Origin of the sequence: Capnocytophaga sputigena (genome assembly GCF_900446695.1) — a bacterium.
Classification (GTDB): domain Bacteria; phylum Bacteroidota; class Bacteroidia; order Flavobacteriales; family Flavobacteriaceae; genus Capnocytophaga; species Capnocytophaga sputigena.
The window spans coordinates 230,686-346,028 of record NZ_UAVP01000007.1 but is presented as its reverse complement, the minus strand read 5'-3'; the positions used below and the strand labels follow the sequence as shown (position 1 = coordinate 346,028).

The 115,343-nt window shown below is 39.1% G+C and carries 93 protein-coding genes, 2 tRNA genes and 1 pseudogene (2 of these 96 only partly in view); 44 read left to right on the top strand and 52 right to left on the bottom strand.

The window, feature by feature from the left end:
* The 3 genes from dnaB to DR017_RS05455 all read right to left on the bottom strand — a co-directional run.
* Positions 1 to 1,444, bottom strand: partial view of a replicative DNA helicase gene (gene dnaB / locus DR017_RS05465; protein ID WP_002677577.1) — the 5' portion only. 131 nt of this gene lie to the left of the window's left edge; 1,444 of the gene's 1,575 nt are visible here — the first part of the coding sequence; the start codon lies at positions 1,442 to 1,444; the stop codon falls past the left edge of the window.
* Between the two features lie 482 nt (positions 1,445 to 1,926).
* Positions 1,927 to 2,000: transfer RNA gene (locus tag DR017_RS05460), tRNA-Arg, on the bottom strand.
* An 88-nt stretch (positions 2,001 to 2,088) separates the two neighbouring features.
* The gene (locus tag DR017_RS05455) at positions 2,089 to 3,141 is read right to left on the bottom strand and encodes a branched-chain amino acid aminotransferase (protein ID WP_002677415.1); all 1,053 of its coding nucleotides are present in this window, start codon (positions 3,139 to 3,141) and stop codon (positions 2,089 to 2,091) included.
* 149 nt (positions 3,142 to 3,290) lie between these two features.
* Between DR017_RS05455 and DR017_RS05450 the strand changes: the two genes are divergently transcribed.
* Entirely contained in the window at positions 3,291 to 4,448 is a 1,158-nt protein-coding gene (locus DR017_RS05450; protein WP_002677458.1) for a hypothetical protein, read from the top strand.
* A gap of 31 nt (positions 4,449 to 4,479) precedes the next feature.
* Complete coding sequence (gene mnmC2, locus DR017_RS05445; RefSeq protein ID WP_002677217.1) at positions 4,480 to 5,139, top strand: tRNA (5-methylaminomethyl-2-thiouridine)(34)-methyltransferase MnmC2; 660 nt, start codon at positions 4,480 to 4,482, stop codon at positions 5,137 to 5,139.
* Here the strand turns inward: mnmC2 and DR017_RS05440 are convergent.
* Positions 5,102 to 6,127 (bottom strand): o-succinylbenzoate synthase, encoded by a 1,026-nt coding sequence (locus DR017_RS05440; protein ID WP_002677344.1) that lies wholly within the window; start codon positions 6,125 to 6,127, stop codon positions 5,102 to 5,104. The genes mnmC2 and DR017_RS05440 overlap by 38 nt on opposite strands.
* 4 nt (positions 6,128 to 6,131) lie before the next feature.
* Positions 6,132 to 6,548: a tRNA (adenosine(37)-N6)-threonylcarbamoyltransferase complex ATPase subunit type 1 TsaE gene (gene tsaE / locus DR017_RS05435; RefSeq protein WP_002677613.1), complete on the bottom strand. Its 417-nt coding sequence runs from the start codon at positions 6,546 to 6,548 to the stop codon at positions 6,132 to 6,134.
* Between the two features lie 137 nt (positions 6,549 to 6,685).
* Between tsaE and DR017_RS05430 the strand changes: the two genes are divergently transcribed.
* The 12 genes from DR017_RS05430 to DR017_RS05375 all read left to right on the top strand — a co-directional run bounded on the left by DR017_RS05430 (position 6,686) and on the right by DR017_RS05375 (position 21,189).
* The gene (locus DR017_RS05430) at positions 6,686 to 7,912 is read left to right on the top strand and encodes a hypothetical protein (RefSeq protein WP_002677511.1); all 1,227 of its coding nucleotides are present in this window, start codon (positions 6,686 to 6,688) and stop codon (positions 7,910 to 7,912) included.
* Positions 7,909 to 9,291, top strand: a complete 1,383-nt coding sequence (locus DR017_RS05425; RefSeq protein WP_002677228.1) for a hypothetical protein — start codon at positions 7,909 to 7,911, stop codon at positions 9,289 to 9,291. Before DR017_RS05430 ends, DR017_RS05425 begins: the two co-directional genes overlap by 4 nt.
* A gap of 59 nt (positions 9,292 to 9,350) precedes the next feature.
* Complete coding sequence (locus tag DR017_RS05420; protein ID WP_002677611.1) at positions 9,351 to 10,409, top strand: uracil-DNA glycosylase family protein; 1,059 nt, start codon at positions 9,351 to 9,353, stop codon at positions 10,407 to 10,409.
* A gap of 142 nt (positions 10,410 to 10,551) precedes the next feature.
* On the top strand, positions 10,552 to 11,823 hold the full coding sequence (locus DR017_RS05415) for a hypothetical protein (protein ID WP_002677232.1): 1,272 nt from the start codon (positions 10,552 to 10,554) through the stop codon (positions 11,821 to 11,823).
* Positions 11,820 to 13,166, top strand: coding sequence for a hypothetical protein (locus DR017_RS05410; RefSeq protein ID WP_002677610.1), 1,347 nt, complete (start codon positions 11,820 to 11,822; stop codon positions 13,164 to 13,166). Before DR017_RS05415 ends, DR017_RS05410 begins: the two co-directional genes overlap by 4 nt.
* 54 nt (positions 13,167 to 13,220) lie before the next feature.
* The gene (locus tag DR017_RS05405) at positions 13,221 to 14,033 is read left to right on the top strand and encodes a metallophosphoesterase (RefSeq protein ID WP_002677517.1); all 813 of its coding nucleotides are present in this window, start codon (positions 13,221 to 13,223) and stop codon (positions 14,031 to 14,033) included.
* A 79-nt stretch (positions 14,034 to 14,112) separates the two neighbouring features.
* The gene (locus tag DR017_RS05400; protein WP_040360638.1) at positions 14,113 to 15,129 is read left to right on the top strand and encodes a PD-(D/E)XK nuclease family protein; all 1,017 of its coding nucleotides are present in this window, start codon (positions 14,113 to 14,115) and stop codon (positions 15,127 to 15,129) included.
* A 123-nt stretch (positions 15,130 to 15,252) separates the two neighbouring features.
* On the top strand, positions 15,253 to 15,558 hold the full coding sequence (locus DR017_RS05395; protein ID WP_002677296.1) for a cyclic-phosphate processing receiver domain-containing protein: 306 nt from the start codon (positions 15,253 to 15,255) through the stop codon (positions 15,556 to 15,558).
* Positions 15,559 to 15,581: 23 nt separating this feature from the next.
* Positions 15,582 to 16,490, top strand: coding sequence for a helix-turn-helix transcriptional regulator (locus DR017_RS05390; protein ID WP_002677620.1), 909 nt, complete (start codon positions 15,582 to 15,584; stop codon positions 16,488 to 16,490).
* A 70-nt stretch (positions 16,491 to 16,560) separates the two neighbouring features.
* Positions 16,561 to 17,634, top strand: a complete 1,074-nt coding sequence (gene aroB, locus DR017_RS05385) for a 3-dehydroquinate synthase (protein ID WP_002677275.1) — start codon at positions 16,561 to 16,563, stop codon at positions 17,632 to 17,634.
* 20 nt (positions 17,635 to 17,654) lie between these two features.
* On the top strand, positions 17,655 to 20,246 hold the full coding sequence (locus DR017_RS05380; protein WP_002677142.1) for a thrombospondin type 3 repeat-containing protein: 2,592 nt from the start codon (positions 17,655 to 17,657) through the stop codon (positions 20,244 to 20,246).
* A 13-nt stretch (positions 20,247 to 20,259) separates the two neighbouring features.
* A complete protein-coding gene (locus DR017_RS05375; RefSeq protein ID WP_002677271.1) occupies positions 20,260 to 21,189 on the top strand; it encodes a PorP/SprF family type IX secretion system membrane protein in 930 nt (309 codons plus the stop codon).
* Positions 21,190 to 21,207: 18 nt separating this feature from the next.
* Here DR017_RS05375 and DR017_RS05370 read toward each other — a convergent pair whose 3' ends face one another.
* The 10 genes from DR017_RS05370 to dgt form a co-directional block, all read right to left on the bottom strand.
* Entirely contained in the window at positions 21,208 to 22,080 is an 873-nt protein-coding gene (locus DR017_RS05370; protein ID WP_002677417.1) for a DUF4249 family protein, read from the bottom strand.
* A gap of 22 nt (positions 22,081 to 22,102) precedes the next feature.
* Positions 22,103 to 24,469 carry a TonB-dependent receptor gene (locus DR017_RS05365; protein WP_040360642.1) on the bottom strand — a complete coding sequence of 789 codons (2,367 nt, stop codon included), beginning with the start codon at positions 24,467 to 24,469 and terminating at the stop codon, positions 22,103 to 22,105.
* A 178-nt stretch (positions 24,470 to 24,647) separates the two neighbouring features.
* On the bottom strand, positions 24,648 to 25,520 hold the full coding sequence (locus DR017_RS05360) for an OmpA/MotB family protein (protein ID WP_002677356.1): 873 nt from the start codon (positions 25,518 to 25,520) through the stop codon (positions 24,648 to 24,650).
* 58 nt (positions 25,521 to 25,578) lie between these two features.
* A complete protein-coding gene (locus tag DR017_RS05355; protein WP_002677226.1) occupies positions 25,579 to 27,261 on the bottom strand; it encodes an OstA-like protein in 1,683 nt (560 codons plus the stop codon).
* Between the two features lie 67 nt (positions 27,262 to 27,328).
* Positions 27,329 to 28,771 carry a beta-N-acetylhexosaminidase gene (locus DR017_RS05350; protein ID WP_002677631.1) on the bottom strand — a complete coding sequence of 481 codons (1,443 nt, stop codon included), beginning with the start codon at positions 28,769 to 28,771 and terminating at the stop codon, positions 27,329 to 27,331.
* A 37-nt stretch (positions 28,772 to 28,808) separates the two neighbouring features.
* Positions 28,809 to 30,446: an alpha-1,3-galactosidase-related protein gene (locus tag DR017_RS05345; RefSeq protein WP_002677305.1), complete on the bottom strand. Its 1,638-nt coding sequence runs from the start codon at positions 30,444 to 30,446 to the stop codon at positions 28,809 to 28,811.
* A 15-nt stretch (positions 30,447 to 30,461) separates the two neighbouring features.
* A complete protein-coding gene (locus DR017_RS05340) occupies positions 30,462 to 31,226 on the bottom strand; it encodes an acyl-[acyl-carrier-protein] thioesterase (RefSeq protein ID WP_002677257.1) in 765 nt (254 codons plus the stop codon).
* A 19-nt stretch (positions 31,227 to 31,245) separates the two neighbouring features.
* A complete protein-coding gene (locus tag DR017_RS05335) occupies positions 31,246 to 32,034 on the bottom strand; it encodes an HAD family hydrolase (protein WP_002677576.1) in 789 nt (262 codons plus the stop codon).
* A 152-nt stretch (positions 32,035 to 32,186) separates the two neighbouring features.
* Positions 32,187 to 32,260 (bottom strand) — tRNA-Asp (locus tag DR017_RS05330).
* A 145-nt stretch (positions 32,261 to 32,405) separates the two neighbouring features.
* Positions 32,406 to 33,749 (bottom strand): dGTP triphosphohydrolase, encoded by a 1,344-nt coding sequence (gene dgt / locus DR017_RS05325; protein ID WP_002677551.1) that lies wholly within the window; start codon positions 33,747 to 33,749, stop codon positions 32,406 to 32,408.
* A 135-nt stretch (positions 33,750 to 33,884) separates the two neighbouring features.
* On the opposite strand from dgt, the gene DR017_RS05320 reads away from it, so the two are divergent.
* From DR017_RS05320 to DR017_RS05300, 5 genes are all read left to right on the top strand, one after another.
* Complete coding sequence (locus tag DR017_RS05320; RefSeq protein ID WP_002677494.1) at positions 33,885 to 36,032, top strand: S46 family peptidase; 2,148 nt, start codon at positions 33,885 to 33,887, stop codon at positions 36,030 to 36,032.
* A gap of 30 nt (positions 36,033 to 36,062) precedes the next feature.
* Positions 36,063 to 37,016: a hypothetical protein gene (locus DR017_RS05315; RefSeq protein ID WP_002677572.1), complete on the top strand. Its 954-nt coding sequence runs from the start codon at positions 36,063 to 36,065 to the stop codon at positions 37,014 to 37,016.
* A gap of 29 nt (positions 37,017 to 37,045) precedes the next feature.
* The gene (locus DR017_RS05310) at positions 37,046 to 37,819 is read left to right on the top strand and encodes a YdgH/BhsA/McbA family protein (protein WP_002677426.1); all 774 of its coding nucleotides are present in this window, start codon (positions 37,046 to 37,048) and stop codon (positions 37,817 to 37,819) included.
* Positions 37,820 to 37,889: 70 nt separating this feature from the next.
* Positions 37,890 to 38,552: a deoxyribose-phosphate aldolase gene (gene deoC / locus DR017_RS05305; RefSeq protein WP_002677531.1), complete on the top strand. Its 663-nt coding sequence runs from the start codon at positions 37,890 to 37,892 to the stop codon at positions 38,550 to 38,552.
* Positions 38,552 to 39,316 (top strand): exodeoxyribonuclease III, encoded by a 765-nt coding sequence (locus DR017_RS05300; RefSeq protein WP_002677162.1) that lies wholly within the window; start codon positions 38,552 to 38,554, stop codon positions 39,314 to 39,316. Before deoC ends, DR017_RS05300 begins: the two co-directional genes overlap by 1 nt.
* 70 nt (positions 39,317 to 39,386) lie before the next feature.
* Here DR017_RS05300 and DR017_RS05295 read toward each other — a convergent pair whose 3' ends face one another.
* From DR017_RS05295 to DR017_RS05280, 4 genes are all read right to left on the bottom strand, one after another.
* Positions 39,387 to 40,394: a 3-oxoacyl-ACP synthase III family protein gene (locus DR017_RS05295; protein WP_002677341.1), complete on the bottom strand. Its 1,008-nt coding sequence runs from the start codon at positions 40,392 to 40,394 to the stop codon at positions 39,387 to 39,389.
* A gap of 19 nt (positions 40,395 to 40,413) precedes the next feature.
* Positions 40,414 to 41,376: a type I phosphomannose isomerase catalytic subunit gene (locus DR017_RS05290; RefSeq protein ID WP_002677546.1), complete on the bottom strand. Its 963-nt coding sequence runs from the start codon at positions 41,374 to 41,376 to the stop codon at positions 40,414 to 40,416.
* A gap of 109 nt (positions 41,377 to 41,485) precedes the next feature.
* On the bottom strand, positions 41,486 to 41,923 hold the full coding sequence (locus DR017_RS05285) for a hypothetical protein (protein WP_002677614.1): 438 nt from the start codon (positions 41,921 to 41,923) through the stop codon (positions 41,486 to 41,488).
* Between the two features lie 8 nt (positions 41,924 to 41,931).
* Positions 41,932 to 42,651 carry a nitroreductase family protein gene (locus tag DR017_RS05280; protein WP_002677268.1) on the bottom strand — a complete coding sequence of 240 codons (720 nt, stop codon included), beginning with the start codon at positions 42,649 to 42,651 and terminating at the stop codon, positions 41,932 to 41,934.
* 156 nt (positions 42,652 to 42,807) lie between these two features.
* Here DR017_RS05280 and rsmH point away from each other — a divergent pair, with 156 nt between their 5' ends.
* From rsmH to DR017_RS05240, 8 genes are all read left to right on the top strand, one after another.
* Positions 42,808 to 43,722, top strand: coding sequence for a 16S rRNA (cytosine(1402)-N(4))-methyltransferase RsmH (gene rsmH / locus DR017_RS05275; protein ID WP_002677157.1), 915 nt, complete (start codon positions 42,808 to 42,810; stop codon positions 43,720 to 43,722).
* 21 nt (positions 43,723 to 43,743) lie between these two features.
* Positions 43,744 to 44,070 (top strand): FtsL-like putative cell division protein, encoded by a 327-nt coding sequence (locus DR017_RS05270; protein WP_002677480.1) that lies wholly within the window; start codon positions 43,744 to 43,746, stop codon positions 44,068 to 44,070.
* A gap of 23 nt (positions 44,071 to 44,093) precedes the next feature.
* Complete coding sequence (locus DR017_RS05265) at positions 44,094 to 46,112, top strand: PASTA domain-containing penicillin-binding protein (RefSeq protein WP_002677246.1); 2,019 nt, start codon at positions 44,094 to 44,096, stop codon at positions 46,110 to 46,112.
* Positions 46,113 to 46,116: 4 nt separating this feature from the next.
* The gene (locus DR017_RS05260; protein ID WP_002677395.1) at positions 46,117 to 47,577 is read left to right on the top strand and encodes a UDP-N-acetylmuramoyl-L-alanyl-D-glutamate--2,6-diaminopimelate ligase; all 1,461 of its coding nucleotides are present in this window, start codon (positions 46,117 to 46,119) and stop codon (positions 47,575 to 47,577) included.
* Between the two features lie 141 nt (positions 47,578 to 47,718).
* Positions 47,719 to 49,458 carry a hypothetical protein gene (locus DR017_RS05255; protein ID WP_002677598.1) on the top strand — a complete coding sequence of 580 codons (1,740 nt, stop codon included), beginning with the start codon at positions 47,719 to 47,721 and terminating at the stop codon, positions 49,456 to 49,458.
* Positions 49,459 to 49,653: 195 nt separating this feature from the next.
* Entirely contained in the window at positions 49,654 to 50,544 is an 891-nt protein-coding gene (locus DR017_RS05250) for an HNH endonuclease (protein ID WP_002677534.1), read from the top strand.
* Between the two features lie 404 nt (positions 50,545 to 50,948).
* A complete protein-coding gene (locus DR017_RS05245; protein WP_002677314.1) occupies positions 50,949 to 52,028 on the top strand; it encodes a PM1201 family protein in 1,080 nt (359 codons plus the stop codon).
* 173 nt (positions 52,029 to 52,201) lie between these two features.
* Complete coding sequence (locus DR017_RS05240; RefSeq protein ID WP_002677425.1) at positions 52,202 to 52,543, top strand: hypothetical protein; 342 nt, start codon at positions 52,202 to 52,204, stop codon at positions 52,541 to 52,543.
* 269 nt (positions 52,544 to 52,812) lie between these two features.
* On the opposite strand, the gene DR017_RS05235 is transcribed toward DR017_RS05240, so the two are convergent.
* Positions 52,813 to 53,706: a helix-turn-helix transcriptional regulator gene (locus tag DR017_RS05235; protein WP_002677612.1), complete on the bottom strand. Its 894-nt coding sequence runs from the start codon at positions 53,704 to 53,706 to the stop codon at positions 52,813 to 52,815.
* 355 nt (positions 53,707 to 54,061) lie between these two features.
* On the opposite strand from DR017_RS05235, the gene DR017_RS05230 reads away from it, so the two are divergent.
* The 7 genes and pseudogenes from DR017_RS05230 to DR017_RS05205 all read left to right on the top strand — a co-directional run bounded on the left by DR017_RS05230 (position 54,062) and on the right by DR017_RS05205 (position 65,133).
* Positions 54,062 to 57,187 carry a SusC/RagA family TonB-linked outer membrane protein gene (locus DR017_RS05230; protein ID WP_002677244.1) on the top strand — a complete coding sequence of 1,042 codons (3,126 nt, stop codon included), beginning with the start codon at positions 54,062 to 54,064 and terminating at the stop codon, positions 57,185 to 57,187.
* Between the two features lie 13 nt (positions 57,188 to 57,200).
* Complete coding sequence (locus DR017_RS05225; RefSeq protein WP_002677253.1) at positions 57,201 to 58,667, top strand: RagB/SusD family nutrient uptake outer membrane protein; 1,467 nt, start codon at positions 57,201 to 57,203, stop codon at positions 58,665 to 58,667.
* 130 nt (positions 58,668 to 58,797) lie between these two features.
* Positions 58,798 to 61,554, top strand: coding sequence for an excinuclease ABC subunit UvrA (gene uvrA / locus DR017_RS05220; protein ID WP_002677394.1), 2,757 nt, complete (start codon positions 58,798 to 58,800; stop codon positions 61,552 to 61,554).
* A 92-nt stretch (positions 61,555 to 61,646) separates the two neighbouring features.
* Entirely contained in the window at positions 61,647 to 63,275 is a 1,629-nt protein-coding gene (locus DR017_RS05215; RefSeq protein WP_002677161.1) for an acyl-CoA carboxylase subunit beta, read from the top strand.
* A 10-nt stretch (positions 63,276 to 63,285) separates the two neighbouring features.
* Entirely contained in the window at positions 63,286 to 63,939 is a 654-nt protein-coding gene (locus tag DR017_RS05210) for a master DNA invertase Mpi family serine-type recombinase (protein WP_002677350.1), read from the top strand.
* 33 nt (positions 63,940 to 63,972) lie between these two features.
* A pseudogene (locus tag DR017_RS14545) lies at positions 63,973 to 64,245 on the top strand (Eco57I restriction-modification methylase domain-containing protein); the annotation flags it as partial.
* A 96-nt stretch (positions 64,246 to 64,341) separates the two neighbouring features.
* The gene (locus tag DR017_RS05205) at positions 64,342 to 65,133 is read left to right on the top strand and encodes a TaqI-like C-terminal specificity domain-containing protein (RefSeq protein WP_427846812.1); all 792 of its coding nucleotides are present in this window, start codon (positions 64,342 to 64,344) and stop codon (positions 65,131 to 65,133) included.
* Positions 65,134 to 65,147: 14 nt separating this feature from the next.
* On the opposite strand, the gene DR017_RS14045 is transcribed toward DR017_RS05205, so the two are convergent.
* The 14 genes from DR017_RS14045 to DR017_RS05125 all read right to left on the bottom strand — a co-directional run bounded on the left by DR017_RS14045 (position 65,148) and on the right by DR017_RS05125 (position 81,205).
* Positions 65,148 to 68,300 (bottom strand): Eco57I restriction-modification methylase domain-containing protein, encoded by a 3,153-nt coding sequence (locus DR017_RS14045; protein WP_002677618.1) that lies wholly within the window; start codon positions 68,298 to 68,300, stop codon positions 65,148 to 65,150.
* Positions 68,301 to 68,310: 10 nt separating this feature from the next.
* Entirely contained in the window at positions 68,311 to 71,766 is a 3,456-nt protein-coding gene (locus DR017_RS05190) for a helicase-related protein (RefSeq protein WP_002677175.1), read from the bottom strand.
* 267 nt (positions 71,767 to 72,033) lie between these two features.
* Positions 72,034 to 72,534, bottom strand: coding sequence for a hypothetical protein (locus DR017_RS05185; protein WP_002677568.1), 501 nt, complete (start codon positions 72,532 to 72,534; stop codon positions 72,034 to 72,036).
* Positions 72,531 to 73,064 (bottom strand): hypothetical protein, encoded by a 534-nt coding sequence (locus DR017_RS05180; RefSeq protein WP_002677500.1) that lies wholly within the window; start codon positions 73,062 to 73,064, stop codon positions 72,531 to 72,533. The genes DR017_RS05185 and DR017_RS05180 overlap by 4 nt, the downstream gene beginning before the upstream one ends.
* 20 nt (positions 73,065 to 73,084) lie before the next feature.
* Positions 73,085 to 73,894, bottom strand: a complete 810-nt coding sequence (locus tag DR017_RS05175) for a hypothetical protein (protein WP_002677372.1) — start codon at positions 73,892 to 73,894, stop codon at positions 73,085 to 73,087.
* A gap of 12 nt (positions 73,895 to 73,906) precedes the next feature.
* Positions 73,907 to 74,374, bottom strand: coding sequence for a hypothetical protein (locus DR017_RS05170; protein WP_002677455.1), 468 nt, complete (start codon positions 74,372 to 74,374; stop codon positions 73,907 to 73,909).
* A gap of 14 nt (positions 74,375 to 74,388) precedes the next feature.
* Positions 74,389 to 75,294, bottom strand: a complete 906-nt coding sequence (locus DR017_RS05165) for a hypothetical protein (RefSeq protein ID WP_002677364.1) — start codon at positions 75,292 to 75,294, stop codon at positions 74,389 to 74,391.
* Between the two features lie 217 nt (positions 75,295 to 75,511).
* Positions 75,512 to 75,709, bottom strand: coding sequence for a hypothetical protein (locus DR017_RS05155; protein WP_002677225.1), 198 nt, complete (start codon positions 75,707 to 75,709; stop codon positions 75,512 to 75,514).
* Positions 75,710 to 75,713: 4 nt separating this feature from the next.
* Positions 75,714 to 77,063, bottom strand: coding sequence for an SMI1/KNR4 family protein (locus DR017_RS05150; protein WP_002677467.1), 1,350 nt, complete (start codon positions 77,061 to 77,063; stop codon positions 75,714 to 75,716).
* A gap of 10 nt (positions 77,064 to 77,073) precedes the next feature.
* A complete protein-coding gene (locus DR017_RS05145) occupies positions 77,074 to 77,691 on the bottom strand; it encodes a hypothetical protein (RefSeq protein ID WP_002677322.1) in 618 nt (205 codons plus the stop codon).
* A 195-nt stretch (positions 77,692 to 77,886) separates the two neighbouring features.
* The gene (locus tag DR017_RS05140; protein ID WP_002677336.1) at positions 77,887 to 78,564 is read right to left on the bottom strand and encodes a hypothetical protein; all 678 of its coding nucleotides are present in this window, start codon (positions 78,562 to 78,564) and stop codon (positions 77,887 to 77,889) included.
* A gap of 108 nt (positions 78,565 to 78,672) precedes the next feature.
* Positions 78,673 to 79,377: a DUF4272 domain-containing protein gene (locus DR017_RS05135; protein ID WP_002677192.1), complete on the bottom strand. Its 705-nt coding sequence runs from the start codon at positions 79,375 to 79,377 to the stop codon at positions 78,673 to 78,675.
* A gap of 30 nt (positions 79,378 to 79,407) precedes the next feature.
* Positions 79,408 to 80,019 carry an SMI1/KNR4 family protein gene (locus DR017_RS05130; RefSeq protein WP_002677602.1) on the bottom strand — a complete coding sequence of 204 codons (612 nt, stop codon included), beginning with the start codon at positions 80,017 to 80,019 and terminating at the stop codon, positions 79,408 to 79,410.
* A gap of 133 nt (positions 80,020 to 80,152) precedes the next feature.
* Positions 80,153 to 81,205 carry an ankyrin repeat domain-containing protein gene (locus DR017_RS05125; protein WP_002677234.1) on the bottom strand — a complete coding sequence of 351 codons (1,053 nt, stop codon included), beginning with the start codon at positions 81,203 to 81,205 and terminating at the stop codon, positions 80,153 to 80,155.
* Positions 81,206 to 81,317: 112 nt separating this feature from the next.
* Between DR017_RS05125 and DR017_RS05120 the strand changes: the two genes are divergently transcribed.
* The 5 genes from DR017_RS05120 to DR017_RS05100 are packed head-to-tail and all read left to right on the top strand — an operon-like array spanning position 81,318 to position 84,877.
* Positions 81,318 to 81,800, top strand: coding sequence for a DUF6452 family protein (locus DR017_RS05120; RefSeq protein WP_050772780.1), 483 nt, complete (start codon positions 81,318 to 81,320; stop codon positions 81,798 to 81,800).
* Positions 81,766 to 82,596, top strand: a complete 831-nt coding sequence (locus DR017_RS05115; RefSeq protein WP_040360649.1) for a DUF6048 family protein — start codon at positions 81,766 to 81,768, stop codon at positions 82,594 to 82,596. Before DR017_RS05120 ends, DR017_RS05115 begins: the two co-directional genes overlap by 35 nt.
* Positions 82,597 to 82,616: 20 nt before the next feature.
* Entirely contained in the window at positions 82,617 to 83,237 is a 621-nt protein-coding gene (locus tag DR017_RS05110) for a hypothetical protein (RefSeq protein ID WP_002677280.1), read from the top strand.
* Positions 83,238 to 83,254: 17 nt separating this feature from the next.
* Positions 83,255 to 84,136 (top strand): GTPase Era, encoded by an 882-nt coding sequence (gene era / locus DR017_RS05105; RefSeq protein WP_002677405.1) that lies wholly within the window; start codon positions 83,255 to 83,257, stop codon positions 84,134 to 84,136.
* Positions 84,137 to 84,175: 39 nt separating this feature from the next.
* Positions 84,176 to 84,877 carry a cell division protein FtsQ/DivIB gene (locus tag DR017_RS05100; protein ID WP_002677340.1) on the top strand — a complete coding sequence of 234 codons (702 nt, stop codon included), beginning with the start codon at positions 84,176 to 84,178 and terminating at the stop codon, positions 84,875 to 84,877.
* A 100-nt stretch (positions 84,878 to 84,977) separates the two neighbouring features.
* On the opposite strand, the gene rfbB is transcribed toward DR017_RS05100, so the two are convergent.
* From rfbB to DR017_RS05000, 18 genes are all read right to left on the bottom strand, one after another.
* Entirely contained in the window at positions 84,978 to 85,970 is a 993-nt protein-coding gene (gene rfbB, locus DR017_RS05095) for a dTDP-glucose 4,6-dehydratase (RefSeq protein ID WP_002677492.1), read from the bottom strand.
* On the bottom strand, positions 85,967 to 88,231 hold the full coding sequence (locus tag DR017_RS05090; RefSeq protein WP_002677155.1) for a GH92 family glycosyl hydrolase: 2,265 nt from the start codon (positions 88,229 to 88,231) through the stop codon (positions 85,967 to 85,969). Before DR017_RS05090 ends, rfbB begins: the two co-directional genes overlap by 4 nt.
* 148 nt (positions 88,232 to 88,379) lie before the next feature.
* Entirely contained in the window at positions 88,380 to 88,784 is a 405-nt protein-coding gene (locus tag DR017_RS05085; RefSeq protein WP_040360652.1) for a hypothetical protein, read from the bottom strand.
* Positions 88,785 to 89,079: 295 nt separating this feature from the next.
* Positions 89,080 to 89,430 (bottom strand): Imm40 family immunity protein, encoded by a 351-nt coding sequence (gene imm40 / locus DR017_RS05075; protein ID WP_002677586.1) that lies wholly within the window; start codon positions 89,428 to 89,430, stop codon positions 89,080 to 89,082.
* Positions 89,431 to 89,479: 49 nt separating this feature from the next.
* Positions 89,480 to 90,166 (bottom strand): hypothetical protein, encoded by a 687-nt coding sequence (locus DR017_RS05070; protein ID WP_040360655.1) that lies wholly within the window; start codon positions 90,164 to 90,166, stop codon positions 89,480 to 89,482.
* Positions 90,167 to 90,297: 131 nt separating this feature from the next.
* On the bottom strand, positions 90,298 to 90,756 hold the full coding sequence (locus DR017_RS05065) for a hypothetical protein (protein ID WP_002677221.1): 459 nt from the start codon (positions 90,754 to 90,756) through the stop codon (positions 90,298 to 90,300).
* 136 nt (positions 90,757 to 90,892) lie between these two features.
* Positions 90,893 to 91,120: an Imm40 family immunity protein gene (imm40, locus tag DR017_RS14300; protein WP_232501541.1), complete on the bottom strand. Its 228-nt coding sequence runs from the start codon at positions 91,118 to 91,120 to the stop codon at positions 90,893 to 90,895.
* Positions 91,121 to 91,132: 12 nt separating this feature from the next.
* Entirely contained in the window at positions 91,133 to 91,618 is a 486-nt protein-coding gene (locus tag DR017_RS14295; protein WP_002677334.1) for an RHS repeat domain-containing protein, read from the bottom strand.
* 84 nt (positions 91,619 to 91,702) lie between these two features.
* Positions 91,703 to 92,698, bottom strand: coding sequence for a hypothetical protein (locus tag DR017_RS05045; RefSeq protein ID WP_002677392.1), 996 nt, complete (start codon positions 92,696 to 92,698; stop codon positions 91,703 to 91,705).
* Positions 92,699 to 92,703: 5 nt separating this feature from the next.
* Positions 92,704 to 94,032 (bottom strand): RHS repeat domain-containing protein, encoded by a 1,329-nt coding sequence (locus DR017_RS14290; RefSeq protein WP_232501542.1) that lies wholly within the window; start codon positions 94,030 to 94,032, stop codon positions 92,704 to 92,706.
* A gap of 119 nt (positions 94,033 to 94,151) precedes the next feature.
* A complete protein-coding gene (locus DR017_RS05035) occupies positions 94,152 to 96,863 on the bottom strand; it encodes a hybrid sensor histidine kinase/response regulator transcription factor (RefSeq protein WP_002677428.1) in 2,712 nt (903 codons plus the stop codon).
* A gap of 1 nt (position 96,864) precedes the next feature.
* Positions 96,865 to 97,743: a carbohydrate kinase family protein gene (locus DR017_RS05030; RefSeq protein ID WP_002677320.1), complete on the bottom strand. Its 879-nt coding sequence runs from the start codon at positions 97,741 to 97,743 to the stop codon at positions 96,865 to 96,867.
* 207 nt (positions 97,744 to 97,950) lie between these two features.
* Positions 97,951 to 99,111, bottom strand: a complete 1,161-nt coding sequence (locus tag DR017_RS05025; RefSeq protein ID WP_002677573.1) for an MFS transporter — start codon at positions 99,109 to 99,111, stop codon at positions 97,951 to 97,953.
* A gap of 3 nt (positions 99,112 to 99,114) precedes the next feature.
* Complete coding sequence (locus DR017_RS05020; protein ID WP_002677146.1) at positions 99,115 to 101,331, bottom strand: glycoside hydrolase family 32 protein; 2,217 nt, start codon at positions 101,329 to 101,331, stop codon at positions 99,115 to 99,117.
* A gap of 375 nt (positions 101,332 to 101,706) precedes the next feature.
* The gene (locus DR017_RS05015) at positions 101,707 to 103,164 is read right to left on the bottom strand and encodes a glycoside hydrolase domain-containing protein (RefSeq protein WP_172458396.1); all 1,458 of its coding nucleotides are present in this window, start codon (positions 103,162 to 103,164) and stop codon (positions 101,707 to 101,709) included.
* 12 nt (positions 103,165 to 103,176) lie between these two features.
* Positions 103,177 to 104,538: a DUF4960 domain-containing protein gene (locus DR017_RS05010; protein WP_493528307.1), complete on the bottom strand. Its 1,362-nt coding sequence runs from the start codon at positions 104,536 to 104,538 to the stop codon at positions 103,177 to 103,179.
* 1 nt (position 104,539) lies between these two features.
* Positions 104,540 to 106,213 carry a RagB/SusD family nutrient uptake outer membrane protein gene (locus DR017_RS05005; protein WP_002677465.1) on the bottom strand — a complete coding sequence of 558 codons (1,674 nt, stop codon included), beginning with the start codon at positions 106,211 to 106,213 and terminating at the stop codon, positions 104,540 to 104,542.
* 21 nt (positions 106,214 to 106,234) lie between these two features.
* Positions 106,235 to 109,378 carry a SusC/RagA family TonB-linked outer membrane protein gene (locus tag DR017_RS05000; RefSeq protein ID WP_002677330.1) on the bottom strand — a complete coding sequence of 1,048 codons (3,144 nt, stop codon included), beginning with the start codon at positions 109,376 to 109,378 and terminating at the stop codon, positions 106,235 to 106,237.
* A gap of 307 nt (positions 109,379 to 109,685) precedes the next feature.
* Here DR017_RS05000 and DR017_RS04995 point away from each other — a divergent pair, with 307 nt between their 5' ends.
* The 5 genes from DR017_RS04995 to DR017_RS04975 form a co-directional block, all read left to right on the top strand.
* The gene (locus tag DR017_RS04995) at positions 109,686 to 110,759 is read left to right on the top strand and encodes a PCMD domain-containing protein (protein ID WP_002677167.1); all 1,074 of its coding nucleotides are present in this window, start codon (positions 109,686 to 109,688) and stop codon (positions 110,757 to 110,759) included.
* Positions 110,752 to 111,534: a porin family protein gene (locus DR017_RS04990; RefSeq protein ID WP_040360698.1), complete on the top strand. Its 783-nt coding sequence runs from the start codon at positions 110,752 to 110,754 to the stop codon at positions 111,532 to 111,534. The genes DR017_RS04995 and DR017_RS04990 overlap by 8 nt, the downstream gene beginning before the upstream one ends.
* A 35-nt stretch (positions 111,535 to 111,569) precedes the next feature.
* A complete protein-coding gene (locus tag DR017_RS04985; protein ID WP_002673227.1) occupies positions 111,570 to 112,133 on the top strand; it encodes a helix-turn-helix domain-containing protein in 564 nt (187 codons plus the stop codon).
* Positions 112,134 to 112,231: 98 nt separating this feature from the next.
* Positions 112,232 to 114,730, top strand: coding sequence for a heavy metal translocating P-type ATPase (locus DR017_RS04980; RefSeq protein ID WP_002677447.1), 2,499 nt, complete (start codon positions 112,232 to 112,234; stop codon positions 114,728 to 114,730).
* A gap of 49 nt (positions 114,731 to 114,779) precedes the next feature.
* Positions 114,780 to 115,343, top strand: the 5' portion of a protein-coding gene (locus DR017_RS04975) for a bifunctional 3-deoxy-7-phosphoheptulonate synthase/chorismate mutase type II (protein ID WP_002677381.1). It continues 516 nt past the right edge of the window; 564 of the gene's 1,080 nt are visible here — the first part of the coding sequence; the start codon lies at positions 114,780 to 114,782; its stop codon lies off the right edge, out of view.

Below are 115,343 nucleotides of genomic sequence, written 5' to 3'. Positions count from 1 at the left end.
ATAAGAAACCTCCACTGCTATATTCATCTAAATTTGCAAATCTACCTAAATGTCCTTCAAACTTCAAACGTATATTGTCTAAGCCCCCATTACGGTGTTTTGCTACGATAAATTCGGCTTGTCCGGCCGTAGGCGTTTGAGCTTCGTCGTCCCACTCCATTATTTTGTAATACTCAGGACGATAAATAAACGATACAATATCAGCATCTTGCTCAATCGCTCCTGATTCACGCAAATCGGATAGTTGAGGACGTTTGTGACCAGGGCGTGCCTCTACGTTACGCGACAATTGAGAAAGTGCAATTACCGGTATATTGAGCTCTTTGGCAAGTGCCTTAAGGTTACGCGAAATGGTAGAAATTTCCTGCTCACGATTACCAGCTCCTTTGCTACCTCCGGCAGTCATCAGCTGCAAATAATCAATTACAATTAGCTGAATGCCATACTGTGAGGAAAGTCGGCGTGCTTTAGCTCGAAGGTCGAAAATAGAAATAGAAGGCGTATCATCTATAAAAAGTGGTGCTTTTTCGAGGTCTTTCACGCGGTTGTTGAGCACATCCCATTCGTAAGCTTCCAGTTTACCAGTACGAAGTTTTTCGGAGGAAAGTCCTGTTTCTGAGGAGATTAAACGAGTAATAAGCTGTACTGACGACATTTCCAAAGAGAAGAAAGCCACCGGTATTTTTTGCCCTACAGCAATATTGCGTGCCATAGAGAGCGTGAGGGCTGTTTTCCCCATACCAGGGCGCGCTGCCACAATAATAAGGTCACTCGCTTGCCACCCCGAAGTGAGTTCATCTAATTTTGTAAAGCCTGATGGCACTCCACTAAATCCATCTGTTTTATTAGACAATTCTTCGATTTTCTTTACCGCTTTATACACCAAATCACCTGCTGTTTCAGTAGAGCGTTTTAGGTTGTTTTGGGTAACCTCATAGAGTTTTTGTTCCGCTTGGTCGAGCAGCACAAAAGTATCGGTAGTTTCATCGTAAGCATCTTCTATAATTTCAGACGAAAGTTCTATCAATCGGCGTTTGATAAACGTCTGCAAAATCAATTGGGAGTGGAACTCCACATTGGCAGACGACGATACGCGCTGAGTGAGGTTGATAAGATAGAGTTCTCCTCCTGCAGCTTCTAAGTTGCCATCTTTGCGCAATTGTTCAGAAACCGTGATAAGGTCGATAGGTAACGACTGGTTGAAAAGTTCAAAGATAGCTTGATAAATTAATTGATGTTGTTTTTTGTAGAACACATCAGGGCTAAGCATATCGATAGCATTGTCAACACCGCGTTTATCAATGAGCATAGCGCCGAGTACTACTTCTTCGGCATTGAGGTTTTGCGGTGGGAGTTTACCGCGTTCAATACTCGTCTGTTGCTGAGTAAAACGCTGGTATTGAGGTGTAATTTCAGGAACTATTATATTTTCAGATTCATTCATAGCGCAAAAGTACAAAAAAGAATGATACTTGCTCTAATTATTTACTCACATAGATTGTTAATAAGGTGTTGATAACAATTTGCTAATTTGACGATTTGTGGATTTGTTAGTATATTAGAAATATAGAAGGTATTGAGGATGAAAATAAAAATTGTGATACTTTCAATTTATAGTTAAACAAAAATAGATCACAAATAAATGAGTTTATTTTTAAGGGGGCGTTTGCAAAACGCCCCTACATAACATACTTTAAGAGTAATTGATTATCAGTTTTATAGACTTTGTCAAAATCCTTAGACTTTGACAAAATGTAATGATGCAAAAGAGATAACATTCTGTCAATCAGGGATTATTATTTTTCAACTATTGATTCATATTAATAACTATGAAATATGTAGATATTAAGGTTGCAGAAAGTTCTAATGGAAAAAATATTATTCAAAGTACAATAAAAAAGCTCTAACTTTTGTTAGAGCTTTTAGTGACCTCGACAGGATTCAAACCTGTAACCTTCTGAGCCGTAATCAGATGCGCTATTCAGTTGCGCCACGAGGCCATTGTTGTTTTTGTTTTACGGGTGCAAAGGTACAACCTTTTTTGAAACCTGCAAATTTTTTAACAACTTTTTTTCAATTATTTTTTTCTTACTTCACTTGTACTCTCCATCCAAATGGGTCTTCAGCCTTGTTATACTGAATGTTAAGTATAGCTTGTTTGATTTTATCGGTATATAATTCAGCAGGACGATTTACACTGTAATCCTTGCCTTTATAGCCAAATCCAGAGATAGGGCTAATCACCGCAGCCGTTCCACAACCGAATGCTTCTTTCAATTCACCTTTTTCAGCCGCTTCGATAAGTTCAGTTACTTTCACTGGACGAATTTCGGTTTTGATACCTAATTTTTCGGCTACTGCAATGATACTTTTACGAGTTACCCCATCAAGAATACGCTCACTGGTAGGGCAAGTAACAAGGGTATCACCAAAACGAAACCATAGGTTCATTGTACCTGCTTCTTCTAAGAATTGGTGCGTAGCATCGTCTGTCCACATCACTTGTTGATAACCTTCATTAGCAGCTTCTTGGGTAGGGAAAAACTGACCTGCGTAGTTACCTGCAGCTTTAGCAAAACCAAAACCACCATTAGCCGCACGGCTGTAATAGTCGGCTATTTTTACTTTCACATCGCCTTTGTAATAAGCCTGTACTGGGGCGGTAATAATCATAAAGAGGTAGTTTTTAGCAGGGGCAGCTTGCACACCAGCAGTAGTAGCAATCATAAACGGACGCAAATAGAGCGCATTGCCAAATCCAGGTTTTATCCACTCACTATCGATATCTACAAGAGTGCGGAGAGCTTGATCAAACCATTCTTCAGGGAACTCAGGCATTGCCAATCGTGAGCAGGATTTATTGATACGTTTGTAATTTTCTTGTGGACGGAAGAGAAAAACGTGTCCGTTGTCATCTTTATAAGCTTTCATTCCCTCGAAAACAGCCTGCCCGTAGTGGAATACGCTTGCTGAAGGTTCAAGGGTAATAGGAGCATAAGGTTTGATGGTTGGGTTTTGCCACTGTCCATCTGTGTATTCACAGATAAACATATGGTCAGCAAAAGTTTTACCAAAACTCAGTTTTGAAAAGTCTATTTCGTTGATACGACTTTCTTTTACTTTTTCAATCTTTAAATTCATATTGTTTTAGTTTTTAATTCTTAAATTTTTGTCAAAGGTACGAAATATTTTTTAACTTTGTCGTTTAAAAGACAAAAATCTTTATTGTGTGTTCTTCAATACACTAACTATGAAACAATTATATTTAACAAATAACACTTTTTAAACAAATGAAAACAATTTATAGTATACTTATTATCTCTTTTTTCATAGGATATACCTCAGCACAGGAACGCGATTCTATTGTAGGAGGATGGGAGTACCCTCAAAATTTTTATGAACTATACCGCCTTAACGCCAAGGGTGAAAAACTAACTACACATAGCAACGTTTTTACTATTCTTAAAAAACCGCAATCTTCATATATGGGAACTTATCAAAAAGGACAACCTTATGAAGGTTTTTTCATTCAAAAAGGTAAAATGCCTTTAAACTTTCGAGTAGATGAGTACGAAAAGGGTAAAAAAATAAAAGAATACTGCTTTGCTCCTCTTGGAAAAGAAAATAATAACTATCCCATCAAGTTAGATGAGATAGCAAAAGTAGAAAACGGGCAGGCTGTAACCGATGGCACTGTATTTAAAGAAAGAAAAATTGACAAAGTTACTTATCTAACAATCACTAATTACAAAAATGGCAGTCCGCATAAGTGTTTGTTTGTAATGTATCACGATATAATCAACGCTTGGTTGTTTAGTTTAGAAAAGGATTTTATTACAGTAGCTTATGAGGATAAGGAAGATTTGATGAACCTAAAAATCTATAAAAAAGACGATGAATTAGTAGGTGATTTACTGTCAGGAGGACGTACTTTTCATACAAGAAAACATAGTATCACTGTAGAAAAAGGAACGCCTAACGCAAGTATATACTACTATTTAGACGACAAGCAACAACTTAAAGAATACTTTTTTTTAATAAAAAGATATGACAATGAAGAAACAATAGCTTCTGATATTTTCATTACCTCCTTGTACACTCTTTTACCTATAACATATAAACACTCTATTACTGAAGCTTTTAGTGATTTAGTAAAAGGACTCAACAATGCTTTTGAAACAGAAGCTATCTCTTCTAAAGAACGTCTTAATTTTTTATCTTATCTACTCAATAAAAGTGAAGAAGAATTTACAAAGCTTTTAAAAAATGAACAAGTTATAGGGTTCTTAATCAATGAAGATGGAAAGCTTTACGGCACAAAAATCACTCCCTTACCTGATAAAACCTATCAAATCGACTGCTATAATGGCAATAATAAAAAGAAAAGTACTATAAAAATTAAAAAATTAGATGCTGAGATTATGCAAAATATATACCTAAAGATGTAATATATTACAATTTTCACTTGTTAGCTAAACAATGACTCACGAACTTATAAAAACCTCCGATGGCTCTACCAGCCTCTATATTCCGCAGTTAGATGAGACCTATCACTCAGTACACGGCGCACTTCAAGAAACTCAGCACGTGTTTATCAAAAACGGACTGCAACTATTTGAACAACAGAGCATCTCTATCTTAGAAATTGGCTTTGGCACAGGGCTCAATGCTTTGGTTACTTACAAGGAACACAAAGTCTTGCAGCTGAACATTCACTACGAAACGGTAGAAGCCTATCCTATTCCGTGGGAGGAAGCCTCACAAATGAATTTTTCGGAAGTGCTCTCCCCTACCCTATCCCCTATTTTTGAACAGATGCACTGCTGCCCGTGGGATGAAACTGTTGCTCTCTCTCCTACCTTCAGCTTCAAAAAACGACTACAACGCTTTGAAACTATTAATGATGTCGACACTTTCGACCTTATTTATTTCGATGCTTTTGGGGCGCAAGTACAACCAGAACTGTGGCAAGAAGCTATTTTCCAACAAATGTACACTGCCCTCAAACAAGGAGGCTATTTGGTAACCTACGCTGCCAAAGGTAGTGTGCGCCGTGCGATGCAGGCTTGTGGTTTTACAGTGGAACGATTACCTGGACCGCCTATGAAAAGGGAAATGTTACGCGCTCACAAGGATTAAAGCCCAAATGTCCGTTTTCCACATAAAGCGGAAAGGATAAGTTATTAGTATACAATGCTCCAGTACCTAAACCTTGAGGCATTGGACTGCGAAGTGTGTACGTCCACTGTGCAATAGCATTGAGCCCTATATTGCTCTCCAAAGCTGAGGTTACCCACCAACCTATACCCAATGTTTCGGCAAGCGTTATCCACTCTTCAGAACCTTGATAACCTCCTATGAGCGAAGGTTTTAAAATGATATACTGCGGTTGTATCTCTCTTAAAAGTCGTTGTTTTTCTTCAGAAGTAAATACCCCTATCAATTCCTCATCAAGGGCGATCGGCAGGGGTGTTTGTTCACATAGTTCAGCCATAGCTTCCCACTGTCCTGCGCGTATAGGCTGTTCAATAGAGTGCAATTGCAAGGCAGCTAATCGCTCCAAATAGACTAGAGCTTCAGTTGCTTGAAATGCACCATTAGCATCCACCCTTATCTCTATATCACTTGCTGAAAACTCATTGCGCAAGGCTTTTAAAATACGATATTCCTCTTCAAAATCAATGGCGCCTATCTTCATTTTGATGCAACGAAATCCCTGAGCGAGTTTTTCTTTTATCTGCGCTTTCATAAAGTCGGGAGAGCCCATCCAGATAAGTCCGTTGATAGGAATTGCGTCTTTTCCCGTTGTAAAATCGGAAGGAAAAAGTTCGTACCACTGTGATGCCGCTACCGATCTAAAGGCTTGTTCCACACCGAATTGTATAGAAGGAAAGGCAACGAGTTCTTTGAGTAATGCCTCTTCACCCAAATGCAGGTGTTGTTCTACCCATTGCAGTTTTGCTTCATAATCAGGTACATCATCAGCACTCAATCCACGAAAGAGGTTGCATTCCCCTATGCCTTTTTTGCCCTCTTGATCTATTGCCAAAAAGAAGGTTTCTTTGGAGGTAAGCACCCCTCTTGATGTCCCCGACGGACGTTTAAAATTGAGAATATGTTTAATCATAATATCAATTTGCTAATTCGCTAATTCTTAATTTTCTATGATTTTTATCTATCTGTATCAATTCGACTATGGTGTAAGTCTCTGGCAAGTATTTTTCAACTCTTTCTGCCCATTCAATAAAACACCAATCACCAGAGTAGAGGTATTCTTCAAAACCTATATCAAAAGCCTCTTCCTCATTTTTGATACGATAGAAATCGAAGTGGTAAATCTTATCATTAGCGCCTTCATAAGGGTTCACCAAACTAAAAGTAGGACTGCTCACATTATCGGTACTGCCTAAAGCTCGTACCAAAGCCTTGATAAGGGTTGTTTTACCAAAGCCCATTCCTCCCTTGAAAATCACTACTTTGGAATGCAAATAAGGAAGGATTTTTTCGGCAATGGTATCTATTTCGGATAAAGTATAAGTAAATTCCATAAGGTTTGTTTCTTTTATTGGGCAAAGGTAGTAATAATTGAGAAATTAGCAAATTAGCAATTTTTCTAATTAGCTGGTCGTAGTTTGACCAGTTAGGGGTGTATTTTTGCCGGCAGAAAAACAATAAAAATGCTTTTATGATGATTTTAGACAACTTTAGTGACAAACTAAAAATAGCTTATGCTGATATACTGGAAGCTATGGTCTGCCAAGATACTCGTGAAGAAAAAGACTTCGATGAACAAAATCGACTTACCGAACGCCGCTTGTACAACAATAACAAGCTCCTCTTTAGAGAAATATATGATTATCAGCGCAATTATGTACATAAAAAACTATATCCTTATAACGAGGAAATAGTACACCTTATCTACCCTATTTATACAGAAGAAAGACAAAGAGCCTTTTATCTGCCTATCAAAGAACGTATACTGAATTTAGGATTTCAGCCTGAAGAAATCACCAAAATAACTGTACACCTAAAAAACTACAACAAAAAAGGACAAAAACTGCAAGAAACTTACAATTGGTGTAAGGGATTTTTTGCAGAAAAAGGCAGTATGGGAATAGATAATATCCGCTATGATGAAAGACATAATCTCTATTCTAGTGAGGGTTTTAATGCTTATTGGAACGAAAAACGAAATATACTGCGAACAGTTGATTTGAATGGTCAGACCCTTATTGAATTAAGTTCTTGGGATGAGAACACTTTTAGTACAGTAGAGGTTTATCATTACGATGCTAATAAGAAACTTAGACAGAAAATTATTACTAACCGAGAGGGTGTTTGCAATATTCTGAATTATACTCCTGAACCGCGAAAAAACAAAACAAAGGTAATAAAAATAGACCCTAAAAACCCTACTAAAAGTAAAAAAGAAGGGTATACACATACTTTAAAAAAAGGTACTCTCACCCAAATAGCTGAACATTATAATGATAACTTTGAAACTGTTAAACAGCTTACTACTTTTAACGAGTATAACAAAGTAGTACATAGAATAAATACTGCCTATACCGATAGACACAAAAAAAGTAGCGAGAAAATCAGTAGGTATATTTACAACGAACAAGGCGTGCTTACAAAGGAAATACACCTCAGCACCGATGGTTTTACTGAACTTGAAATTTTGCTTTACAACCCACAAGGGCAAAAAATAGAACGTATCTATAGGCGTAAAAACTCAAACAGAGAAGTTTATACTTTAGAAAAGACTGTTTATACTTACGATACAGAGGGAAAACTTTTATTAGAAAGCACTCCTACACACCTTACTCATCATTTTTACACCTTAACAGATGATTATGATGAACATTTGGAAATTACGGTAAAAACAAACTTACAAAATATTCAATTATGACCTTAGCTTATTTTTCAGAGAAACATAAAATAGCCTTTGCTGATGCTTTTGAGGCAATGACCTGCAATATACCCAGCAGTATAGACTACAAAGAGCCCGCTTTAGAAGAAAAAGATTTTGACGAAAATGGACGCCTATTAGAAAGACGCTTTGTACATTATGGAAAATCCAGATTAGTAGAACACTATGACTACAACAAAGGGATAGTACATAAGTCATTTTATGAATTTGGTCGTGAGATTCTCCATTTCAGTCTGCCCTTATACAGTGAGCAGGAATTGAGAGCTAAACATATTCCTATTAAAGAACGGGTACAAAACTTAGGATTTGTGCCTGAGCAGGTAGCAGAAATTAGCCTTGAGATAAAAAGTACTGACAAAATTGGAGGTATACAACAGGAAACTTGGCATGGTTGTGAAGGGTACTTTGAAAAAGCTCACAGAACAAGTATAGATAATATCGCTTGTGATGAGAGAGATAATATATGTACTATAGAAGAATATGTATCTTCTTGGGGAGAACAACGCATAGAGTATCGTAGTTTTGATGCTCAAAACAACCGAATTTTTCAAGCACATTCTTGGGAAGAAGATACTTTAAGCTCTATAGAAGTATCACTATATGATGAGCAAAACCGAGTAACGCAACGCATAGACACCAATCGCTATGGAGATTTTAAGGGGATAACATATTACTCTTATAAAGAAAATGAAGTGATTCGCACAAAAATGTATCTTCATAATCCTAAAAAGATTGTTGAAGAAAGTCGCAAACTCACAGAAAAAATAGGGGACAAAACTCACGAAACTATTTGTACAGAAGATGACCATAGAGGTAAAGAAGAAGTTACTACCTTTAACTCCACTGGTAAAATCATAAAAAAAATAAAGACTAATTATTTAGTAAAATACGAAAAATGGATAGGAGAGAAAGAAGTGCGAAGTGATGAAATAACAAATAAAACAGTTCAAGAATACACTTATAACGAAGCAGGAGTGCTTGTAAAAGAAGTGAGGCGATATGTTGATAAAGATAATGAAGATATTTCCTGGTCTGATGGCTCTTATAGTACAGAAATCATTCTATATAATGAGCAAGGACAAAAAGTAGAGCGCAATGAAAAACGGGAATATAAAAATAGTTTGGAGATTATAGGTAAACGCCCTAATCTCAAATTTGAAACAAAAGATAATATATTCTTAGAACGCACTCTTTACTACTACGACTCTGAGGGTAACCTCACCCGTGAAGAACTGAAAAAATGGCGTGCTGATGAGGGGGGTGAAACCAATGTTGAACTTCTTACTACTCACCATTTTTATTTTAAAGAAGATGAATGTGAAGAACATTTAAAAGTTATTGTAAAAGAAAATATTTAAACCTAATTTAAATCAAATTTAATCCTTATATTTGCAACGTAAAACAAAAACAAACCAATATGAGTAAATTTACACCCGAATTAGAACAATGGGCAGCTGAAGTGATAGAGAAAATCACCCCCTTTGCCGAACAAATTGATTTAGCTTACTATCCTCTACAAACAGAAGCTAAAATGAACCCCAAACTCTTGATTATTGGGTTAAACCCAAGAGCAGTAGATGAAAAAGAAGCTCGTCTTGAGAGTCAAAAAAACAACTCAATATGGGAGTTCAAAGATGGTAAGATGAGTACAGAACGCTTGTTAAAAGGCAATCCTTGCTATTCTGAAAAAGACACTTGGACTGTCATTGAAGGAATAGAAAATATTGACTTTGTTAAAAGGTCAATAGAAAGTGGTAATTATTGTTTTATGAACTATATTTTCTTTTCTACAAAGGATGAAAATGCCCTAAAAAGTTTAAAAGAATTCAAAAGCATAGAAGAAACTTGCGTTGCCCTTACTGAAAAATTTATAGAAATCATTAATCCTAAGCAAATTATTGTGTTAGGTGTAACCGCAAGTGATAAGTTAGTTACCAATAAGAAGACTATTCTGCAAGGTAACAATGCTAAATTAGTAGTTGAAGGGAACATTTCAGGAAGAAAAGCCTTTGCTATATTCCACCCTTCAAGACTCAAAAGCTATTTGGATAAAAATATTATCAACAAACGTTTGGGTGAACTTTTAGAAGGAAAAGAAGTTACTCCTATCAATCTTGACAATAAGATAAACATACAAAATGTTTTATCTGCACTCAAGGAACAAGGCTTTGAGTTTACCAAACTACCAAAGGGGGAATATTACAAATTTATAACAAAAGGACTTAACAATGATGAGTTGGATTTTCGTATTGACTTACAAGACAAAATTCCTTATATTGCTTTTCGTTCTTCAAACCAAAAAGATTTTTTAAACCTAAATGCTAAGGATTTCTATTTAGAACATTTCCCTAAGGCAGAGACTACACCACATTGGATAGGGCGAAAGAATCTTTACGTTTATTCAGAGAATAATGTAGAACAAGAAGTGATTTCTGACCTCCTCTCTCTTCTAAACGCTATTAAAGCACAGCAATAACTTATCACTTACCAACTTTACAAGGCACGATTCTAAAAGTCGTGCTTTTTTTATTTAAATTGATATTTTTTATTTTACAGGACGTAGTTTGACCAATTCTCACTGTATCTTTGCCACAAGAAAAGAATAATACTCAAAAAAAATGACATTAGATAACTTTACTCCTATCCAAAAACTTATTTTTGTAGATGCTTTTAAGGCAATCATTTGTGATAATTACTACCAAGAAGAAAAAGACTTTGATAGTGAAGGTCGCCTCAGCGAACGGCGTTTTGTATATCCTGATGGCAGCCTAAAAGTACGCGAAGCTTACGACTATAAGCGATCACGCGTTACCAAGTTTTTCTTTGAAAATAATGAAGAACTTCTCCGCCTTACTGTCCCTCTCTATACCGATGATGAGCAGCGCACTATGTTTACCCCTCTCAAAGAAAGGATACAGCAATTAGGTTTTTCATTAGAGAATATTGAAAGACTGTCACTTTCTCAACAGTGTAACGACCCTAAAAACCTCACTGAACAAAAAGTTTTGATAAATAAATCTTCAATTTATAGAGAATCCTTTAATATTGAAAACACCACTTATGACAAGGAAGGAAGGAGTTTTTGGAAAGAAAACTACGAATCCTATTACCTTGAAAAAAGCAAAGGGCGTTATGTATTTGAACATACTGGAAAAAAAATAATGGAAAAAATATTTTATGATATATGTGACCCTTCAGTAAAGTTTTTTAGTTATGATGAGAAAGACAGGTTAGTACAAGAAGGAGATTTGTGCTACGAATACTACCACAAGAACAAAGCTAATTGTATCAGAATGTATCCTGAAAAACCGAGAAAATACAGCGAAATAGGTTACTTACATACTCAAAAGAAAGGCACTTTTACTGAAACCACTAAATGTATTACTGAATTTGGGAAAACTGAAAAAATAGTTTCTACTTTTAACCAAAACCATCAGTTAGTTAGAAAAGTAGATACTACCTATTGCAATTACGGAAAAAACAAAAAGAGATACAGACCTCGCAAGAAAGATATTATCAACGAAACTATAGAACAGAACACCTATAACGTTGCAGGCTTATTAGTAAAACGAGAATATATACTTTTTTATGATGATGAATCTCAAATAGATAGTTATAGTGTTGAAACTTTTAACTATAATGAGCAAGGACAAATAGTAGAGCGCAATGAAAAAACTGAGTATAAAAATGGTTTTGGACCTAAATACAAAATATTTTTAGAGCAAACTCTTTACTACTACGACTCTGAGGGGAATCTCACTCGTGAGGAACTGAAAAAATGGCGTGCTGATGAGGGTATTGAAACCGATGTTGAACACTTTACTACCTATCATTTTTACGTTAAAGATGATGAATACGAAGAGCATTTAAAAATTACTGTAAAAGAATGATAACCTTAGACAACTTTACCGATATCCAAAAACTCATCTTTGCTGATGCCTTTGAGACAATGACCTGCGGCAACCTCACTCTTGACCGTCAATATGCTACTGAAGAAGAAAAAAAATTCGACAGTGAAGGACGCCTTAGTGAACGCCGCTTTGTATATCCTAACAGCAAAGGTCTAAAATTACGTGAAGTATACGACTACGAGCACTCGTATATAAACTGTTCTTTCTATGAACTTGGCGAGGAAATTCTCAATTTTATTCTGCCTTTCTACACTGATGAAGAAAAGCGTAGTATGTTTACCCCCATTAAAGAAAAGATATTGCAATTAGGCTTTCCCCCTGAGCAGATTGAGAAAATTGTATTCCACCAAAAGTGTGATGACAAAAAAAGTCTTACCTCACAAGAAGTTTGGACGCATTGTGAAGGGTTCTTTACCAAAGGAAATAGAACTGATTTAGAAAGCTTTACTTATGATAAAAAGGGGAAAAAGCTTTTCATAGAAGAGTACGATTGCGCTTGGGGCGAAAAAAGATTTAGGCGCTATACTTTCGACCACAATGGCAATACAATTATGGAGAGAGAGTCTTGGGTTACTGATAGGTTACTAACTATAGAAGAAATTTCTATTTATGATGATAAGAATAGACTATTGGAGAAAAACGGAGTACACTATCAATACAACCGAGAGAATGTTAGTTTATTAACATTCCCAGACCCTCGAACTTTTATTCCAAAAGGCTATATTCGTACTATAAGAAAGGATAATTATACAGAAACAACTGAGTACAAATCAGATGAACGTAGGATCGAAGAGACGATCTCTACTTTCGACCATAAAAAAAGGTTAGTAAAAAAAGTAAAACGTACCTATTATAAAAAATGGGAAAAAATTAGAAAAGGAAAGTATGCCCTCAAAAAAGAAGTACATCGTGAATGGTCTGAAGAATACACTTATAACGAAGCAGGAGTACTTGTAAAAGAAGTGAGGCGGCATTTTTTTAATGAAGAATTTATCTCTGATGGCTCTTATAGTACAGAAATCATTCTCTATAATGATCAAGGACAAAAAGTAGAGCGTAATGAAAAATGGGAATATAAAAATAGTTTGGAGACTATAGGAGAACGCCCTAACCTAAAAATTGTATACAAAGATAAAATATTTTTAGAGCATACTCTTTACTACTATGACTCTGAGGGTAACCTCACTCGTGAGGAACTGAAAAAATGGCGTGCTGATGAGGGTATTGAAACCGATATTGAATACCTTACTACCCATCATTTTTATGTTAAAGATGATGAATACGAAGAACATTTAAAAGTTACTGTAAAAGAAATTGTTTAAACACCGTTTGAATAATTTTTATTTCTTAACTTTGTCCTTTATTTAACTAAGAAAATGAAAATACAATACTGTTCGGACTTACACCTCGAATTTGAAGATAACCTAAACTTTTTAGACAACTACCCTATAAAACGAGTGGGTGATATTCTTATTATTGCAGGCGACCTTGTCCCTTTTGTAAATCTCTCTAAAGCCCTCTATAAAAGTGAGATAGCCGACCTTTGTAAGGGTTTTGAGAAAGTATTTTGGTTACCCGGTAACCACGAGTATTACCTCTATACACACCACTACGACAGCAGTCGTTGTGAACAACCGTTGAAGGAGGTGCCTAATCTCTACTTGGTAGACAACTACAGTGAACATATAGGTAACACCCAGCTGATATTCAGCACGATGTGGAGCCATATCAGCAAAAAGAACGAGAAAGCTATAAAGTACGGAATGAATGATTTCCGTTATATTACTGTGCTAAACCCAACTAAAGGAGGTGAAATAGATTCTTTGGAAATAGCTGATTTTAACTATTTTAACAAAGAAGCGGTGCGTTTCTTGAAGAAAGAAGTGAAAAAAGCGGCTAAAGCCAAGCAAGCTGGCGAGATAGAGCGTATATTGGTTGCCACCCATTACGTACCCACCAAAGAGCATTACCCTGAAATATACTTGGACAGTCCGCTAAATGAAGCTTTTGCGCAAGACCTGACCGATTTTATTGTCTCAAACCCTATAGATTATTGGATTTATGGGCATCACCATTTTAACCAGCCCAACTTTAAGGTAGGTAACACCCAGCTACTCACCAACCAATTAGGCTACGTAATGCGAGATGAACACGAAGGATTTGATTGGGAACGATGGGTAGAGGTGTAAAAAAAATATAAAAAAGTTAATGTTGTATTAAAAAAAATTGTATATTTGTAGCGTTAATATAATCATATAAAGTATTCTTATGAAACCAAATATTTTTGACATTGCCACTAAAGAACTTAGTCAGGATGCTTTTATCACTTGGCTATTGGCTTTTGCTGATAATGACAATCAGCAATATGATAAGGAATTGAACCTATGTGCAAAAGAATTTGTTTCTATGCTCATAAAAAAACAAATTCCAAATTTTAATGAGCCCATACTTACAGTTGAAGCAGGGCGTCAGTGGGAAAACATTGATGTATGGGCGGAAGTAAATGGTAAATATCTTATTATAATAGAAGATAAAACCATTAGTTCAGAACATTCTAATCAATTAGAACGTTATAAGGAAATAGCAGAAAAATGGTGTTCAGAAAACAAATATGAAACACCTATTTGTATTTACCTTAAAACAGGTAACGAAAGTTTGAACATTTTTAATGCAATAAAAGAAAAAGGGTTTGCCATCTTTGATAGAACAGACTTCATAACTTTACTTAACAACCATAAAGAGATTAAAAACAATATTTTTATTGATTTTTATGAACGTATGATCAACTTAGAAAAGTTAAGTACTGACTTTGAAAACAAGCCTTTAGATGAATGGAATGGCAATGATTGGCAAGGTTTTTTCAAGCTTATCGAAACTAAAATCAATATACTAAAATGGCATTATGTAAACAATCCAAATGGAGGTTTTTGGAATGCTATTCTTAATTGGGAGTATTGGGGTGATTATCCTGTATATATACAACTTGAAGAAGGAAAATTGTGTTTTAAATTATCTACAGATCCTGACGATATTGATTTGCCTGATAATTTCGATAGAGCAAACACCCGTAATGAGCTTTACAATTTAATTATTGAAAAAGCAAGCATTTTAGGATTAGACGAAATTAGAAAACCTGATAGATTTGGTAATGGCAAATATATGACGGTTGCTGTTGTTGATAAAGAAAACTGGTTAGCCAATGAAAAAGGTTTTGTAAATACTCAAAAAGTAGTTGAAAACCTAACTAAATATCTAAAATTCTTACGAGAAGAAATTCTAAAATAACAACTATTAAGCCCCTCCCCACTCCTAAAAAAGTGGGGATATTTTTTCAAAAAACACCATCATCGGTCATAGTTTGTCCATTTAATATTGTATCTTTGCAGTGTAATTATTTAAAGTAATACAATGAATCTTTACTTAGACGACCTCCGCCCTACTCCTGAGGGCTTTGAGCGTGTGTATAGCTACGAGGAATTTGTAGCTTATCTTCAGCGTTATGGTTTGCCTGATTTTATCTCGTTTGACCACGATTTAGGGGAAGAGTTTTCGGGTTATGACTGTGCTAAATATTTGGTGGATTACTGCTTAGACCGTCAGTTGCCTTTGCCTGATTTTGCAGTGCATAGCCAAAACCCTGTGGGCAAAGAAAATATTGAGCGGTTGCTAAATAATTTCAAAGAACAACAAAAAACAATTTTAAAGGCAATTTAACTACTTAACACTTTTCACTTATTATGGCAAAACCTATCCAAATAGCACGTTTGGTGCATATCATTAGATTGCTTACTACTCATAAAAATGGACTATCAGCTCAGAGTATTGCTGATTATTTGGCTGATGAAGGCGATGAATATGCTTTCAGTAACCGCACTATTCGCAGGGATTTCGACGATATATACATCGCTTTTGGTATTGATATCACCCTTAATGCAAAGGAAAAAGTATGGGCTATCAACCCCGATAGCATTGCCAATAAACAAAGCATATTAGACCATCTGTTGTTAGTAGATGCGCACCGCAAGGCAAAAAATACGGGTACTCTCCTCTTAGAAGTACAACCTGAAAAGGGCTTGGAAATGCTCGACCCTATCCTTACTGCTATTTCTCAAAATGTATTGATTACCTTTACTCATACTTCCTTTGGCTGGGAAACTACTAAAGCATATCAGGTACTGCCTTATGCAGTGAAAGAATATCAAGGTCGTTGGTATCTCATTGCGACTGATAACAAACAGCCTATCAAACTCAAAGCTTTTGCTCTCGACCGTATCAGCAACTTAGAGGTAATCGACATCCAAGTGAAACGCAAAAAAATAGATATGGAGTCGTTTTTTGATCATTTCTATGGGGTTGCTATTGCTGAAGGCGAGCCCTTGCAAAAGGTAGTACTTTCCTTTGATTATGAACAAGGTAAGTATATCAAATCACTAAAACTACATCCTTCCCAAGTAACTCTAATAGATAATGAGGACGAACTACGCGTGCAACTCACTCTTGCTTTTCCTAATGGTAAAGCTCCCTACGATTTGGTGATGAAACTCTGTTCGTTTAGCTGTTCGGTAAAGGTTATCGCACCTCAATCTTTAGCTGATGAGGTTGCTCACTACCACAAAGCCGCTTACGAACAGTATCAGTCCTCGTAAAAAAATAGTCATTCATAACTCGTTATTCGTAATTATTTTTTACCTTTGCCCATTAGAAATAAAAAAACTTATGGGAAGCACTACAATTGAAGCACAGAACTACTGCATATATTTCAACGAAGAAGGGACGCGTTTTATCAATGATTTGATAGCTGAGCGTCGCCCCTCTAAACTCTTCCTTTTAGTAGATAGCCATACTAACGAACACTGTTTGCCAGTATTCCTCCCCGATTTGGCTACCGATATTCCGTTAGAAATTATAGAAATAGAAGCGGGTGAACCTAATAAAAACATCGATACTTGTACCCAAGTGTGGTATGCCCTTTCTGAATTGGGGGCTGACCGCAAATCATTGCTCATCAATATAGGTGGGGGCGTTGTTACCGATTTGGGGGGCTTTGTCGCCTCTACTTTTATGCGCGGTATCGATTTTATAAACGTGCCTACGAGTCTGCTGGCAATGGTTGATGCCTCGGTAGGTGGTAAAACTGGGGTAGATTTGGGTGCTTTAAAAAACCTTATAGGGGTAATCAACAATCCGTTAGGGGTTGTGGTCGATACTCGCTTTTTGGCAACCCTACCTGCTGAAGAACTCCGCAGCGGAATGGCAGAAATGTTCAAACACGGTCTCATCAGTTCACCTGAATATTGGCAACAAATGTGTCAGCTAAATGAACTTCCTGCAGAGTATTTGGGAGTGCTCATTCGTGAATCGGTAGTGATAAAAAATGAGGTTGTACGCCAAGACCCTACCGAAAAAGGTTTGCGCAAAACGCTGAACTATGGTCATACTTTGGGGCACGCTATAGAATCGTATTGTTTGCAAAACCCTGAAAGAGAACGCTTGTTACACGGAGAAGCTGTTGCTATTGGAATGGTGCTCGCTACTTATCTTTCAGTAAGAGAATTGGGATTCCCGCAAGCTGAATGCGACCATATCAAAGCTGTTTTAGCTGAATACTTCCGCAAGCAATCTTTTTCTAATGAAGAAATTACCGATATTTGTCAGCTGATGCGTTTTGATAAGAAAAACGTGGGCGGCAATGTTTATTTTGTACTTTTAGAAGCCATTGGCAAACCAAAAATTGACTGTATTGTTCCTTTTGAAGAGATTTATAAGGCTTTTGAATATTACCTCAGTTAATAACCATAACCAATAACTATATGAAGCAATTTTTAATCTTCTTATTATTTTGTTCTCTATGGGTAGGACGAGTGTCAGCGCAAAGTTATTGGCGCAAAACCAATTTCACTACCCAGCGTAGCACTCATTCCACTGACCCTTCTTTTCAGTATTTCACTTTAGATAAGGCGGCTTTTGCGCGTGCGTTACAAGCAAGTGAAACAAGCCGAAGTGCTGCTATCATTGCCATTCCTAATGCCGAGGGAAAACTCATCAACTATTATATTACCCCTACTCAAGTGCTCTCGGAAGCAGTAGCACGCAAATTTCCTTCTATTAAAACCTTTGTGGGCAAAGGGGTAGAGGATGCTACTCAACATATCCGCTTTACGTGGAGTGATTATGGATTGGATGCTATTATGCAACAAAATTTGTATTATAGTTTTGTAGAAGCTGAAGATCAAGAAGGAGTTCATTATAGAGTTTATAAATATGAAAATACCGAAAAACCTTTGGTAGACTGCAAGACTTTGGATGTACCAGCACTTGTAGCAGAAAGTCAATCGCTACAACGCGCCACTTTTTCAAGTGCTAATGTGCATCGCACTTTTAGAATTGCAATTGCTTGTACTCACGAGTATACCGATTACTTTTTGGGTAAAACTTCTGCTTTTGCAGAAATAGTAAATACTTTAAACAAAGTGAATGAGGTATATGGGCAACAACTTTCCATAGACTTTCAGTTGGTCTCAGACGACAGTATCGTTTTTGACAATGAAAACACCGACCCATTTAAGGGTATTAAATATAGAGATTGGGAATATAAATCTGAAATATTACAGCAAGTACTTGATAATAAGATAGGTAGCTCTAACTATGATATAGGGCATTTATTTCATAATGGCAATGATGGTGGTAACGCAGGCTGTATAGGTTGTGTGTGTGAAAATGGTGAAAAAGGACAAGCTTTTTCCTCTTATCCATTTGCAAGAATGGGACGATTTCGCAGTGCTTTTGCTACAAATGTAGTCGCTCACGAAATAGGACATCAAATGGGAGCACGACATACTTTTTCATACCGCAGAGAGTTTGCTTCTGGCTCACAAATGGAACCAGGAAGTGGCACTACCATAATGAGTTATGCTGGAGTTACACGTGATTACGACGTACAACAATTCTCTGACCCTTACTTGCACCACCGTACAGTGTACGATATTACCGAGAACCTGCAAAGCAAATCGTGCGCTACTGAAAATCCTACGGGTAACACACCTCCTGAAATACCCGACCTAAAAAGCTATACCATTCCGTACGGCACTGCCTATCTGTTAGAAGGTTCTGCCACCGATGCTGATGGTGATGCCTTGTTATACACTTGGGAACAAGCCGATAATTATACTACTTCTAACAGCTACTATTTTTCACCTACGATGCGTTTTGGAGCTACAGCCCGCTCTATGAACCCCTCTACACAATCGTATCGCTATATACCTCGCTTAGAGCGGATTGTAGCAGGCACACTCACCCAGCAGAACCCCAGAAAAGGCGATGCTTGGGAAACGGTACTCAACATTGGGCGCACCCTCCATTGGACGTTTATGGTAATCGACCGTCCTTTAGCAAGTAACCAAACGGGAAATACTGTTTATAAAACCATTGAGGTAGTAGTAAGTGCCGATGCAGGTCCTTTTAAAGTAACTTCTCATAACCAAAATAGCACTTGGGTAGTAGGACAGAAGGTGAAAATCGAATGGGATGTTGCCAATACTAATAAAGCTCCCGTATCGGTAAATAAAGTGAAAATCCTCTTTTCTACTGATAACGGAGCTACTTTTCCACATACTTTGGCTACTAGCTTAGCTAATAATGGCAAAGCTGAAGTAACAATACCGGCAAGTCTAAAAACTACTCAAGGGCATTTTATGATCAAAGCTGAAGAGAACATCTTTTTAGCCGTAAATGCGGGGACTATCACTATAAAAGAAGATGAAGATACCGATGGCGATGGCATAATGTCCAGTGTTGATAACTGTCCGTTTGTAGCCAATCCCGACCAAAAAGACACTGATGGCGACGGTATAGGTGATGCTTGTGATGATGATATCGATGGCGATGGCATTCTCAACGCTTTCGACAATTGCCCTACCGCATCTAACACTACCCAACAAGATAGCGACAACGATGGTATAGGCGATGTTTGTGATAATGATATTGATGGTGATGGCATTCCTAACGCTCAAGACAACTGTCCGCTAATTTACAACCCTGACCAAGCTGACCTCGACAGTGATGGGATAGGTGACAGCTGCGATGATGATATCGATGGAGATGGTATTCCAAATAAAGAAGACCCTCAAGTGGATTACGTACTCATTTCCAATGCCTTTACCCCTAATGGTGATGGCATCAACGATACTTATACGATTGCTCACGCCGAAAAATATCCGCGTAACACCCTTTATGTGTATAACAATTTAGGTCAGTTAGTATATGAAGCAAGAGGCTACAAGAACCAGTGGGACGGCAAAATGTCTAATGGAACATTGGTAGCTCGAGGCTCGTATATAGCGATATTTAGCATCGATGGCTCTGACGAAAAACAAACTAAATACTGGATTTACATCAATTATTAAAAGAAGATAAACTATGAAAAAGATATTTTTAAGTGCCCTATTACTCGCTGGGGTAGCTCAAGCACAAACTATCGACCCCTCTTATATATTCTACTATCAGCACCAAAACTTGGTAAACCCAGCAGCTGTAGGCTTAGAGAGAGGGCACACCATCTCGGTGGATATACGCAACCAATGGCGCGGAATGACCGAAGCGCCTCAAACGCAAACTTTCTTCACCACTCACCGCCTTTCCGATCGCGTAGGGGTGGGACTTTCGCTTGCTAATAACAAAGTTTTTATACAGAAACAAGCCGGTATCTATGCCGATTTTTCCTACTCAATCCCTATTACTTACAACTCTAATTTGATAGGAGGTATAAAGTTTGGGGGAGATTTTTTTAATGTAGATGGCAGTGATTTGCGCACCTACAACAATTTGTATAATATGTATTACCCTAATGGAAATCGTAAGCACCCCACTTACTACAACGACCCTTATTTGCAAAGTATTTCAGGGAAGTTTCAAACCAACTTTGGTGCGGGACTCTACTACGACCATCCTGATTTCTATATAGGTATGGCGATTCCTAATATGTTAGCTTCTGATAAAGTGCGTATGGATGATGAAGTAATGACTTCTATTGCCGATAATATGTTCTTCTATTCTATGGTGGGCTACTATTGGCGTGCAACTACCGATTTCACTATAAAACCACGTTTCCAAACGCGATTTGGCAAAGGTGAAAAACCTTCTATCGACCTTACTGTGGCAGGCAATTTTGCTAATCGCGCCGAATTAGGTGTCACTTATCGCACTGATAAAGCTGTAAATGCTTATGTATTCTTTGAAATCCCTGATTACTATGTAGCAATAGGTTATGGGTTTGAAAGTTACTTCCAAACCCATCTCAACTTGCAATCGCGTAACTCTCACGAGTTCTTAGTACAATTCAAATGGTAGTGTGAGCCACACAGGCGATTATTTTACTGTATATTGAAGTGTAGTGTATTGGGCAACACGAAAAGCACCAAGAGGGTTTTCACGTTTGTTAGTTGTATTCACGATGTTGCCTATGGGGCGCGTAGGAATAGAAAATGGGCTTTGTCCTTCTGATAGTCTAACTAGCATTTGCACAAACTCCTTATATTGAGGATGAATACGGTAGAGAATAATATTCACTACATCATCTTTTTTGAGTTTATTATCATTATCAACCCCTGTCATTACAAAGAAGAATTTATTATTAGCTATGTAATTATCGTCTAAGGTGCCATAAACAGTTTTAGAAATATTACTCTGTGACAACTTTAGTAGATAAGCATTAGCAACCCCATCATTGATACCATCAAAATAGAAACGCACCTCTTTGCGATCTTTTAAAAAGCCTCCGTTTTCTTTCTGTACAATTCTATCAGAAGGTACTACGGGGGCTTCGAGCATTTTATCTTTGGCGGTATAAGTTTGTCCGTCGAGCTCTACAATCAATTCATAATCTTTTCCTAACTCAGGGGTAATACCCGCAGGGAACACATAACGGCTGCCACCTTTTAATTCATTTAGATTATCAGATGTGATAGTAGTGGTACCATCCCAAAGGGTAAGACTATAAGTTTGGGTACCTGAAACTATCTTCACCACTGCATTATTTACCGCAGGTGAATGTGTTTCGCCAAAATAGGCTTCAGTATAGCTGATATCGACTATTGGGTAGGCTTTGGCTTCTCCTTTTTTCCAGTCGAGAGCTGCATCAATCACTAATTTCTTAGGAGCAGTATCCAAATTCAAATCGATAACTTCTTCGCAAGAAGTCAAAGCAAAGGCACTGAGGAGTATGATATAAAGGTTTTTCATTTTATTCTACTATTTTATAGGATTAGAAACTAAAGTTATAAGTTACACTAGGTATGATACCAAAGATAGAGAGTTTCACCGCTTCATTTTTATGAGTATCTTCGTTTTCACGGAAGGAAACACTTACGGCATTTTTGCGGTTATACACATTGTACACGCCAAATACCCATTCACTTTTCCAGCGCTTGTTAGCACGCTGAGGGGTATAGGTAGCCGAGAGGTCTAAACGGTGATAGGTAGGCAAGCGGTATTCGTTGCGCTTGCTATAATCGGGGACAGTTTGTCCTAAGTAAGAATAGCGCCCTACAGGGTAGTTTGCAGGCAATCCCGATTGCAAGTTGAATATAGCGCCAAACGTCCATTTAGGCGAAAGTTCGTAAGTAGCTGTAATCGAGAGGTCGTGAGGCTTATCATAAGGAGCATTATACCAATCGCCGTAGTTGATACCTATTTCTTCAGGGGTACGACCTTTGGTTTGCATTTCCGATTTTGAGAGTGTATAGGCAATCCAACCGGTAAGTCTACCTGTATTTTTACGCAAGAGCACTTCCAAGCCATAAGCTCTGTTTTCTCCTGAGAGCAACACACGTTCAATAGCTTCATTAGCTATTAAGTTTGCCCCATTGATATAATCCAAACGATTTTGCACCTTTTTGTAGTAAGTTTCTACCTCTATGCTGTATTTATCGTCAAAAACATTAGAAGCATAACCTAATGCCACTTGGTCGGCGATTTGAGGTTTGATAAACTCATCGCTAGGCGTCCATACATTCAAAGGTGAAGGAGAGGCTGTGTTAGAAATGAGATGTACATATTGAGCAGTGCGGGCATAACTCGCTTTTACTGATTTGGTATCGCTAAAAGCATAACTCATTGTAAAACGCGGTTCAAAATTAGAGTACAAATCGATAATACGGTTACTGCCGTAGTATTTAGTAGCTATAGCAGTACCTTGGTAATACACTTGTCGGTTAGCATTATAACCCACGGGATTGTCATTAGGATAAACATTCACGGTGCGTTTGCCCAAACTGTAGAAATTACTAAAGCGCAAGCCGTAAGACACCGTAAGAGCTTCAGCTAATTTTTGTTCTACATCGGCATAGAAGCCCATTTCGGCAGCATAACGATGTTCGAGTATGCGTTCTTTGATAGTAGAAGCTGAAGTTTTAGGCACAATTTTCCCTGGTTTGAATATGTAGTACAAGCCCTGTACTCCGTAAGTAAGTTTGAATTTTTCGGAAATATAGTTTTTGAAGTCGTATTTGAGGTTAAAATTCTCAATTCCCGACGTCCATTTCATATCAATAAAACTAAAATCAAACTTATAGTCGTAGTTGCTGTAGATAGCCGAGAGATTAGAGAAGAGTTTATCGGTAAACAAGTGATTCCAACGCAAATTCACTAAGGCATTGCCATAAGTATTGGTGAGGTTCTCGCTGAGAATAAACCTATCTCTACCAAAATAGCCAGAAAGATAGAGCGCATTGTTTTCGTTGAGTTGGTAAGAAAGTTTGGTGTTGAGATCGTAGAAATAAGCTGAATTTTTATTGTCACTCAGTTTAAGGAAGAGGTGAGCGTAAGAGGCGCGACCTCCTACTAAAAATGAAGCTTTGTCTTTCACGATAGGACCTTCGGCAAGCAAGCGTGAGGAAAGTACCCCTATACCGCCCGTTGCAGCGAATTTATTTTTATTACCTTCTTTTTGATAAATATCCAAAACTGAAGCGATACGTCCGCCATAGCGCGCAGGGATGCCGCCTTTGTAGAGCTTCATATCGCGCACAGCATCGGCATTGAAGACACTGAGGAATCCAAAAAGGTGAGATGCATTAAAAATTGTAGCTTCGTCGAGGAGTACCAAGTTCTGGTCGGCAGCGCCACCACGCACGTTAAATCCAGAGGACGCTTCACCCGCATTGCTCACCCCAGGCATTTGCATTAAGGTTTTGATAATATCCACCTCACCCACCAATACAGGAAGTTTCTTGACGGTAGTAATAGGAATTGTAGCAACGCTCATTTCGGGTTTGCGTACAGCCGCTTTAGGAGCAGAATGAGCATTGAGTTCCACACCTTTAAGCTCTATAGCCTCAGGTTTTAATTTGTAGTCCTTACGGATATTTTTGTTGAGCTCTATAGTTTCTTGGTAGGAGCCAAAACCTATATAGTCAATCACAATAGTATATTTACCTTCGGGTAAAGTAATAGAATAGAAGCCATACTCATTCGTAGAAGTACCCGTATGGAGTTCTTTGACAATGAAGTTTACCCCTAATAATTTTTCACCATTAGAAGCATCGGAAATAGAACCGCTAAGGGTGTACTTGTGTTGTGCAAATACAGCAGTTGTAGCTACTAAAAAAAGTAGTAGAAAGCACTTTTTCATAAAATAATTATTATTTTTTTCAGGGGCAAAAGTACAAATAAAAACTTTTAACACAAAATAAGTTTCTGATTCTCTATACCAAAAGAAGCTTTTCCTATACAAAAAAATCAGCAATTAGTTAAAACTAACTGCTGACTCTTATTTCATTTTGTTAATTTAATTATCTGTGCGGCTCGCATTATTTTCCTTTTCCTCCTATGGCAGGGTCTTTCATTCCCTCTTCAATCATAGTATAGAATTGGTCGAGTTTAGGCAATACTACAATACGAGTACGGCGGTTTAGAGCACGTCCATTGGCATCGCCATTGCTTGCTAATGGTACATAGTAGCTACGACCCGCTGCAGTCATACGTTCAGGAGCAACGCCAAAATCTTTTTGCAATACACGTACAATCTCGGTAGCGCGCATTACGCTCAAATCCCAGTTGTCACGGATACAACCTGTTTTGATATTCACGTTATCGGTGTGACCTTCTACCATAAACTCAAAGTCAGGTTTGTTTTTCACTACTTTAGCTACTTTTTCGAGTACGCTCTTAGCGTTTTTAGAGATGGTGTAGCTACCACTGCTAAAGAGCATTTTATCGGAGATATTGATGAATACCACTCCTTTTTCTACTTTCACATCTACATCTTGATCGTCCAAGTTACCCAATACACCTTTGAGACTTTGCACCAAAGCCAGATTTACAGAGTCACGACGGGTAACTGCATCGCGCAAGTTTTTGATAGTTAAATCTTTTTCGCGCAAACTTTCCAATGATTTTTCGAGGTTTTCAGCACCTTTTTGGGTAAGTGTAGTGAGGTTGCCCATATTGTTGATGAGCTGCTGATTGTTCTCTTTGAGCAAATCGTTTTGGTTTTTAAGACTTTCTAATTTGTATGACAAGTTATTCTTTTCATCTAAACACATATTGAGTTTTACGGTAGCAGTGTTTAGCAAATCTTCAGTTTGTTTGTTTCTCGCTTCTAACTCAGCATACTTCTTTTTAGATACACACGATGTGGTAACTAATGCCAACATCGATAGTGCGATAATAAATTTTTTCATACTAGTTTATGTTTTATAATTAATGAATATGTTACAATAAAAGTGCCAAGATTATCTCTTATTTGTTTTTTTGCTTGGCTTTGGATTTCTCTTTAGCGTTTTTGAGTTCTTTTTTCAGAGATGGATTGGCTAATATCATTTCGTCTTCATCTATCTCCTCAGGGGACTTCATTCCCTTTATTTCTTTAGGTTTTATCTTCTTCTCAGCATCACTATATATCTGTTCTTTACTGCGAATACGCTCGTCGCCTCGCCAGATAAATTCCTTAAACTTGCGATCGTTCACGTGCAATTTTTCTTCTGGGTATAAATTCCCCGAAGGTTGTGTAATAAACACAGTTTGTTGTAGTTGCTGTTTTTTATCTAAATAGAGCTTGATATGGCTGCAAGTGAGTTTGTTGATACCTACCAACTCTTTAGCATCGTTGTACACGTAGTAAATAGACTCAGTATTCTGCAAAAAGTCTATCTGTCGCAATGCATTATCTTTAAACTTGCCATACAAGAGCTTACCTTTCACTTGGTTATAACCATCGCCCAAAGTATCTTTTTCTACCACCAAAGCATTGTTGAACACTTTGAGGGAGTCTAACTGTTGAGTTTTTGTATTGGCTATCAGGTGGATATTGTCGCCCGTCATTTGGCTTTCCCCTGTCCACGCTACAGGTTTGCCTACCAATTGTGTGAGCCCGTTAGCTTCGTTAGAGTGGATGGAATCGCATTTGGCTTGCATATCGCTTTTGAAGATACGAGCATCGGGGTAAGCGCGAATCACGCGGTGTTGAGGTTTGCCTGTAACCAAAATACGCTTGCCGTGCATATACATCGAATCCTTCTCTACTAAGGTAATTACAACCGCTTTTTTGGTGATAAACATCGAATCTTTTGCCTTGTGAATCTCGCCGTAATGACCACGCACAAAGGTCTTGTTTATAGTATCCGAAATGAAAATATTGTTAGAACCCGATGAAAACTGTCGGCGTTTATCAAAATACAAGCTGTCTCCCACTAAAGTTTTGAGGTTGTACTCTATTTTAGCGTGCTTCATAAAATAGCCTTGCTCTCGCTTTGTATCATAAAAACCACGCTCACAATACACCTTATAATCAGCGCCTGCAATGGTAGTTTTACCATAAAAATAGGCATTACCAGAATTGTGATAATAGTCTAACACCTGAGAATTGACTGTAAAATCACGATTGACAATCTTTACTGAATTGGTAAACTGATTTTTTTTAGTAGTTACATAATATTTCCCCGTTTGGCTAGTAAGTTCATTCTCGGGGTCGGTTATTTTACCAAAATTATTGTAGTAAGCCTCTTGTTTGTTGCGATCGAAAAAGAGTTCTTCGGTCTCAAGAGTCATATTGCCATTGCGCAACACCACCCCCTCACGAGCTACTGCTGTTTTAGTATTTCCTTTATACGATATATATTGACTGTTCATCTGCAAAGTATCGCCTTGTTGCAACACTACATTGCCGTGAGCGATTACCTCATTTTTCTCCTCATAAAGCACTGCCAAATCACACCATACATCTAATCCTTGATGGCGAAACTGCACTCGCTGCCCATCCGATTTAAAAATAGTCGCTCCAGGGTATTTTACATTATCAATAGTAAATTCACCCCCATAGACAATTTCTATACGTTTAGTTTTAGGCTCATTGTTCTGTGCTACAATATTTTGTGCACCACAAACAAAAATTAAAAGTAATATGTAAAAAAATGTTTTTTTCATCCAGAAATTTTTCATTCAGAATGCAAAGATAGTAAATAATTGATAATTAGCAATTGATAATTGACATTTAATTGGCTAACTCCACAGGAGGTCTATAATTCACTCCTTGATGTAATAAGTAACTGAGTTGTCCTTCTAACCTATCAGTAAACGATTTCCAAGAACGCTGTTGCATTTGTGTCCAGCCTACTTCGGAGAGGGCAAGTGCACGCGGATAGGTCATATAAAAAGCCCTAAAAAGGTCTTTTACACTTTCGCCCCATAAGGTAGCTTCTACTCCTAAAATATACTGTTTTTCTTCTTGTGAAGTAAGAGAAAAAGCAGGGTTAAATTTATATACTTGTTGTAGCGTGAGGGTAGGCATCCAGTCTACATTAGGCAAATCATCTTTGGCTTGAGGATAATCAAAATAAGCATACTCTCCCGGTGAGCATATTACTTTGAAGTTATCTTTTTTAGCGCGTTCTAATACCTGTGGGGTAGTGTGCATTCGCCACAAATACATTACACTATTTTGAGGATAAGTTGGCACTTCGAGTTCCATCCAAATGAGAGGCTGCTTGCCATTTTTCGCTAAGGACTCATTTACCCTTTTGAAAAACTCACTCATCAGTTGCTGGTTGTTCGTAATTTGTAGTTCTTTTTTAAGCTGTTGCACTTTCGGATTTTCAAGCCATTTATCCAAAGGAGCTTCATCGCCACCTATATGAAAATATTTACAAGGAAATACCTCTGATAACTCACTGATAATATCATCTATAAAAGTAAAAACTTCTTTTTTGGATACACATAACAAATTCTTAGAAACCCCTGCTGTAGTACGCACCCCTATAATCGTATCATTACAACTGAGAAATGGGTAAGCTGCCACTGCCGCATCATTATGACCAGGCACATCAAACTCGGGGATAAGTTGCACATTGCGCTCTAAAGCATAGCGCACTAAGTCTTTCATTTCTTCTTGGGTATAAAAGCCTTCATTATTGCGCTTGCTTCCCTCAAAATCTGTTCGTTTAGCACCTACTTCTGTTAGCTTGGGGTATTTTTTTATCTCTATGCGCCAGCCTTGATCGTCGTTGAGATGCAAATGTAAGTAGTTGAATTTGTATTGCGACATTACATCGATATACTTTTTCAAATCCTCTATTTTCCAATAGTGGCGTGCGGGGTCTACCATTAGGGCGCGATAAGCAAAACGAGGGGCATCGGTAATGGTGAGACAAGGCAAGGAGTCCTTGCGTTCTTTTTTTACCTGAAATATCAATTGCTTAAGTGTTTGTGTAGCATAGTATTTCCCAGCTTCAGCGCTGTACTTAATGATAATTTTCCGAGGCTGGATAACTAACTGATAGCCTTCGGGATTGGCAATAGCAGGTTCTTTTACATAAGTAATAGGAGTATTTACCTTGCAACTGCCTTTATAGTAATGTACTTCATTAGGCTGTGGCACTACATTTATTTGTGCTGAAAGAGGAAAAACCAAAAGCAGTAATACATAATATAGTTTCATAATAATAGATTTGTCAATTTGTCGATTTACTAATTTATTATTTAATTTTCACATTTTTAGTGCGTTCTAACTTAAAGCGTTCTTTATTCCAATGAAAGGGTTTGAAGTCCTGATTTTTGATAATCTTATTATTGCGATAGATAAGATTTTCTACTGATTTAGCATAGAGAATAGGTTCATCGAAAGTTTCAAAAACATTGTCCTCAATGCGTATATTAGAGTGAAAATATTTTTGTTGTGCCTCTAAATTAGGGATTTCGGGGTAGATAGAGATAATAGCATTCGTAAACTGATAATTGGCAGTAAGTGCATTGACAAAATGGTTGTTTTTGATGCTTACATTGCGGCAAGCACCCGTTTCGTACCAGCCGTTGCAATCGCCACAGAGCAAGATAGCTGCCCCGTGGGTATGATCGAATAGATTATTACTGCACATCACTTTTTTAGGGGTACTAAAAAGTGCCCCACGTGCCCGATTGTTGCGCACAATATTATTTTTGAAAAGTACCTTAGGTGTCCAAGTGAGATTTTCTACTCCACAAGCAGTATCGGGGTTTACCTCAGCAGGTAAAGGCTTATCAAAAGTAATTTCAAAAATTTTCGCCCCTACTTCAGTAGGTTTATCAACAGCTTTTATCTGGTGAATTTTATAAGTTTTATCACCTATAGTTTCCATTGTTTTAGCAGCGACAAATTGCACTTGGTCACCCTTATTTCCCCAAAGAAATCCCCACGATTGAGGGTGCATATATTGCGCTTTGATAGTATAATCATTCTCACGAGTAATGACTTTCAAGTAAGTGCCGTGCACATTGATAGCATCATCAGCCATACCTTCATACAAACCATTTACCGAGCGTATTTTTCCTTTACAAGCTGAAAAATGGGTAGCATCGGCTTGAGTAGTGAAAAAACGTTCGCTCCCCTCCTCTATCGCTACTCGAAACTTATCAAGAGTCATATTTTCAGTGAGTTGAGCCAACAGCCCCATCCCTTGTACGTTGTGTACTGTGATATTTTCAAGAGTTATATTTTTGCTTTCGGTTACGAAAATAGCAGGTGTAGGTCGGGAATAAGTACGTAACACAAAGCGCTCACCTACTTGTAGATAGGGCAATTTGCCCATTCCCTCTATATAAAATTCGTTAGGAGCAAGTTCAACAATTTTTGTAGGTGAGAAAGGGACATCGATACAGCGGTAAGCCAAGTGTTTATTTGGAGCAAAAACCATTCCTCCAAAAGGCATTTCCTGATAATCTTCACCTGTGAAGTAGAGTTTTTCATTCTCAATTTTGTAGTTTCCTTGAGGGTAGAGTTGCGCCTTTATACTGTTGTGGAGGCTATCTACCTCGGTAATTTGTAACTGTCGGAGGTAAGGGGTTGCAAAATCTATTGAGAAGTTACGAAGAGTGAGATTGCTACAATTTTTCACTACAAAAGGCAAAATCGTACCGTGAAACACTAAATTCTGTCCCTTTCCATCAATGACTACATTGTGCAGATTTTCGTAGTAGAAAGCTACTTTTTTAGGGTTAGTTTGGTCGTGATTGGAGATGTACAACTCTTTGTCAATTGTTTGATTGATAGTATAATGAGTTGTTGTAGGAAGATAATGTACGCTTTGGCAAGAGCTGAAAAGCAAGGCAGTGAGGGTGATGATAATAGCTGGTTTCATATTTGGTGTTTTTTGTTAAATTCTTTCGGCTATCCAATGAGAAATGAAGGCGGGTTTTGCTCCTCCTATTTTCTGAGCATAGTGATAGAGTTCTACTAAATTATGAGCATCGTCTAAATACCTGCCTTTGCTTTTAAAGCCTTGCATTTTGTCGCCCATAAAAGTTTCGGAAAGGAAGTTGATATCGTACTCTTTGATTGTAAACTCACGGTGGTTGCGTTCAGTCATCATATCCAATGCCCATTGAGTGTATTTCACATTGTTCACGTGAGCATTCATATCAAGGTCGCTCACACGCACTTTAAATTGGTTCACTTGTTGCATATCATCGGGTAAAGCAATGCGTTCGGTGCGGAAATTAAGACCTCCATCGGTACGTGGGTAAAAAATTTCTTGTTGTTCAGTGAGTTCTATAGGGCGGCGGGTTGCTATGTCCATTGTAATCCAAGTGCTAGCACATTCGCCTATTTTTTGGTCGTTGTAATAGAGTTCAAACTCGCGGAAAGCATAGACCCCTTGTACTGGTAACGACCAAGTTTTCACAGTGATACGCTCATTCCACTGAGGCCAGTAGTTCATTTTAAGTTTTTGCTGAATCAGTGCCCAGAAGAAGCCTTTTTGCACTAATTGTTTGTAACCAAATCCTAAATAAGCAGCGTGTTCAGCAGCGATATCTTGGAGCATTCCAAGTACTCCATAAAGTCCCAACTGATTATTTAAATTCACTTGAGTGCTACGCACTTTATAGGTTTCGGTGAAAATAGTCTTATCGTGTTCCATTGTAATATGTTTTATAGGTTTATGATTGCAATAATTTTTCGAGGGTACGCACCACTCCTGCGTGATTGTTGTCGTATTCAGTTACATAGTTAGCAAGTGCTTTGAGTTCCTCTTGAGCATTAAGCATTGCATAACTATAGGTTGCCTGCTGAATAAGTTCTACATCGTTTAAATGGTCGCCAAATACTACAGTTTCTTCAGGAGTGATTTTCAATTGTGATTGCAGATGAGCAATAGCATCTCCTTTATTCACATCTTTAGCAGTGATATCAAGCCATATTTCCCCTGATACCACTACGTTAAACTCATTGCTATACTGTTTGAGATACTGATATGAATTGAGACGAGAAATACCTCTATCACACACTGTTATCTTAAAAATATCATCGTCTATAGCTGCAAAATCGGTTACACGAGTGTGGGCGGGATAATGGCGAGCAATCTCATCAAAAATCCACTCGTCATCAGTTTTTACATAAGCGCTTTTCTTTCCACAAAGGGCTACCCCTATTTGCTGAATCTCATTACAAGTGCGCAAAATAGGAAAAAAAGAAGTAAAAGCGATAGGTCGCTCAAAAAGTGTCTTACCTTGATACACAAGTGATGCCCCATTATCAGGAGCATAGGCTATTCGCTCTTTGATAGGTGCAAAAAGCTCGTGCAAACTCTGTAGTTGTCTACCACTTGCTGCACAAAAAAGAATACCTTTCTGTTCAATAGTTTTGAACACTTCCCAAAAGCTATCGGGGATTTCCTTTTGGTTATTCACCAAAGTACCATCTATATCGGAAACAATAAGCTTGATCATATTATAATGCTGTTTGTCGATTTTCTAATTATTTTAATGTATTGATGTTAAAATAAGAAAAGCTCTCCTTGGAGAAAGGAAAGCTTTCATTGGTTTACTATAAACCCGTGTAAAAATATTTACACAAAACAACACAACTAAATCTTATGAAGCGGTCTGGACGGGACTCGAACCCGCGACCCCATGCGTGACAGGCATGTATTCTAACCAACTGAACTACCAGACCATTTATCAGTAAATTGTGCAATTCATTTCTTCATTGCGGTTGCAAAAGTACAACTATTTTCAATACCTGCAAATTTTTTGAAGACTTTTTTTCATTTTTTTTTAAACTTTTTTCAAACACCACTGATAATGAATGTTTTGCATTATCACATATTTGAGGTGCGACTGGCAGTTTTTAGGTGTAATTCCAGTGCATTGCTATCGGTAAGGCTCGCTACATAGCAGGTAATGCCCATCACTTTATCGTATATCGACCCCTCTTTACGGTACTTTTCAGGTAGTTTTTTTAGCAAAAGTTTGTCAAATGATGTTTCCCTTCCATTCTCACTGTTGATAATTGCCGTAAAAAAGATGTCTAATAGATGTTGTAAAATCACATAACCCGAAACTTCTTTCTCTACTACTTCGTCCGATTGGTAGATGCGTTCCACACTGCAATCGATTACATCGGTGATTTGATGACGGTATTTACTATTATATAATAAGGACTGATGAAAATCACCTGCGAGAATCGCCTCTTCATTTTGTAAGAAAATGTCGGTAGCATCTTGTACCAATGCCCCAATCACTACAGCACGCAAATAGGCAATACGCTCTTCTTTGGTTTGCAGTTTAGTGTATTTTTGAGTATTGATACGATTATCGATAATAGCCCCTAAATATTCTAATGCTAATTCTTCGCTGATGAGCCCCAAGTTGATACCATCTTCAAAATCAATAATAGTATAGCAAATATCATCGGCAGCCTCTACCAAGAAAGCCAACGGATGGCGCGCATAACGCAATTCCCCTGCCTCACTATTCGATTTGAGTCCTAAAGTTTCTGCTACTTCTTTAAAGAAAGCCTTATCGCCTTGGAAGAATCCATATTTTTTATCGGCTATTCTATTGGTTGGGCGTATAGGCAATGATTCTTTAGGATATTTAGTAAAAGCCCCCAAAGTAGCATAGGTAAGGCGCAAACCTCCTTCTACTCCTAAGCGCGTTTCGTTGAGAATTCTAAAACCATTGGCATTCCCCTCGAAGTTACACAAATCGGCATACTCGGCATCACTGAGCAGGTGCTTGATAGCTGTTCCTTTTTTAAACTGAAAAAACTCACCTATCGCTTTTTCACCACTATGCCCAAAAGGTGGATTACCAATATCGTGTGCTACAGCTGCTGCTGCAATAATAGCCCCAAAATCATTGGTTTGATACCCCAATTCGCGCAAATGAGGGTATTTGTTGAGCAGATGTTTACCTACCGAACGCCCCAAACTGCGCCCTACCACCGACACTTCTATACTATGAGTGAGGCGGGTATGCACAAAACCTGTTTTAGAAAGCGGAATTACCTGTGTTTTATCTTGCAGACTGCGAAAAGCACTTGAAAAGACCACACGATCGTAGTCCATATCAAAACTGAGACGTGTTTCGTCCTCTTTGAGGCGAGGTCGTGGAGTAATATCGCCGTATTTATTTAATGAAAGTAAATTTTCCCAATTCATATTTTTTCAATTAACAATTGACTATTAAAAATTAACCTACGTAGTATTCAATCCGCAAAAATACAAATAATTTGTAAATTAATGATTTATTAGAAAAATATTCCTTACATTTGCGCACTAATTTAAATCAATACTATGAAAAAAATCAACTTTATTCTACTACTTCTTACCTTTTACTTCTTACCTTTTACTTTAACAGCTCAACAAGGTGGTATGTGGATACCCTCTCTTCTCGAAGGTATGAATGCTAAGGAAATGAAATCCTTAGGTATGAAAATGTCAGTAAGCGATATTTATAGCATCAACAAATCAAGCTTGAAAGATGCTGTACCTCATTTCAATGGCGGTTGTACTGCCGAAATAATTTCTAATCAAGGACTCTTGCTTACAAACCACCACTGTGGTTACGGACAAATACAGGCACATTCGTCTGTGCAAAACGACTATCTTACTGATGGTTTTTGGGCTAAAAATCTATCGGAAGAATTACCTAACAAGAATTTGGTAGTTACCTTTATCGTTCGCATTGAAGATGTAACCAAAAAAGTACTCGCCGACACACAAAACCTCAGTGATGAAACCCTACGTAAAGCCCAAATACAAAGAAATATTGCCTCTTTAGTAAAAAACTCACCTAAAGAAAGCTGGCAAGAAAACCGCATTCGTGCCTTTTATGAAGGCAACCAATATATCCTTTTTATAGTTGAGACCTTTAAAGATGTACGCTTAGTAGGCGCTCCCCCTTCCTCTATTGGTAAATTTGGTTCTGACACTGATAACTGGGTGTGGCCTCGCCATACGGGTGACTTCTCTCTCTTCCGTGTCTATGCCGATAAAAACAATCGCCCTGCCGAGTACTCCAAAGACAATGTCCCCTATCGCCCTAAACACTTCTTCCCCATCTCACTCAAAGGCGTGAAAGCCGGTGATTTCACAATGGTCTTTGGCTATCCAGGTCGTACTGAAGAGTACCTTCCTGCCGTAGCCGTAGAGCAAATTGTGAATGTACTCAACCCTGCTAAAATAGGTATTCGCGATGTGATTCTCAAAACCCAAGACGGATTTATGCGCGCCAATAACGAAATAAAAATCAAATATGCCTCTAAATATGCCAGTGTTGCTAACTATTGGAAAAAATGGATAGGCGAAACTCAAGGTTTGAAAAAATCGAATGCTGTGGCTATCAAACGCGCTCAAGAACAGAAATTTATAAAAGAAGTTGAAAAACGCGGTAAAACTGCTGAATACGGACATATTTTACCTCAATTTGCTGAAAAATATGCTAAAATACAAGATTATGCTTTAGCAGCCGACCTCTATTGGGAACTCGCTCAACGCAATATCGACCTAATTGCCAATGGTTACAAAATACTCCAACTTCGCAATGCGCTACGCGAAAAAGGCTCTCAATCGTTCGTTGATCGCAAGAAAAACCTTTTAAACAACTTTGAAACTGTATTTAAAAACTACGACCTCAATGTAGATAAAGCTGTGTTTGAACAAGCGATTAACTACTACGCTAAAACAATGCCTAAAGCCTTGCTATCTCCTAATCTTCAGCAATTTGACGCGCACACTTTGGCTGATAAACTCTACAAAGAATCGTTTTTAGCCTCTAAAGCCGAAATGGATAAAGTGCTTAACCTCCCCGATGATGCTTTTGAAAAACGCCTCAAAAACGATGTGGGAGTGCAGTTTGTAGAGCAAATCATCTCTCATTTCTACGAAACTGTAATGCCTACTTATCAAAACTTAGATGATGAAATTACAGCTCTACAACGTACCTATATGAAAGCCATTTTAGAGTTTTCTAAACCTCAAGACCGTATCTTCCCCGATGCTAATAGCACCTTGCGCGTTACTTATGGCAAGGTAGCGGGCTATTCACCTTTAGACGCTGTAACTTATGATTATATGACTTATTTAGATGGGGTAATGGAAAAATATGTACCGAACGATTACGAGTTTGATGTACCTGCTAAATTGCGTGAACTCTACGAGAAAAAGGACTATGGCATCTATGGCGTTAATGGTAAAATGCCAGTGTGCTTTATAGCGACCAATCACACCACAGGAGGAAACTCAGGAAGTCCTGCTATTGATGCGCAAGGCAACCTCATCGGGCTTAATTTCGACCGCGTATGGGAAGGCACAATGAGTGATATTCACTACGATCCTAAAATATGTCGCAACATAATGGTAGATATGCGCTATGTGCTTTTCATCATTGATAAATACGCTGGAGCAGGCTATCTGTTAAACGAAATGAAACTGGTAAAATAATGACGAGTTACGAGTTATGAATGACGAGAAATGAAACTCCTTACACTTTACATATCATTATTTTATCTCATAGGCTGTAACCTCTTTCAAGGGCAACAACCAGCAGAGGGAAGTGCTATAGTAGAGGAAAAGCAGGTAGAAACGTTTGTGCCAGTGGAGAAGGAGTTGTATGTCATTGATAAGGAAGAACGGGAAGATTATTATCTTTTCGGAGAGAAAATAAAAATAAGTGCAGAAGGAACTGAGTTTTACAAAACTAACAGAGGAGATTATATAAAAAAGAAAGATGTAGGCGATTGGAATACCCTGAAAACTAAAATCACTGGGGATGATCTTATAAAAAACGTAGATATTAACGGAAATTCTAACGATAGTATCTCTAAATACCTGAGTATAGATCAAATTTCTTATAAAGAATATCAAGAAGCTCTTAGAAATAAGATAGATTTTCTCATAGAAGACACCCTTGCAATTGTAAAAAAGAATAGCAAACTTACCTTCCCTTGTGAGCATAAAACAGTTTATCTAAAAGACCAGTCTGATAACGTTGAAGATCCTTTTTCTACAACCTATGCTTATGTAGGGAATGTTCCTATTCTCAATCAATATTTAGTTTTTGAAGATTCTGAAGATTTTTATGCTTATATTTTTATAGATAAAACCACTGGTAAGCAAACTGATTTTGAGCGTTTTCCCTTTCTCTCTCCCGATAAGAAGTATATCATTACAATAGGGAGAGCTTATGAGGATTTAGTGGGAACGATTTCTTTGTATCGCATAAAAAGCATTAAACCATTTGTGATTGAAACTTTAGTAAATGAATACACAAAATGGTGGGCAGCCTATGATTTTGATAAAGAACCCATCTTTTTTAGTAAAAATGGTTTCTTATACGCCCCGATGAATGTTATCCCAAACTTTTTTGACGAGCATAATAATCCTAACAAACAGCGAATGTATATCAAGATAGGAATTAGAAATTAGAAATTAGTAAACAGCATTATAACTAATCTATGAAATACTTTATCTCTCTTATTTTAACACTATTGTTTGCTGGCTGTAACCTTTTTCAAGGGCAACAGCAGGCAGAGCAAGATGTAGCTCTTACTGAAGAACCTCAAATACAAACAGAAACTTCTGCTAAAGAGGTTAAACTTACAGAAAAAGAGCTTTTAGAAACAATGGGAGATACTTCTGACACTAAGGATTTTGGGAAATATTTTACTATAGCAAAGATTTCAAAGCAGGAATATCTACAAGCATTGAAACATCGCTATTATTTCTTCACTAACAACAATTTAAGAATTGAAAAACAAGATGGTGTGATTGAACTTCCTTGTAAAAATAAAATCGTTAGAATGGAAGACACTGAGCAATCTGAAAATGATGGAGATGCTGAAATATATGATTATTTAGGTGAAATACCTGATTTAAATCAATATGTAGTGAGATACACGGTTTATAGAGCTCAAGAAATTCTTTTTATTGATAAACAAACAGGTAATCAGACTAAAATGGAGGGCGAACCGCTCTTATCACCTGATAAAAACTATGTAATAGGAACACATAGCAATGCTTTGGGAACATTTTTAATGTTTTATAAAGTAAAACAAGCAAAATCATTCACTTTAAAAGAACTTATTACTGTTACCCCTCAATATTGGACAATTGATTACAATGAAAAAGAACCAATATTCTTTAGCAAAAACAACTATCTGTATATATCTATAACATTTAAAGAAAATTACAATCAACGAGAATATATTAAAATAGGTATTAGGGATTAGGTTTCAGGTGTTAGACATCAGGTATCAAACATCACACTTTCTTATCTCTTACCTCTTAACTAAAAAAACTATGGAATTAAACAAACTAATTGACCACACGCTTCTAAAAGCTACAGCTACCATTAGCGAGATTGAAACTCTTTGTAAAGAGGCTGTGGACTACGATTTTTATTCGGTATGTGTGAATAGCGGCTATGTAGCAACTGCTAAAAAATTCTTAGCTGGCACTGATATCAAGGTGTGTAGCGTAGTAGGCTTCCCCTTAGGAGCAATGTCGGCTAAAGCTAAATATTTTGAAACAGGTGAAGCCCTTGCCGATGGTGCTGATGAGATTGATATGGTGCTGAATGTAGGTTGGCTTAAATCAGGGAAAACCAATCAAGTATTGGATGAAATTATCGCTCTTAAACGCTGTGTGGGTGAAAACCGCGTGCTGAAAGTTATCCTCGAAACTTGTTACCTTACTGATGAAGAGAAACGCTTGGCTTGCCGTTTAGCCCTTGATGCTAAAGCCGATTTTGTGAAAACTTCTACAGGCTTCGGTACGGGGGGTGCAACACTCGACGATGTAAAACTGATGAAAGAATGTGTGCAACACAAGGCTAAAGTGAAAGCCTCTGGAGGTATACGCGACTATGAAACAGCTATGCAATACGTAAACCTTGGCGTAGAACGCATAGGTACTTCTAACGGAATTGCTATCTTAAAAGGAGAGAAAGGAACCGGCTACTAATGAAGATTATCAGTTACAATGTAAATGGCATACGGGCTGCCCTCACCAAAGGCTTTGCCGATTGGCTGAAAAGTGCTAATCCCGATGTATTATGTCTGCAAGAGATAAAAGCCCTTGAAGACCAAATACCTACAGAAATATTTACCGAATTAGGGTATACTTACCAATATTATCACAGTGCCGAAAAGAAAGGTTATAGTGGTGTGGCTATTCTTTCCAAAATAGCACCCAAACACGTGGAAGTGGGCACAGGAATTGATTATATGGACAAGGAAGGACGGGTGCTTCGTGCTGATTTTGAGACACTCTCAGTAATGAGTCTCTATTTGCCCTCAGGCACCAACATTGATCGTTTGGATTTCAAACTCACTTTTATGGCTGACTTCCAAAAGTACATTGATAAGCTCAAACAAACAGTGCCTAACCTCGTTATCTGTGGTGATTACAACATCTGTCACGAGGCAATCGATATACACGACCCCGTGCGCAATGCTACAGTATCAGGCTTCTTGCCCGTAGAGCGCGAGTGGTTAGACAAGTTTATGAAGAGTGGTTTTATTGACAGTTTTCGTTACTTTCACAAAGAGCCACATCAGTACTCGTGGTGGAGCTATCGCGCTAATGCTCGCAACAACAACAAAGGTTGGCGGATTGACTATCATTTAGTATCTACCCCTTTAGAAAACCGAATGGAGCGTGCGCTTATACTCCCTGAGGCAAAACACAGCGACCACTGTCCTATTGTATTAGAAATTAGAAGTTAGGAGATAGAAAAAAGCTGTTGAACAAATTGTAATGTTCAACAGCTTTTTTTTATTGTCTGCCACGCTGTGGCTACCAACGAATGATGGCACTTGCCCAAGTGAAACCACTACCAAAGGCAGCAAGTACTACGAGGTCGCCGTCCTTGATTTTGCCTTGTTGAACTGCTTCAGTAAGAGCAATAGGCACAGAAGCGGCGGTAGTGTTACCGTATTTCATTATATTGTTAAACACCTGCTCATCAGTGAGTTTGAATTGGTGTTGTACAAATTGTGAGATACGCAAATTAGCTTGGTGAGGAATCAGCATATTGATATCTTCGCGAGAAAGTCCGTTAGTTTTTAGTCCTTCTTCAATCACTTCGGCAAAGCGCACTACAGCATTTTTAAATACAAACTGACCGTTCATATTAGGATAATAACTCACATCATCGGGGTCGTTTTCAGCTAATAATTCGGTTACCCATTTGGTACCTACCCCTGGAGTTATCATTGCTAATTGCTCGGCGTGCTCGCCTTGGCTGTGCAAGTGAGTAGAGAGAATGCCGCGTTCGGGGTCATCGGAGCGAGAAACGATAGCAGCACCTGCGCCATCACCAAAAAGCACTGCCATATTGCGACCGCGTGTGCTCATATCTAAGGCAGGTGATTGGGTTTCAGCACCTATCACAAGGATATTTTTGTACATACCCGTTTTAATATACTGATCGGCTACTGAAAGGGCATAGATAAAGCCCGAACATTGGTTGCGAATATCGAGAGCCCCTACAGTAGGCAAACCTAATTCTTTTTGTACTAACACCCCGCAACCAGGGAAATAAAAGTCGGGACTGAGGGTTGCAAACACAATAAAGTCTATTTCTTCTTTATTGATTTTAGCGGCTTCAATAGCTTTTAAACTCGCTTTCACTCCCATTGAGGTAGTAGTATCAGAACCTCTTAATGCGTGACGACGTTGCTGAATACCGGTGCGTTCTTGAATCCATTCATCGCTAGTATCCATTAGTTTCGACAAGTCGTCGTTAGTAACTACATTGTCAGGGACATAAAATCCTAATCCCTTAATTCTTGATGTATACATATTTTTAGTTTTTAGTTGTCTAAATAAACACTTCTAATAAATCCATCCCTTTAGTTTTCACCTCTAACTTGTGGCAAGAAGCAGGGAAAAGCACTGTTTCACCTTGTTTGATAGGCAATTCGGTAGTGCCATCACCGATGGTACCTTCACCTTTTACGCACATATAGATATGGAAAGAATCATCTTGAGCAAGCGACTTCTCAAAACCTGCTGTAAGAGGCAATAAATTAGTAATAAAATAAGGGCAATTCACCACTTTGTTCACCTCATTAGCATTTTGAGTGTACTGCACTTTAAAGTCGTCTTTCTTCTCATAGTCGATGGCATCGAGAGCGAGTTCAGTGTGGAGTTCACGCAAGTTGCCATTTTTATCGCGACGGTTGAAGTCGTACACGCGGTAGGTGATGTCGCTAGTTTGTTGTATTTCGGCAATGATAATTCCCTTACCTATGGCGTGCACTTTGCCTGTATTGATGAAGAAAGTATCGCCGTCTTTCACTTTTTCATAGTTGAGAATATCAGTAAGCGTACCATTGTCTAAATGCTGTTGATACTCTTCTTTGGTAACCGTTTTGTTGAATCCTACAATCAATTCAGCACCTGCATCAGCGTGAAGCACATACCACATTTCGGTTTTACCAAAAGAATTGTGGCGTTCTTTTGCCAATTTATCGTTAGGATGTACTTGTATAGAGAGGTCTTCACGTGCATCTATAAATTTAATAAGGATAGGGAAATCGCGACCAAAACGCTGGTGTACGTGTTTGCCTAATAGTTCATTAGGGTACAAATCAATAAGTTCTTGGAGACTTTTACCTTCAAGAGCGCCGTTGGCTACTATGGAGATATCGCCTGGTACTCCTGATACTTCCCAGCTTTCGCCTGTAATATCACTTTCAATAGGTTTGTTGAATAATGTTTTTAGCTTAGTGCCTCCCCAAAGACGTTCTTTGAGGATGGGTTTAAATTTTATTGGATACATTTTTATTAAGGTTGTTAATTAAACAGGGCAAAGATAATAAATAATTACGAATGACGAATAATGAATGACGTTTTTTTCAATTAAATAGTCCTTTCTTATACTGTTGATTTCAATAATGCAGCATAAAAATATAGGCAGGAATTGCTATAACAGCCGATAAACCCACAGCTAAAGTAGGTAGCATTATAAGTCCGTATATCAAAAATGTGATAACATCTATGGTGAGAAAATAGTTTTTGGAATTGAAAGAAGTTTTCTTTTTTAGAACAATAGGGAGGAGTATATAAAGTAGGAATGGAGCAATAACTAAGAGTTTGTTGAGGGTATTCAGCACCCAATCACCATGTCTATACGATTCAAAGAGCAGCATCATAGGTACAGCAAAAGTTCCTACAAGGGCTTGTAATCCTTCTAATGAAAAGGAATGTAACTCAGGCATTCCTAATTTTGTTATATGATTGAATACATTGTAAAGACAAACTAATATTATATAGCAAATTACCACAATATAGCCATTACGCTTTATATTTTTAGTGAGTAAATTCATATTTTCTGTTATTTATGCCTATACACTTCTTCGAAAGGCAATCTAAACCTTTCACCCCATATACCGCGTTCTTCGCGAAGGCCACAAGCTACAACCATAGTCACCTCAGCCCCATAAGGCAAGTGCAAAAGTTTCTTAATACGACGGCTATCATACCCACCTAAGGGACAAGTATCATACCCTTCCTCTGCCATTGCTAACATAAAAGTTTGCGCTACAAGCCCGCAGCTTTTATGTACATCCACGCGCATATCACTTTCAGAGAGTTCTCGCACCATAGGGCGAAACCAACTGATGACCACCCCAAACAGTTTGCGAAAAGCACCTAGTAAGCCGAAAAAACGACTGTATACAAAGGGGATTAGTTTGCCGTAATACCTCTCTCTATCTTTAATGCGTTTGGCTTGACGTTCAGGCGGACTGTTGCGCTGTATATTACCGCGCTCAAATTCCAAAATCATCTCAGCGTGCTGACGGTGTTTGTCTTGTCGAGTCACGAAAACGACCATCTGTTGTGCCGTGGTTGCTGAAAGCTGCCCCAAACAGACTTGTGCTAATTTTTCTAACAAAGTTTTATCAGTAATATGATAAAACTCATACAGTTGCATGTTGAAACCACTAGGTGCTAGTGTAGCGAGCCTAAGGCATTCACGCACCTTTTCCTCACTAATGGGCGTAGGAGCGAAATAACGTACCGCCCTGCGGAAATTTAAAATATCTTTTAACATAGGATTAGTGTTTAGCAGTCAGCTAAAATTACCGACATTTCTTGTCAATTTTTAGTTTATGGCAGCAAATTTACAAAAAGAAACTGAAAAAAACAAACTATTGCTAATTTGCTAATTATTTGTACCTTTGCCCTTTGATTTAGAACATTCTGTAATATGAACGATAATTCCTCTTATCACATTCCCGTTTTGTTGCAACAAAGTGTTGAGGGTTTGGCAATTAAGCCCAATGGCACTTATGTAGATGTCACCTTTGGCGGCGGCGGTCATTCGCGTGAAATCCTCAAACATTTAGGCAATGAGGGGCGACTTTTTGCTTTCGACCAAGATACTGATGCAGCTGCCAATGCAATAGCCGACGACCGTTTTACACTCATTCAGCAGAATTTCAAATATTTGCGACAATACTTGCGTTTCTATGGTGTTACGCAAGTAGACGGGGTTTTAGGTGATTTTGGGGTTTCTTCTCATCAATTTGATGTAGCCGAACGCGGTTTTTCTACTCGTTTTGAAGGTACTTTGGATATGCGTATGAACCAAAATGCAACGGTTTCGGCTAAAGAAATTGTAAATGAATATGATGAAGAAGATTTAAGCCGATTGTTTTTCAACTATGGCGAACTAAAAAATGCCAAAGCTATCGCTCGAGCGATTATCAATTATAGAGCACAAAAGCCTATTCAATTAGGCAGTGAGTTACAAGAAGCTGTAAAGAGTTTTCTACCCAAGTTCAAAGAAAACAAAGTGTTAGCGCAAATCTATCAGGCGATACGCATAGAGGTAAATGGCGAAATGGAGGCTTTAGAATCGTTTTTATTACAACTGCCCGATGTGGTAAAACTTGGGGGACGCATCAGTCTCATCAGTTATCACTCGCTTGAAGACCGTGCCGTGAAACGCTTTATACGCGACGGACAATTAGAAGGTACTCCCGAAAAAGATTGGTTTGGCAATGTGTCAGTTCCGTTTAAAAAAGTAGGCGGACTTATCACTCCTACCGATAGTGAAATTGCAATGAATAACCGAGCGCGCAGTGCTAAACTTCGCATTGCTGAACGCATAAACGCTTAATTCTTAACTTTTAGATAAAAAATGGGAAGAGCTACCGACGAAATTAAAAATATACTACGCGGAAAGTTTTTTGTAGGCAAAGACGCTTTTAAAAGCTGGATGTTTGTAGGCTTTCTGTTTGTGCTGATTATCATAGTGATTACCAGCTCACAGCGGGTAGATGCTAAAGTACACCAAATAGCCAAACTGAATGAAGAGGTGAATGAACTCAAAAGTCAGTTTGTGGATGTGCGTTCGCGTTTGCAGAAAGTGCGATTAGAATCATCACTATTAGAGCAATTAGATTCTAAAGGACTGAAACAGCCAGAGAAACCACCACAAAAAATTAAAGTAATCGTAGAAGAATAACATAACAAAAAGGAGATAAAGCATTGGAAAAAAGCGACAAAAAAATAACAGCTCGCACTTATTTCGTAGCATTGGTAATCCTGCTAATGATTGTAGTGATTGCCATAAAACTTATCAAAATACAAATAGAGGGAGAGGAATATCGCGCCAAAGTAGACGAAACTACCTTGCGCGAGGCTGATATTATTCCCAGTCAGGGCAATTTATACTCCGATGATGGGAGTTTATTGGCTACCTCGGTAACTCGTTACGATATTCGTTGGGATGGGATAGCCCCTTCTAAAGCCAATTTCAACAAATATGTAAAGCCGTTGAGCGATTCACTTTCAAAAATGTTTGGTCGTCCAAGTAACTACTATTTGAATCTACTAAAAAAAGAGCGCAATTTAAAGAATAGATACCTGCTGATAGCTAGCAATTTAGGTTATAGTGAATACGCGCGTATCAAAAAATTTCCACTATTTGACAAAGGTCCTTACAAAGGGGGAATTATTATAGAGAAAAACATCAAACGCGAATATCCGTTAGGTGGAATTGCCCACCGCAGTATTGGTTATGCCCGTACCGATGAAACTGGTTACACTACCCGCGTAGGGCTTGAAGGTGCTTATGCCAATTACCTTTTGGGCACCAAAGGACGACGTTTAGAACAGAAAATTGCCAAAGGACAGTGGAAACTCGCCAGTGGGTTTGATATTATAGAACCTAAAGATGGTTATGATGTAGTCTCTACTATCAACATCAACATACAAGATATTGCACACCACGCTCTGCTCACCCAGCTTAAAAAATACAAAGCGCAACACGGTTGCGTGATTGTAATGGAAGTGAGTACAGGTGAGATAAAAGCTATTTCTAACCTCGAATTGAACAAGAAAAGTGACACTTACACTGAGCGTTATAACTTTGCTATAGGCGAAGCTCACGAACCTGGATCTGTATTCAAATTGATGACAGTTGTCGCTGCTATGGAAACCCGCAATATCGACACCACTTATGTAGTGGATATAAAAGACGGGAAACAACAGTACTACGATAAGACTTTTCAGGATTCACAACATCACTTCACAGGGCGTATTAGCTTAAACAAAGCCTTTTCGGTATCCTCAAACGTGGGGATGACCGAGTTAGTACACTCACTATTTGCGAAAAACCCTTCGGATTTTACCACTCAATTGCTAAGTATGAACCTCAACCAGCAGTTAGGTTTGCCCATATTAGGAGAAGGAGAGCCTTTTATTCCTACACCTCGCGACAAACTGTGGAGTGGGGTAACCCTCGAATCTATGTCAATAGGTTATGCTGTGAAAATCACCCCCTTACAGAGCTTAGCTTTCTACAATGCTATTGCCAATGGCGGAGTAATGGTAAAACCCCGAATGATCAAGGAAGTAAAAGAATGGAATAAGACGATAGAAAAGTTTAATGTTGAGATTATCAACGGAAAAGTGTGTTCTAAACAAACAGCTGATAAAGCTAAAGGAATGCTTGCCGATGTGGTGAGGCGCTCATACGGATCGGGACATCGCCTCTATTCTCCCGATTTTTCGATGGCAGGCAAAACAGGAACTGCTCGTAAGAACTACGCCAATGCCGATGCAAGCAAACTGAGTTATATATCCTCATTTGCAGGTTTTTTCCCAGTAGATAACCCCAAATACTCTTGTATAGTAGTCATTCACGAACCCGACCGCAGTGTAGGGATTTACGGTGCCGATGTATCGGGACCTGTTTTCAAAAGTATAGCCCATAAAATCTATACTAACTCACTGTTGATGGACACCGTAGAAGATGTAGAAAATGTATCGGAAAAGACTACTAAAAACTATGAAGATTACTACGCTAAGGCTGCAAAATACAAAACTGTAATGCCCGATCTTACGGGTATGAATGTAATGGACGCTATTGCCCTACTCGAAAATATGGGCTTACGAGTAAAATTTTCGGGCGAAGGCAAGGTAAGTAGCCAGTCAGTTGCTAAAGGCACCAAAGTAGCGAACAATACCATAGTAGTTTTACAATGTGGAGAATTAACTAATTAACATTATGAATTTAAAAACATTACTTAAAAACATCTCTATAAAAGCTTCTCTTTATGAAGAAGACAAACCTATTACTTCCGTTTGCTTTGATTCTCGCAAGGTAGAAAAAGGAAGTATGTTTGTTGCTATCTCTGGCACTCAATCTAACGGACACGAATATATAGACCAAGCCACTCGCAGTGGGGCAACCGCTATCGTCTGTGAGCAATTACCCCAATTGCTTTTCCCCGACGTGAGCTATATCATTGTACCTAATACCCATAGTGCCTTAGCTCTTATCGCGGCTAACTTCTATGGCAATCCTTCCGAAAAACTTACCTTAGTAGGTGTTACAGGCACTAACGGAAAGACTACTATTGCAACGCTTCTCTACCAATTGTTTAGAAAAGCAGGACAAAAAGCAGGCTTGCTCTCTACCGTAGCAGTATACATAGACAACCAACGTTTTGAAGCAACTCACACCACCCCCGACCCTCTTCAACTAAATCATTATCTACACTTAATGGTAGAACAAGGGGTGAAATACTGCTTTATGGAGGTCAGTTCACACGGTATCGACCAGCATCGCACCGAAGGACTACAGTTTGCAGGTGGTATTTTCACTAACCTCACCCGCGATCACCTCGACTATCACAAAACCTTCGCTGCCTATCGCGATGTAAAAAAACGCTTTTTCGATGCATTGCCTGCTACCGCTTTTGCCTTAGTAAACAACGATGATAAGAACGGGGCTTTTATGCTACAAAACACCAAAGCCCAAAAGAAAACTTACGCTCTCAAAACCTATTCAGATTATAAAGCTTATATCATCGAAAGCAGATTTGACGGCTTGTTGTTGCGCATCAATCAGCACGAGGTATGGACAAAACTCATAGGGGAGTTCAATGCCTATAACCTTTTGGCGGTATATGCAGCAGCTACACTTTTAGGTATTGACGAACTTGAGGCGCTTACACTCATCAGTGCTATAGAGCCCGTAGCTGGGCGTTTCCAGTACGCCGTATCGGTTACGGGAGTAATTACCATCGTAGATTACGCTCATACCCCCGATGCCCTTGAAAACGTTCTAAAAACCATCAACGATATACGCACTCACAACGAGACACTCACTACTGTAGTGGGCTGTGGCGGCAATCGCGACAAAGGCAAACGCCCTATAATGGCTGATATCGCTACAACCCTCAGCGATAATGTCATCCTCACTTCCGACAACCCTCGCAACGAAGAACCTGAGACGATTCTTGCCGAAATGGAACAAGGGGTACAGCCACAACACTTCCACAAAGTACAAACCATCACCGACCGTCGTCAAGCAATACAATCCGTTTGTAAGAATGCCAAAAAAGGTGATATCATCCTCATCGCCGGTAAGGGACACGAAACTTACCAAGAAATTAAAGGCGTAAAACACCATTTTGACGACTTTGAAACCGTCCGAGAGTTTTTAGAATTGTACAAGAAGTAGGAGTTAGGAGTTAGGAATTAGAAAATAGAAGTTAGACTTTGCTAAGAGTTTTAGGACTCTTAGCAAAGTTTTTTTATACTGTATCACGAAATGATACACTTCCCCCTTTACCTTTGCCGCATCAAAAAAAACTTCTAACAAATGGAAAAAAATACACTATCATTGCAGTTGCCTATAGCGCTGCTCAGTAAGTCTAAAGTAACGATGCGTGCACTTTTAGAGCGCGAAGTAGCACAACAAGAGTGTTATATTAAAGAAACTCTCAAAGCTATTGAGATACCTTTTAAAGGCTCTTTACACCCAAAAATAGACAGAAGAAAAACTGTCTTTTCAATAAAGATGAAGCCTTATTTCAGTGAAGATGATTTTGAAAAAGTACAAAAAGCCTTCCCGAAAGGTTATGTATTACCTCATTACAATTTTGTAGGCGAAGAGGTAACTTCACGTTTCGTACAGATAGCTATCCCTAATAAAACTACTCATTTTGTATATCTGAGTGAAATTTTGGACTCCAAGCAATTCAAACATTCTACAATGCTTTTACCTATTGCTTTAGGAATGAATGAAGAAGACCTTCATTTGATTGATTTAACGACTGAAGCACATTTGGCTATTCAAGCGGATGACCCTACCTATCAACGCAAATTACAACAGCTTGTATTGCTATCCTTGCTTTACAAACACAGTCCAGAAACGCTCAAAATAGTGTGGATAGGAGGAGCTGACGATTGCCCGCCTGCGATGTTGCAAGTTATAACACCTTATGCGTTTAGCACCGCTACTGATACTGAAGAAATTTTGCAATCCTTAGTAGATGAAAACCAAAAACGCACAGAAAATGCTCTTTCTTCACCATATATAGTAGTCTTTATCAATGAGGCTGATACGCTTTTTGAGAAACATTTTCTACTTTTAAATGCTTTGAAAGATAGCCAAGCACAGGGTATTTATATTGTGGGTATTTCGGAAGTATTTGAGAGGAAAAGCATTACTGTAAAACAGCTACTTGATTATCGTTTGCTCTTTAACAATTTGCTATGGGTTCACGAAGATGGAGCAATAGGCTATGAGCGCACTTCTCTTCTGTTACCCTTCTTTGAAGAAGAGGTTTTTGACAAGATCATACAATTTAGAGAAGGAAAAATAAAAGTACCACCAGAAGAATTGCTTTCAGAGAGAGCTGAAACCTTACAAAAACAAATAGCACAGATATTAGAAAATAGGAGTAATATTCTTTTAGAACGAAAGACTTTAAAAGACCTTAAAAAGTCTTTGCATACCCCCTTGGTAATGAGAAGCCTGCTGTGTAGTACAGATGGTGCAATAGTTCTTCCACTAAATGTAATTAGAGGGTATTTTTCTCGATTATTACAAACGAAACTATTTAATGAAATGCTTGGCAGAGTTATGGATAATATTACCTATTTTGCAGGAGAAACACCTAAGAAGTTAGGTAGTATAACTCATTTTGAAATACTTAAAGAAAGCAAACAGATACTTATTGATGGTGAACCCTTACACACTCACTCTATAGGAGATAGTTTAGCGCCTTTTATTGTAGAAGATGACTATGATATACTCAACCCAATAGCCGTCACTCCTGAGAAAGTGGTATGCCCATTGTTAGACACTTTACCTAATGCTACTTATCCACAGTTGAGCCTTATTGTAAAGAAGTTACGAGAAGTTGAGCCAATACCTTCTAATTTAGAAGAGAAAGCACTGTTAGTACACAAGCTTTTTAACAATTCAATTTTCACTTGGCAGCTTTCACCTATAGCATTGCTTTCGGAAATAGAAATCCTATTGTCGCAAGTTAATTTTGAGCTGATTAACAAGAAGTTTCTTAGATGCCGTCAAAAGTCAGCAGTAGGTAGTTAGAAAGCGTTCTCAAGCTCTTAATAATAAAATTAAGAAAACTTTGCAATACACTCTTTTTTAGAAATAGAAAAGTTGTTGAATAAACAACAAAAAAATCACCCTAACGTCCCAAATTTTAACATTTTATATTTGGTAACAAGGAAAATAGTTAGTACCTTTGGGGCGCATTAACAACATTAAAAAACAAAATTAAAAATGGCAAAAAGAAAAAATTATCCTATTTCAAATGCTCAAAACTCTATTGTTAGATCTATTCTTAACAATATTAGTGAAAAAATGGGAACTTTAGACGGTAGCACAATGGAAAATATACTAAAATATTTCAACTATAAGTGTGCCTACACAGGAAAGAAACTAAAAAAGGAAGAAGTCGTTTTTGACCACCTTATTCCTTGTAATAGAAAGTATGGAGGATTATACTTAGCAGGTAACTTAGTTCCTACTTCAAAAGAGATCAATGCTAAGAAAAGTGGTAAAGATTTCATTGAGTTCATCAACGATGAGAGGAATAACGATCTTTTCCCTAAAGAAAAGAAACAAGAGGTAATTGATAGACTTAAAGAATATCAAAAGGATTTTGAATATCCAAAAGATATTGTCACAAAAGATTTTACCAACAGACTTGCTGAGATTTACAGTGAAGTAGAGGGAATTATAAACACTTATGTATTAGAGTTTCTATATACAGAACCCCCTAAAGCTGAAAAAGAGTTGGATTTAAATAAAAATGTATTAGAATCATTTGAAAAAAATCTCATTGTTAATGAAAAATTGAAGGTGAAAAGGAGAGTTCCTAAATGGTTAAAAGACACACATCAACAAAATTCAATTATTTTATTAGCTTTTTTAAAACTTTATGAAAAATCTAATGAGGTTTCAGTAGAGCAATTAGAAGAAGAAGTTGCTAAGAACAAAGGTTTTCATAAAAATTTTCAAGGTAATTTTAAACCTATGACTGAAATTTATGACAATAATCACGGAAAGGTTTTTGAAGTATATTATAAAGGACAACAAAGAATGGTAAAGCTTTGGAGTAATACAGAAAAAATTGTTTTAGCAGCATACAAAGAGTACAAGCAGCAATAATTCTCATTCTTAACAATCAAAAAATAGTGCCAAGAAAAATTCTTGGCACTCTTTTTTATCATTGTATCACAAAATGATACACCTTCTATATTACCTTTGCCATTACTATGATAATCAATTACTTTTAAAGTATACTATGTAAGGGCGTTTTGCAAACGCCCACACAAATAGAACTTTTTAGACAGCTTCTTTTAAGAGTGGAAAGAGTATTCGGCTTTACGAAGTTCCGCACTTTGAGAAAGTTTGCAATATACTCTTTGTAGAAATAGAAAGACTATTTATTTTCATTTAGTGAATGAACAGTAAAAAAATTATCCTAACGTCCCAAATTTTAACATTTTATATTTGGTAGCAAGAAAAATAGTTAGTACTTTTGGGGCGTTAATTTAAATCATCACAAATTTATGAACGGAACCCAAGAATTTATTAAAACTCTTTTCAATGGAAATGAAGACGCTTTCATTGAACATTTTGTAAAATCTTGCCTTTTTATTGAAAAAAAAGAGGTGGAGAAAAGAGCAAAAGAAATGCTCTCTGACATTAGCAATAACGCTAAAATCAATATTAGGTTTGGCAAAAAATACCTTGATGAATTTGAAGCTGAACCTAAAAAAAATGCTTTAAAGAAAAAAGATAAAGCAAAAATTAAGAAAATAGCTAGTCAATACTCCTTATTCTTTAAAGATGGTAAAGTCAAAGTTGCTATTGATGGTAATGGAAATCAAACAGTTGTTACTGCTATTGAAAAAGCGACAGGTTATACTATTAATGGTAATAATAGTGATTTCTTTAATTATACCCTTTCTCATGTATGGTCTAACACTACACACAACCCTTACTATTTTAGTTCATTATGGAATATAGTGGTAATCCCTAACTATCTAAATTATATAATGGATAAACCAGAAACACAAGACCCTATAAATGGCAAAATACAAAAACTTATCAAAGCTATTTGTATTGAATTGTACCATCCAGATACTTTAATGAATAATAAAATTGAAGTAGAGAAACCTTCTAAAGATTTTTTTGAATTAGCTAAAAAGGCTCATAATGAGGGTTGGATTCATTTTTTAAAAAGGAAACCAGAATCATCTTCTGAACAAAAAATTATTTTTGATGATTTAGAAGATAAAACCTTTGAAAAAATTAATAAGCTTAAAAACAAAGAATTTGCTTTTGAATGCCTTAAACTTATGGATGAGTATGGATTGTTAGAAGATAATCTCTCTACTCTCACTAATGGACAAGAGTGTAAAGAAACTTTAGGACATTATTTTCCTATCTTGCTTGAAAACACAAAGGAAAATATCAGCAATAACAAGGATTTAGAGGATAGATATTATGCTAAACCTTTTTTTCAATACAATGGTAAGGAATACTACGTAACCAATGATTGGTATGAAAAGAAAGAAGGCAAAGCAAGCAATAGAGATAATCGTCCAATTTTTATTGACTGGATTTATTCATTATTAAATGAATAATTCTCATTCTTAACAATAAAAAAGAGTGCCAAGAACAATTCTTGGCACTCTTTTTTTTACCATAGTATCACAAAATGATACACCTCCTATATTATCTTTGCCCTCAATAACTTATAATATCACACAATATGAAAACCTTTCAAGAACTTTTACAAGTTAGAGCTCCAAAAAAAATGACACTCCCCGTACCTTTAGGTGTATTTATCAAAGAAGTGAAATTCGTAGATATTGCTAAAATAAGTCCTATACTTATTGAAGGAAATAACCCTGATGAAAGAGAACTATTAGTACAAGAAATACGCTGGACAATGCTCTACCATAAGCATTCTAAAAATGTACGAATGTTCTCTATCAATGCACAAGATGAAAGAAAAACGCTTGAAACGCTTGCTATTTTACAAAAAGAAATAGCAAATCGATATAAAAAACAGCATAAAGAGCTCTATAAAGTTCCTCATATCATTTTGTTTATAGAAAATATAGAGAACTTTGCCTTTACTCACTTTGAGACTTAAAAAAACATCTTCAAAATAAGTCAGAAAGTAGGAATTTACTTCGTATTATCAATTGGTAAAATAGAAAAGAAACACTATTTTAAGTTATTAGGACTGTGTAACTATCTTCTAATAGTCGCTGATAATTTAGTACAAAGAGCCAACTTACTCAAAATAACTTTACAAGAATGGCATAATTTATACCATCAAAAAATCAATCGCAATACTATAGAACTTCCTATAATAAAAGCAGATGAAGTGCAAAACTTTTTAAAACTGCAATCAACAAATTAACGCACTTCCAAATTTCTCTTCACTGCTTCTTGCCAATATTTTACAAAAGTATCTCGCAAGTGAGTAGGTTCTAATATAGTAAGCGACCAACTGCGTTTCATCAATTCCATAATAAAGTCAAGAGTGGGTTTTACATAGAGTTCAAAGGTGATATGCGTTGCTGTTTCAGCTATAACCCGCTGTGAGTGGTGAATAGGTGAGGCTTTGAGATAGTTGCCATCACGGTGTTCAAACTGTAGCACTACCTTTTCGGCTTTGGCATCGGTAAACATCCCAAAAGCATTGTAATACGGACTGTAGAAGTCTAATTGCTTATTAGGGCGGAAGGTAGCACCTATTTCTAACGAACGCACACGCTCTAAGGCAAAAGCTTTAAAAGGCACACTGTTATCTTGTTTATCTACTGCCAACACATACCATTTATAGTCTTTATGTTTTAGTTTGTAAGGCTGTAGCGTATAGGCTTTGGTTTGCTCATCGCGGTAGTCGTAGTAAGTAATGTGTAGTTCTTTATGTGCTTCTATAGCCTCTATACAGTCGGCTATATGGTTTGTACCCGTATGCTGACGAGTTTCTGTAATCACGCATTCAGGTAGTTTGCCGTCTTGGTTTTGCACGGTAAACAAGATGTAAGCTGCCAATAGGTCGTCTACTATCAGCTGATTTTCATCTTCGTATAGCGCATAAGTTTCATCCTCAAATCTCAAATCATAGTGCCATTCATCGCGTATTGTCTCTTTGTCGCGCTCAAATAATTGTCGGTTATACCCTTTTTCAGCTAAATAACTATCCATTTCTTTGTAGATTTGTTGGTAGTTAGGGTAAATTCCCTTTCTATTACAATCGCGTATAAATCGCAATAGGTGTATGATACGTAGTAATTTATCCATTTTTTGTTTTTTTTAGTTTATGAGGCAAATGTACGAAATTATTGAGAAACTATATATACACCTTTAAAAATTCGTCATTCGTCCCTCGTCATTCGTAATTCGTAATTCATCATTCGTCCCTCGTCATTCGTAATTCGTAATTCGTCATTATTTTTGCGTTTTCTTCAGTAAACAACCTTCAAAACTGACAATCTTTCAAAAAATATCTTTACAATGACTCCTATTTTGATATTCTGTTAAAAATCAAGAATGTTATAAAAAAGTGTTAAAAAGTTAATCTTTGTTAATTTTGAAACTTTTGTTTTGTTATTACGAAAGATATTGATACTTTTGAGCCGTTAAAACAAATAAAAGTATGGATAACACACACAAAATCGCTTCGTTTATCTTCTGTTTACTTTTTCCTTTTTGGCTAATAGCCCAGGAAGTAACTATCAAAGGTACCGTAAAAGATCAGGACGGTCTAGAATTGCCTGGGGCTGCTATTGTTATCAAAGGCACCAATAAAGGTATGGCTACCGATTGGAATGGAAACTTTGAAATCAAAGCTCATCAGGGGGATATTTTGGTATTCTCAACTATCGGCTATGCTCCTAAAGAGGTAAAAGTAGGTAAGGAACACAACCTAAACATCGTTCTTTCTGTTGATGTACTTGAGCTTGAAGGTACTGAGGTAGTAGCTGTCGCTTATGGTACTACCGATAAAAAATCGTTTACAGGCTCTATGGCTACTATCAAAGCCGAAACTATTCAGGCTAAACAAACTACCGATGTAGCCAAAACTTTAGAGGGGGCTGTAGCAGGGGTACAAATCTCCACTTCTTCAGGGCAACCAGGGAGTAGTTCGGCTATCCGCATTAGGGGGATTGGCTCTATCAATGCTTCTAGTTCTCCACTTATCATCTTAGATGGCGTACCTTTTGAAGGAACACTCAACGCCATCAACAACAGCGACATAGAGAGTGTGAACGTACTAAAAGATGCTTCTTCTTCAGCACTTTATGGGGCTCGTGGCGCTAATGGGGTGGTACTCATCACTACCAAAAGTGGTTCTAAAGGTCGCTTATCTATCACTTTAGACAGTAAGTTGGGCTTCAACTATCGCGGTATTCCTGAGTACGATATCATCAGCAGCCCATCCGAATACTACGAAACCCTTTGGTCTGCACTCTACAATCAGAATTTGTACACTCAAAATCAGGCTGATGCCTTGGCGCGCAGCAATGCTAGTAAGTCGCTCATTGGCAATGTGGGTAGTGGTTACAACATCTATAATGTAGCCGATGACCAAGTGGTGCTCCCTAACGGTAAACTCAACCCTGCTGCTTCTATCAAATATTCCGATGCGGCAACTTTCAACCAGTGGGAGAAAGCGCTCTTCAACAACCGTGTGCGCAAAGAACACAATTTGAGTATGACCAAAGGTACAGAACACAATAGTTTCTATTTTTCTTTTGGTTATTTAGGCGATGAAGGGTATAATATGAATACTTATTTCAATCGCTATGCAACTCGTTTTTCTTATAAGGGGGATATCACTTCTTGGCTTAAGACCAATGCTTCCTCTATGATTACTTATACTGAACAACAAGGAAGTACAGAAGATAATGGTTATGACAACCCTTTTGCGTGGACGCGCACTATCGCTCCTATTTACCCCATCTATGAACACGATGCCAATGGCAATCGCTTGAGTACTTACGACTATGGGATTACCCGAAAATTCAACGATAATACCAATCCCGTGGCAACACAACGCGAGAACTTGAACTACAATCGCGATTACTATTTCAATCAGTCGCTTTCATTAGATGCAACACTACATAAAAATCTTACCCTTTCTGCCAATGGTAATTTCTATGCCAATTTCTACGATGTGAATTACTTCACTACCCCATTAGGAGGAGCTGGCAAGAACTATGGTGGCTCATCTACTAAGTACAAATCGGATAATATAGTAATGACCTTCAACCAATTGTTGCGCTATAATAAAAACTGGGACGACTATGGTTTTGAAGCCTTTTTAGGACACGAAACTTATCTGAAGCGTTTTGGTACCATTGAAGGATCTAAGAAAAATTTTGTAGATCCGCGCAATAGTGAGTTCAACAACGCGGCTGTACTCAGTTCGCTCACTTCATACTCTCGTCGTTATTTTGTAGAAGGCTACTTCGGTCAGATAAATGCTAATTATAAACATAAGTATTATCTATCAGGCAGTTTGCGCCGCGATGGGTCTTCGGTATTTGCCCCCGAAAATCGTTGGGGTACTTTCTGGTCAGTTGGGGCATCGTGGTTGCTCAGCGAAGAAAAATTCTTAGAAAAAGCGAAATTCGTTGATTTGATAAAACTAAAACTCAGCTATGGGGTACAAGGTAACGATGCTCTTTACCTCCCTGGAGGTGGGCGTTCGTACGTACCTTATATGACGCTCTATAGCGTAAGTACCAATGGTAATACCCCAGGGCTTGAAGCCAGCTATAAAGGTAATCGCAATATTACTTGGGAAGAGAGTGGCAACCTCAATGCAGGGATAGAACTAGGGTTCTTTAGAAACCGACTTACCTTAGAGGCTGACTATTTTGTAAAGAAAACTAAAGATTTGTTATTCAATATGCCGCTGCCTGCTTCTACTGGTTTTTCTTCAGAACCGCGCAACGTTGCCGATATGATGAACAAAGGATTTGAATTTTCACTAGGAATAACCCCAGTACGCACCGACAATGTGCAGTGGACAATCTCGCTAAACGGATTGCACTACAAAAACGAAATCACTCGCCTACCTGAAGAATTGCGCGAAAAAGGACTCTCAAGCGGCTATCAAATACTAAAAGAGGGTGGTAGTATCTACGATTTCTATATGGTGAAATGGGGAGGCGTAAATCCCGCTAATGGTGATGCGCAATTTTATGTAAAAAATGCGACTACGGGTGAATATGAACTAAAAGGCAGTGCTGATTACGATAGTTCTAGCAAACAATATGTTGGCACCTCTATCCCCGATTTGCAAGGAGGCTTTGGCACAACGCTTAGCGCCTATAATTTCGACCTTGCGGTACAATTTTCTTACCAATTCGGTGGTAAATTCTACGACTCTCAGTACGCTAACCTAATGCACTCTGGCGACTTGGGTAGAACTTGGCATACTGATATTCGCAATCGTTGGACTCCTGAAAACACTACCTCCGACATTCCTCGATTGGAGTTTGCAAACCAAAAGGTGCTTAGTCTTTCCGATCGTTTTATAGTATCATCAGACTATTTATCACTGCGCAATGTGAGTTTAGGCTACACTTTCAACCGTGAAGTAATTGAAAAATTAGGACTCACAAAACTGCGTTACTACATCACTGCCGACAACGTATATTTGTGGAGCAAACGCAAAGGATTAGACCCCCGCACCAGCTTGGCAGGTAGCAATGACTATGCAGTATATAGCCCAATCCGCACGGTATCAATGGGATTAACACTCAATTTTTAAAATCGTAAAAGCTATGAAAAAATATATACTTTCCGCCGCTTTTCTATCACTGCTTATTACTGCTTGTTCTAAGAGTGATTTCGACCCCAAGGTAAACGAGTACCTCACCGACCAACGCAAAGAGGAACTCAAAGCCGATGTACAAACTAAAGCCAACCTCCTACAAGTAGAACTCAACGGTATTTACAACAACAATGTAGCACTACAGAGTAACTATCACGATTCGTTTGGGCTGAAGTCTATCCATCTGTCGTCAGACCTTACAGGGCTTGATATGGTACAAGCATCATATCACTGGTTTGGCTATGACTATTATTTCGATATGCGCAATGCAAACTATTCGCGCACTAGCTTTATGTGGTCTTTCCTCTATCGACAAATCAGTGCTATCAACACGATTTTAGCCGATTATTTTTCGGAAGTTCCCGCTGAGCAAGTGCTCTATCAAAAATATGCTGAACTCAAGTCGTTACGCGCGATTTACTATTTCTATTTGGTGAATTTGTATCAACATTCTTACAAAGGCAACGAGTCTAAATTAGGGGTGCCCCTAATGCTCAAACCTACCGATGGCAAACTACCGCGTGCCACAGTAGCCGAAGTATATCGTCAAATGGAAGAAGACCTATCAGTGGTAGATGATGCCCGCTTTACCATCACCGAAAGCAAAGAAGATGTAGACAAAGCTGTCGCCGCTGCTTATTTTGCCAAAGTGTATGCACACAAAGAGGAGTGGGCAAAGGTAGCCCAATACGCCCAAATTGTACTCAACGCAACCGATTTCAATTATACTTCTATGGCTGAAGTGCAAGGAGCTAAATGGGATATCAGTAATACCTCTTGGCTTTGGGGGTATGATATCACTCAGCAGACTACAACTTCCTTTGGGTCTTTCTATTCGCATATCGATAATACCATAACACAAGGCTATGCTGGGGGTTCAGGAGCTTATAAAAATATGTACAGCAACCTCTATGCTAAGATAGCCGATACTGATGTACGTAAGAAAATATATATCAATAGTACACTTTTCCCCACAATCGCCGATCGTTATGGATTACCCAATTACGCCAATGTGAAATACGCTACCGACCAGCGTTTCTTAAGTGATTACTGCTTCATACGCATAGAAGACCCTTTCTTTTTGTATGTAGAGGCTTTGGTAGAACAGAACAATTTGAGCGCTGCTAAAACTGCCCTTGAAGACTTTATGCACGACTATCGCGACCCTTCTTACACGCTCACTGCTACCACTCAAGCGGCTATGCGAGACGAAGTACGCACTCAGCGCCGCATAGAGCTATGGGGTGAAGGCACTAGCTTCTTCGATTTCAAACGTTGGCATTTAGGGGTAAACCGAAATGAGGCTGGCAGCAACCATACTTTTATGGTAACAGTACCCGCTGGCGATAAACGTTGGGTATACCAAATACCACAAGATGAAATAGAATCAAACTCACAAATGGTGCAAAACGAATAAAAAACATAAAAACCTAAATAGACACGAACTACCTAAAAAAGGACACTTTTTTGGGTAGTTCTTTTTTATATCACGTAAGTATTGGCTAATTAGCAAATTAGTCGTACCTTTGCCCCCTTGATTGTTAAAAATGAAAACCGAAGAAATCCTTATAAAAGGTGCTAAACTGCACAATCTTAAAGATATTACGGTGGGGATTCCCCGCAACAAGTTGGTAGTGATTACAGGGCTTTCAGGCTCAGGTAAATCATCATTGGCTTTTGATACGCTTTACGCCGAAGGGCAACGCCGCTATGTGGAGAGCCTCTCGTCGTACGCACGTCAGTTTTTGGGTAAGTTAGACAAACCAAAAGTAGACAATATCATAGGGATAGCCCCTGCTATTGCTATTCAACAGAAAGTAAACACCTCTAACCCGCGTTCTACCGTGGGCACTTCTACCGAGGTGTACGACTACTTAAAATTACTCTTCGCACGTATCGGGAAAACGTATTCACCTATTTCAGGTCAAGAGGTAAAAAAACATACCGTTACCGATGTGGTAGATGCAGTAATGCAGTATCCCGAAGGTACAAAACTATTGCTTTTGGCACCTGTGAATATCCCTAAAGACCGTACGGTAGAGCAAGTGCTCAAACTCCTCTTACAACAAGGCTATGCACGCATTCTGCACAAAGAAGAAATCATCCGCCTTGAGGAAGACAACTTGCCTAAGAATCTCGACAATTTCCAATTGGTAGTAGATAGGGTGATTGTGCGTCACGACGAGGATTTTCAGCACCGCCTTGCCGATGCTGTAGATACCGCTTTTTTTGAAGGCAAAGGCGAGTGCTATATTCAGGAAATAGACGGGGTGGTGCAAACGCATTTCAGCAATCGGTTTGAGTTGGACGGCATCACTTTTTTAGAGCCTAACGTACACTTGTTCAGCTTCAATAACCCTTATGGAGCTTGCCCCCAATGCGACGGTTATGGCGATACTATTGGTCTTGACGAAGATCTTATCGTACCTAACACAGGACTTTCGGTTTACGAAAAAGCTATTTACCCTTGGCGTGGCGAGACGATGGGCTCGTATCTCGACCAATTAGTGAACAATGCTTATAAATTTGATTTTCCCATACACAAACCTTGGTTTGAACTCACTGATAAACAGAAACAATTGGTTTGGGACGGCAATAAGTATTTCACGGGACTCACCGATTTCTTCAAAGAGTTAGAGGACAAAAGTTATAAAATACAAAACCGAGTACTCTTGGCGCGCTATCGCGGAAAAACGCGTTGTCACGAATGCCACGGCAAACGTTTGCGCAAAGAGGCTAACTACGTGAAAATAGCAGGTAAAAGCATTTCGGACTTGGTAGAATTGCCTATTGAAGAACTACAAATTTTCTTTAAAGAACTCAAGCTCAACGATTACGAGCAAGAGGTAGCCAAACGATTGTTGTTAGAAATCAACAACCGTCTGCAATTCCTTGCCGATGTGGGCTTAGGCTATTTAACCCTCAACCGAAAATCGAACACGCTCTCAGGGGGAGAAAGCCAGCGCATCAACTTAGCGACCTCGTTGGGCAGTAGTTTGGTAGGCTCTATGTACATACTCGATGAGCCCAGTATCGGCTTGCATCCACGCGATACCGAACGACTGATAGGCGTACTAAAATCCTTGCGCGATTTAGGCAATACGGTGATTGTGGTAGAACACGACGAGGATATTATGAAAGCTGCCGACTATATTATCGATATAGGTCCTGAAGCCGGAACGCACGGCGGTGAAGTGGTAGCGGCAGGCACTTATAAAGAACTTCTAAAAGCCGATACTCTTACGGGGAAATACCTCAGCGGACGTTTAGCAATTGAAGTACCCAAAAAACGGCGCACCTCTCCGCAACACATCACTTTGGTAGGCTGCCGCGAGAACAACCTTAAGAACATAGATGTTACTTTTCCTTTGGATATGCTCACGGTAGTTACAGGGGTATCGGGTAGCGGAAAATCTACTTTGGTGAAAAAATTGCTCTATCCTGCTATTCAAAAAGAATTAGACTTAGGCGGAGAGAAAATCGGTCAGTTTACCAAAATAGAGGGAAAATACAAGCACTTGCAAAGTGTGGAATTTGTAGACCAAAACCCTATTGGCAAATCAACTCGTTCAAATCCTATTACCTATATCAAGGCTTACGACGATATTCGCGCCCTCTTTGCAAATCAGAAATTGGCAAAGATGCGCAATTTCCAATCTAAACACTTCTCATTCAACGTAGATGGAGGTCGTTGTGAAGTGTGCAAAGGCGAAGGTGAAGTAACCATAGAAATGCAATTTATGGCTGATGTGCACCTCACTTGTGAGGCTTGTGGCGGCAAACGCTTCAAAAAAGAAGTCCTTGAGGTGATGTACGAAGGCAAAAACATCGATGACCTGCTAAACACTACTATCGATGATGCTGTAGCCTTTTTCCAAAAGCACAAACAAACCAAAATAGCCGAAAAACTCAAACCCTTGCAAGATGTAGGGTTGGGGTATGTAACACTGGGGCAGTCCTCCTCTACCCTATCGGGAGGGGAAGCCCAACGGATAAAATTGGCTTCTTTCCTATCAAAATCGGATAGCAAAGAAAAAGTGCTGTTCATTTTTGATGAGCCAACCACTGGTTTGCACTTTCACGACATTCGCAAACTCTTAGATTCATTGCAAGCCCTTATAGAAAAAGGGCATTCAGTTATCATTATCGAACACAATACCGAAATGATCAAATCAGCCGACTATGTAATAGATTTAGGTTTAGAAGGCGGCGCCAAAGGAGGCAATCTCGTAGCGACTGGCACCCCTGAGGAAATCGCTAAAAACAAACAAAGCTACACAGGTAAATACTTAAAACTGAAATAGCGATGAAAGAGTTAGGTAAAAATTGAGTTATCCAAGATTTTCGGATAACTGCCAATGATGGCAAAATGTAAAATGTACAATATTAATCAAATATGGACATTCAATTCAATACAAACGAAGATTACAATAAATTAGCCCTTAGCGAGTTGCGTAAACGCTTGAAAAAGGTAAAAGAAGGCGGGGGCAAAAAGAACCTCGAAAAATTACACAGCCAAGGCAAACTCTCGGCTCGTGAACGCATAGAATATCTGTTAGACAAAGATAAACCTCAAATAGAAATAGGCGCTTTTGCTGGTGAGGGAATGTACGAAGCACACGGCGGCTGTCCCTCGGCAGGTGTAGTGGTAGTGATAGGCTATGTTGCTGGCAAACAATGTGTAGTAGTAGCCAATGACGCTACTGTAAAGGCAGGTGCGTGGTTTCCTATTACAGCTAAAAAGAACCTACGCGCTCAAGAAATTGCAATGGAAAATCGCTTGCCTATCATCTATTTAGTAGATAGCGCAGGGGTGTACTTACCTTTGCAGGACGAGATTTTCCCCGATAAGGAACACTTTGGTCGCATCTTTCGCAACAACGCCCTGATGAGCAGTATGGGCATCACCCAAATAGCCGTAGTAATGGGCAGTTGTGTGGCAGGAGGGGCTTATCTGCCTATAATGAGCGACGAGGCACTGATAGTAGATAAAACGGGAAGTATCTTTTTGGCGGGCAGCTATTTGGTAAAAGCTGCTATAGGAGAAAATATCGATAATGAAACCTTAGGCGGCGCCACTACTCATTGTGAAATTAGCGGGGTAACCGACTATAAGGCAACCGATGATAAAGATGCCCTTGACCGTGTGCGCCGTACAATGGCTAAACTCGCCGATGCCGAAAAAGCGGGCTTTAACCGCATTGAAGCACACAAACCGCTGAAAGACCCTAATGAAATTTACGGTATCTTGCCTAAATTGCGCTCAGAGCCTTATGATATGAAAGACATCATCCTCCGATTGGTAGACAATTCAGAATTTGACGAATATAAAGAAGGTTACGGACAAACCATCCTAACGGGCTATGCGCGTATTGAGGGTTGGGCAGTAGGCATTGTTGCCAACCAGCGCAAGGTAGTGAAAACTAAAAAAGGGGAAATGCAGTTTGGAGGGGTTATCTACTCGGATAGTGCCGACAAGGCGACCCGCTTTATTGCCAATTGCAACCAAAAGAAAATACCTTTGCTCTTTTTGCAAGATGTTACCGGTTTTATGGTAGGCTCTAAATCAGAACACGGAGGGATTATCAAAGATGGGGCTAAACTCGTGAATGCGGTTGCGAACTCAGTTGTACCTAAATTTACAGTGGTCATAGGCAATTCGTACGGCGCAGGCAACTACGCAATGTGTGGTAAGGCTTACGACCCGCGTCTTATCGTATCGTGGCACAGTGGAAACATTTCGGTAATGGGGGGCGCACAAGCTGCTAAAGTACTCTTGCAGATAGAAACCGCTAACCTAAAGAAAAAAGGTGAAGAGCTCACTCCCGAAAAAGAAGCTGCCCTTTTTGCACATATCAAAGAGCAATACGACGAGCAAATATCACCTTACTATGCTGCTGCTCGCCTTTGGACGGATGCCATCATCGACCCATTAGAAACCCGCCAATGGATAGCAATGGGTATAGAAGCTGCCAACAATGCCCCCATTGAAAAAGCGTTTAACTTAGGAGTGATACAAGTTTAGACGTCTCATTATGATATACGGATATATTCGGGTGAGTAGTGACAAACAAACAATAGAGAACCAGCGATTTGAAATTACAAACTTTTGTGAGAAAAAAGGATTGTTAATAGACGACTGGATTGAAGAAACCATTAGCGGCACCAAAAATTATAACAAACGTCAATTGGGAAAGTTACTGAAAAAGGTAGGCAAAGAAGATATTATCATTTGCAGTGAACTGTCACGGTTAGGGCGTAACTTGTTTATGATAATGGAAATTCTCAATATATGTATGACCAAAGAGTGCCGTGTATGGACTATTAAAGACAATTACCGCTTAGGAGATGACATACAGAGCAAAGTGCTTGCTTTTGCTTTTGGTCTATCAGCCGAGATTGAGCGCAACCTTATCAGTCAGCGCACCAAAGAAGCACTTGCTCGCAAAAAAGCAGAGGGGGTGGTACTTGGTAGACAAAGAGGTTTCCGCTGTAGGCTCAACCCAAAATGTACCGAGAAACACGAATGGATCGTCAAAGAATTAGAAAAGGGTACGCAGAAAAAAATCATTACTAAAAAACTAAAAGTATCAAAGACAACCTTCTATCGTTACCTCGTATATACAGGATTACATACCCCAATCAATTGTCAACAAGAAGGATGGAAAGAATATGGAATATACCATTGATTCTTGTGAGATCGCCCCTCTAAAGAGGGCTTCGACATTGTCATCGGTAACCCACCATATATTGATTCAGAAACAATGACAAATATTATGCCCGAATTAAGAAAGCAATACTCCCAAATTTTCACTTGTGCTAGAGGAAATTGGGATATGTTTGTTATCTTCGTCGAAAAGGGTATCAAATTATGTTCATTTGAGGGAATATATAGTTTTATCTTACCAAACAAACTTATAGCAGCAAAATACACATCTAAATTGCGAGAACAGATTGTCGCAAATGACATTATTGAAATTCGTGACTACAGTAGACTTCCTGTTTTTATAAATGCAGCTGTTTATCCTTGTACGATAGTTGGTCGTAGGACATTAGCCTCAAATGACTATAATTCATGTCGTTTCATCGTTATGAAGACAGTCAAGAGAATAGAGCGAAAAAATGTCTCCCTTCAAGAAATCATAGGAAGCGAGTATTGGGATGTGTTTTTTAGAAGCGAGATTGAATTCTCCATTATCAAAAGATTCCTTGCCTCAAAATCTATAATAAGAGATGAGTGGAATGTTATTGGTTCAGCAACTGTTGCAGAAGCATATGAGATAAAAAATGTTCTTTATGATGCTAAAGAGTCCGATGATTCTTTGAAAGTTATCAATACTGGAACTATAGATCCATATAAATCATTATGGGGCTATAAGGCTATGCAATATATTAAAGGGAAATACCATTTTCCAAGAGTTAGTCAATCAGACCTTAACAATATAAGTGAACGACGATTGTCCCAATCTATGAGCGAAAAACTTATTGTTGCGGGAATGTCATCGCGAATTGAAGCAGTCTATGATGTAGGTGAAACTTTAGGAGGAAAATCAACAACCATTATTTTAGGAGATGAATTAAGATTCTTGTTAGGATTGCTCAACAGCAAATTAGTATCCTTCTCTATAAACATTTTATATAATTCCATAAAAATGGCAGGGGGATATTTGAATATTGGAACACGAGAAATTGAGAACATACCTATTCCTCAGACAAACGAAGAACAAAGGAATGAGATATCCAACTTAGTTACAGAAATATTAGACTTAACGAGAGATAACATTGAAAAAGACATTTCCTCAGAAGAAAACAAAATTGACAGATTAATATATAGTATTTATGGTTTATCAGATAAAGAAATGAAATATATGGAGGGGCTTTGATTACCCTTTCCATATTATTCTCCAGCCAACCTGAACTCCAATTCATAGTTCTTTATGAAGTCCGTTTCTTCCTGAGTCAAGCCGTATAGTGGGCAGATATAATCATCTATCTCATCAATGATTCTTTTAGATCGTACAATCTTGTATTCCTTGAATGAATCAACATTGTAGCTGGAATCACCAGAGGCAATACGTCGGTTTGCCTTAGTCTCAATATCTTCAAGATAACGGCTATACAATTTGTTGAGTTCTGAAAGTGTTTCTTTCGGCATCTTGTCAAAATTAGGAAGAGGGAAGTTCTTTATTTCTGATTGTTTTAAATTTAATCCATCAGTATAGACTTGCTGATAAAACCAAAATAATGTTGAAGAAAGACATAATCCAATTTGTCTATGATACCTTAAATTTAGTTGCTTTTCTGCTGATGTGAATGTACTATAATCGGTAACAACATTAAAGTATCTTCCTCCTGCTGCTCTGTAATACAAAGGTTTACCATCATTGACAAAAAAAGACTTGACTCTGTGGGGTAATTCTAAAATTTTATTTAACACTTGCATTTCATCATTTGAACCAACTTTTGGTAGTCTTGCTGGCAGGACGTATGGTAAAGATTCTGCGAATTGCAGATTGTCCATCAACAGCTTCATAGACTCTTCTTTTCTTCTTCTCATCATTTTAGTTGTAAGGAGATGCTTCATAGGAGTTTCTGATCTGGTAAACGAGATGATTGACACACGTAATCCAGCATCCTCAAAAATTTGTTTTGGGCGATTAGAGAAAGAAGAAACCCTTAGGGTGTCACAATTTCCAAATAACAAGCGATGAACCTGCCCCATAGCATCGCTTGAAGTGAAAGACATAGGTATAATATAAGTTAGGGTTCCATCCTTTCTGAGCAAGTTAAAACCTTTCTCTATGAATACACAAAAGGTGTCAGTTGAACCTTTGATACCATTACTCGTATTGGCAACAGTATAATTTCTCTTAATGATAGTTTTTTGGTTGTTATCGATCTTCGCTCCATATGGTGGGTTACCGATGACAATGTCGAAGCCCTCTTTAGAGGGGCGAGAAAAAACATCGTGGAACCAAGTATGCCATAGGAAAAAATCGGAGTTGATCAATTCCATATTTTGAACATTCTCTATCATCTCGTTGAGATGAACCATATTTGCTTCTGCCTCAGCAATGGCTTTCTTTTGTTTTTCAGTAAACGTAGTAGACAAACATATCTGTTCTTTCTTCCTCTCTTCAGATTGTTTATGTACTTCAAGTGTATAGGTAATCGTATGCCTTACATAGTCGTCGATAGAATTGCGGAGGCGCGTCCGTTCTTCGTGAGTAATAGGTTCAAAATATCGTTTTAAATTTGCTTGAAACTCTTTAAGTTTATCGGTTTGAGTATAAATTACTTTCGGCTGAGGGGCTTCCATCTCTCCAAACAAATTAAGCTGTGGTTCATATATTTGTACATCCGACATTGTTGCTAATTTACTCAAATCTATACCTTCATAACTCTCAAGTAACGAATTTCCTTGCATAATCTTAAAATCAAGGTTAGGTAGCACCTCTGGTGATTTTTCGTCTACAATCAAAGCAAGCCAAAAACGCAATCGGGCAATCTCTACTGCACCTCGTTCAATATCAACGCCGTAGATATTATTCTGTATGATATGTCGTTTGATATCAGCCGCTTTCTCCACAATATTAGGTTCGATAGCCGAACGGCAGAAAAATAATTCACGCAGCAATCCCATTGGGAAAGCTCCTGAACCAATAGCTGGGTCACATATTTTAACATCGATAAGTTTTTGTTCGATCTCTTCTTTCAACTCTCCAAGTAAGTCCACATCATGTGTGGTAACAAACTGGCGAATACGTTCTTTATCATCTTCCTTTTGGTCGGTTTGCAGATAAGCAATCAGGCTTTCACGACACATATATTGCACTATTTCCTTAGGTGTGTAGAAAGCCCCTTTATCCTTATTGTCCTCCAAAAGATTCTCAAAGATGCGTCCAAGCATTTCGGGATCAACTCCCACTTCTGCATCGTTCGGGTCGTTTTCATCAATGGTAAAGTTATATTGGGAGAGCATTGTAAGCAAACTTTCAAAGTATTTAGCAGGAAAGCGACTTGTTTTTTCGTCTAACGCATCACGTTCAAACAATCCTCCATTCAAATAGGGGATTCTGCAATTGCAAAAGCCCTGCACTCTTGTATTATATACATCTCCGTTGTCCGATCGGTTAGTATCTAAACCATTTGCAAACAAGCCTTCTAACACCTCATCAAGGAAGTTTTCTTTTTGTTCTGGAGAAGCATTTTCAAAAAGCTTAAGCATAAAATCGCGGTCGCCTTCACCCCATTCCTTGCCAGCAGGAACACCAAGCCATCCTTTCTTTTGGAGAAAGTGTAAGAATACAATGCGCCCAAGAAGTTTCTTTACATAGTCACGAATAGGCTTTTCTTCACGATCACGAATCTTGTCGGCAGTCATACTACTGTGGTCAAAGTGCATATCGATAAAGTCCTGACGCATTCCGTTGGCTGGGTCAACCATATAATTTACAAATGCCTCGTACTGTGCTTTATACTTACCAAAAAACTCTTGGGAGAGTGCCTCAACGTTGAAAGCTTCCTCTATATTTTTAATTTCAAGGGATTCTCTTTTCTCGTAAAGAGCTATAAAGTTATCAGCTGCTGTACGGCAAGACTGTCCAGGACCAAGTAAGAAAGTAAATCGTTTGTTATCGGTAGTTTCTTCCTTTTTAGCACTTTTTCGACAATAAGTAAAACGCCAATCCCAACGTGTGTCATCTTCGTAATGAAATAGCATAAAAGCACAAGAGAACTGATCCATCACTGTGCGAATAAGCCGTTGGATGTTTACGCGATTGCGCTCCATCATCACCCGATCGCTGACTGTCACATCGAAAATTTGCAATGGTTCAACGCCTACATATATCTTTCCTACTTGCTTGATACTGCGTATTCCTGTGATTGTTGCTAATTTTCTGCGTTCAGGCTGACTATCCAAAAGTTCTGCTTCGTAACCATCCTCAAAATCATCTTTGCCAAAAATGGGAAAAATAATGTTATTGAGAAATGATTCCCAGCCTTGATAACGATTGCTTAAATACTCTTTTAATAACTCCTTATTCATAGGGGTGTTTTTACTTAATGGTTGCTAATATAATTGATGCTTCTCCTTGTTTACTTTCTACATTGGTGACGAGTTTACCGATTTCCCGCTTGAGAATTTCGTCAATATCTTGTTGTTCAATATTGAATAGTCTTGGTTTTTTTTCTTCCAATTCCTGTCCGATAGCTAATATTTTTTTGATGATATCGAGGCTTCCTTTATCAACAAGTTTTCTTGTATTTTTTAGGAGTTCTTTCGATTTTTCAGAAATTGTATCATTATTATATAGCTTTACAATTATCTGAAGAGCTTGAGTACGCTTGTCGCCAGCTCTTGACTTGTTGATGTGGACAAAATATTGATTATATGTTTTTATGGCATCAGCTGAGAGTTGATGCCAATTATCTGGCAATGCAATACGCTGGGCACTCTCATCCACTCGCATCGCTTCAAGCAGTTCAAGTAAAGAAATTATTTGGGCTTTTGATTGACTATCTTCGGCTGTGTGTATGCTAATGGCAAGTTTTGCCGATCGAGGGGCTTTCACAATAAAGTATGCCGTGCCATTTGTTGCCTGCGCTATTTCCCACCCCTCATTAGTCTGCTCTATTTGCTTATAACGCTCAGGATGTGTTTCTTTGTATTGTTTCAGTTCGTATACATATTGCTGCATTGGCGACTCCTCTCCTTCAATAGCCTTTGCTATATCATAATGTACAACGCTTTCTTCATCGGAGAAAATCTTGCTGTCCTCACCAAATAGAATATGGAATGATTGCAGTTTAGTATGTGCCTTTCGTACTAACTCTATTTGAGCATCACCTTCGGCACTTGGCATAAAGTTGTAAACATAAACAAAAGGTTCTTTGCTACCGATACGATTTACACGCCCTATACGTTGCATCAGGCGAGTGGAATTCCAAGGGGTATCATAGTTCAGAATAACATTGGCACGGTGAAGGTTTACCCCTTCTGCCAAAACTTCGGTTGTGATGATCACATTGTATTCATCCTTCCATTCTCCTTCGTAGTTAGCATCAAAATTTTCTTCAATTGTTTTTTCCATTTCATCGCGATTGGCAGCTGTAATAACAAGTGGTTTATAGCCTTTTGCCTTAACAGCTCTTGCAAGAGCTTGAACGGTATCAATTGCCTCTGAGAAAATAACCAACTTTCCAGAAGTGTTTTTTTCTGGATTGAATAATTCAGGTTTTATATTTTCCTTGAAAGCATCGAACTTCGGGTCTTGAGAGTTCTTAGCCCAACGATCGCAGAGGTTAGAAATGAGGTTGTAGTCTTCTTTTAATTGGCTATAGTATTCCTCTTTAAAATCATTGCGTTTATATTCGGCATTCTGCCCTCTCTCATTTCGGCCTTGGTTTGTGAGTTTCTGAATTTTGACTCTAATTTCTTCCACACAATCATTAAAAGAAACTTTTTCTCCTCGCTTCTTAGTTTTTGCTTCATAGTCGAGTTCTTGGTTTACATTAATTTGTGGACAAACAAAGATGGTGTTGTTTTCCCACATCCTAATCATATTCTCAGTATAACGACGCAAATTGAATAATGATTGAGTAAAAGCCGTGAACGAACTTTCAAGGCGCTTTACAAGAAGAATTTGCATAATAGTAGCCATCTGTCTTGCCACATCACTAACACCACGGTTGCCTCGACCAGTATGTTTTTGTTCATTAGCTGGATCAACAAAATATTCAATGGCGCGATAACGAGAATACTTGAGCCATTCGTTCGTAAGTAACCTTTCATTCTGATTTGGTGCAATAATTGTCATAGTATCTGAGAATAGTTGCGCCAATTCATCGTCCATTATGTATTTAAGAATATTAGGACCTACAATTTTTGGAAATACCAAACCTTGAGACTCCATATCTTCTTTGTAATACTTCTCGACATCCGTTCTTGTTCTGCGTTCTAATATATCACTTAGCACACAGTCACGTAATTTCTTTGAAACAGCCTCTAAACGTTGTTTACGTTCCTCTTCAGTAATATTACTTCTATTGTTTATCAGTAGATCATATTCACGATTTACATCAGCGAAGAATTTTTCAATATTACCGCTCTCTGCTTTTTTTAGAGTGCTATCATTACGATTGCGTTCAAAGAGGTATATCTGATTTTTCAAGTCGTTAGGGCGGTTATTCTGAGGGGTAGCCGACAGCAGTCCAATGTATGGATATACCCCCGTGTTGGAACCAATCTTTATGATCAATTCATCAAGTGATCGGTACATAAAAGTAGTACTATTGCGGAATTTATGGCTTTCGTCAATAATGATAAATCCATAATTCTTATCTTGGAGGGTTCCAACAAATTCTCCAGAATCAGCACTATCATCATCATTTTCTTCCCAATCATCCTCCTCGGTTACATTCGCGATACGTCCTGTAGTTATGAAGTCGATATACGGAGCGATCTTCTCATCAGAATCTTTGTCAAACATAGCAATTGTTTTCTTCCATCCCGACTGAATGGCAGGGGGGGTGATGATTAAAACTTTACGTTCTCTCCCATCATTTTCTGGTACCGAAAGGAAACGTTTGATAATGAGGGTTCCGATAATTGTCTTACCAAGTCCCACAACATCTGCCAACATAAAGCCTCCGTGTTCGTGCATAATACTGATACAGCGTTTTACGGCTTCTATTTGATAGTCCAATTTATGTACTTTAGGAGGAAGATAGCTCTCTATTTCTTGTCCTAAGTTCTTATCTACAACATCCCCAAATTGCAGTTGAAGTAATTTGATATATTGTTCGTAGGGAGTGAATTCTTGCGCAGTATTTTTTTGTATATCAATATAGATAGGCGATTTCTTAATAATTTGCTCCAAAAACTCTTGTGTCCATTCTTTTGAAAGTTTCCACTTTTCTTCAAACCAACAAATATGTCCTTTTGCATTGGAGCCGTGTGTAGGTCGAGCTGTAATACGTGCAGGGTCAGTTTCAAGATAATTTAATTCTGCATTTCCTAACAATCCCTTCTTTGTAAAGTTCGAACTTCCTACAATACCAAAAGAATGTGAAGATCCTGAAAAAATATAGCATTTAGAGTGTAAAAATTCATCTTCTTCTTTTGAATTTTTAGTGTATATGCGTATCTGAATTTTGCTACTTCCGCCATATTTGAGTAATAGCTTGATAACATCTTCATATTCCTCTTTTATTTCAAGATCGTGTATATCTGTGCGTATAAAATCATAAGGATAAGTAGCATCTTTGTACTTAGGATTTTTAATCATTGAAGTATAAACATAAGGATCTTTACCAATAAGAAGTTCAAATGAAGTTTCCTCTCGTTCTAAGAAACTTTTAAGTTCATTGAGAACAAGAGTCATCCCTGGAATATCCCAATATCCTGTTGCAATCTGAATTTTATCAACCCCTTCAGCCAAGATGCATCTCTTGAGATATCGCTGCATAGAGAGTGCATCAGAAGAATTATCTATAAGGTTATTATGCATCATTTCACTAATTTTGCTATGCTACGCGACAAAAGTACACAATTTTATCAGAAATCAAAAACTTTTTTCTATTTCCTATTTGCAGAGGGATTTTAAACTGTTCCATCCTTACTAAAAACATTTTTACTTAGCAAAATAAAAATAATTAACGCAAGTTCGATGTAGGATAATTAAATTACTTATTAGTTAAATAGATAAACAGCTTCGCTGTTTTTAAAATCTCGCACAGACCGCAATACAAATATAGTATTTTGTTATATCGAACTCACGTTACTTCATTAATTTCCCATTGTAATCAATGTGGTATTCCTCATAATTAAAATCTACTAAATCAATACCTTGTGGGGTTGTCTTAAAAGCGGGAGTGCGCTCTATGGGTGAGACAAAAATATCCTTGCCACTGAACTGCCAGAGGATTTCTCCCTGCTTATTGAGGCGCGATATCTCCACCTCGCCGTGGGTAATGTAATCATCTTGATAGGCGACTATTTCAAAGCAAGTAGCCATATCCACCTGCGTATGCCAAAGGAGTTCTAATGTAGGCAAGAGGATACAAAATACCTCATTGCCACAAGCTATGAGCAACCTATCACCGTCTAACAGCGCACTTTTCTCCCACAGACTGCTCACGCTCCCTCCTCCCGTGAGGACTATGTTTTTAATCTCCTCTTCTGTCTGATAGAGATAAACCGCTACTTGTGGTGGGTGTGCTTCCTTTTCTCTTATCTCTATCTGATAAGGATTTTTATAAAGCCAAAGGGTGTTTTTCATAGTTTTGATTTTCTTTTGAATATAATAAATAGTATAAAACACAAACTTACTGCTATATTAATTATAAAATTTAGTAGTGGAGCGTGTTCTAAAAGAGTTTCATCTAATAAGAATTCAGCTCCATCTTGTTGCTTAAAAGGTTTGGTAACTACAAACTCATAGAGCGTAAATAACAGCAATCCTAAACTCAGCACAAACAATACATTTTCATAGAGTTTATTTCTATACCTGAGCAAGAAAAGGATGTTAAATACTAAAATGAAAAACGCAAAAAATAGAGGTACAGGATACCATTCTATAAGATCTAACTCCCAATAGGGAATTATTGGTCGCACACACCGGAATAAAAAGATTCCTACAGCTATATTATAGACCATTATGCCCAATGCTAATAAGATTTCAAGTAGAGAGAAAATAGATTTATTCTCTACTTTTTTTGCCACGAAAGCAATTAAGAGAAATACTAACAAAGGAATTATAAGTTTCCCTGCCAGTTCTAACTCTGAAGATATAGAAGGATATAAGTGCATAATAACTTCTTTTTAAGGTTTTATAATTGCTCTTTAATAGTGTCTATCAACTCCTCTACTTTCTTGAGTTTCCCTCCAAAATATTTTTTGTCTTCTATGATTTTTTCATAGATATCCTCTATGCTATGAGCGGGTGAGAGTGTCCATAAACTATAAGGTTTCAACTGTATTATCCCTATTTTTTTAAGGGAAGGCAGTATCACTCCTAAATCTTTATGATTGAACCAGCAATCGGTTTTGAGGGCGAAATCTTGGTTGTTTTTCCCACAGGCGAGTTCGCTTTGCAGAAAGTCGGTCATTGTAGGATAAGTAGGGGCTAAATATCGAGTAGGAGCAAGATGATACTCTATTTTTCGGGGAGTAACCTCTACAGCTGAGACAAAGCAGATACCATAACGTTCACCAATGGTTACCGCCAACACATCTCCTACTTCAAAATAAGGTGTTTTAGGTTTCTTTAGGGTAGGTTTCACAAGAGGTTTGGGGTTATCCTCTTGCAGTTGTAGTTTGAGCTTATCAAGTGCTTTCTGTCGTTGTTTTTGGGCTTTGCTGTCTATCTCATTCCAGAGCGGTGTTGCTCCTCGTTCTATGAGTTGCAAAGCTTTGGTGCGCACTTCATCTTTTGGATAGCCTATTTTCCAAAGGGAATACGCAAAAGCCGTCCAATAGATTTCAGTATACAATTCATCAATACAGAAATTAACTTCCTCATTGAGCCAATCTTGTCTGATTTTCTCTACATCCTCACCATCTTTATAGCGTTCGGTGATGTTGTTGTAAATGTCGTAGCCACTATCGCTATCTATGATTTTTACGCCGTCTATTGCCATAGTATTGTGTTTTTAAGGTCGTATAATTGTTTCTTCTACTTTGCCTTTGATGATATTTTCAAGGGCGGTATAGAGGTCGCCCCCATAGAAATAGTGATAGGTTTTGCGAGGCGTCCAAGAGGAAAGGTCAAGCACACCCCATACACTACCTACACTATCGATACAGAGAACTTCATCGGCATTGACATCGCCAAAGGGAATAAGCTCGGTAACCCCTGCGTCTGATTCATAGTATAGCATCTCTTGGCGAGTAGGGAGGTTTTGTGAGTATATAAAAGCCATATAGCCGTCGTTGCGCTTGATATCCTTGCCGTCGAATACAGTAAGGAAGGTAACGAGTTCGTGAGGCAAATCGTCATAGCCTGCCTCGCGATAGCGCGCTTTGATAGTTTCGGTACGAGCGCGTCGCTCTTCTTTAGAGAGGGTATTGAGTAAGGCAATACCTTGTTTTTCTAAAAGGTTTTCTAATGATTTTTTCATTGTTTCTGTATTTTTTACCACTCGCGGTATTCATCGGTGATATCTACATTATCGGCTAATTCTAAACCTGTTTTGCGAATGAGTGTATTGAGCCACTCGCAAAGTTCTTCACGCTCCATTGTTTCTATAAGTCCGTATTTGTCATTGATTTTATTGATTTTCTTTACCAATTTGCCCATAGAGTTATAAACGGTAGTCGCATTTTTCTTTTGCACCGCTTCACAAAGTGTTTGCACATATTCCGTAAGGGCTGTTTCTACGGCTGTGATGCTTTCTTCTGAAAACATATCATCGCCCTCAGCCATACGCTGGCGCCATTGAGGGATAGGGATTTCGGAGAGAAAGGCTTGTATTTCAGGAATACGATTAGGGTCTATGTTTTTGTTTTGTGATTTGAGGAGGGCTTTTAGGCGGATGCGTTTCTTTTCATAGAGTTCTAATTTGAATAACATTAGCCTGTCCAGTTGTTCCTGAGGATTCAGAGCCACTAACAAGCTAAATTCCTCAAATAAAACATCATAAGTAGAACCATAATCACTCACTTCTTTACGCGTAAGCTTCTTGCCTATTTTCTGTTCAATGGTTGTTTTATCATCGCCAATGTTCAATCCAAAAGGCAGGTTTATATCAGAAATTTTTCCATCGGGTGCATTCTCAGAATCAATGGTGATTTGATGCAAAATAAGTTGGTCTTTTTCCTTGTTATAATTACCAATAGGCTCTCCATAAGCGGGAGCATATCTCACATACCCAGTAAAGAGGCAGCGAATGGTCTTTTCTTCATTATTAACTGGTACCCAAAACAAGTTGCCGTAAGCATCATATTCAGGATTAGGGTTTTGCGGTAAATGATATTTTGCAAAAAATTCTTTTATTTCGGGAGAATGGATAGGTCTGCCCAACAAATGTTGTATTTCCATATTTTATTTTATCAATTTTTTAAACAAATTCACTAAGCCAAGTATAGGTAATCCTACTATTATTGAAAGGATTACGAGTATAAAGAAAACAAAAAGAGCTATTGTTATTACAACTAAACCTAATAATGGGTTGTAGGCATTGATTTTGATTACTTTATCAATAGTGGTATTTAAGAGCCTTGAATGTATTATTCTATTTAGGTTCATTCTTCACTATTTATTTCCTAAACAAATTCACTAACCCAAGAATTGGTAATGCCACTAACATTATAGGGAATATTAGCACATAGATAATACAGAAAATAGTTATCATCAAAAAGCAACCCAAGTGCTCGTTATAGGCAAAGGCTTTGTTAAGTCCTTCAACGAGGAGTTTAGTAATCCAAAGGTTTTCTATGGTCTTTTTTAGTTGCATCTTTTTATTTTCTTGCTTCTTCAATGGTGAGACCAAAAGAAGCTAAGCGGTGTTCTAAGTTAGAGAGGACATAGTCTTTCTCTTCAGGGAAACGTTTGGCTATCTGTTTGTAATAGGGCAATAAGCGTTTGTCTTCCACCCCAGAAAGGGCTTGCATAACTGTGCAAAGGACACCGGTATCGGTCTCTTGTAGCCCTTTGATAAAGGTATCGAGGTATTGTTCTTTCTTCTTGCTTTTGCCGAGTGTATAGTAGGCAGTGCTACGTATTTGAGGATTCTCATCATCGGTGAAGGGCAGGATCACTTCCTCGAAATTGTCATCTCCTTCCGTAAGGAGGTAGGTAGCAAAATCAAAGGTTCTTTCGTCGGTAATGGTAGGCAATAGCTCTTTTACAACAGACACCCAGTCGGCACAATGGTCTTTTGCATACCACCATACGAACTGAAATACCTTTTTAGGATCTTTGTTTACCAAATCTTGCAAGTAAGGTTTGGCTCGCTCATAAGAGGATTGGCTAAGAATTTCAATTAAGAAGGTTCTATCTTCATTATCTAAGGCAATGAGCTTTTCTATCTTGTCTAATAGTGTAGGTTCTAAAGGTGGTTTTTTATGATATACCCCCTCGAGGCAGTCGGTTTGAGTTTTGCGGTCGGTAGTGTGTTCATATTCATTGAGGAGCACCTCAGCGGGTTCGCCACGATGGTAGCCAAACCAAGTAGGACGGTCGTCTATAAGTTGCCCCGAAATGACCTCATCGAGGTAGCGTTCGTACCAATCTAAGAAGTTCGTTTCGAAAGCAAATTTGGGTTGCGCGAGGTCTAAATCAACATTTACTACGCGACCGGCATATTTGCCATTGAGCACCAAGGCGTGTTCATAGGTACAGCCCTGACTTCCGAGAGGCAAGAGTCCGCCAAATACTTTTGCTCGTTCGGCAAAATACTTATCATCGTCTTCTTCTTCCTCTTCCTCAGAGGACAATAGTGGATCAGATAGCGTTTCCCATTCTTCTTGAGTCATATCAGGAGAAAGGTTGCAAGGCGCTTTGAGGTAGGTTTCTATTTTTTCGTAGAGTAGGCTATCTACAGAAGTTCCAAAGGCGTACAAACCGAAATAAGGTCCTGCTATAAAGTCTGATTTTTTAGCTTTGGCATCGCCAATAGTAAGCATAAAGGCACGATAGCATTTGGGGAGTTGTACGCCATATTTCTTCTCAAAAGCAAGGACTTCCGCCTCGCTTACGGGAGGGTTGAGGTGGTACTGGTGAGCATCGGCACCAAATACGTCTAAGTTTTTATCAGCGGCTTTGGCTTGGGCAAGCTTTTGCTGAATGCGGTGGAGTTGTTCTTTCATTGGTTTATTTTTATATATTCCCATAGACCTCTATATAGCCGCAGGTGGGGAGTTTTTCTTCTACATCGGCGATAATTTTCTGTATAAAAATCTTTACTTTATCATCGGTAAATGTACGTTGGCGCAGTTGTGTGATGATTTTTTGGCACAGAGTAGGGTCGAAGACATTGCTGGTTGTACAATTGAAATGGGGTTCTATTTTATTCCATTGAGGTTGGTATAGGGGAAATACGGACTTGAAATCTTCTAAAAGATATTGATCAAAATCTTCTATTGGGATGAAGATAGAGCGCTTGGAAACATTGTTCAAATCGGTATCTAAGGCACTGACGAGGTAGCCCATACCTCTTTCGCTAGTATCTCTTTTATCTTCAACACTTATAGTTAATGAAGTGCTAAAAATGTGTTTTACGGCTTTTTCGACATTGTAGTTGAATCGCTTGTATACGCTTTCGGCTTCCCAATACTCGCACTCGGTTTCTGCCATTATAGTGGTTATATTTTCTTGGTGATAGAGGGCTATGGCGGCGGGGATATCGCCTGCTGTTTGCTCTAATAGGGTTTTGGCTTTCTGCAGAGGAATATCCAGCTCGGTTTTAAGGGTTTGTATTTCTTTTAGATAATTCATTCAATTAACGATTAATAATTAACAATTAACAAGAGTGTCCAAAAGGTTTTATTAATAGAAGGGCGTTTGCAGCACATACCCAGCTATCGCTGGCTTTCCTACATAACATACTTCAAAAATGATTGATTATCAGAGTATTCAACTTTGCCAAAGGTCGTAGCACGACGAGCAATTAAAACTTTGGCAATTAACAAATTACTTCATTTTGGGGCGGAAAGAGCGTTTTTTGTCAAAGCCTTTACTGTCTATTTTCAAGTCGTTGGACAGTTCGGGTGACTGCTCGGCTTGGGTTTTCAGGTCGGAAAGGTATTGCACGATGTGCTGCCATACAAAATCGGGGTCGAGATATACCCCTAATTCCTGCAAATTTATATAATGGGTTGCCCTATTATCTCCTCTATAGTCTTTGTTGTAAATGAGCAACAACGGACTTTTTAACACCAGCCAAGGGGGTCGGTCTTCCAGCTTAAAGATATTCTGCTCACGTGGGGCTTCCATTTGTTCCAGCAGAGTATCACAAGTAGCCGATAAGTAGGAGGTTATCCTAATTTCTTTCCCATCATTCATCAGTACATAACGGTCGCCATACCACAAATCAAATAGGTTGTAATGCCAATCCTCAGGATCGGCAAAATCCCAATGAGTGTATATTTTAGAGCGTGTAGCAAAGAGGTGCACAAGTGCAGTGCCCACATAGAGTGCTGAGTGCAGTGCCTCATCATCGGTAGGGTCGTCAAAGGTGAGCCAACTTCTCTGAGGGAGGCTCATCCCTACCTCTGGTGGCAAACGGCGGTCATAGACGAGGTTTTCATCTATGCCGTACTCAGCGACTTTATAATCGTAGTAATCTTTGAATTTAGAAATGATTTTCATTTTTAGGAGTTAGGTTTCAGGGGATAGGGGTTAGGGGTCAGACAAATCGGACGGGGCTGACAAGTCTGAGGAACATCTTTTAATTCCTATTCCTTATCTTCTAAATTATTAAGTGCCTAGTTCGGGATAATCCCAAGCGTTGTAAGTATCAGTAAGGTTGTCGTTCTCTTGTCCTTTGCAACACAACCATTCTAAACCTGCACGGCGTTCCATTACGATATCTTCGTCTAAACCTGCTAAGTCTGAACCGTATATACGAGCATTTACTGTTGTCCAGTGGTAGCGATAGTGCAAGTCTAAGGCTTGTAAGATTTCTTCTATGGGGCGCAGGGTGGTATGTGCCATAAAGTCATCAAGCCCCTCAAACTCGCCCATTGTATCCATTATCAAATCGCAATCGCAAATCTCATTGGGGAATGATAGTTCTTCTACGATGCCCAGAGCCCATAGTAATACCCATACAGCTTCGTATTTCCAAGTGGCATTCATAGCTCCTGCCTCACTTATAGTACCTGCAATCACCTGCTGTTCCATAGGAGTTAGCAACTCGAGGGCATTGTATTTTTCCGAAAGAAAATCTTCTGCATATACTCTATCCTCTTCGGAATATTCACCTTCACTGATAGATAAAGCACACATTATAGAAGCAAATGAGCATACTGCCCGCTCAATGACTTCTTTTTTATCACGAGGGGTTACTTCCTCTGTTTCATAACGAAAGGGCAAATGTTCTATATAAGGTACTTTTTGTGCTTGTAGTATTGCAATACTTCTGTTTTTGCGCTCTTGCGCAGTAATTGTTTTATTATTCATAAGATTTAGATATTGAGGTTTTTCATTTTATTACTCAAAATTCATTTCATCTACAAAGCAATAGCCATTTTTCATAAGCATTTTCAGGTAATCGTCAAAGCTGTCGGCTATGACTACCATTTCATCGGGGTCGTGAAGGAATCGTACTACTTGCCCTACTTTACCTGTAGCAGAAGGCGAAAAGTCTATAAAAAGCTGTGAGGTACCGCCATTGTTCATACAATCAGAAAAATGTAACCAATTATGAAGTTGTGAAGCATCACTCGTAATGCGATTGTCTATCTCTACCTCTTCATACTCTCGATTGATATAATCAGCATAAAAATCAAAGGCTTCATTTTGAGTTTCCACAATCTGGTGAGCCGAAAGCAGATAATAAGGATAATCTCCCATAGCTTCATCAGCGCCTAAAATAAGATCGCTCACTGTGCCTTTTTCATATTCACGCCAATAAGTGCCGTCAATACGGCGAAGTAAGTCCAGCAAACTCTCAGGCACTTGTGGGTAACGATTGCGGAGGACTTGCAAATTGGCTTCGGTAGCGCCGTGGGCTGTAGCCATAAGGTTTTGCCACGCTTCTTCTCCACCGTTATCGATATAGGCTTGTTTCAAGCCTTCAAGGTATTGTTCTACTAAGGTCATTTTGTATGTGTTTTAAATTAAAAATCTTGTTAATAATAGACATCAGACGGGGCAGACGAGGCAGACAAATCGGATGGCTATCCCCTGACAACTAATGCCTAATGCCTGACACCTGACACCTGATACCTGACCCCTAACACTTATAATTCACTTTACCTAAGGCAATAGGCTCTGGGTTCTGTACTACCCAAGTGGTCGCCAATTCGCACAAGCGTTGGGTGCCAGAGCCGTCATCATCCAAAATATGTTTTTGAATATCAGCTACTTCGGCGAGTTCACTCTCCGAGAGGGGATTACCTTGTTGTAGGTAACCGCTAATAGCAGTGAGCATCTTGCGGTATTCCTTATCCCAGTTGCCCATAGCGTTGCGCAGGAGTTCATCATTCACCCTACCTGCAATACGTACTACCTCACCTTGTACCGTAGTTGCGCTACCACTACCGGGCACCAAAAGTGTCCACGCCTGCTCGTAACGCTTTTCCCACGTATCACCTGCCAGTACAATAGCGGATTTGCCATCGTGTTGTATATGGCGAGGTACAGGAGGCACATCAAAGAGCTTGTATAGTTCTTGGAGCGCAGCATCGGTTTCCTCCAAATACTCTGGGTTGAAATTGTTGCGGTGAAACTCAAAATCCTCGCCTACATGAGTAACTTGTTCTTTGGCAAATTTATTAGGCTTCAATCCTGCTTTGAGGTATACCTCAGCAGCTTTAGCAGCTTTTACAAGATAACCATTGCTTAATCTGGCAAGCATACGCTCCATTACATTATGCCCCATATTATCTTTTGCTTTGATATCAGCACCTTTTTCAATGAGTAGCTGGGCTGCTTCGGCATTATACTCAGCAAAGTGTAAAGGAGTGTTCTTATATTTATCTTGCGCCTCTATATCAGCCCCTTTTTCTAATAGAAGTGCTACTTTTTCTACATTATTCACCTGAGCGTGATAGTGTAGCGGCGTGCACTCGTATTCATCTCTCGCATTGATGTCAGCGCCTTGAGTGATGAGCCAATCCATTAACTTTAAGGGGATTTCATAAAAAGAAAGCGCAGGTTTCTTGAATGAACGGCGATCGTAAGCATTCAATTCACATTCGTTGAAAACGGCTTTAAGCGCTTCTAAATCTTTAGCTTCTAACAGTTCGTAGAAATTAGCAGGGAGGGTTTTCTTTTTCTTTGCCATCTGTATTAGTTAAAACTGAATAGTTGAAAGGACAAAGATAGTAAATAATTGTTTATAAGCAATTGTTAATTATCAATTGTTTTGTATCTTTGCGCCAACTTTATATTTTTTGATGAAAAAAACTATCTTCATATCCTTTTTAATTCTCTCACTTTCAGCATTGATAAGCTGTGAGTCGGATGATCTTTGCGACCACAACGTAAATACGCCTCGCTTGGTGGTGCGATTCTATAACCAAAACAACACTCGTACGCCTTTTAGCATAGCAAATCTTACAGTGTATGGCGAGGGTAACACGACTCCTTTGGTGAGCAACACTACTTTAGATTCACTTGCCTTGCCCTTGCGCTTGGAATCTCCTACCACTTATCTGTTTCAAACAGTGGTTTCGGGCACAACTACCAGCACAGCAACTCTTACACTCACTTATACTCCCGAACAAACATTCGTAAGCAAGGCTTGCGGGGTAAAAATCACTTACAACACTCTTTCAGCTACTATTCAAGATGCAAGCAACTCTTGGCTGAAAGGTCTGAACATCAAGAACACTACCGTAGATAATGAAAAAAGAGCTCATATACATTTGTATCATTAGTATGTTGTGGGTTGCAGGCTTAAAGGCACAAACAGCTACCCGTACGACTTCACAAACTACCATCGCCTTACCCGAAAAACAAGAAGCCCCCGTGTACAAACAACGGTATGGGTTGCGCGTGGGTGCCGACTTGAGTAAGTTGGTACGTCCTTTTTTTGATAAAGATTACTACGGACTTGAGTTGGTAGGCGATTACCGCTTGACAACCAACTACTATTTTGCAGCAGAATTAGGTCACGAAAAGAGAAGTAAAAACGAGGATTTTTATACTTATACTACCCAAGGTCAGTTTTTGCGTGCGGGTTTTGATTATAATACCTATGGCAATTGGTATGGTATGGAAAATATGATTTACGCAGGGGCTCGCTATGGTATTTCGCTCTTCTCACAAGACCTCACTTCCTATACAATTCACAAGGATAACCAATATTGGACTGAAAATATCATAGGTTCTGATCCCTCTTTTTTGAAAAAATACGATGGTCGCACGGCACATTGGTTGGAATTAGTTGTAGGCATCAAAGCGGAACTCTTGCGCAACCTCTATGCAGGGGCAAGTGTGCGCGTAGGGCTATTGGTTGCACAAACGAACAACAGCGGTTTCCCTAACTACTATATTCCTGCTTTTGGCAGGGTACACGAAGGAAGCCGATTTGGCGTAGGATTCAACTACACACTCAGCTACCTGATTCCTCTTTACAAAAAGGAGAAAAAGAAAGAAGAGGCAGAAACTCCTAAAACTACCTCCTCTCCTACCCCATCGGCACCTGCTAAAAAACCGAAAGGAAGGAGATAATGACAAATTACGAATGACGAATGAGTAGATATATTACTTTTTTTCTGCTATTAGTTTGTTCTGTGGTTTGGGGGCAGGATGTGGAGGCTATACTTACTGAAAAAGTAAAACTCCTTGACAAAAGCTATACTACTAAAGAATTACAGACTTTAGCTAAAGATTTTGAGACTCTTGCTACCTCAGTGGCTTCACATTGGCTTACAAATTACTATGCGGCTTATGTGAACATACGCCTCGCTGATATGTCGCAGGGAGATATGATCGATAGTTATTGCAATCAGGCGGAGAAATATTTGAAGATAGCTGAAAAACAACCTGATGCCGATGTATCGGAAATCAATGCTTTATACGCCTATCTGAACAGTGCTAAAGTGAAAGTAAACCCGATGTTTCGCGGGGCTAAATACGGAAAAATATGTAAAGCATACATTGAAAAAGCTATCAAGGCAAATACCGAAAACCCACGTCCTTATGTGATTCGTGCTATCGGAATTTACTATAAACCTAAAATATTAGGTGGCGGCAAGGAAAAAGCAGCACCTATAGTTAAAATAGCCTTAGAAAAATTTAACCATTTCACTCCTAAAACGCCTAATCACCCACATTGGGGGAAAGGAATGATACAATCAATTAACAATTGACAATTAACAATTAACAGATGCATAAAGCTGGATTTGTAAATATTATAGGGAACCCTAATGTAGGGAAATCTACCCTTATGAACGCCTTTGTAGGCGAAAAACTTTCTATTATCACCTCTAAAGCACAAACTACACGACACCGCATTTTTGGGATCGTAAGTGGTGATGATTTTCAGGTAGTTTTTTCGGACACTCCTGGGATTATCAAACCCTCATACGCCTTACAAGCCTCGATGATGGACTTTGTGAAAAGTGCTTTTGAAGATGCTGACATTCTCATCTATATGGTAGAAATAGGCGAAAAAGAACTGAAAGATGAAGTTTTTTTTAATCGCATCAATAAACTGGAAGTTCCTGTGTTGTTGCTCATCAACAAAGTGGATACTTCCGACCAAAGTACATTGGAAGAACAAGTAGCTTATTGGAAGGAAAAAGTGCCTCGTGCCGAAATTTTTCCTATTTCGGCTTTGCGCAACTTCCAGACAGAGGTAGTGTTCAACCGCATTATAGAACTTTTGCCCGAGTCGCCTGCGTTCTTCCCTAAAGACCAACTCACCGATAAACCAGAGCGTTTTTTTGTAAATGAAATTATACGTGAGAAAATTCTATTGCACTACAAGAAGGAAATCCCCTATTCAGTAGAAGTAGAGACTGAAAGTTTTGCCGATAGCGAGACGATTATCCACATTCGCTCGGTGATAATGGTAGAGCGCGAAAGCCAAAAGGGCATCATCATAGGGCATAAAGGAGAAGCCTTAAAACGGGTAGGTGTGGAAGCTCGCACTGATTTAGAGAAGTTTTTTGGCAAACAAATACACTTAGAGCTCTTTGTAAAAGTAAATAAAGACTGGCGTAGCAATGTGCGACAATTGAGGCGTTTTGGCTACGATACTAATTGATTTATTGATTTGCCGATTTGTTAATCTGTCGATTATGTTATGATAAAAAAGATACTAAAAATACTTGTAATCATCTTTTTGCCCTTTTGCATACAAATATTTGCATCGGGGCGCAACAAGATGCGTGTAGTGAAAGAGGTGGTGGTAGACCATCAGGATGAGAATATGTACGTTACCGATGAGGCTATACGCCGCACTATCTTCAAAGATCCTCAAGCACAACACCCTATGGGGCTTCTTCGGCTAAATGAAATTGAAAAGCTCTTAGACAACAATGTGATGATTGAGAAATCGGAAGTGTTTTGCACTATTGATGGCACTCTAAATGCTAAAATTAAACAGCGAGAACCTATCGCTCGTGTGTACGACGGAGCGGGAGTGTACTATATGGATACCCAAGGAAAGAAGATGCCACTCTCAAGTTCTTACTCGGCGCGAGTGCCTGTACTTAGAGGTAATACCGAGCAGTATTGGCAAGCCTCCTACGCACTGATGCAGTTTATACAAAACGACCAATGGATGGCTGAGAATATCACTGAAGTATTGGTAAAACCTAATGGCGAATACGAATTTTTGATGCGTGTGCCTACTTTTAAAGTTGTTTTTGGCAAGTTTGAAGACGAAGCGCTTAAGAAAGCTAATCTCAAAGCCTTCTATAAACAGTTAGAAAAAACTAACAAACTGAACGAATACAGCGTCGTAAATCTAAAATATATGAACCAAGTGGTGTGTAGACGATAAACAAATGACGAATGACGAGTGACGAATGACGAATGACGAATAAAAAAACAGAGGTTACTAATGAGTAGCCTCTGTTTTTTTATCTCTTATTTCTTACCTCTTATCTATTAGAAAGGTACCATTTTACGGTTTTTTGGATACCTTCTTCAAACTGCAAGGAAGGTTCCCAACCGAGTTCATTTTTCAATTTAGTAGCATCAATAGCGTAACGGAGGTCGTGACCAGCACGGTCGGTTACGAAAGTGATGAGTTTTTCGGAAGTACCTTCGGGGCGACCTAATTGCTTATCTACTTCTTTGATGATTACCTTCACCAAATCGATATTACGCCATTCGTTAAAGCCTCCAATATTGTAGGTATCACCATCTTTTCCTTGGTGGAAAATGGTATCGATAGCGCGAGCGTGATCTTCCACAAAAAGCCAATCGCGGATATTCTCACCTTTGCCATAGATTGGTAGTGGTTTATTATCCACAATATTGTAGATGCACACTGGTATCAATTTTTCAGGGTATTGGTGAGAACCATAGTTGTTAGAGCAGTTTGAAATCACTACAGGCAATTTGTAAGTGTTGTGATAAGCTCTCACAAAATGGTCGGATGAGGCTTTAGAAGCCGAATAAGGTGATTGAGGGTCGTAAGGAGTTTGCTCTGTAAAGAGGGTATTATCCATTTCTAAAGCTCCATATACCTCATCGGTAGAAACGTGATAAAAGCGTTTGCCCTGCATATTATCTTTCCACGCTTCACGAGCTGCTTGCAAGAGGCTCAAAGTACCCATCACGTTCGTTTTCGCGAAGATAAAAGGGTCTTCAATACTTCTATCCACGTGACTTTCGGCAGCGAGGTGAATGATTCCATCGATGTGATGTTCAGCGATGAGGGCTTTCATACGCTCGTAGTCGCAAATATCCGCTTGTATAAAGGTGTAGTTAGGGGCATTGGCTACATCGGCAACGTTTTCTAAGTTACCAGCGTAAGTAAGTTTGTCTAAGTTAAAAATGTGATAGTTAGGGTATTTGTTTACAAATAGCCTTACGACGTGAGAGCCTATAAAACCAGCTCCTCCTGTGATTAAGATGTTTCTTTTCATTTGTTTGTCATTTCAAAAACTAATTCACCGCCTTTTAGAAGGTCTTGGTGAGAAATATGCCATTGAGAGTATTCCTTGCCGTTGAGTTTTACAGATTGGATATATTTATTGTCCTTAGAGACATTTTTAGCAATGATTGTAAACGTTTTTCCGTTAGGCAAGTGTATGGTTACTTTATCAAATAGTGGACGACCAAATTGATACTCGGTAGAAGCTGGGTTCATAGGGTATAAGCCCATAGCACTCCAAATGTACCAAGCCGACATCTGTCCGCAATCCTCATTGCCACTAAGTCCGTTAGGGGTAGTGTTGTACTGAGTTTGCAAGATGCGATCTACCCAATATTGGGTTTTCTTAGGTTGTCCTGCTACGTTGAACATATAGGCAATATGGTGGCTAGGCTCATTGCCGTGTGCATATTGCCCTATGAGTCCTGAAATATCAGGAGAGGTGTTATCACCAGTGATTTCAGAACTTTCGGTAAAGAGTTTTTCTAAGTGTGTTACAAAAGGTTCATTGCCTCCAAATAAGTTGATAAGTCCTTGTACGTTGTGAGGCACAAACCAACTGTGTTGCCAAGCATTACCTTCGGTATAGTCAGTATTTTCGCGGTGGTCGGAGCGTTTAGGGTCAAAAGGTGTGCGCCATTTGCCATTGGTACTTTTACCACGCATAAAGCCCGTTTCTTTATCGAATAAGTGAGCATAGGCTTCAGAACGTTTGGTAAAGAAATCAGCATCTTCGGTTTTGCCTAAGGCTTTCGCCATTTGCGCTACACACCAGTCGTCGTAAGCGTATTCAAGGGTAATGGTAACCGACTCGTCTACCCCTGCGTTATAAGGAATGTAACCATATTTTTTGTACGCTTTGAGTCCGCGATCATCTTGCATCATTGTAGTTTTCATTGCCTCGTAAGCCTTTTCAGCATCAAAACCACGTACGCCTTTTAGATAGGCTTCGGCAATCACTGCTACCGAGTGATAGCCGGTCATTGTATTGGTTTCATTACCGTAGAGCGTCCAAACGGGTAACACTTTGTGCACTTGATAGTAGGCTAACATTGAGTTGATGATATCAGCGGTTACTTTGGGTTGCAAAAGCGTGAGCAGTGGGTGCTCGGCGCGGAAAGTATCCCACAGAGAAAGGGTAGAATAAGCAGTACCTTCGGCTTGTGCAATCTCATCGTTTTGCAAGCGGAATTGACCATTCTTATCGGAGAAAGTTACAGGGGCTACTTGTGCGTGATAGAGGGCAGTATAGAAAATTGTTTTGAGAGAATCAACAGGAGTTTCTACTACTATACTGCTGAGGGTCTTTTCCCATTGTTGTTGTGCTAATGATTTGGTTTTATCAAAATTAGGAGCGTTGTATAACTCCAAGTTATCTAAAGCATTTTCTTCACTTACTGACGAAACGGCTACTTTTACCTCTAACTTCTCATCGGTATTATCAAAGAAGATTTGCCCTGAGGTAACATCATCTTTGTGTTTTTGATAGGTAATGTTTTTTATAGGTTTAGAAAACTGTATTGCGAAGAACACTTTTTGGTTTTCAGCCCATCCTGTGCTATAACGATACCCTGTGATAATATTGTCGTTGTTATTAGCGTCTAACTTCTTATCCGATTTGCTAAAAGAAGTTTTGGTAGGGCTATCCCAATTGATAGCAAATCCTAAGTTCAGAATCACTGATTGCTCTGCACCTTTTTCAAAGGTATAACGATGTACAGCATAACGTTGTGCTGCAGTAAGTTCTACATTCACTTTGGGGTCTTCTAAATACACTTGGTAATAGCCAGGTTCTGCTTTTTCGTTCTTATGGCTGTACTTTGATTTGTAAGGCACCATATCGCGGAACTCTTGGGCATTCACAGGATATTGCTCTTTGCGACCGTATTTCAGTACGCTAAGATCATATTCTTTAGTAGTAGGCATTAGCAAGATGTCGTTTAGGTCGCCTATCCCTGTACCACTAAGGCTCAAATGTCCAAAACCTACCATAAGGCTATCGGAATAGTGGTAACCAGAGCACCAATCCCAGTGACTAAGACCATTCACGGGGCTAACTTGTATCATACCGAAAGGCGTAGTTGCCCCAGGGTAAGTATGTCCGTGTCCGCCCGTACCGATGAATGGGTCTACATAGCTAATCAACGGTTTTTGAGGGGTTTGTGCTTCTTTTTGTATAGGATTTTGGGGATTGTTGCAGGCAGCAAGCACTAAGGATGCCACTGCTAAAAGGGTGATATGTTTTAACTTCATTGTAATAATAATTAATTTAATTGGGGCAAAGATAATAAATAATTACGAATGACGAGTTACGAATGACGATTTTTTGCGGTATTTGCTTTTAAAAATCTACCCTCTTTTTGCTATATCGAATTGAGTTTAAATGCTAAAGTTTTATCACTTACATAGGTGAGGTAGCAGCTTTTTTCATCTCTAATATTTCTCTTACTATATCCGGACCAAGAAATAAGAATGACATACTTATCAAAAAGAATAAAATAGTTAGTATTATGGAAGCTGTATTGCTACCAAAAAACTTAGGTTTCTCTTTTTTAACAATTTGTTTTCCTCTACCACTTTTGTAATACTTAAAGTAGAACAAAAGCATTAGAAGTGCTGTTATACTTATCAATTGAAAAATACTTAAAGTATAACTGAAAAAATATGCCAACCCCATATCAAGCGGACAATTGATTATCAAAGAAAAAAGAAAACCTAATGCCCAAATAGTGTTTGAATGAGGCTGATTATCAGATATAACCTTCACATAAAAAAGATAAATATAATAATAAAGCACGTCCATCATTTGCCATAATTTTCATAAAAATAATTCCAAAAATATTCATTGGATTTAGAAGGTTTTCCATAGTACCATCTTATAATGTTTAACATAACGGCGTTTTTGTTTTTTAAGGTCTGTATTGCCGTAGTACATCGCGGCTCTGCTCTCAAAAGCATCATATTCAAAGCTAATGCGTTCTTTGTCTTTTACATATATCTGAGCAGGAGCTTTAAAAGCATTGTAGCGAATAGCAGGGAAAGGGTATTTTTCTAAATGGGTATCGCCTGCTTCGTTGGTGATAGATTACAAAATCATCTCATTAAAAAAAAAGATGTTGTTTAATAGTTTCATCTTTTACATTAAGTACAAGGATAAAATAAGCATTATCCTTTTTATATTCTAAAATGTATTTAATAGCTCTTTTAGCACTTCTCAAAGCATAATCAGCATCAGACTCATTTTTTTTCCTTTCGCAACTCCAATTGTCATAATTATGTTCAAAATAATTATTTTTATACTCTACTACATCCCCTCCAAAAACTGTAATTCTACTCTTTAGACACTCTTCTAAAATCTCTAAGGCATCATTCTTTGAAAAAGATTTTTGTATTGTTCCATATACAGGAGCTCCTCTTTTTAGTAGTGCTATTAATTTATCTGTTAAATTCATAAGAAAACTATTGTTATCACATTACCTAACTTTTACGAATATTTTACAGCTATAAAACAATCTCTGAATAAGGTAATTTTAAAATCTTTTTACTTTGTTTGTTGATTTCAATTTGTCTTAGAAAAGTATCCCTATTATCTATCACTTCTTGCAAAGAGAGTAACCAACTATTTATAGAACAATTAGATTCTTCAAAAGATTTATTATCCCATTTTACATTATAAATATCTCTAAATACTTGTTGAGCTCTTTCTTTATTCAGATACAAGGCTATCTTCATTTTAATTTCTTGATATTTTGCATAACTGAAAGAGTTAGTAGCTCCTCCATTAAAAGGGGCTTTTCTAATATAACTTTCTAAAAGAACATTTATTTTATCAATTTGTATGTCTACTTCTAAAGAAATTGGAAGTTGTTTATCAATACAACTTACCACTTCTTTAAAATACTCATTGTGTTTTAAATAAGGTATATCACACTGAAACCCTTTCTTATTATAAAACTCTTGTAATAATATTTCTTCAGAGAGGTTTGTGCCTAAATCTTTATCAAACAGAGTATAGATAACAAAATGAGGTCTATATTGCTCCATAAAAGAAACCTTTATCAATTCTATACCAACAATAAGAGTCCCTAAAACTTTATAAAATTTATTTTGAGTATAGCTCCCTAACTGAGGGAAAGCACTTTGCCATTCTTTGTTAATTTCTTGTTTCAGTTCTCTGTCTATTTTCATACTATTATGGTTTGATTTTAAAAACTTTATAACCTTTATAATTTCTTTGATATTTTTCAAATTGTCCTTTTCAAGGTAAACGTACGAAATTTTAAACCAGAACTTTTCTTATAGTCTTATATGAATGTTTTTTACCAAGATAAATACAAAGGTGGATATTCTTTTAAAGTAGCTTTAAAATTTAAAGAAAAAGAATTAATTTCAGTGTATCTAATCGTTTTAATACATTCTCTTTTCTGATTGAAAAAAGTAATTTTAATATAATATTTACCGTATTTTTTTATTCTAATAAAAGATGTAAAAAGAATTTTTATAAATTCTTTAAAGTTTTTTTCTTCTTTTGAAGAGGAAAGTGATAAATCTAATATTTCTTTTGCTTCATCAATATCTATTTGTACTCCAAATGAATTTAATACTATTGAAAAGAAAATGTTATTAGGTTTATTATAATGTAACTTTAAATAATTTTCACAGTTTATAGCGTCTGTTACAAGATATTCATTCTTCAAAATTGAAGGTAAGTTCAGAGAATAGAGCACTTCGTCTATTATCTTTATTTGATTTACAATTTCTTTTGAATATCTCATCATAAAGTTATATTCTTAAAAAAGAAATATTTATTTGTATTACTGTCTTTTATATCAAATGAGATACAAAAATAAACATTATTTAGTTTATAATTAGATATATATTTAATGGCTTTTTCTATACTTCTTAATACATAATCTACCTCGCTTTCTGCTTTTTTCTATTATAACTCCAATTGTCATAATTATATTCAAAATAACCATTATTATTAATATTGACTACATCTCCTCCCAAAACAGCAATTCTACTCTTTAGACACTCTTCTAAAATCTCTAAGGCATCATTCTTTGAAAAAGATTTTTGTATTGTTCCATATACAGGAGCTCCTTTTTTTAGTAGTGCTATTAATTTATCTGTTAATTCCATATTATTTACTATTTAAGGGGTCTTGTATGTAGTTGTCAGGTTGTAACGGTGTAACACAGGGTCGTACAAACGAGCATTCATATTGATAAGCCCTACGGTTTGCAGGTGTTCGTGTCCTGTAAAACCACGGTCTAATAGGGTGAGTTTGTCTAAGGTGTTACCTGCAGCATCTTCTACTTTTATGAGTTGTCCCCAAGGGTCAAAATATCTGCGCTCAGCTATATTGCCGTTCTCATCGGTAAGCATTACTATAGAGCCTAAATAATCTCTATGTAAGTAATAGAGTTTTGAGGCTTCACCGTCCGAAATGAGTATCGCAGGGGCACTATAGGCATCACCTCCTAAGTAAAACACAAACTTGGTGCTGTTATCGGTTTTATTACATACTATCTCTACACTACCGTCGTGGCTGTAGTGTTTTAGCATTGGGCGTTTGGCTTTTTCTACTTCAGCATTACCGTAATAGCAATGTGAACGCTCGCCAAAGGCATTGTACAAATAGGTGATACGCTCAACTGCTCAGGACTTATTTTTCAATATTTCATATGTACTTAAATCACGATGCAAAGGTAGAAAAAAAAATTAGTACCATCTATTAATCCTATCTAAAAAGTAATTGTAATTATACATTTTTAAAAAGAAACTTATAGGTTTTGCTTCATTTTTCATACTATAATACTCCACAGCAAAGTCATTTGTTTTGTAATATAATCGCACCTTATCTTCAAGGAGCTTATAAACTGTGTGCAAATCATTTTTAGTCTCCTCATAATTATATTCTATATATTGATTTTCAATCATCTGAATATACTTTTCTAAGGCAGTGTATATTAAGGGATCTTGAGAAATACCATTATCTTTATCATATTCACTGCCATAACCAAAATTTTTTGCTTGTGAAAAATCTCTTGCAAAGCGATAGTACTTTTCTCTTTCCTTATAGAAAGTAACAAACCCATTATTACCCTCCTTTTTGTAGTTGAGAATAGAATAATACAACTGCTTGATGATCAAAAAGAAAAAGAAAGAATCTGTCTTATCCCTTCCATTTTCGTATGACTCAATAAGATACTTCGGAGTGCCCTTATACTCTTGAATAGCATTTAATACATCCTTACAGTGCATTTCTTTGAGTAATGCATCTATTGGAAAAGTTTGCATTGGCACAAAATAGTTCTTCCCAAAGTAATGTACTTTATCTATATATTTTTCCTTGTAAAAAGGTATTTTTGCATGGGTAAGATAGCTGTATACGTTCCTAATAAATACCCATAATTCTCCTCTTGTAGTCCTATCTAAAATAGTTTTATCGGCTAATGCACTTAGGTATTTATCTAATACAAAATACAGTAAAAGCATATCAGTGGTAGAGACGCATTGCTTTAAAAAGAAACCTTTTTGAGCTTTCTGTGAGTTAAGTACTTTGGTTTCTAAGAGGTGTAAGGCGTAAAAATAGTACTTTTCATTCTCTTTAAAAATTGCATAGTATTCCTCTATCTCATTTTCTGAGAACCTATCTATAGAAAGAAACATCTGTCTATAAAGCAATGCTAAAAATAAAGTTTCTTGTTTAGTCATTTTGATTAAAACTTTATGTTATAATAGTATTGAGGTCTGTATTCTGGAGATATTTTTAATCCTTCTAGTCCTGTTCTTACTCTAAAATGGAACTGTTTATAAGGAATAGGAGTTGGAGTAAGGGATTTTACTGGTAAAGCCAATTCAATAAAAGCCCCTTTGCCTGAGTTACCAAAATCTATTCCTAAGTCTAATTTAGGAGCACCATCAAAATCTACTCCAATAAAATTATAATCAGATTCTCTTGAAGGATTTAACTTTAGTTGGTTCTTTATTAAATCCATATTTTCTGGACTTGTATGATGTCTTACTATCGTTTCTCCTTCTTTTGGTATAAGCCTACCATTCCAAGGGTTTAAACCTTCTTTTTTTGCATACCTATACCCTCCTGCAAATCCTGAAACAGATCCCACTCCTGCTCCAAAAATAGCTCCTGACCCAGCACTATTCCAAGCTGCATCAAGATTTCCTGTTGTAATATAACCAGCAGTAAATCCACCTATAGCTCCTCCAGCAGCCCCTCCAATAGCTCCAGCTATAAATCCTTTAACAACAGGGCTTGTTATATTAACGCCTTGAAGAAGTACATTAGTCCCTTTCCCAGCAGCAAATCCAGCTGCTCCTCCGATGACTCCAGATAAAGCTCCAATCCCCATACCTTGTAAAACCTTACCATTCCCACCTGGCAATACTGCAAACCCACCACCTGATATAGCACTCCCTACTCCTCCTCCTACCATAGAAGAGACAATAGTAGTTCCTCCCGCGATGGTTCCACCAACAGCCGATCCTACTCCTGCCGAAACTCCCCCTACAACGGCACCACCTACTATTCCTAACCAAGAGCTTAGTCTGCTGTAATTCCATTCAAGCGGATTGTAAGAACCATTAGCTTGTGCCCCCCCAAAATAAGCTCCTACAATTGCACCTATTACAACAATTGCTGTGATAATTTCTTCCCCATTCTGATCTACATACATCAACGGATTATTTAAGCAATACCCATACCTATTAAAATTCTGAGTGTTGAATGGGTCTTGTACGTAGTTGTCAGGTTGTAAGAAACGGTGTAGCGCAGGGTCGTACAAACGAGCATTCATATTGATAAGTCCTACCGTTTGCAGGTGTTCGTGCCCTGTAAAACCTCTATCTAATAGGGTGAGTTTGTCTAAGGTGTTACCTGCAGCATCTTCTACTTTTATGGGTTGTCCCCAAGGGTCAAAATATCTGCGCTCGGCTATATTGCCGTTCTCATCGGTGAGCATTACAATGCTTCCGAGATAGTCGCGGTGTAAGTATAAGTATTTTTCACTGTTATCAGTAACTGAGAGCACTGTAAGTGAGCTACAAGCTCTATTTATAGTAGGCACGAGCTACAAGCTCGCGCCAGCTGGGGTATCATACTTATTATAACACCACCCAATTTTTATATTATTTTGAGTGCAAAAAGTTATTACCTAATGCGTTCTAAATATTCTGTTGGACTTTCGTTGTAAAAATCTTTAAAGCATTTGGCAAAATAGGATGGTGAGGAGAAGCCTACTTCATAAGCGACTTCGGAAATGCTCTTGGCTTTGCTGTTGAGCAATTGTTTGGCGTATTTTACTCGTATGGTGCGAATGAGTTCGTTAGGCGAATAGTCGGTGAGGGATTTGATTTTGCGGTATAGGTTAGAGCGCGACAAGCCTAAGGCATCGGCAATTTCGTCGATATTCAGTTCGGGGTTGGCGATAGAGTTTTCGACATATTGGGTGAAATCGGTGATAAATTGTTGTTCTACTTTGCCTAAAGTCTCTTGTTTGGTTTCGTTCAAGAGAAAATTACTAAAACTCTCACGTATTTTCTTACGGTTCTCGATAAGTTTGCGTACTCGTGTTTTCAGCAGTTTTACGTTGAAAGGCTTGGAGATATAGGCATCAGCACCGCTCTCGAAGCCTACTTGTTTCTGTTCGTCTAAAGCATAGGCGGTGAGCAAAATCACGGGAATATGATTGGTAGCTACATTGGTTTTCAGTAACTGACACAAATCAAAACCATCGGTTTTAGGCATCATCACATCGCTAATCACTACATCGGGGAGGTGTTTTTTAGCGACTTCAAAGCCTTCTTCACCATTTTCGGCTTCTATAAGATTGTAGCTATCACTGAGGATATAGCGAATAAACTGGCGCATATCCTCGTTGTCTTCCACAATCAGTACGGTAGGTTTTTCAGGAGCTGAGGGTACAACTGTTGGCAATTTGAGTTTTTCGTCAGATGCTGGTAATGAAGGCAATAAATCGAGGTGGGTTTCTATGTAATTACTGTCGTATACCGCTTTTGCCGATACTTGTTCTTGAGTGAAAGGCAGACGAATGACGAAGGTTGTCCCCTCGCCTTCTGTACTCTCCACGCTGATAGTACCGTTGTGTGAGGCTACTAAGGCTTGTACCAACGCCAAGCCAATACCCGATCCTTCGCTATCGGGGTTTATTTTGTAGAAGTGTTCAAACACCTCATTTTGCTTGTCTTTTGGGATATATGAACCGCTGTTGAACACACGTAAAGCTGCATATTCTCCTTGTTTTTCTAAAGATACAGAAATACGTCCTTCTTGAGGTGTGAACTTCAGCGCATTGGAAAGCAGGTTGAAGTAGATTTTCTCTACTTTTTCCTTATCGAAAGGCATTTCAAAAGAAGTATCTTCGGCAAGGAACTGAAAATTGAGTTTCTTTTGCTTGATAGGGTCGGTGAAAAAAGAATTGAGTTCGGTGAGGAAGCTCTTCAAATTGCCTTTGGTGAAATACATTTGCATTTTGTTATTCTCATAACTGCGGAACTCAATTACTTCGGAAATGAGATGCAAAAGTCGGTTGCTATTCTTTTTGATGAGGAATAACAAATCTTGTTCTTCTTTAGGGAGTGAATTGTGCGCTAAGAGCGTTTGTACAGGTCCTAAGATAAGCGACAGCGGTGTTTTAAATTCGTGAGAGATATTGGTAAAGAAAAGCAATTTGGCTTGGGTCGCCTCTTCTAATTGTTTAGAGACGATTTCCAACTGTTCTTTTTGGCGTTTCAGTTCGCTATTGGTCTTACTTTTAGCGCGATAAGCCCTAATAGCCATCAGTAAGAAAACGGTGATAAGCACAATAGCCGTAATAGAAAGGTAGAGCAACATTCGTTGGTTTGTATGCTGGATAAGGCTCTCACTCAGTTGGTTATTGATATTCTCTATTTTGGTTTGCTTTTCAGCAATTTGTTCGGTTTGTAGCTGCAAAATGCGCACATTGCTCTTATCTACCACTGTGGTATTGAGAATATTCTCGCGCTGAAAAGGCTGTTTATGGAGAATTTTCATTGCGAGCTCTATCACCTTTTCACCGCCTGTTGGGTAGATAAACGATGCATCTTGCACGCTATTTTCTATATTTTGTATGCCCACTTGTTGCAAGGCATCAACGCCAATGATGAAAGGAATTTTGCCATTGAACTGCATTGCAGCTTCGTGCGTACCTGCTGCCATTGGGTCGTTCATCGCAAAGACAAGGTCGATATGGGGGTGCTCTTGGAAGATTTGTTGCATTTGCGTTTTGGCATCGGCTTGAAGGAAGTTGCCCCAAGTTTCGGCTACTATTTGCACTTCGGGGGCGTTTTTGAGGGCATCGACAAAGCCTTTATGACGCTCGGCATCGGAGGTAGATCCTTTGGTACCACGCACTTCGGCGATATTGCCTTTGCCTTTGAGAACGCCTATTGCATAAAGCCCTGCTTCTTTGCCTATTTGGTAATTGTTAGCTCCCACATAGGCAGTATAACTCTCGGTAGCGATTTTTCTATCGACCAAAATCACGGGAATACCCTGCTGGTAAGCCTTTTCAATCACAGGGGTACAGGCTTCCGACTCGTTAGGTGAAACGACGAGCACATCTACCTTTTGCTCTATGAACCACTCTATATCGGCAATTTGCTTGGGAGTATCGTCTTTCACACTGCGAATGAGCACCTCAGCATCAGCCTGATAAAGGGCTACTTCGCGTTTTAACTCCTCGTTCATCGTTTGTCGCCAAAGGTCTTCACTGCACTGCGACACCCCTATTACATAACGGGGGTTTCGCTCCCTTTGGCAAGCGAGGCAAGCAAAGAGAGCGAAGTATAAGAAAAGTATATGATACCTTCTAAAAGTCATTTTATCTAAACAACTCTAAATGAGCATCGGCGAGGCGAGGCATCGCACCGTGTTGCTGACATACGTAAGCTGATACTTCTACCGCCAATTGATGTGATTGGGCAATACTGCGACCATTGAGGTAAGAGGCTACAAAGGCAGCCGTGAACGAGTCGCCTGCACCTACCGTATCGGCAATGGTAACCTTAGGTGTCCCTAAGAACGATTTTTCATTAGGCGTGAATACATAACTACCTCTCGTGCCTTGCGTTAAAATAAGGAATTTGAGGTTGCATTTCTCTAACAAGTGCTTGCACACTTCTTCATCACTACCTTGCAGATTGAACATTTCGGCAATTTTTACTATCTCCTCATCGTTGATTTTTAAGGCTGTTGCCTTGTCTAAAGAATCGGCGATTACCTCTTTGCTGAAGTATTTCAAGCGGAGGTTGATATCGAATACTTTCAGACTCTCGGCAGGCATCAAATCTAAGAACTTGTGGATAGTAGCGCGCGATACTTCATTGCGCTGCGCTAATGAGCCAAAGCACACGGTATTCGTGTTCTTTGCTAAGTTCTCGATACGCGAAGAGAATGGAATATTGTCCCACGCTACATTTTCGCTAATCTCATAGGTAGGCACCCCGCGACCGTCTAACTGTACTTTTACGGTACCTGTAGGAAAATCAGTTTTTTCGATGATGTAGTTGAGTTCTTTTTCTTCTAAACTTTTTAGAATTTCCTTACCGAGAAGGTCGCCACCAATGGCACTCACAGTATAACCGTTGAAGCCGAATTGCGACACGTGGTAAGCGAAATTAGCGGGCGCACCGCCTAATACTTTTCTTTCAGGGAAGACATCCCAAAGGATTTCTCCCAATCCTACTACTGTATTTTTCATTGTATTATATGTTATCCTCTCCCCTGCCCTCCTCTAAGGGTGTGAGGCGAGAGTGTTGTTGTTAATTCTTTTCTTTTTCAGCGTACAAAGTTATAAATTCTTTTTGAGAATTTCTATTGTTTTCTGAGTTTTCTGAACTATCTGAGCTATCTGAACTATCTGACGAGGCAGACTTGGCTGACAAGGCAGAGTTTTCCAACTATATTGTTAGGCGTTGGCTTTGAGTCGGGTGCTCATTAGCAACAGATATAATACTCCTATGCTGAGGACAATAAGGGCTCCTATCTGTGAACCGTTCATCGCATCGGAGGCTAAGCCCATTGCAAAAGGGAAGATAGTACCGCCAAAGAGTCCCATAATCATCAATCCTGATACTTCGTTTTTCTTAGTAGGATTCTGCAAGAGGGCTTGCGAGAAGATGATTGAGAACACATTGGAATTACCAAAACCTACTAAAGCAATAGCAATGTAGAGCATTGTTTTATCACTGAAAAAGAACAATATCGCCATTGAGGCTACCATACAAAGCACACTGAGGGTAAAGAAACTCTTAGGAGATACTTTGGTGAGAATATAAGCTCCTGACAGACACCCTATGGTACGGAATAAGAAATACCAGCTGGTGGCAAAAGAGGCTTGGGTGGTGGTAAGCCCTAAACGCTCCATAAAGATAGTGGGCGCTGAGGCATTAACCCCTACGTCTATCCCTACGTGGCACATAATACCAATGAAACACAAGAGCACATAAGGGTTAGCAAGTAGTGCAAAACACTCGGTAAAGGTGGCGTTCTTGCTGTCGTTTTTCTCCTCTTCAATATGGGTAGCACCCAGCCACAAGAGGGTTACTACTGAGATAGCTACAAAGAGCAGGAAGAAGAGTCGCCAATCATTGAATTTATCGAAGCAGAAACTCATTAGCAAGGGGGCAGAAAACGAGGCTATCGCCTTGATAAACTGACCAAAAGTGAGTGAACTGGCGAGTTTGTCGCCTTTTACTATGGCTGACATTAGCGGGTTTAGCGATACTTGCATTAGTGTGTTACCAATACCAAGTAAGGAGAAAGCTACCAGCATAGTGGTATAGTTGTAGCTGATAAAGGGCACTACCATCGCTAAGATGGTAATCACCAAGCTGAGGAGTACGGTTTTGCGACGACCTATTTTGCTCATTAGCACGCCTGTGGGCACTGAGAAAAGCAGAAACCAAAAGAATACCATTGCAGGGAGAGCTTTGGCAGTGGTTTCGGTCAAGCCAAAATCGTCTTTTACAAAGTTGGAGGCGGCGCCTACAAGGTCTACGAAGCCCATACAGAAGAATGATAGGAGTACGGGCAATAAATATTTTAGATAGTTGTTATTTTGTTGCATAATTTATTTCAATTTATAGACAGTTACATTTTTAAGGGTGAGGGTACCTTTGCTAGTATTGAAGCGGAGGGTATTGTACACTTCGGTAGGGAATACCGCATTAGTTTGTACGAGTTCGCCGTTGTTCACAAAGAGTTCGGTAGAAGATTTATCTACCAATAAGCGTACGGTATAGCTCTTCTTTGCTACCATTGGGGCTTTGATAAGCGTTTCGGCGAAGTTGGCATTGAAAGCTACACTGCTCTTACTGCGGTCTACCGATAAAGTTTTATTAGCGCTGTCAAATAGGTATTTAATAGTTTCACCTTTGGTGTTCTCAAGGGCAAAGCTAAAGCTATCGGTTTCGTTAGGGGTTACTGTGAAAGTAAGTTCGTAAGCGCCTTGATTATTGGGCAAGAAGTTTTCGAAAGTTATGGCATTGGAGGTGTTGGTACGTGTTTTATCACCTAAAAGTACCGCTTCACGACGCAAGCTCTCCAACTCTTTCACGGGCTCACTGGCTACTACCAAATGCTCGCCATTATGCACCAAACGCAAAACGCGGGCAACAGTCATCGCGCTACGGAAGTTTTCAGTAGGGATTTCATTGGCGTAATCCCAGTTGCTCATCCAGCCTATAAAGAGACGACGACCATCGGTGGCGGGGACATTGCTCCACGTTACACCTGCATAATTATCGCGACCATAGTCTAACCAAAGTGGATAGTTCATAGTATCGGGGGTGAAGGTTTTGCCATCGAAATTACCGATGAAGTACTGAGTAGCACTTCCGCCGTTAGGTCCGCCTGGGTTGATACTCACGAAGAGCACCCATTTGGTTTTTCCTTCATAAGTAAGCGGGAAGAGATCGGGGCATTCCCACACACCGCCGTGTCCGCCTAAGCCTTCGCCAAACTCGCTGAGTCGTGTCCATTCTTTGAGGTTCTTAGAACCATAGAAGGTGATAGTTTGGGTAGTGGCAAGGCTCATCACCCATTGTTTAGAGGGTGCGTGCCAGAATACTTTCGGGTCGCGGAAATCGATGATATTGGCATCAATGAGTACGGGGTTGCCTTCGTATTTGGTGAAGGTTTTTCCGCCATCGAGGCTATAAGCAATAGATTGGGTTTGGCGGTCGCCTGCTGAAGTGAAAATAGCCACCATAGCGCCTTTGCCAAAGCCGGCAGTATTATCGTGGTCAATCACAGCACTGCCTGAGAAAATTGCTCCTAACTTATCGGGGGCTAATACAAAAGGCTTGTATTCCCAATTCACCAAGTCTTTGGAAACGGTGTGCCCCCAGTGCATATTGCCCCAGCGCGCTCCGTAAGGGTTGTATTGGTAGAAGAGGTGGAATACTCCGTCGAGGTATACCATTCCGTTAGGGTCGTTCATCCAGCCATATTGAGGGGTGAAGTGGTATAGCGGACGGTATTTTTCGTTGTAGTTGAAGTTATATTCAGCCGACTGTTTGATTTCGGCTAAGCCTATATCGGTAGTTTTGGCTACTGCAAAAGTAAGGGTTACTTTTTTGCCTTTGTACGCCTCGATAGCGATAGGCACCCAGTAGTCTATTTTGTTTTGGGCAATGCGAATGGTCATTGGCTCGCCTATAGGAGTACCATCTACCGATAGTTGGACTTTATTTTCGGTTGCTTGGTCTTCCACAGGAATGAGCAAGTACTTGTCTTTGGCTTCAAAGGTACGGGTGTAATCAGTCATAAAAACGCTTTTTTGTTTGTTGCCTTGTTCGATTTGGTCGATGAGGATATGCCCCCATCCGCCGCGTTGGTTATCGACAATGCGGATAGTAGCTTTCTTTCCTTTATAGGGTTTTACGTCCCAAGTGAGCCATTGCAGGGTCTCCGATTCGTAGAGAGAACGCGATTGTAGTACGCTTTTGCCCTCAACTAAAAGTTCAATATAGGTATCGGCGTGAGTACCTCCCCCAACAAGGAAGTTGATGTAATCGCGCTCGATGGTGAACTCTTTGGAGGTTAGTGCTCCGCGAGAGTCGTCGCCATTGTTGAAGCTATTGGTGAGGTGCTTCCCTTCAAAGCCTGTTACGGGCTGCTGACCGGTATAGCCACCTGTGGCAGGAGTCGTACCAAAGGCATCGCCTTCTACCGTCCAATTGGCATAAGTGCCTGACTCGAAGTCCTCGATGATGATATCATCGGTGTTTTGCTGGCAGGCAGTGAGCGTTAAGACTCCTAATCCTGCTATTAGTTTGTTATTCATATACTTTTATTTTAGCCCCCGACCCCCCGAAGGGGGACAAGCCGCAAGGGTGATGGGGCGGTGTGTTTTTGGGGTTTTATTTGGTGTGACAAATGTAGTTATTTTATTTAGTTTTTACAAATTTATGGGGTATAGACTTTGTCAAAGTCCATAGACTTTGACAAAGTTTATGTATACCACAATTTATAAAGTAATGAAAGAATAATTCTTTTTGCGTTTTTCGCAATGTTTTGGATAAAATATTGCGTTTTTTGCAATGGGGTTTCTATTGTTTAGCACCACTTAGTAACCACTTAATAACCACATAGTGTCCACTTAATCTATACTTAAGAAATTCGCAATAAATTTTAGGAAACGTTGCGAATTCTTCAATTCTTAGAATTGGAAGTTGGCTGTTCCGTTAGCAAAGATGCCCCAAGGATTTTGATTCATCTTATAGCAACGGATAGAAAGGGCTACTGCATCATTCACATAGATTGCTGCTGCCGATCCTTCTTGCACTATTTTCAGGGTGTATTCCTTGTTGGCATTCACGGGGAGTTTTATGCTATTAATGGTAGCAGTGCCTCCGTTTCTAATTACACGATTGAGTTGCAACTCGCCTTTATTGAGATTGAGCGTTACGCGGTAGGTTTCATAAAGGTTCCCACAAGCGCCCAACATCACTCCGAACTCGGTAGCGGTATTGGCTTTGATTTTGGCAACTATCTTGTTGAACCCAGTGCCAAGACGGTCGAACACACGATTATTATTGTCTAAGGCTATATTGCCAAGTGAGGCAGATATGGCTTGCTTGCTATCGAAAGCGGTAGGCATTTTCACATTGAGGGTACCGTCGGCGTTTTGAGTGAGCTCGTGCACTACCAATGAGCCTCCCCAGTGGTAAGCGGCGTTATCTTCATAATTGATACGCGACGGATTCCAGCCCCATATATAGCGGTGTGTGCCGTCGGTAGCGGTTTTTCCAGCATAGAACACACGGTCGTCTAAGTCTTGTTGTGCAGGGGTAATCCAATCGGTGCTTCCTACACGGCGGTATCTGTATTGCACGCGGCGCACGCTTTGTTCGATATTAGAGAATATCAAATATTGGTAGTTACCTTGTGTAAAGACATCGGGGCATTCTACCATAAAGGCAGAAGGGTCGGTATAGAAGAAAGGAGTGTTCGGGTCTTTCGTCCAGTTCTTAAGGTCGGTAGAGGTGAATTGTGCTACGACACCTTTCCAAACACCGCTTCCTATATCGGCACGGGTACTTAGGAGCATCTTGTAGGCATTTCCTTCTTTAAATACAATAGGGTCGCGGAACTCATTACGGTCGTAGCCATCGGGGGCACGGAAGGAGTGCTGGGTATCCTTTGTCCACGTTTTCAAATCGGTAGAAGTAGCCCAATAGATGATTTCTTTAGGGTCTAAATCGCCGTTATGCCCTGTGTAGAAAGCGTAATAGGTATTCCCATCTTTGAATACTGAACCTGTACCAAGGGCATCTTCGTGCGAACCATCGGCACCGCAGGGAATAGCTTCGCCGTTATCGGTATAGTTCACCAAATCGGTAGTGGTGGCACTGTACCAAGGGTGGAAGGTTGCGGGTGCGGGTCGTTGGTCGTATAGGTAGAAGATGTGAAACTTACCATTGTCGTAGAAGGGCATAGGGTCGCCTACAAAAGCATTCTTTGGTTGGAAGAAATGCTTATAGGTACGCCCGTAATCTTGTACGGCATAACAAGTGGGGGCATCGGGAGCCGCATTGGGGTCGTTGCTCACATATTCTTTTTTATCACAAGCTATTAAGGCGGTAGCACAAAGCGCTAATATAAGTGTTCTTTTCATCATTTCTATTTATTAGTTTGCTAAATATTCTAAGGCGTTGGCAGTAAGTAATTCGATATTACTTTTATAGGTATTAGCAAGGGAATTATCTTCGTTATACCAGTCGTAGCCTTCAATGCCTATACAAATGGTGCGACCTGCATTACCTCGTTTGGTATATTCAAAAATCGCTGCGCGGTTCATAGCATCATTCCAGTGGAAACTTGCTAATAACTTAGCACCACTGGCAGTTTGCCAGCCTGCTACATTATTGGCATAATCACCCCACTCAAAGTTCCATAAGGCGTTATGTGCTTTGGCTTTTACCCCTCTAGAGAGTAAGAAGGCGACATCGTTAGTTCCTGTTTTCTTATTCAATCCTTTGAAAAGGGGGTGGCTTTCGTTGCCTTTATAGCAAATACCCCAGTCATCACCAATTGCAAATGGACTGTTGCCTTCTCCCCACATATTGTTTACCACTTTGCCGTCTAAGGCGATACCTAAATCAACTACGTACTGTACAGCCCAAGAAGACAATAAGAACGAACCTCCAGCAGCATAGAATTGTTTCATCTTGTTCACAACGGCATCTGCTTTGGCTTCAGCGGGCAACTCTTTGTTGTTATCCCAATGCCACCAAATCACCTTATAATCGTTGAGATTAACCTTGCCTTCTTTGATGTCACTAAACGAGATATATTTGGCAGTATCGTAGTTTTCGGCAAGCCAAGTGTAGGCAGCTTTCTCGTCTTCATTGGCGATAGCAGAAGCACTCTTAGCTGTACCTACAAAGGCAATAGGCGCAAAGTTGGTAGGTATAATCTCTACATTATACGCAAAACTCTCACCGCGGTAATTCATAGTGTAAGTAACGCTTTGAGTGAAGTTTTGGGCAACTCCCGAAGCAGGGCTTACGGTAGCATTAGGGGTAGTGCTAAAAGTAGGAGTTAGCGCAGTTACTGCTTCTCCTTTAGGGTATTTCACGCTTATTTTACCTGTACTGTGGTCGATAGTAGCTTTGTATTTTCCGATTACAAAGTTCTCTATCTTAGGGTACTGAGCGGTAACAGTATAATCCCAATAGAGATTACCATTAAAGATACGATACTTGGCACCTTTACTCAAATCTACTCCTGTAGCACCTTTAGGCACTGAGGTAGCTCCCTCGGGCAAGCTGAGGGAGGTGGACATATTGGTAAGCGTAGCCGACCAAGGAGCGTAAACGGTAATGGTTTGTTTCTCCTCGTCGATGATTCCATCGATACCATTGGCTTGGAAGGCATTGATTTTAGCCTCTTTATCGTTGATAAGTTCGCCTTCGTGTTTTTCGTCGCAGCTGAACAAGCCGAGCAAAGCTGCCATACCGAGGGCGAGTTTGTGTACTGTTGTTTTCATATTAGAATCCTGCATTTTGTTTGTAAATACCTTTTACGTACCCTATTTGGTTTTGTGGAATAGGGATGTACTCATTCTTGTTTTTAGTGAAATAAGCACTGCTAAATATTGCTGGGCGACGCGTTTTCTCTTTAGTAAAATAGTCGTTGAGCACTTGGTCGGCGATACCCCAGCGTACGAGGTCGAAGAATCGACTGCCTTCCATAGCAAACTCTAAACGGCGTTCCCAACGGAGTGCTTTGCGCGCGTTTTCTTGATTCCAAGTGATATTTACGCCATCTTGGTATAAGGCGATATTAGCATTGGTAGCGTAAGGAATCATAGAAGTACTTTGTTTCGCACGTTGGCGCACTTGATTGATAAGTGGCAAGGCTTCGTTGCTACGATTGAGCTCGATAAGGGCTTCGGCACGCATTAGAAGTACATCGGCATAACGCAACACGATACGGTTCTTGGAGTTGCCTCGGAAAGGGTTGATATTACGGAAGCAGGAGCAAGAAGGGTCTACGTTCTCTTTGAGGGAGGCATAGAAACCATATACGTTGCTATTGCGATTCCAGTCGTTTTTGTAAATCAACTCGGTGTTGTACTTATAAGGCAAGCCAGGTAAGGCAACGGTGTGGAACAAACGAGGGTCGGCTTTATCGTTAGCGGCGTTATAATCGTTGTTGTTAAAATTATCAAAATCGGGCAATCCATTGATTGTTTTGAAGGCGTTGACCAAGTTTTGACTTGGTTTGTGGAAGTCACAACAGCCTAACTTCTGAGGTACAGATAGCACATCACCCCAATTGAGACTTCCGTATTGAGTACCATCGTCTACTGAGTATTGCACCGCAAAGAGCGACTCTTTACCATTTTCATAGCCCCCAGGTAGGAAGTTGAAGGCAAAATCTTCTTCTAAACCGTAAGTAGAGCCTAACACAGCGCTGGTATAGGTGAGCACTTCTTGTAAATCTTGGCTGTTGATACTAGTTACGCTGTTGTTTTCACTTTGGCGATAGGCTTTGTACAAGTAAGTTTTAGCAAGGTAAGCCGCTGCTGCCCCTTTGGTTGCTCTCCCTTTTTGTGCTTGAGTGGCAGGCAATAGGTCGTAAGCTTTCTTAAAATCAGCAGCTATTTTTTGCCATTGCTCATCGTTAGGCAAGGTATTAGGGGTAGTTTCGTAATCGGCATCGGGAGTATTCTCATCTACAAACGGAATGTGACCAAATACGTTTTTAAGAATAAAGTAGAAGTGTCCACGCAAAAAGTACATTTCGCCTATGCGTGATTGGCGATTAGGCACTTCGGCATCCGATGCTTGTTGTAAGGCTTTCAGAGCGGTATTGGTGCGCGAAATTGCTTGGTAACACATAAACCAGAATTTATCGGCTTCGGCATAAGTAGGGTCGATATTTTGGGCAGTTTCATAGAAGTGAAATACCTGAATATCACTCACGTCTTGTCCGCCTTTGTAAGCATCATCAGCACGCACGTTGCCATATATCCAAAGGCTAAAAGGAGAATCGTAGTGGTCGTTACCTAAAGAGGCATAAGCAGCGGTTGCAAGTCCATCAGCTTTAGAGATTGCCTCTTTTTCGCTCATAATCCCTTGTGGATTATCGTCTAAAAAACTGCAGCTTGTTGTAAAAAGCGCTGCACATATCGCGGTGGTATATATTATCTTTTTCATTTGTCTGTTATTTTTAGTGGGCTAAAAACTAGCATTGAGTCCCATCGTAAAGGTGATTGGGATAGGATAGCCGTAGTTAGGATTTTCAGGGTCTTTACCAGTGAACGATTTGCTTTTGAGTGTCCATAGGTTCTGACCGCTTACATACAAGCGCAACTTGCTGAGTTTTATCCTTTCAGATAGTTCTTTAGGCAAGGTATAGCCCAATTGTACGTTGCGAAGTTTGAGGTATGAACCGTTTTCCACATAGTAAGTAGACATACGTCCTTCGTTGTTGTCGTCTACGCTTGATACACTTGGAATATCAGAATCAGGGTTGGTAACGGGGTCGAAAGCATCGAGCAAACGGCGACCTTTGTTACCATACGTATCTTGTACACTCCAGAAATCGGTGTGGCGTTTTACGTTAGAAACCACATCTACGTTCTGTACGCCTTGGAAGAAAGCAGTGAAATCGAAGTTTTTATACTCCAAATTGAGGTTAAGACCATAGATAAAATCGGGTTGTGGATTGCCTATCCAAGTGCGATCGTCTTCATCGATTTTGCCATCGTTGTTCAAATCGCGGTAGCGAATACGACCGATACCTTTACCATTTTGTTGTGGATGTTGGTCTACTTCTTCTTGAGTTTTGAAGATACCATCGGCTACATAGCCATAGAAGTTATTAGAACCTATAGGGCGACCTAAACCATTGTCCCATTTACCATTACCACCATAAGAGTTGATTACTGAAGTAGGGAGCTCTGTAATTTTATTCTTGTTGGTAGCGACATTAGCATTGATATCGTATTTGAGTCCGCCTTTAGTTTCATTGCGATAGCCCACTGATACTTCTAAACCTTTATTCTCAACAGCAGCACCATTTACCCATTGGTAAGCGCCTTCTCCTTTGATACCTGCATAAGGAGGTTCTACCAAGATGTCTTTAGTTTTCTTGATATAGTATTCAGCTGAGCCATACAAGCTATTATCGAAGAAACCGAAATCGATACCAAAGTTAGTTTGGGTAGTGGTTTCCCATTTGAGGTTTTTGTTACCAAGACGTGTACGACGGAATCCTGAAGCCAATTGTCCTGAGCCCTTACCGTCGAGGTCGTAAGAGGTTTTCCAGATACCATTCCATATAAAGTCGCCTGTTACCCCATAGTAAGGGTCGAAGATGTCGTAGATAGCGTAGTTGTTGATATCTTGGTTACCGTTTTGTCCCCAACCAAAACGCAATTTGAGGTCGGAAACAGTATGGTTGATTTTCTCCATAAAGGACTCTTGAGAGATGCGCCATCCTAAGTTGAACGCAGGGAAAGTACCCCAGCGATTATCTTTGGCAAAACGTGAAGAACCATCGTGGCGGAGGGTTACTGAAGCGAGGTATTTATTATCGAAAGCATAGTTGATTTTTCCGAAGAAAGAGAGCAGCTTGTAGCCCGTAGTTGAACCACTACCACTCACACCCCCAGTTGCCAATGAAGGCCACATATATTCAGGTGTTTCTACTGCGAGGTTATTCCCTTTGATAGCTAAATTAAGGTCGTTCTGTGAGTACATCTCCATCCCTGCAAGGGTTTCAAAACGACTCTTGCCGAGTTCAAAGTCGTAGGTAGCAGTATTAGCCCAGTTCCATTTTGTCCAGTGGGCTTGCTCGAGTTGAGAGAAAGTTTTTTCTTTGCCTTCTTCCATAAATCCTGAAACATACGAACGGTTGAGCACACGTTTATAGAAGTTGCCATAGTCTATACCAAAGTTAGAACGCACATTCAATCCTTTGATAGGCTGGATATTCACAAAGGCATTTCCAAACATACGCCAATAGTTGTAGCGATTATCCTTATTATCGGCTACAAGGCGTGCAGGGTTCTGACGGTCGGGCAATCCGTTTACAGGTCCGCCCCAGTGTTTGCCATCGGTAGTGCGTACTGGAATAAAAGGTACCGCTATCATTGCCGATTCGGTGATTTGGTGCGGTTGTTCTACCTCGCTGGTACGGTTTACGGTGAAATTTTCACCTATGGTTACCACATCTCCAAAGAGCTTGTAATCAGTATTGATACGAGCTGAAAGACGAGAGAAGTCAGTATTTTTTACAAGTCCATCGTTGTTGTAATAGCCCAAAGAGAGGAAGTAATTCCCTTTTTCAGTACCATTAGTAACTGAAAGGTTGTACGATTCGGTTACCCCCATACGGGTGATTTCTTTGAACCAATCGGTATTAGAAGGTAACATAGGGCTACCTGTTTTATCAAAATACTCACGGGGGTAGTACAAATTGTTGAGGGTAGCGTGTCCGTTGGCATCGGTAGTGTAATCATAGTGAATGCCTAATGGGTTTTGGTTAGGGTTGTTGCCACGATTCACCGCCGCTTTCCAAAGCACTTGTGCGTACTCGTTAGCATTGAGCATTTTCATACGTGAGTGGAACATCGATACAGTAGTATAATGGTCGAAATCTACTTTTAGCACACCTTTCTTACCTTTTTTAGTGGTAATAACAATCACCCCATTGGCAGCACGCGACCCGTAGATACTAGCAGCCGAAGCATCTCGCAACACTTGTATACTCTCAATATCGTTAGAGTTTAGTTCGTGCATACCGCCTTGGGTAGGTACTCCGTCAATAATATAAAGAGGGTCATTGTTGTTGAGTGTACCGATACCGCGAATGCGAATGGTTGCTTTCCCTGCAGGACCACCATTATCGGTTACTTGCATCCCTGCTACACGACCTTGTAGGGCTTTCATAGGGTTGTTCTCGGAGGTAGACATCATTTCGTTTACCTTTACTACCGATACTGCCCCTGTAAGGTCGGTTTTGCGTTCAGCGCGATACCCTACCGATATGGTAACCCCTTCTAAGGCAGTTACTTCTTCTTCTAGGGTTATACTTATATTCTTGCGTCCTTTCACAGCTACGGTTTGGGTTTTGTAGCCAATGTATGAAAAGACCAAACTATCGGTGGCAGCGACGGGATGAAGGGTATAATTCCCGTCAAAATCAGTAGAAGCGCCTACTGTTTTGTTTTTCACCATCACCGTTACACCCATCATAGGGCTGTTATCAGCTTTTGCTTTTACCACTCCTTTTACCTCTTGGGCGAAAAGAGCACCCGAAAAGTTACAGAGCAAAAGCGATAGTAAAATGCGTTTGTTTATTTTTCTACTCATCATATTGGTATGTTTTTTCGATTAATTTTCGGTGGCAAAGGTAGGGAAAAAGAAAGCAAACCACTATCAAAAAATGGTCAATCACTATCAAATTTGTGGCTATTTTTTGATAGTAAGCAATAGCTGTAATAAACTAAAATATTGTAAATGAATAATTTCATTATTTTTAACAAATAATGAACAAAAAATGATAGCGGTTTTTCTATTAGTTTCGTTTTAACAAACAAAAACAATTTGCTAATTTCCCAATTTGGTCATTTGCTAATTCTTTCATACTTTTGTAGTCTATTTAATTCAACACTCAATAAATATGAAACTTCTAAACATTTTTATCATTGCTACCTTGCTCCTCACACTGCAAAGTTGTATCAAAAGCGAAGCTCCCAATGCTGAAGCCGATATCCTCACTTGTGAAGTAGATGGCAATGTACTGATTCGCAAACCTGTGATCCAAAATACCGAGGTAAAACTCTATGTAAACTCTTTGGATAACGTGAAAAACCTCGCCCCGCGCTTTACCCTCACACAAGGTGCAACTATCAGCCCTACCAGTGGTACAACCCGCGATTTTTCTACCCCTCAAACTTATGTGGTAACTTCCGAAGATGGCAAATGGCAGAAAACATATAAAGTGAGCTGTTTTACTAATGATATTATCGCCCACTATCACTTTGAAAATGCTCGTATCACTGATGGCTACTACACTTTTTATGACACCTCAGTAAGCGGACAAGAAATTGCTTGGAGTAGCGGAAATGCAGGTTTTAAATTTACTAAAAGCGATGCTAAACCCAATGAGTTCCCTACAAGTCAAGATGAGAATGGCTACAGAGGAAAATGCGTAAAACTTGTAACACAAAGCACCGGAGTTTTAGGAAAAACTTTTGGTGCTCCTATCGCAGCAGGTAATCTCTTTATAGGGGCTTTTGAAATAGATTTGTTCAGTCCTGCAAAATCTACCCATTTCGGGATTCCTTTCAAGCGAAAACCTACTCAACTTTCTGGCTACTACAAATACAAAGCAGGTGAAAAACTTACCGATAAAAACGGCAATGTGATACCTAACCAAAAAGACAAATGTGATATTTACGCTGTGTTTTACGAAACAACTGCCCAAGTACCTCATTTAGATGGTACTAACATCAAAACACACAATAACATCGTGCTAATAGCACAACTAACCGACAAGAAGGAAAGTGATAGCTGGGTGCAATTCTCTATTCCTTTTAAAACAGTTAAAGGTCGTTCTATCGATGCTAAAAAACTAAAAGAAGGAAAGTACAACCTCGCTATAATACTCAGTTCTAGTGAAAAAGGTGCTGATTTTACAGCAGCTGTAGGCAGTACTCTTTATGTTGATGAAATACAATTACACTATGAATAATCAGGTTATGAAAACAAATATTTTTGTTGTATGTTTAATACTATTTGGCAGTTTATTACACGCTCAAAATGAATGTACTGAAACGCTTGTACAATCAGAAGAAAAAGGTTGGGAATACGAGCTAAAAGCGGGCGTAAACATCGGGGGAGCAAGCCCTACGCCCCTTCCTGAAGAAATTCGCAAAATAAAAGGGTATAGCCCCAAATTCAACGGCTCTTTTGAAGGTACTGCCACCAAATGGCTCACCCCTAAATGGGGTATCTCAGCAGGTTTGCGCTTAGAAGAAAAAGGTATGGAAACTGATGCAAATGTAAAGAACTACGGAATGGAAATTATAGAACAAGGTAACCACGTGGCTGGTTTTTGGACAGGTGATGTGCATACAGTCTATAAAAGTTCATTCATCACCTTACCTATAGTGGTGAATTATCGCCTTGCAAACCGATGGAAAATTCATTTGGGAATATTCGCTTCTTACCGTATGGACGGCAATTTCTCTGGCTATGTAACCGAAGGTTATTTACGTGAAGGTAGCCCAATAGGCGAAAAAGTTAGTTTTTCTAACGGACAAACCGCTTCTTATGATTTTAGCAATCATCTGCGTCATTGGCATTGGGGGACACTAATAGGAGGTTCTTGGCAAGCCTTTAAACACTTTAACATCAATGCCGAACTATCCTATGGGATAAACAATATCTTTAAAAAAGACTTCAAAACCATTACCTTTAATATGTACCCTATCTATATGAACATAGATTTTGGGTATCACTTTTAAGCACTTTATAATATCTTAATCCTTAAAAGAAATATATGACAAAGTTATTTGTAAAAAATATGGTCTGCCATCGTTGTATAATAGTACTCGATGAACAGTTAAAAGCATTAGGTTTAACACCACAAAGCATCAATTTGGGTGAAATTACTTTTACACAGGAACTTTCTTCTGATGAGATACAAGCTATCAAACAAGCTCTCTTACCCTTAGGATTTGAGGTGATGAACGATAAGAAAAGTGTTCTTATTGAAAAAATTAAATCTATCATTATCAATTTGATACATAACCAAGACAACAAACTATCGTTTAACCTTTCTGAAATACTCAGCAGTGAATTAGGTCGAGATTACGGGGCTTTATCGCGTTTGTTTTCTGAGGTAGAAGGCAGAACTATTGAAAAATTCTTTATTGCTCAAAAGATTGAGAGAGTAAAGGAACTCTTAGTATATGACGAACTGACGCTTAGTGAAATAGCTTATCAACTCAACTATTCAAGCGTAGCGCACTTAAGCAATCAGTTTAAAAAAGTTACAGGACTCACCCCTAGCTTTTTCAAGCAGATAAAAGATAACAAACGTAAGTCTTTAGATGAGGTTTAAAATCTTACAAATTAAATACAAAATTGTGTAATATCCAAGTAGATGTTTTGCTGTATCTTTGCAGCGTAAAACAAATAACTTTTTAACATTTACAATTTATGGAATACAATATAGAAGGTATGGGGTGCACAGGTTGTGCCAATACCATACAAAAAAAGCTCTCTGAAGTAGCAGGCGTAACAGCTGTTACCGTAGATTTCGCTACTAAAAAAGCTACTGTCGAAACTGATAGAGAAATCCCTTTTGAAGCTCTTGAAAAAGCCTTAGAGGGTACTCATTATAGCATTCATCAGTCTTCAAATTCTGAAGGCTCTGGTGTTTTCTATTGTCCTATGCACTGCGAAGGTGATAAAACCTACGATCACCCTGGTGATTGTCCTATATGTGGTATGGATTTAGTAGAGCAAGTAGGGGGAGCTCAACAACATCATCACCACCAAGAGTCTCCCAAAAAAGTTAAAGGCAATGGCGTTTTCTATTGCCCTATGCACTGCGAGGGCAACAAAACCTACGACCAACCTGGTGATTGCCCCGTATGTGGTATGGATTTGGTTGAACAAGTAAGCACAGAAGTAGCTTTTTCCCCTTCGGGAGAACAAGGGCAAAACAGAAAGTTACGTCGTAAGTTCTGGGGGGCTGTAGCCTTTACGCTTCCTATCTTTATCATCGCAATGATCGGAATGTGGCACAACAATCCGCTGTATGAGTTAATGCCTATAAGTGCGTGGAATTGGGTGCAGTTTGCTCTCTCCTTGCCTGTGGTGTTCTATTTCTGTTGGGTGTTTTTTGAAAGGGCTTGGCGCAGTATCCGCACCTTGCGCTTCAATATGTTTACCCTCATTGGGATAGGTGCTGGCGTAGCGTGGCTTTTCAGTGTCGTAGGTCTCTTAGCCCCCGATATCTTCCCCGAACAATTCAAAGAACACGGCTCAGTACACTTGTATTTTGAGGCAGCTACTGTTATCCTTACTTTAGTACTTTTAGGACAAGTGCTTGAAGCCGATGCGCATAGTCGTACGCAAGGGGCTATCAAAAAACTGTTGAATTTAGCCCCTAATGAGGCTACTAAAATTGTTCACGGTGAGGAAATAAGAGTCTCTATAGAAGAAGTAACCTTAGGCGATTTGCTTCGTGTAAAACCTGGTGAGAAAATCCCCGTTGATGGTGTAATTACCAAAGGCAATGCAAGCATAGATGAGAGTATGATTACGGGAGAGCCCATTCCTGCTGAAAAAGGAGTGGGCAGTAAAGTGTCGGCAGGTACGCTCAACGGTGCTCAATCATTTGTGATGAAAGCCGAAAAAGTAGGTAGTGACACCCTGCTCTCTCAAATAGTGCAATTGGTACAACAAGCCAGCAGTAGTCGCGCACCTATTCAAAACTTAGCCGATAAGATAGCCTCCTATTTTGTGCCTATTGTTATCACCATTTCGGTACTTACTTTTATAGTATGGTCTGTATTGGGTGGTGAAAACGCTTATATATATGCCTTGCTCAATGCGGTTGCTGTGCTCATTATTGCCTGCCCTTGTGCGCTGGGGTTAGCAACTCCTATGTCGGTAATGGTAGGCGTAGGTAGAGGAGCGCAACACGGTATTTTGATACGCAATGCCGAAGCCTTAGAGGTGATGAACAAAGTAAATACTTTAGTCATCGACAAAACAGGCACACTTACTGAGGGGAAACCCAGTGTGAGCGGAGTATTTACCTTTGGCAACAGAAGTGAAAAGGACTTGTTACAAGTGCTCTATAGTCTCAATCAGCACAGTGAACACCCTTTAGCAAAAGCTACCAATGCATACACTCAAGCACAAGGTGCTACTCCCCTACCCTTTACTAACTTTGAAGCCTTGGCGGGCAGAGGGGTAAAAGCCTCTTACGAAGGAAAAAATTATTTCTTTGGCAATGAACGATTGATGGAAGAAATCGGTGCTCCTTTATCCGAAGAAATACAAACTGTGGTAAAAACAGCGCAAGCAGCAGGAAAAACCGTTTCTCTTCTCGCCATAGAAAAAGAAATCATTGGGGTAGTAACCATCACCGATAGAGTAAAAACCTCTACTGTTCAAGCCTTACAAGAGTTGCAAGACTTGGGAGTAGAAATTGTAATGCTCACAGGCGATAACCCTACTACTGCCGCTGCGATAGCCAAAGAAATAGGCATCAGCAACTACAAAGCAGGTATGCTCCCTCAAAACAAACAAGCTGAAGTAGCGCGTTTGCAAGCTGAAGGAAAAATCGTAGCAATGGCAGGCGATGGTATCAACGATGCGCCTGCTTTGGCACAAGCCAACGTAGGCATCGCAATGGGTACAGGTACTGATATCGCTATCGAAAGTGCTGAAATCACCTTAGTAAAAGGTGACCTCAACGGAATTGTAAAAGCTAAAAAACTCAGCAAAGCGGTAATGAAAAACATACGCGAGAATCTATTTTTTGCTTTGGTATACAACGCTGTAGGTATCCCTGTTGCTGCAGGAGTGCTATACCCTATCTTTGGCATTTTGCTCTCCCCTATGCTAGGAGCTTTAGCAATGAGTTTTAGTTCAGTAAGTGTCATCAGCAATGCCCTACGCCTAAGAAGAACCAAACTCTGAAACCTGACCCCTGACACCTGACCCCTGACCCCTAACACCTAATAATACAATGGAAATAACAAAAGAAAACAGAAAGTGGTTAGACGACCTGCATCTCAACCACCCCGTAGTGATTGCGGGACCTTGCAGTGCCGAAACTGAAGAACAAGTGCTAAAAATAGCGCACAGCCTCAAAAATACCGATGTATCTTTCTTTCGTGCTGGAATTTGGAAACCTCGTACCCGCCCTGGTATGTTTGAAGGTGTAGGTGCTTTAGGACTCCAATGGCTACAACGCGTAAAAGAAGAAACAGGCTTAAAAACAGCGACCGAAGTAGCTAATAAAGACCACGTAAAGCTCGCTTTAGAACACGATATCGATATGTTGTGGATAGGTGCGCGCTCTACCGTGAGCCCTTTTATCATTCAAGAGATAGCCGATGAATTAGAAGGTACTGATAAGATTATCTTAGTAAAAAACCCAGTAAACCCCGACCTTCCTTTATGGATAGGAGCTTTAGAACGCCTGCAACGTGCGGGTATTAAGAATTTAGGGGTGATACACCGCGGTTTCTCTACTTACGAAAAAACCAAATACCGCAATATTCCTGAATGGCAATTGGTGATTGAACTG

Coding starts and splice junctions, on each gene's coding strand:
- DR017_RS05395 (WP_002677296.1), top strand. CDS start 15,253: ATGAATCTTTACTTAGACGACCTCCGCCCTACTCCTGAGGGCTTTGAG.
- DR017_RS05270 (WP_002677480.1), top strand. CDS start 43,744: ATGGGAAGAGCTACCGACGAAATTAAAAATATACTACGCGGAAAGTTT.
- DR017_RS05415 (WP_002677232.1), top strand. CDS start 10,552: ATGACATTAGATAACTTTACTCCTATCCAAAAACTTATTTTTGTAGAT.
- DR017_RS05310 (WP_002677426.1), top strand. CDS start 37,046: ATGAAATACTTTATCTCTCTTATTTTAACACTATTGTTTGCTGGCTGT.
- DR017_RS05315 (WP_002677572.1), top strand. CDS start 36,063: ATGAAACTCCTTACACTTTACATATCATTATTTTATCTCATAGGCTGT.
- DR017_RS04995 (WP_002677167.1), top strand. CDS start 109,686: ATGAAACTTCTAAACATTTTTATCATTGCTACCTTGCTCCTCACACTG.
- DR017_RS05170 (WP_002677455.1), bottom strand. CDS start 74,374: ATGAAAAAATCATTAGAAAACCTTTTAGAAAAACAAGGTATTGCCTTA.
- DR017_RS05280 (WP_002677268.1), bottom strand. CDS start 42,651: ATGTTAAAAGATATTTTAAATTTCCGCAGGGCGGTACGTTATTTCGCT.
- DR017_RS05340 (WP_002677257.1), bottom strand. CDS start 31,226: ATGGAACACGATAAGACTATTTTCACCGAAACCTATAAAGTGCGTAGC.
- DR017_RS05455 (WP_002677415.1), bottom strand. CDS start 3,141: ATGAATTTAAAGATTGAAAAAGTAAAAGAAAGTCGTATCAACGAAATA.
- DR017_RS05215 (WP_002677161.1), top strand. CDS start 61,647: ATGGACATTCAATTCAATACAAACGAAGATTACAATAAATTAGCCCTT.
- DR017_RS05355 (WP_002677226.1), bottom strand. CDS start 27,261: ATGAAAAAAACATTTTTTTACATATTACTTTTAATTTTTGTTTGTGGT.
- DR017_RS05285 (WP_002677614.1), bottom strand. CDS start 41,923: ATGAATTTACTCACTAAAAATATAAAGCGTAATGGCTATATTGTGGTA.
- DR017_RS05015 (WP_172458396.1), bottom strand. CDS start 103,164: ATGAAAAGAACACTTATATTAGCGCTTTGTGCTACCGCCTTAATAGCT.
- DR017_RS05370 (WP_002677417.1), bottom strand. CDS start 22,080: ATGAAAAACCTTTATATCATACTCCTCAGTGCCTTTGCTTTGACTTCT.
- DR017_RS05065 (WP_002677221.1), bottom strand. CDS start 90,756: ATGATGAGATATTCAAAAGAAATTGTAAATCAAATAAAGATAATAGAC.
- DR017_RS05030 (WP_002677320.1), bottom strand. CDS start 97,743: ATGAAAAATACAGTAGTAGGATTGGGAGAAATCCTTTGGGATGTCTTC.
- imm40 (WP_232501541.1), bottom strand. CDS start 91,120: ATGGAATTAACAGATAAATTAATAGCACTACTAAAAAAAGGAGCTCCT.
- imm40 (WP_002677586.1), bottom strand. CDS start 89,430: ATGAATTTAACAGATAAATTAATAGCACTACTAAAAAGAGGAGCTCCT.
- DR017_RS05365 (WP_040360642.1), bottom strand. CDS start 24,469: ATGAAAAAGTGCTTTCTACTACTTTTTTTAGTAGCTACAACTGCTGTA.
- DR017_RS05260 (WP_002677395.1), top strand. CDS start 46,117: ATGAATTTAAAAACATTACTTAAAAACATCTCTATAAAAGCTTCTCTT.
- uvrA (WP_002677394.1), top strand. CDS start 58,798: ATGAAAACCGAAGAAATCCTTATAAAAGGTGCTAAACTGCACAATCTT.
- DR017_RS05255 (WP_002677598.1), top strand. CDS start 47,719: ATGGAAAAAAATACACTATCATTGCAGTTGCCTATAGCGCTGCTCAGT.
- DR017_RS05380 (WP_002677142.1), top strand. CDS start 17,655: ATGAAGCAATTTTTAATCTTCTTATTATTTTGTTCTCTATGGGTAGGA.
- DR017_RS05175 (WP_002677372.1), bottom strand. CDS start 73,894: ATGGCAATAGACGGCGTAAAAATCATAGATAGCGATAGTGGCTACGAC.
- DR017_RS05090 (WP_002677155.1), bottom strand. CDS start 88,231: ATGAAGTTAAAACATATCACCCTTTTAGCAGTGGCATCCTTAGTGCTT.
- DR017_RS05390 (WP_002677620.1), top strand. CDS start 15,582: ATGGCAAAACCTATCCAAATAGCACGTTTGGTGCATATCATTAGATTG.
- DR017_RS05035 (WP_002677428.1), bottom strand. CDS start 96,863: ATGACTTTTAGAAGGTATCATATACTTTTCTTATACTTCGCTCTCTTT.
- DR017_RS05320 (WP_002677494.1), top strand. CDS start 33,885: ATGAAAAAAATCAACTTTATTCTACTACTTCTTACCTTTTACTTCTTA.
- DR017_RS04985 (WP_002673227.1), top strand. CDS start 111,570: ATGACAAAGTTATTTGTAAAAAATATGGTCTGCCATCGTTGTATAATA.
- DR017_RS05430 (WP_002677511.1), top strand. CDS start 6,686: ATGATGATTTTAGACAACTTTAGTGACAAACTAAAAATAGCTTATGCT.
- DR017_RS05425 (WP_002677228.1), top strand. CDS start 7,909: ATGACCTTAGCTTATTTTTCAGAGAAACATAAAATAGCCTTTGCTGAT.
- DR017_RS05020 (WP_002677146.1), bottom strand. CDS start 101,331: ATGAATAACAAACTAATAGCAGGATTAGGAGTCTTAACGCTCACTGCC.
- DR017_RS05240 (WP_002677425.1), top strand. CDS start 52,202: ATGACACTCCCCGTACCTTTAGGTGTATTTATCAAAGAAGTGAAATTC.
- DR017_RS05085 (WP_040360652.1), bottom strand. CDS start 88,784: ATGATGGACGTGCTTTATTATTATATTTATCTTTTTTATGTGAAGGTT.
- DR017_RS05235 (WP_002677612.1), bottom strand. CDS start 53,706: ATGGATAAATTACTACGTATCATACACCTATTGCGATTTATACGCGAT.
- DR017_RS05155 (WP_002677225.1), bottom strand. CDS start 75,709: ATGCAACTAAAAAAGACCATAGAAAACCTTTGGATTACTAAACTCCTC.
- tsaE (WP_002677613.1), bottom strand. CDS start 6,548: ATGGAATTTACTTATACTTTATCCGAAATAGATACCATTGCCGAAAAA.
- mnmC2 (WP_002677217.1), top strand. CDS start 4,480: ATGACTCACGAACTTATAAAAACCTCCGATGGCTCTACCAGCCTCTAT.
- DR017_RS05010 (WP_493528307.1), bottom strand. CDS start 104,538: ATGAAAACAACAGTACACAAACTCGCCCTCGGTATGGCAGCTTTGCTC.
- DR017_RS05185 (WP_002677568.1), bottom strand. CDS start 72,534: ATGAAAAACACCCTTTGGCTTTATAAAAATCCTTATCAGATAGAGATA.
- DR017_RS05420 (WP_002677611.1), top strand. CDS start 9,351: ATGAGTAAATTTACACCCGAATTAGAACAATGGGCAGCTGAAGTGATA.
- DR017_RS05400 (WP_040360638.1), top strand. CDS start 14,113: ATGAAACCAAATATTTTTGACATTGCCACTAAAGAACTTAGTCAGGAT.
- DR017_RS05130 (WP_002677602.1), bottom strand. CDS start 80,019: ATGACCTTAGTAGAACAATACCTTGAAGGCTTGAAACAAGCCTATATC.
- DR017_RS05165 (WP_002677364.1), bottom strand. CDS start 75,294: ATGGAAATACAACATTTGTTGGGCAGACCTATCCATTCTCCCGAAATA.
- rsmH (WP_002677157.1), top strand. CDS start 42,808: ATGAACGATAATTCCTCTTATCACATTCCCGTTTTGTTGCAACAAAGT.
- DR017_RS14045 (WP_002677618.1), bottom strand. CDS start 68,300: ATGAATAAGGAGTTATTAAAAGAGTATTTAAGCAATCGTTATCAAGGC.
- DR017_RS05180 (WP_002677500.1), bottom strand. CDS start 73,064: ATGCACTTATATCCTTCTATATCTTCAGAGTTAGAACTGGCAGGGAAA.
- DR017_RS05005 (WP_002677465.1), bottom strand. CDS start 106,213: ATGAAAAAGATAATATATACCACCGCGATATGTGCAGCGCTTTTTACA.
- DR017_RS05210 (WP_002677350.1), top strand. CDS start 63,286: ATGATATACGGATATATTCGGGTGAGTAGTGACAAACAAACAATAGAG.
- DR017_RS05140 (WP_002677336.1), bottom strand. CDS start 78,564: ATGAAAATCATTTCTAAATTCAAAGATTACTACGATTATAAAGTCGCT.
- DR017_RS05360 (WP_002677356.1), bottom strand. CDS start 25,520: ATGAAAAAATTTATTATCGCACTATCGATGTTGGCATTAGTTACCACA.
- DR017_RS05375 (WP_002677271.1), top strand. CDS start 20,260: ATGAAAAAGATATTTTTAAGTGCCCTATTACTCGCTGGGGTAGCTCAA.
- DR017_RS05125 (WP_002677234.1), bottom strand. CDS start 81,205: ATGGCAAAGAAAAAGAAAACCCTCCCTGCTAATTTCTACGAACTGTTA.
- DR017_RS05300 (WP_002677162.1), top strand. CDS start 38,552: ATGAAGATTATCAGTTACAATGTAAATGGCATACGGGCTGCCCTCACC.
- DR017_RS05245 (WP_002677314.1), top strand. CDS start 50,949: ATGAACGGAACCCAAGAATTTATTAAAACTCTTTTCAATGGAAATGAA.
- dgt (WP_002677551.1), bottom strand. CDS start 33,749: ATGAATTGGGAAAATTTACTTTCATTAAATAAATACGGCGATATTACT.
- DR017_RS05250 (WP_002677534.1), top strand. CDS start 49,654: ATGGCAAAAAGAAAAAATTATCCTATTTCAAATGCTCAAAACTCTATT.
- DR017_RS05070 (WP_040360655.1), bottom strand. CDS start 90,166: ATGAAAATAGACAGAGAACTGAAACAAGAAATTAACAAAGAATGGCAA.
- DR017_RS05295 (WP_002677341.1), bottom strand. CDS start 40,394: ATGTATACATCAAGAATTAAGGGATTAGGATTTTATGTCCCTGACAAT.
- DR017_RS05120 (WP_050772780.1), top strand. CDS start 81,318: ATGAAAAAAACTATCTTCATATCCTTTTTAATTCTCTCACTTTCAGCA.
- DR017_RS05225 (WP_002677253.1), top strand. CDS start 57,201: ATGAAAAAATATATACTTTCCGCCGCTTTTCTATCACTGCTTATTACT.
- DR017_RS05345 (WP_002677305.1), bottom strand. CDS start 30,446: ATGAAACCAGCTATTATCATCACCCTCACTGCCTTGCTTTTCAGCTCT.
- DR017_RS05450 (WP_002677458.1), top strand. CDS start 3,291: ATGAAAACAATTTATAGTATACTTATTATCTCTTTTTTCATAGGATAT.
- DR017_RS05025 (WP_002677573.1), bottom strand. CDS start 99,111: ATGCAACAAAATAACAACTATCTAAAATATTTATTGCCCGTACTCCTA.
- DR017_RS05100 (WP_002677340.1), top strand. CDS start 84,176: ATGATAAAAAAGATACTAAAAATACTTGTAATCATCTTTTTGCCCTTT.
- DR017_RS05230 (WP_002677244.1), top strand. CDS start 54,062: ATGGATAACACACACAAAATCGCTTCGTTTATCTTCTGTTTACTTTTT.
- DR017_RS05145 (WP_002677322.1), bottom strand. CDS start 77,691: ATGAATTATCTAAAAGAAATACAAACCCTTAAAACCGAGCTGGATATT.
- DR017_RS05335 (WP_002677576.1), bottom strand. CDS start 32,034: ATGATCAAGCTTATTGTTTCCGATATAGATGGTACTTTGGTGAATAAC.
- rfbB (WP_002677492.1), bottom strand. CDS start 85,970: ATGAAAAGAAACATCTTAATCACAGGAGGAGCTGGTTTTATAGGCTCT.
- DR017_RS05110 (WP_002677280.1), top strand. CDS start 82,617: ATGAGTAGATATATTACTTTTTTTCTGCTATTAGTTTGTTCTGTGGTT.
- DR017_RS05405 (WP_002677517.1), top strand. CDS start 13,221: ATGAAAATACAATACTGTTCGGACTTACACCTCGAATTTGAAGATAAC.
- DR017_RS05410 (WP_002677610.1), top strand. CDS start 11,820: ATGATAACCTTAGACAACTTTACCGATATCCAAAAACTCATCTTTGCT.
- aroB (WP_002677275.1), top strand. CDS start 16,561: ATGGGAAGCACTACAATTGAAGCACAGAACTACTGCATATATTTCAAC.
- DR017_RS05190 (WP_002677175.1), bottom strand. CDS start 71,766: ATGATGCATAATAACCTTATAGATAATTCTTCTGATGCACTCTCTATG.
- DR017_RS05000 (WP_002677330.1), bottom strand. CDS start 109,378: ATGATGAGTAGAAAAATAAACAAACGCATTTTACTATCGCTTTTGCTC.
- DR017_RS05350 (WP_002677631.1), bottom strand. CDS start 28,771: ATGAAACTATATTATGTATTACTGCTTTTGGTTTTTCCTCTTTCAGCA.
- DR017_RS05150 (WP_002677467.1), bottom strand. CDS start 77,063: ATGAAAGAACAACTCCACCGCATTCAGCAAAAGCTTGCCCAAGCCAAA.
- DR017_RS04980 (WP_002677447.1), top strand. CDS start 112,232: ATGGAATACAATATAGAAGGTATGGGGTGCACAGGTTGTGCCAATACC.
- DR017_RS05440 (WP_002677344.1), bottom strand. CDS start 6,127: ATGATTAAACATATTCTCAATTTTAAACGTCCGTCGGGGACATCAAGA.
- era (WP_002677405.1), top strand. CDS start 83,255: ATGCATAAAGCTGGATTTGTAAATATTATAGGGAACCCTAATGTAGGG.
- DR017_RS05115 (WP_040360649.1), top strand. CDS start 81,766: ATGAAAAAAGAGCTCATATACATTTGTATCATTAGTATGTTGTGGGTT.
- DR017_RS05290 (WP_002677546.1), bottom strand. CDS start 41,376: ATGTATCCAATAAAATTTAAACCCATCCTCAAAGAACGTCTTTGGGGA.
- DR017_RS05135 (WP_002677192.1), bottom strand. CDS start 79,377: ATGAATAATAAAACAATTACTGCGCAAGAGCGCAAAAACAGAAGTATT.
- deoC (WP_002677531.1), top strand. CDS start 37,890: ATGGAATTAAACAAACTAATTGACCACACGCTTCTAAAAGCTACAGCT.
- DR017_RS05045 (WP_002677392.1), bottom strand. CDS start 92,698: ATGACTAAACAAGAAACTTTATTTTTAGCATTGCTTTATAGACAGATG.
- DR017_RS05205 (WP_427846812.1), top strand. CDS start 64,342: ATGAAGACAGTCAAGAGAATAGAGCGAAAAAATGTCTCCCTTCAAGAA.
- DR017_RS04990 (WP_040360698.1), top strand. CDS start 110,752: ATGAATAATCAGGTTATGAAAACAAATATTTTTGTTGTATGTTTAATA.